Here is a 115343-nt window from a genome sequence, read left to right on the forward strand (position 1 = left end):
TCCCAAGATCAGGAGCACGTGCTTCAGTGCTTAGTCCATAGTTTTATCAAAGCAGACATTTAGACTACGCGAAAAACAAAAAGCCGGTATTAAACCGGAAATAAACTAAACACTAGGGAATTTTCGACCGCTGAAATTAAGGAAAATTAGACCGCTGTTGACAATACTTTTGAGTAACCTTTTTTGACAGTTATTAATTAGGACAAACTGAACCGTCTGGAAAAGTACACTTTTACATACGGTTCTTTTTTGTTCCAAATCTGCTTTTTTATGCGTTCGTTAAGTTAGAAAATTATTTACAAACGTACGCGGTTTTCCATCCATTTTAACGAACGATTTTGATAAAATATAAAAGATGCTGCATGAGTAGAATGACATTACCAAAATTTAGAGGTTGACATTGTGGTGTTGGATATGCTGTTATTCGACACCACCCAACCTAAGGATTGCTTGGGGGCATATATAGCCAATTGGTTTTGTAGTCGGGTATATCATTAGACTGCTATAATAGAGAAAGATTGCTAGAGGTAATGAATAGTACCGACACAATACAAAGAATTTATATCATGGGGGATACAAAGTGATTACATCAGAAGAAATTAAACGTAGATTATGGGACGGAGCTAACGAACTGCGTGGTTCAATGGACGCCAGCCGTTATAAAGATTACATGCTTGGATTAATGTTCTATAAGTTTTTGAGTGATAAAAATTAAAAACTTAACCTGGCAGCCCGGCACTCCTCCCCTGCCGGCACCTGTTAATATTCTTGTCGGTAAAACGAAATTAGCTGGCACACAAGTAATCGATGCGGATTATATTCTTGGTTTAATCGATTCAAAAATCACATCATCAAATGGCGTGCAAACAGTAGATAGTGAAACACTCCGTATCATCTATCAACAAATTCAAGAATTAAGTAATATGGGGGATAATGAACAAGCCCAATTGTTAAAAGAGTTTGTCGATACTGAGTTGGTACCAGGAAATTTATCTAGTGGTATGAATTTTGATGAGGCATTTGAAATATGGAAAGCAAAGCAAATGCAAAAAGCAGTGAATGATTTCTCTTCGGAGTGGGGACTAGATAGCAAGCTGCTTGAAAAATCAGTGAGTTCATATTCCACTTCACTGCCAGATGCTGTACCCTACATCAATGAACTCATTAGTAGTATTGATTTTGAAAAAGCAAAAAATCAAACGGCTGGAAATAGGTTAAGACATATAATGATATTAACTGAAAAACTTCCGAATTTGATTGCTGAGGTAAGGCAAAGATATAATTAAATGATTGAAAAATTTTAATATTGCCTGTATCAAAACCCCTCGTTTTTGATACACAAAAACGCTTACCAAGATGGTAAGCGAATATCTAGATATTATTTATATCTGTTCAAATAAGTTAAAGCCCTCTTGAAATTCATTATATTGTTCCCATGGAACTGATCTAAGGAATGAGTCAATCAATGTAAAAACTCTTTCTGGATACATTATTGATAGCACAGTGGCAAATTCAGCTTTAAGTTTTTGCCGATTATTATGTAAGTATCTTTCAGAAACGGTAGACTGAATAAATCTTTTTACCGCTTTAATTAATTGTTCATTTTCAGCATCCCCAGAAAGAACTTGTAGTAAAAAACTTTCCATTGCACCTGGTCCTTCAAAAGGAACAACTAGGCACGCTAAATCAACTTGTTGGTGCATTTCATATAAATCATTAAATTCGACTGTAATCCACTGCCTATTAATTAAACTAATTTCCGACCTAAAAGAGAATAGTTCATTTAGTTCATTTATTTTTTCTTCTTCTTCATCATTATCTTTATCTGCTAAGATAGCAATTTTACTAAAGAATTGACTCTTGTTACCCAGTTTGTTTAATTCTTCTATAGATTCTATTGCATATTTAAAATTACTTTTTCCGCCAACACCCCAAATAGCAAGGAAATTATCTCCTTTTTTATACCAATTAGCTTCTTCATTCTCTGAATTTTGAACAGGAATCTTAACAGGAATTTTAGAGCCTTTAATATACTCCCATTGTTGTGTTTTTAAAAGATAATATGATAAAAATATGGCATCGGTTCTGCCTTCACATACAATTATACTTAGCATCTTTATCGTAACTCCAACTGATATTTTTCTCTTGTTTTATAGGCTTCTCGTCCTGTAAGAACTCTTGAATGTACTTCATTAGTGATAGGATCGCTCTTAAGTGTAATAATTCGAACGATATCCTGCTCATCTTCGGGTTGATTTTCATAAATTGCATGTAGTAAATTATCAACAAATTCGATACTATGAGAGGTCATAAATAACTGGTTATTGAATTTCTTAGCATACTTATAAAGATTTCGAGATAAATCGGTTTGAGCTGAAGGATGAAAAGTTGCATCAACTTCTTCTAAGCAGTGAATTGCATTTTGGTATAAGATTAAACCACCTAAAATATTATACCAACGTTGAACGCCATCACCAAAATTATACATTGGTAAAAGTTGATTATCCCTTATTTTAAAAGAAACAGGAGACGGGGTTCCATCTGGAAATGGAATAGAATCGATATCCTGAATATCGGGAAACGTTTTTTGTAACTCACTGATAAATTCTTCCATTATCCTTTCACGTTTAAGGAAAGAATAAATTTTTGTATTTTCTTGTTGTTCACGATGGGTAAGAATATCTACAAATCTTCCTAATTGAAAAGGTCCTTTTTGAAGGTCAGGAGATACGGGAGGAAAACCTATCTCTGTTCTTAGAACCGACTTGTTATTTTCCTTTATTCTCCACTTGCCTACAGGAGTAATATTTATTGGTGGTTGACCAGGAATATTCATTGCGTTCAGGTTATTTTCCATTTGTATGTTACCAAAACTACCCATAAGTGTTGGTTTAAAATCTGCAAATATTCCATAGGGTTCTAACGTATGCTCAAATGTATGTTTTCTCCCAGTATCGAGGGTTGCAGAAAAAGAAAAAGTAAATGGTTTTATATTCTGGTTATGTTGAGCTCCAAGTAATCTTTCTATAAAGTCGTATGTACCATTTACATTAGCGGATCTTCGTAAGAGTCCATTAGCTAATAAAGCAGTTATATTTTTACCAGCAACAAATGAGAATATTGCTTCCAAAATAGTCGACTTACCAGCGTTATTACTTCCAAGAAAAAGGTTAATATGACCTAGGTCATCAAATTTTACATGGTTATAACGTTTAAATCCATTAATTTCAAAAGATTTAAGCATGTGTCCACCTCACTTATTTATTTACTAATATTCTTTCTTGACAATTGTACTTTTAGTTTATCAGAGAAACGTTAAATTAAGGAATATTTAAAAAAAAAAATTCTCGGGTGATTGGATTGCTCAGCAAACACCAACTGATAGAATAGAAAACATGAACCGAATCATAAAAGCAATTGACTCCGCTCAGAACGAAGATATGGTACTATCCAATAATCAGCTCTTTTCAGTATATAATAAAATGTTGTTAATGATGTTGAATAACGATGTGTATGGCCGTCGATTCGCGCGATATGTATTACTTAAATATGAATACTTTGTCAGTGATCATACAGTCCATTTATCTGATTACAAAAATATAAGTGTCGAGCACACGTTCTACCCCAAAATCCAGCTCATGGAAGTGAATGGCTAAGCGTTTTTACCAACCAAGAACGTGTAATTTGGACTAATAGGTTAGCCAACTTGGTATTAATCAGACAAAAGAAAAAATTCAAGTCTTAGTAACCTCGACTTTGAAGATTGGAAAGATACCTAAAAAGCAGAATCGACATTTTCACTGGAAGCAAAATATTTATTCATCAACATTCAGAATGGAATGCACAAATCTTAGAAAGCCGTCAGCAAGAAATGATTCGTTCTTTAATAATACAACCATAAAGGAAAATGTGGGGACTATTGGGGATATACTGGGGACACAAAATAACAAACTGTCCCGAGTGTGTCCAATCATAACCGAAACTCAAATAAACATATCCTAATAATTCAAGGTTTACAGATCCAATTTGTTACAATCAAAAGTTGAATTTCATCTTGACAGAGTAGGGAGTTTCATATTAAAATCCGATAAAATTGAACTAGAATATTGGACCAAAATCTCGACCAAAATAAGACCAAAATAATTTTAAAAGATTAGAAATATCTTGAAAAGCAATAAATTAAAAAAGCTGATATAACAGCATTTTAGACATATTTTGAAAAGAAAAAAAGGGGAGGAACCTTCAATTCAATGGTAAACCCACCTTATATCGCAGCTTGGACCTCCTTATTAGACATTATCTAACGCAACTCACGAAAAGACTTCAGAAGAGCATTGAATGTGGTGATGGCCCTTTTGTTGGTGTATAGTGCGGTTTCGGTGGTTGTGGAATAAGATATCAATGATTTAAACGATCGTTTAAAGAGGCTGGTCCTTAGGTCAGGTCTCTTTCTTCATATAATCTGGATCAATAGAAAAAAAGAGCACTGGCTGAGAAAAATGCAGCCGTGCTCTTTTACTTATCAGAAGGATTATTTACTTTTTCGCCTTGCTGACTTTCAGTTTCTTGCCTTTAACTGTGGTATTTTCCATGGCTTGCAGGACAAGTGAGCCTTTTCCGTTAAGAATATCAACATAGGACCAATTCTCCTGGATGGTGATAATGCCGATATCATCTGCTGAGACTCCAGGGATTTTTGCGATGGTTCCAACGAAATCGACCGCTCGGATCTTCTTATTTTTTCCGCCGCTGAATTGGAGTTTCGTAATATCCTGGTTGATTCGGGCCGTTTTATTATTTCTCACGACTCGGCGCCCGCTGAGCTTTTCTTCAAAAGCCCGCTGCATTTTAGCCACTTCTTGTTTTGTCGGTGCTTCCGCTTCATCGATCTCAAAGCTGATGTATCTTTCGATGGCTCTAAGATATTTTCCTTCATAAGGCAATGCAAACGTAATGGCTCTTCCTTTTTTGCCGGCCCGGCCAGTTCTTCCTGTACGGTGGACATAGCTCTCTTTTTCCATAGGAACGTCATAGTTGATAACGAGGGTTACATTATCAATATCAATTCCTCTCGCAGCCACATCCGTGGCGACAAGGTAACGGAAATTCCCGATCTTGAATCCGTCCATCACTGCGAATCGATCTTCTTGTTCCAACCCTCCATGAAGCTTTTCAACAGAATACTGAGAGGCTTCGAGCTCAGCAAACACGGTATCGACGTGCTCTTTCGTATTGCAGAAAATGATGCAGCTGTCTGGGTTTTCAACGACCGTCACGTCTTTCAGGAGAGCAAGCTTCACCTCTTCCTGAACGTTGATTAAAGAATGCTTGATCGTATCTGTCGTCATCCCGGCAGAAGCTATTTCGATTTTTGCTGGATCCTTCATATATTGATGGCAGAGATTTTCAATATCTTTTGGCAATGTCGCAGAAAAGACCATGGTTACTCTGTTTGATGGAAGTTGTTTAATAATCTTTTTGACTTCATCAATAAAGCCCATGTTCAGCATTTCATCTGCTTCATCAATGATCAGGTACTTGATTTGGTCTAAGACGAGGGTTTCACGTCCGATATGGTCCATGACGCGTCCCGGTGTACCGACGACAACATGCGTTTTTTGTTTCAATTCTTCTTTTTGTTTCGCAAAAGGCTCTTTACCATATACAGCAACAGCTTTAATCCGCTTGAACCTTCCAATGTTGGTAAGGTCTTCACGAACTTGAACAGCGAGCTCGCGCGTGGGAGTAAGGATCAATGCTTGTGGCCGTTTTTCTTCCCATTCCAGCATTTCGCATACCGGAATACCAAAGGCTGCTGTTTTTCCGCTGCCTGTTTGGGATTTTACGACGAGATCTTGCTTTTCCAGAGCTAATGGTATGACTTCAGTCTGAACCTCAGTCGGAGTTTCATATTTCAACACTGTAAGTGCTCGTTTTATTTCATCGCTTATACGATAATCGTTAAAACTTCTATTATTCATGTAGGAACCTCGATTTTTTATATTATCCAGATTCAGCATAACCTGAATAGTGCTCATTATACTTGAAATGATGGACAATCGGGTTTAATTTTAAACGATTTTTTAAAGGAACCCTTCCGTATGATCGTAGGTGATAGGTAAACAATCATATAATGAGGGTAAGGTCAAGCTGTTTTGAGGTAATGTAGTGGCAATGAACAGTAAGAAAACCATCCCCGTTTTTTATTCATTGAGGTCTCTTTCTTCAAAATTGTTTGCATTAATTAGTGACCAGCTAAATGTGAACACAGCGTATGTTACCAGAAGAGGGGAAACAGCGATGCCTGTTCTCAGTTCTTTTAACAAAGAAGAAGAGATTATACCCGAAGGATACAGTGTGGAATATGGAGGCACATACTGCCGTTTAATCATCATGAACGAAGGCGATGTGATGCATACTTCCAACTTGATGACTCAAGCCGTAACAAAAGAGTTAGAAGTAACCGGCCAATTAAATATTAAAGGATTTCTTGGGGTAACATTAAAAGATTTGAAAGGGAATGTCTTTGGAACGTTATGTGTGATAGACAGAGAGGAAAGGAAGTTTTCAGAAGCGGATGTTGCCTATTTAAAGTCCATGGCCGACATTTTGTCTTATGTGATCGAGCTCGATGAGACAAAGTATAATATGAGCTTTTTGAGCGTACCGATTATTCCTATCAAGAACGGTATATCGATTCTTACTTTACAAGGGATTGTAGATGAAGACCGGCCTCGAGTCTCATAAAGCATAAGTATAGTTATTCTCGATAATTACCTTTCTTGAACAATCAATAAGGTAGAATGATTGACCAAAATCTCGACCAAAAAATGACCAAATTTATTTAAAAAGATAAGATATATTTTGAAATCCCAAAAAAGTAATCTGCTGATATTACAGCATTTTAAGCCATATTTGAAAAAGAAAAAAAGGGTGAGATATTTTCCGTACACAAGTTCACCCTTGGGAACGCGAACAATACATGAGCATGTATTAAAACCCAAACCCCTTGACACCCATGGTGTTAAGGGGTTTTTGTTTGTTGTTTTGGTAGTCAGTTTTATTAGTCAAAATGCTCATTGGCCACATTTTGACCACCAAAATTTAATGGATTTAATTTTTTAACAAGCCCAAACATAATTCACTTTAGGAATGCAAACAGATGTGCTAAGAGAATAAGTCAAGCAAGAGATCAATTTTTTGGTCTCTTATTTTTACTACCTTATTAAACAATCGGGCCAGTTTGAGTAAGGTGTTAGTCACCGAATAAAATACTTGTCTCATAATATGGAAGTGACAGGTAACTTAAAAAGTCTTTTCTTGAGATGCGTTAGATAATGATTATTAAAACCGTTTTTAAGCTAACCGCGGCGATTGTTCAATAAGAGCAATCGCTTTTCTTGTTCCGCTAACGGGGCAGGATAGTTGAACAAGAAAGACGAATATTATTATCTGAAAATGCACTTTTAAGGTGGTAATTTTGTGAAAATATATATTCTTGTAAAAGAAATGATTGATGAATGGAACCCAATAGGCTTGCTTAGTTTGGGATGTCCAGATAATGCTGTACATTAAGTCAGTTAGTAATCCAGATTTAGGAGGAGATCAATTTATAAGAAAAATTATTGTGCTTGAACATGTATCTCTTGATGGTTTCATACAAGCCCCAGGCGGGCCAGACGAAGATATCACCCGATGACGATCTCCTGGCCGATCTTCTGGTTCAGGCTTCAAGCACTCTGTAGCAAAGTAGGGGAATAGTTCCCTTCAAAACACAGGAGGATTTTCATGGATAACAATCTGAATCGATCGTTCGAAATTGCAATTACGCGTGTATTCGATGCCCGTCGCGAACTCGTATTTAAAGCATGGACAGAGCTCGGGCATTTCGCGAAATGGTGGGGACCAAAGGGGGTCACCCTCGAAATCATTAAAATGAACGCTCGATCAGGTGGCGAGTTTTTAGGTATTCAGACGTCTCCTGACGGAAATCAGGTTATGTGGGGAAAATTGGCATACCAGGAGGTTGTCGAACCTGAGAGAGTGACTTATATCCGATCCTTTTCCGATGAGCAAGGCAATACGGTCCGAGCGCCTTTTAGCGTGAGCTGGCCTCTTGAAATTATGAATATCGTAACACTAGAAGATGACGAAGGTAAAACTGTTTTAAAACTGAAAAGTTGCCCTGTGAACGCTTCAGCTGAGGAACAAGAAACCTACAAAGGTATGGCTCCAAAGCTTCAACAAGATCTTGAGGGTACTTTCGATAAACTTGCCGACTATCTTGTCTCCCTGAATTAGATACTATAAAACTCAATTTTTAGAGAACATTACAAATCAAGATTTACTTTCAAATAGAGAAGAAGCATTTGCCGATACTAATGCCGAACAGTATAACTATTTAAATCAAAAATTATTACTTGCTTTATTTATCTAAAGGGTGGTTATATTCAAGATTAGCTTCTGAATCAGGCAGCTTTTTCTTAATTAACAAACGGGCAGGATTATGGAATAACGGACACTGGATATCTCTGTTAATTAAAAAAATTTAAGGTAGAATAGATCTAATATTAAGACATTAGGGTCAGTGGGGTGTGGGTATGATGGAAGGGTTATTTTGGACGAGACAATTTATGGGTCTGTAGATGTTTTAACAATGTTGGATTCTTTGTTGCAAGACTTTCCAATCGTATATGTTGCTACGCCTAAGTCTCCACTTTGTAGAAAACAGGTGATTGCAAAGAAGCCATTCGGTTTTAAAGCTTTCTTGATTAGACCTATGTAGTTCATTCTACGGTGAGGAGCAATATGGTGAAAGCATCCCAAATCATAAACAACGTCATATGCACCCTCTTCAATATCTAATTCAAAAATATTATGAACAAAGGAGAACTGAAAATGAGAAAGCTCGTTCTATTTCTGCACGCATCGCTTGACGGTTTTGTAGAAGGGCCGAACGGTGAAATGGACATTGGCTGGGTTTCCTACGATGCTGAATTGGAGAAACACGCGAAAGAAATTCTGAGTACTGCCGACACTGTTATTTGGGGACGTGGGACTTATCAGATGATGTACAATTACTGGCCATCTGTGTCTTCGAACCCATCAGCTTCCCAGCATGAACGGGATCATGCCGAGTGGATCGAAAAGACATCCAAAATCGTTTTTTCCACGACGCTGGAGAAAGTCGAATGGAACAATTCCAGACTGGTGAAAGAAGATGTCGAGAAAGAGATCAATAACCTCAAAGAACAGCCAGGCAAGGATATGGTCATCCTCGGAAGTCCTAGGTTCGCACACTACCTTATGCAGCTTGATTTAATAGATGAGTATAAAATTACGGTTTCACCCGTCCTGATTGGCAGCGGGTTGCCGTTATTCCAAGGTCTCAAGGAGAAGATCAATCTTAAACTTATCGAAAACAAGACATTTGATTCTGGAGCCATAGGCCTCGTTTACCAGACGGTTAGATGAACTTGTCTCCTAAAGTAGATTACGCTAACCGGATTACGTTAGCACAATAAAAGCAGCGGCAGTCTAGGTCTTTCGAGTTCCTGGTCCGTCACTGCTTTTTTTACGAGACAGTCTAATTCAGTTTGTCGGGTGATCGAAAGAAAGAGTCATTAGTTCTCGAATTCTTCGCTCATCAATCGTGGGCTGGATAGAAAAATTAAACTCATCGATTGTTTTTCTAAACGGCAGCCTCGACAGTTTAAGGGGACAGTTGCTAGGTACAAGTAGGAGAACTAAGTCTAACCGAAACCGCATTTTTTTCAGGTGTTATACATTTATTTCATTCGAGTTTAGAAAAATTTTAGATTTGAAGGATATACTTAAATGGACATTTTTAATCATTAGGGAACAGGAAGGAAGTATTATGTCTATTCGAGTACGTTTGCTTTTATCCAATCTTGCCATGATCATAATGCCCGTCATTTTGTTCGTTCTGGCTGCTTTTTTGCTCTTCTCGTTCGTCTTTGTCGACCACGAGGATCACCGCTCCATTTTTGGCTCGTTGGGTTCGACGGAAGGTGCCCGGCCGGCGGACAAGCAAGTCATGGAATTAAAGAAGACAGCAGCCTTAGCACCGGAAAAACTATTGAACGTCCGGTATTTAATCCGGGCAGATAAGGAATTAAATGGACAGGGTGCAGCTTTAGTCGTAAGAAGAGGGGACAAAGTCATTTACCGTCCCGTAAAAGACAAATCCTTGGAAATCAAGGATCTTCCACCTTTTGGATTCGAGGGATCGAACCGCCCGGTCTCGCGATTGGGCAATAAGCTTTATTCCATGCAAAAGTATGATTTTTACTTCTCAAATGGATCAACAGGGACGTTGTTTTTTATTCGAGATGCTGATTTTGTAAAACGGATCTTCCCCCTTCTTTTTGGTAGTTTCCTGTTCATCATGCTCATTACAAATGGGCTGCTCACCTATTTTGTATCCAAAAGCATCCTATATCCTGTGAACGAACTAAGGGCAGGGGCCAGGAAGATCAGTGAGGGAAATCTGGACTTTCAATTAGTATCAAAAAGAAACGATGAACTTGGCCAGCTCTGCCAAGCATTTGAGACGATGAGAAAAAAGCTAAAAGCTTCAACGGAAATCCAGCTGCAGTACGAGGAAAACCGGAAAGAACTGATCTCCAACATATCCCATGATCTAAAAACGCCATTAACCGCCATTAAAGGATATGTGGAAGGTATCCGTGACGGCGTGGCAAATACCTCAGAAAAAATGGATCGGTATACACAGACGATTTACAAAAAGGCAAACGAACTCGACCATCTCATTGATGAACTGTTTTTGTATTCCAAACTGGATTTAAAAAAAGTTCCATTTCATTTTGAAAAAATGGAAACCAGCGGGTATATCAAGAATTATATCGAAGAATTAAGAATGGATGATACAGTTGGTCAGGTCAGGTTGTCCCTTACGATTAAGGAGGGAAAAGAATTCGAAGTGATTGCTGACCGGGATAAACTAAAACGGGTTTTTACCAATATTATAGAGAACAGCCTCAAATACATGGATAAAAAAGAAAAGTCAATTGATATCGTGTTATCCTCCAATGAAGAAACCGTGTTGGTTGAAGTGCATGACAACGGCCCTGGGATCAAGGAATCTTCTTTACCGCACCTCTTTGATCGTTTTTACCGGGCGGATCCATCCAGGAATACAACCGGGTCGGGACTGGGACTGGCTATTGTAAAACGGATCATCGAAGATCATGGCGGTGAAATATGGGCGGAAAGCCATGAGAATGAAGGGACCAGTATCTTTTTTACGCTGAAAAAAGCCGTGAATGAGGAGGCAAGCCCATGAAAAAGGTGTTAATTATTGAAGATGATGTGAGTATTGCTGAATTGGAGCGTGACTATCTGGAGATCAATGGGCTAACGGCCGAAATCGCTTTAACAGGGGATACAGGCCTACAAAAAGCATGTTCTGAACCGTTTGACCTCGTTCTCCTGGACCTAATGCTGCCACACATGGATGGATTTGAACTATGCAAAAAGCTGCGGCAGGAAAAAGATATCCCGATATTAATGGTATCCGCCAAAAAAGATGACATTGATAAAATACGGGGATTTGGGCTTGGGGCGGATGACTTTATTGTAAAACCGTTCAGTCCGGGCGAACTCGTGGCGAGAGTGAAGGCACACCTGGCAAGATATGATCGGTTGAGTAAACGGGAAAATCCGGCTGATGAGATCCATATTCGCGGCCTTCACATAAAGAAAGCTTCCCGTCAGGTGCTAATGAATGAGCGTGAAGTGATCTTTACGGCAAAAGAATTTGATCTGCTTTTCTTTCTGGCGGTGAATCCGAATCATGTGTTCAGCAAAGAACATCTTTTCGAAAGTATCTGGGGCCTTGATTCGATGGGTGACATTGCGACGGTTACGGTGCATATCCGGAAGCTCCGTGAAAAAATAGAGATTGATCCCTCCAATCCACAGTACATTGAGACAATCTGGGGGGCCGGCTATCGATTCAGAGGTTAAACCCGGTATAGTCCGGTTTTTTTTCGTTAGAATGCAACAGCAAGTTTATTGAAATTTAAGATTTTGTTTAGAAGAGGTTTAGAAATCATGGATACCATGAGGTGAAAGGGATTAGTGACGAAAAGGAGGTGTTTATGATGAAGCAGTTGACAGGCAGGGCAAAAAAATGACTGGTAATCCTCCATCTTTTATTTGCTGCTATTTTATTTGGAGTCACTGTATCCTTTCTTGTACTAAGTGTTACCGCAGCTGCTACGGATGACGTGACCATACTGAAGAGCTGTTATACGGTCATGTACATTCTTGCAGCTTCGTCAGTACGTGCATCAATGATCGGTGTAGTCGTAACGGGAATCTTTCTGTCGGTTTGGACGAAATGGGGGCTGTTCAAATTCCACTGGATCATCGTGAAGGAAGTCTTAACGATTCTTTCTATAGGGCTAGGAATCTTCGGGATGTACTACTGGACGCTCGATGCCTCTTCTATAACGGCAACGGAAGGTCTTCGTGCGCTGCATGATCAGGGGTTCCTTGTGAACCGGCTGCAGTTGTTCATAGGTATTATTTTTCAGATCCTTTCCCTTGGGACGATGTTCATCCTGTCAGTATTTAAACCATTGGGACGCCGGACTGGCAACAGTTAACCATGATCAAATAAAAGGAGGAAAGTGTATGGGCTGGGAACATCACGGATTTCCATTTCCATTCTTCGGGTTAATTTTTTTAAGTCTAGTAACCGTACTGATCATTTTTAAAATGATAGCATTTCGGAGGTGCCATTCCTATATGAACAGTCAAAACGACGCTTCCGTTATACTGAAACGCCGTCTTGCTTCAGGGGATATTAAAGAAGAGGAGTACAAGAAGCTTAAACAGCTAGTAGACAAATAAAAACTTAAAAGGGTTTTACTAATCGAGAAAGAAATAATAGGAGTAAAAAATACAAAAATGAGTAATGCGGGGCTGTCCGGAAAGTAGTTTTTAAGCTCAAATTGGAAAAAGTAAAACCCAAGGATGCTGTTGTATCAACATTCTTGGGTTTTTAGTTTGGGCAAATTTCATCCTAAAATGGACTTTTTAGACAGCCCCAATTAATTAAAAGCCGCCTTCTAAAGGATGAAAAGGAATTCGCAATCTTTCTTCCACTATGCGCAGGCGTTGGTTTAATCGGTTTAACTGGCGTGAATGGCGTTCAACAGTGTTTTCAAGTTGGTTAACTTCCCGATTAAGCTGGTCGACTCGGTTTTCCAGCTGATTAACCCGCCTTTCAAGCTGCCTTATTGGAGGCTGTCTATCTGGGTCATGTTGCTGATGGGGATAATAATCATTCGACTGTTGTGAATAAGGGTCGTATTGCTGTTGCTGGACGTATGGTTGATAAGCACCGTATTGCTGCTGGACATATGGTTGAGAACCGTATTGATAAATAAATAACCTCTCCTTTCAAAATTCTTAAAATAAACTCCCTTACTAAGATATGTATCCAAAATCGGAGTGGACATATATAAATACCTATTTTAAAAAAGAAGGAGGAGTCCAGTTGTCATTAATCTCTAATATCATAGTAAATCCTTTTTAGTCAGCCTCTTTATTTTTGTCTATGGTTTAAGGGTTTATTACTACAACGCTAAATAAAGGAGAAGAGTTGCACCTCGACGAAAACAAGAATTGTAATAATTTCATTTTTATCTAGAAAATTATGACGTAGAACGTGCAATTGGGACTGAGCCTCTATTTTATCCTTAGGTATATAAACAAACTTAACTGGGTTGGGCACTGCGACGAAAAATGTGTTCAAAAGCAAAGGTGATAAAATAAGATCCAAAATGAAGGGAATTGGATTTGACCAATCAAAGGCTGAACAACTAGAAGAAGTACTAATAAAGTAATAAAATTTACTTCAGTAAGGTATATTATATTTGTTGAATAGATTCTCTTTAAAGATAAGAAAAGTAGGTGAACAAAGTGGGGAAATATCAATTGGATTACAAAAGTCAGGTAGCTGTGACAAAGTTTCATGAAAAACAGACGCCTGCCAAATTTGATAAAAAGAAGCACCTTGAAAAAATACGTGCGGAGTATTTGAAAAAGAAGCAAAAACAAACCGATAAATAAAAGGAATGAAAACATAGGAAGATTAAATTCTCCCTATGTTTTCTTATTCGAAGTTTTTTTCAATATCTTCTGCAATCGGGTGCATTTCTTCAAGAAGGAGATCTGCGCTTTTTTATTGAATCTATTGAACAAATTTGTGGAAAGAGGTTCCTATATTATAAAATGGCCAACTAATTAAATGAAAAAGGATTTTTCAAGAAACATTGAACCAATGATTAACGGCTCACGTTCAACTTGTAAAGGAGGTATATCAAAGTGTCGATTTTTCGTAATCCTCAAGTTGTTCTGTTCAGTTCGGATGTAGTTAGAGCAGCTGCGTTCTATCAGGGTCTGGGTTTTACCGAGATTTTTCGAGTACCAAATGATGGCGAACCGATGATTCATATTGATTTGGTTCTCGATGGCTACCGAATCGGCATCGCATCTGTTTCCTCTACGCGCGATGATCACGGCCTCGACCCCTTGTCACATGGGCAGCGTGCTGCAGTGATTTTGTGGACCGATGACACTGACGCCGCTTTTAAAACCATCATCTCGAAGGGTGCCAAAGTCCTCGTTTCACCGTACGAATGGCTCGGCCGACTACTCATTGCTTGGGTAGCAGATCCGGACGGGAATCCAATTCAGATTGTGCAAAATCTCTGACGATGCACTGTCGTTTCTGGTAACAAAATTAAGGAGGTACACCATGCACGGATCCTCTTCAAGTGAATTTATATTCTCAGCAATCGGAGGCAATTCTAAGGTATTGGATTTCGCTCGTTTTCCGTTATCGGGTGCTTTAACATTATGAGATCCGCAAATTTTAGTTACTTTTTGAAGTTTAAAATGATAGTAAGAGATGAGGGATAAAATGCTCAATCCTCTGGAAGCATCAGTAAAGAAACTAATAAAAGAAGCATTTGAAGGGCCACCCATACCGATAAAAGAAAGTTGGTTTACCAATACTGAACCGAATTCAGGAATTTTTGGTGCCTTAAATGGAGTTAGTGCTGAAGAAGCTTCAATTTCTGTTTACGATGTTACTTTAGCAGCACATGTAGACCACCTCCGATATCACATGTGGGGAACTAATGAGTTATTAACAACTGGCACCTATCCTAAAATGAATTGGGGAAAAAGTTGGGAAATTAATGTAGTAAATGAACTGCAATGGAATCGAATTCAACAAGAATTACGAGATGAATATTTTAGGATCGTGGAAGCATTTGAATTTATTAGTTGGAACGAATATCTTGCAAATGAGATTATAGGTTCTTTGGCTCATTCAACATATCATCTTGGAGCAATTCGACAAATATTAAAAGTGATTAAGCGGAGAGAAACAAGTCATAATAGAACAAATTAAAATAAGCTTAAATATATTTTATAGTCTTCCACAATCGAGTGCATGTCTTTAAAAAGGAGAAATGCTCTTTTTTATGGAACTTATTAAAAAAACGTAGCAGGATTGTAGAATAAGGATTATTTGAATTGAATTTTTAGGTGGAGAAAGAGTTTTATGAAATTTTTCATTAGTGGTGAAACAGAAAAACAGTAGATAATTGTTTTAGGGGGCCAGGATAGAGATCCTCTCTTTTTAACATTTTATGTACAAAAACATTATTCTTTTAGAAGTTCGAAAAGTCTACCTCCGAAGAGATAGACTTTTACTAACACTCAGCTTTAAAACCATTGGTTCTGTTGTTGAATCTTTCTTTTCCAACAACTTGAAGATGAGCTTGAAGATGAGCTTGAAGATGAGCTTGAGCTTGAAGATGAACGTAGGCGTCTACATTTACATTTGATTTTGAATTTAGATCTATTTCTCTTTTTATGAGAAGATGACATTATTTTTCACCTCCTCGCATATCAATTTGAGAATAAGAGAGCATCTCTTAATCTCTCAATATAGTATGTGGAAATTTAGTAAATTGTGAAAATAAACCGTAAAAATGTGCGATTAGACAGTTAGTGTTCATTTAAAATTCAGTTGTGTTTTAATTCCATTTTAAGTTATGGAGTAGCATTAGATATTTTCAATGGAGTAAAAGTTGATTGGAAGAAATTGAGTAAAAGTATTAGAGAACACAAAGGGAATTCTTCAGAAGTAATTGACAAAAAAACATGTATTGGAAGAATTATGATGGCACTCTGCCAAAAGAAATATAATGGATTGCTTAATATACAGAAATATGGCTTTGACTTATATAAGTATGAGGATGTTGGCTTAGATAAAATAGTTTCTGATATGGAAAAAAATGATAATGATGAATAGAGAGGCTATTACAGCTCTCTCCAGTAGATATCAATGATTGGTTCTAGGTTAGTTTCTGCTGTTTTAGTAAATACAATCTTATCAATGATTAGTTTTAATGTTGCATTTTGCTCTTGCAGAGGCTTTTCATCAAAACAGTCAATTAACTCTAATATCTTTTCAAGTTTAGAACTTTGAGAAGAAATGTCCAATTGCTTCAGTTTACTCTCAAAGTGCCGATTTTTCGTAATCCTCAAGGTGTTCTGTTCAGTTCGGATGTAGTTAGAGCAGCTGCGTTTATAGTCTTCCACAATCGAGTGCATTTCTTTATCTTTTTTATGGAACTTATCCGTACCAGGATTGTTGAATAAGGATTATTTGAATTGAATTTTTAGGTGGAGAAAGAGTTTTATGACATTTTTCATTAGTGGTGAAACAGAAAAACAGTAGATAATTGTTTTAGGAGGTCCAGGATAGATATCCTGTCTTTTTAACATTTTATGTACAAAAACATCATTCTTTTAGAAGTTCGAAAAGTCTACCTCCGAAGAGATAGACTTTTACTAACACTCAGCTTTTAAACCATTAGTTATGATGTTGACAACGACACTTTTTCTTTCTTTTACAAATGAAACTTGAAGATGAGCTTGAAGATGAACGTAGGCGTCTACATTTACATTTACATTTGATTTTGCAATTACACCTATTTCTCTTTTTATGAGAAGATGACATTATTTTTCACCTCCTCGCATATCAATTTGAGAATAAGAGAGCATCTCTTAATCTCTCAATATAGTATGTAGAAATTTAGTAGATTGTGAAAATTAACCGTAAAAATGTGCGAATAGACAGTTAGTGTTCATTTAAAATTCAGTTGTGTTTTAACTCCATTTTAAGTTATGGAGTAGCTTGCAAAAAGGATTCAAAATGTTTTACAGTGTTCGTATAATGCCTATTTTGAAGTTATGGGGGGAATGATTTGCCTTAGCTTGATGGGCATGTGGTGGTACATAAGAATGAACCTGTATTAAGCAATTGATACGGGGGATAGGGAGCTTTTTAACTGATGGAAATGTAATAAGGTTGAGTTACTATTTTCATAATAAACAGTGCCCTGAACTCAGATAAAAGTAACGGAGTCAGGGCGTTTGATCTTTTATTTAAGAACTGTGAGTTTTTGTGTCAGACTATATAATTATTATTTCAAGTTTATTTGCAAGTTGATATGCTTTCTTCAATCATTCATCTTTGAACCCTTAGGCTGGTGAGAGTGGATTGGATTCCCCCGTAAAAGGAAGAAAAAACTGGCCGTTTTTGTTTAAGGAAGTGGGAGAACCGAAAAAGGCGTTTTGGACAGTCATATTCTCCATCGAAAGCCCCGTTGAAACCGATATTGTCGGACAGGGTTCAAACCCCTCAACTCCCAAAATCCCTTGCCCAATTTATGGAACCCTTTCAAGAGTACTTAAAAATTTCGCTTCAAACATGATATGAAGAACCGTATCATAAATATTTACAAGTTTTCTTATTGCAAAATTGAAGCCGACTACAAACAGCAGTCGGCTCTAACTTATTCTTCTTGCGGATAAACTGGGCAAGGGAATACTATTGTGTTCTTTCCAAGAACAGGTGTTTAAACAAAATTCTCTAGCACAACCTTGCCAATCGTCCTATTGCTCTCCAATAGCTTGTGGGCTTGGCGAAGATGCTCTGCTGAGATCGGTCCAAGTACTTCGGCGAGCGTTGTCTTCAATTTTTGATGATCCACAGCATCAGCTATCTGATTGAGCAGTAAGTGTTGCTCGATCATATCATCCGTTTCATAAAGCGAGCGCGTAAACATAAACTCCCACACGAAGGTGGCGCTTTTTTGCTTAAGCAATTTGAGGTTGAGCGGAGAGGTAGGATCATCAATTGCGCAAACGACTCCTTGGGGAGAAACGGCTTCGCTGATGCCTGCCCAGTGTTTTTCCAAAGCATTCAGGCAGAAAATATACGGAACGCTTGAAAACCCAATTGCTTCAAGCTGCGGAAGGAGCGGTTCATGGTGATTAATGGTATAGTCGGCGCCCATGGATTTAACCCAATCAACGGTTTCTGGGCGAGAAGCAGTCCCGATTACAATGAGCCCCGCTTGTTTTGCAAGCTGGATGGCAATGGAACCTACACCCCCAGCTGCCCCGATGATCAGCAGGGATTTTCCTTCGTTGGCGCCCGAATTTTGAGAAATCGACATTCGGGTGAATAATGCTTCCCAAGCTGTGATAGAGGTTAAAGGAAGAGCTGCCGCTTCCGCGAAATTCAAGGAAGTTGGCTTGCGCCCTACAATCCGTTCATCAACCAGATGGTATTCACTGTTTCCGCCTTGTCGTGCAATGCTGCCCGCATAAAAAACTTCATCCCCCGGACGGAACAACGAACAGTTCGGTCCCGCCTCTTCAACAATTCCTGCAACATCCCAACCTAAAATTTTAGGAACTTCTTCAACTCTGTCTTTAGGTGCACGTACCTTAGTGTCAACCGGATTGACCGATATGGCGAAAACTTTGACCAAAATGTCACGACCCGTTGCTCTTGGTTTCTCCACAACTACATCTACTAAGCTTTCTGGATTTTCAATTGGAAGGTATCGGGTTAGTCCTACCGCCTTCATTGTAGCCATCATGATCCACATCCTTTCCTTACTAGTATACCCATTGTAAGGTAACGATTAAAATACTGTTAGCCGTTACAAACAGCGCGGGGAACCATTCGGAGAAGAGGGAATATCACATGCTTATTTCTAACCATTTAATATGGTAGTACTTAATTGCGCACCTCGAAATGATTCATTATCCTCACTCAGGACGGAAATCTTGTCGTGCAACAAAACTGCCCCTATCTCGAAGTAGACGGCAAAGATTTGTCTTCCTACCATTTCTATAAAAAAGTGAATGGCGAGATTGCGGCCTATTTGCGGATTCTGCCTGCAGGTGTATCCTACAAAGAAGTTTCACTGGGGCGTGTAATTGTTAAAAAGGAGTACAGGGGACAGGGACTTGCCCAGGAACTTCTGAGAAGAGGTATTGAGTTTACACTTAACGAACTTAAGGAAAACACGAGGGACAGCACTACCTGGAGAAGTTTTATGGATCATTCGGCTTCCAGACAATATCTGATGTGTATATGGAAGACGGCATTCCGCATGTGGATATGCTGCTGTAGAAAACCGAAACTCTATAAGAAGATGTGAACTGTTCCCTTCAAGGAGCGGTCATTTTTGCAACTTTAAGCAACTTTGTGGTTGCCTGTATTGACAAGCAACCATAGAGTTGCTTATGATTGATATATGAATTGGGACAAAGACGCTATATTCAAAGCCCTTGGTGATTCGACCCGGCGGCTTATTTTAGACGAACTATCCGAACGCAATGAGATGACGTTGTATGAACTTTCAGCACGTCTTATTATGAAGCACGAACTTTCCATTTCACGACAAGCGATAGCGAAACATCTTTCGGCATTGGAAGCTGCCGGGCTCGTAATATCTAAAAGAAAAGGAAAATACCGAGTCATTATATTCAACAACGAACCACTGAAAAATTTGTTGAAAGGATGGATAGAGTAGTTTTTTAAGGCTTTTCTGGTTGAAAAATAAAGGACCATACATCACAAATATCAAAGGAGGCAAAACTATGATGAAAATCATTGTTAACAGCATCTTCGTTCAAGATCAAGACAAGGCATTGGAGTTTTATACAGAAACGCTGGGCTTTGTAAAAAAGCACGACATTCCCATAGGAGAATTTCGATGGATTGCGCTTGTTTCCTCTGATGAACAAGACGGTACCGAGCTTTTACTCGAACCAAATGAACACCCTGCCGCCAAAGAGTATCAACAGAAAATATTTGCCGAGGGAATACCAGCCACCATGTTTGGCGTTGCAGATATTAACAAAGAGTACGAGCGATTGCTGGAAAAAGGCGTGAAGTTTACCATCGAGCCGACAAAAATGGGTGAAGTCACACTAGCTGTCTTCGACGACACTTGCGGCAACTATATTCAGATCGTGCAGCAGTAGATTAACAAAATAACCTGAAGATGCGTTGTCGGCGTTGTCTGACAAATTGACACCCGAAGAAATTAAGAGTTTAGAAGAACTTTATGTCCCGCATCCACTGGTATAAAACAGAACGGCCAACAATTATTCAACTAAAACCAAACAAACCGATCACCCCTGAACGGAATCGGTTTGTTTTTCGTTACTTACAAATTTTTTCTGTATTACGCAGAGCTCTACATCTTGATCATTCAGCCTTTTCTTACCGGTAAGATGGTTTAGTATTTCTGCATCTGTGATTTCTTTTGTATTCTTTGTAACGAATTTCCTTCGTATAATGTCTGTCACCTTATGCTCATAAAATCAAAACCAGCCAAATAATAGCAAATGGGTGTGTACAACCTATGCTGATTAAAGAAAGATGAATAGTATGAATCAATTGAAGTTAGAAATCAGAATCAAAAGAAAATAGGAATCGCACTTATTTCTAATAAATAAAAGGTAAGTCACTTTGTAATATAGAAAAGGTAAGTACAAAAATTCATGTTGCTGCCGACGTCGTTCGGGTTCGGCTTGGGGTCCTTCTTACCCATGTGAACCTCCGGTTGGTGTCTTCGGGGGCTATCAGCTCCTATAAAATTAAAACATGCTCCCATAATCCTAGCCTTCCCTTTGCTGGAATAAATTCATCCAGCATCTGCATATCCTCAACTACCCAAGCATAACCTCCTACTCTAAAGTCACCCATAAAATAGTCATTCCCTGATACGATTCGACCGTCCTCCAGAATGGCCCATGTCTCATTGTTTTCAGTTACCTTCAAACAATCTACAAGTTTGCATACAGCAATGATCTGGCCAGTTGGAAGATTCTCTGGTGTGTATCCGTGCTTACCAAGCAACGACTTTATGGCTTTATGGTTAGAGACGTCTTTATCTATTTTTTTACTTGTGTGAATGGCAAGTGGCCCCCTATAATTCGTTCTCCATGACCTTGTTTCATATGTTGCCTCTCTAAGGACAAAAAGGCTTGCCCATGGCTGGATCATTGATAAAACCTTCATTCTGACAGCCTCCAACCTATAGAAGTTTATTTTGAATATAGGGTGTCCCTGTATAGGAATATTATGAGCAAAAGGCAGAATATCAGTTCACGGAGATCCAATTTATGGAGCATGAGTCATGACCAGTGATCATTAATATCATATATTAATCAGCGAACTATTTTTGTTGGGTTTTTACAAACTAACTAGATGTGATAGGGCACGAACTTACACATGGAGTGACCCAGTTCACAAGTGGGCTAGAATATGAAAGCAGCCTGGAGCTTTAAACGAACATCTCTCGGATGTTTTTAGGATTGCTATACTCCACGCACACACCAAAGTACAAACATTAAGGCGTTACATTTTTAGTCTTACGTAGTTGTAAATATCGATGAATAGATGTTCTTACCATTGATGATTTCGAGGATTTTGTGTGGATTTGGGTCATGCGCAAAATTACAACAGATATAAAAGTAGAGGATGATCAAGGAACTGATATTAAGATTATACTGAAATAGTAGATAATGAGGGCATAAATCAATGAAGTTTAAAAAAGGTTTGAAAGAAAATGATGATACACTAATAAACAAACTGTTTGAACAAAATGAGGGTTGGGTTAATGTATGGACCAGTTTAAATGAGTATCCTGAATTAGGTATAAAATTGAGGGGAGCATTAGAGTTTAAACTCCATTCGATGATTTAAGAGAGCCTTTTGGCTCTTTTTATTTTGAAAAAGTTTTAACTTTGTAAATATGTGTTTTGCTGTCCGACCCTACCCCTATAGGGATTATTTCTATTAGGATCATGGTCCTTTGCTTACTCTAAGCTATATTAATATTATGTAAACTGGAGAGGATAAAGTTTTCACTTATTATATAACGGATTTACATAAATATGGGAATGCCTTCCCATAATATAAAAGGATATGAATTCCTTTGTAATAGGGAGGTGATTAGATGTTCAAAAAACGAAGGATGAGAAATAATAAAGACAAACAGGCCGTGACTGAGAATTCACAAGATATTGGCAAGCTGTTTGCTAAGGTTAAAAAATCCAGTGATTTTAAACAATTTCCACTTACGGATGAAGCGGGACATTTAATCATTTCTTACTACAATACACTGGTCGATCAACAACAACTCCAACTGAAAATTTTAATGGTTTTCCGAGAGACCCCTTATGAACTAGACAGGCTAGAGAAAATTGATGACATAAAGAAAATCATCGCAATAGAAGATATTGTAATAACGGATAATCGGAAAGAAGCTGAATCAAAGTTACTTAAAGGGTATGCGATACTTCAAATGAAGGAAAATGACCAAAGGGTTGCTTTAATTCACTTATCTAATGATAAAGCTGGATTGCGTGAACAAAATAACGTTGAAAATGAGTTTAGTGTAGTGGGGCCACAAATTGGGTTTCTTGAGAATATTGATGTAAATATACATTTATTAAGACAACAAATAAATACAACTGATCTAATTACGAAGGAAGTAAACATTGGTTCTACTTCAAATACTCGAGTTATTATTGCTCACATTGATGGGATTACGAGTGAGCAGCATGTTAATACCATGACCCAACGGCTTCAAAATATTGATTTTGATGTCATTTTTGATACTTCTCAGCTGCATCAATTTATAGAAGATAATTCCCTTACACCGTTTCCTTTGCTTCTTCCAACTGAACGTGTGGATAGGGCGGTTCAAGCTCTTATTAATGGACAAGTAGCTGTTTTAAGTAGTGGGTCGCCATATGTCGTTACAGGTCCTTCTACGATCATTGATTATTTTATTTCACCTGAAGATTACTTTCTCCCATGGATTCTTGGATCTTTTTTTCGTTTTATACGGGTATGCAGTGTCCTTTTCTCCATTTTTGGAACATCTATTTATATAGCCGTTATCACTTACCATTACGAGATGATTCCAAACGATTTATTCGGTTCACTTAGTATTTCTCGTTATAATGTCCCGTTTCCGCCGGTATTAGAGGTGATTTTTCTGGAATTAACGATTGAACTATTACGTGAAGCGGGAGTCCGGTTACCTACAAAGGTAGGACAAACATTGGGAATAGTGGGCGGTATTGTTATCGGACAAGCGTCAGTTGAGGCGTCCCTTACAAGTAATGTCTTACTCATTATAGTCGCCTTATCTGCCTTAGCTTCCTTTACTACTCCAATTTATAAAATGTCGAACACTATACGTTTTTTACGTTTTCCTTTAATTCTCTTCGCATCTATTTGGGGGGGACTAGGTATCGTTATCGGGATTGCCTTTTTAATCATTCACCTTACACGTTTAGAATCTTTAGGAACACCCTATACCGTTCCATTTTATCCTTTTAGACCTGAGGATTTAAAGGACAGCCTGATCCGTTCCTCTTATAGTAAAACATCCAAAAGGCCAAATTATTTACGTCCTAAATCAATTTGGAGATACCACCCACATAATCACAAAAAAAAGAAAAGTGATTTTGATGAATAATGAGGAAAGGATAATAAAGGTGAATTAAATGAAATTATGTTTTCTGTTAACTTTTAGCTTAACTTTCTTATTATCAGGGTGTGGTATACATGAGAGGATCATAGATGAAGTTCAAATAATTGAATCTCTAGGATATGATCGGGAAGAAGGCAAAGTTAAAGGAATTGCTATTTATCCTACTTTCGCAGAGAAGGGAAATGTCAAATTAAAGATTTATAAAACGGTGTCTGATTCATATGAAGACATAATCCCGAGAATGAATGCAAAATCAGCCTATCCTATTGAGACAGGAAAATTAGATTTTGTATTGTTCGGCAAGGAATATGCCACACAAGGGATCGAAGATGTTATCACTAATTTTGCCCGAAATCCAAATACGGCGAGTCGAATGCAATTGGGCATTGCTGAAAACAAAGCAGAAGATATACTTCAAGCCAGTAAACATGTGAATCTTTCATTCCATTTAAGTGAAAAAATAAATCAAAACATTGAAAGTGGTAATTTGCCAAAAATGAATCTGCACATGTTTTTGAACAATTTTCATCAAGAAGGGAGAGATCCAATTTTACCTTACTTTATCCTAGAGGAAAATCAAATTAAAATTGACGGGTTAGCTTTATTAAAAAACGACAAGTACATACATCATATTAATTTAAGACAGTCCTTAATTCTAAAAACATTAATCGACGGGTCTCAAAATGGACAATATAAAACCAAAATCACGCAAAATAAAAAGAAAGGTTTTATTCTCTTGAAAAACATGGATGCAAAAACTACATATACTGTTGAGAAAAGCGAAGGCATTCCGAGTATATTCATCGATATAACCATCCATGGAGAGATTGAAAAAGCATCATCCAGGTTTGATTTGAAAAAAGATAAAGATATTGTAAAATTGGAACGAATTTTAAATGAACACTTTAAGGAAGAGGTCCAACGTTTAATTTCACTGGCACAAGGATACAATGTAGATCCCATTGGGTTGGGAGAAAAGGTTAGAGCCAACTCAAACAAATGGGACTATCAACGGTTTATGGACATATACCCAAAAGTAAAAACCACTGTACATACAAATTTTCAAATCCTAAATACAGGTATTGAAGAGTAAGTCTACATGATAAGAGGAGGAACCACGTGAAATCATTACTAGACGAACGACATTTAGTATCTTCCTTTTACGTTTTCTTTCTGATCTATACGAATATTATTGGCATAGGAATCATGAGTTTTCAACGAGATATAACGAAGGATGCAGGTTATGATGCATGGATTTCCATCATTTTATCGAGTATTAGCATTCATATATTAGTTTGGATGATCTATCGTATTCTTGGAATTGCTAATAATGATATCATACATGTTCACAAATTTTGCTTTGGAAAATGGATTGGCGCACTGTTCAACATTTTTGTGATTTTCTACTTTCTTATATTAGCGTTAATTGTTTTCCGTGTTTATATTGAAGTTGTTCAAGTTTGGCTGTTTCCCTTAATGAAGACCTGGCAAATAAGCCTGATTCTTCTAGTCCTCATTTATTACATTGTATCCGGCGGATTCCGCGTGATTACTGGAATGTGTTTCTGGGGAACTATCCTACCCTTAATTATCCTGTTTCCCCTTAATTTTTTTTCATTGGAATTTGCCGATTTTCACAATTTATTACCCGTCTTTAACCACTCTCTGAAGGAAATCGTATCATCCTCTAAAGCTATGTTGTTTCAGTATGTTGGCTTTGAGACCTTATTCATGTTCTACCCATTCATAAAAAATCCAGACAGATCACAAAAATGGGCCCATTTTGGACTTTTGTTCTCAAGCTTACTTTATCTAATAATAGCACTCATCACATTTGTCTTCTTTAGTGAAGGACAATTAAACCATACAATATGGCCAACATTAGCTCAAATGAAAATTGCGAAATTCAATCTAGTAGAAAGAGTCGAATTTATCGTTGTTTCGATTTGGTTACTTCTCATATTACCCAATGTCAGTGTGAAAATATGGGCAGGATGTCGTGCTATTAAGAAAGTAATAAATGTGAAACAACGTATAAGTCTGGTCATTGTACTGGTCCTATTCTTTATTATATCCAATGTGCTCAAAGAGAGGATTCAAATAGAGCGATTGAATGAAATGTATTCAAACATTGCTTTTTATTTTGTGTATCTATATATCCCTTTTCTCTTTTTGTACATCCATATTAAGCATAAAATAACTAAGGGCGGGTTTTAGTCATCATCGAGAATAGAAAGACACGCAGTATATGTTCCGTACACAAGTTCACCCTTTGGAACGCGAACAATACATGAGCATGTATTAAAAAGACGAAACCCCCTGATACCTTTGGTGTCAGGGGTTTTTTCTGTGTTTGGGTGCTTCTCATCCTTTCGATGCCAGGTACTCAATCAGCTTTCTGCCTGCCTTTGACATATATTTGTCCCTCATCCAGACAATCGCCGGCTTTGCCTGCAGAAAAGGTTCTTCAATGGTGAGCACCTTGAATTTTCCATCATATGCCTGATGGATTTCCGAGCGGGGAATGATGGTCATCCCCATGCCGGTGGCTACAAAGGTCAGGATGGTCGAGATATCCGGTCCGTCCAAAACCACCTGAGGTTGAAGATCATAGTGATGAAAATGGGAAAGAATATTTTCGTAAATTCCTATTCCGGATCTTCTTTTTCCCAAGAGGAGATCCTGTTGGGCTACTTCTTTCAGGCGGATAGAGTCTTTAGGAAAGAGATTCTCCCATTGTCTTGGGATAACCGCTACAAACGGGTCTTCCTCCAGCGGAACGATTTCATAATCGCGTCCTTCGACTGGAAGTAAAAGGAGCGCAATATCAATCATATTCTGCTGCAGAAGTTCTTCGAGATAATACGTATCGCCATTGAAAATCTTCACATACACTTTCGGAAATTCATTATGAAACTGAGTTAAATGGGGGGCAAGGTGAGAAACACAAATAGTTGAAGTGCCAATGGTGACCGTTCCTGTAATGCCTTCTTTTATTTCCGACAATTCTCCTTTAATGGAATCAATCGACTGAAGCAGCTGTTTAGACCGCTCATAAAGTTTCTGACCGGCTTCTGTTACCTGCCACTGTTTTCCTTCACGAATGATTAAAGGTACCCCGAGCTCTTCCTCCAACTGTTTGAGCTGCAGACTTAATGCCGGTTGGGCAATATGCAGGATCCTAGCAGCTTTTGTTATCTGTTTTTCTTCTATGATGGTTTGAAAATAGCGGAGCTGACGAATATCCATAAGTTCTCCTTTAACTTTATCATTGCGGGCTAAAATGCATTTATCATATTCAGATTGAGCAGACGCCATTTAATTTGCGATCACCAGAAATAGGAGTCCGGAAGTATCCCGGATTCTTATTTTTTGAACAATGGAATTCTGCCTTTAGTATTCCACATCCATAAGTAAAACATATGCATTGCATAAAATATATATATTTTTTTTATTAAAATAGGGAGAGTATACTTATTTCTGTAGAACACGCGATACGTTAAGAGCGAGAAAGGTGGGAACAAATGAGAATTATAGTTGGTATTACTGGTTCGACGGGCGTCGTTTTTGGCATTCGCATTCTTCAGCTGTTAAAGCAGGCGAATGTAGAAACCCACCTGGTGATGTCCGCGTGGGCAACAGCTAACATTCCTTTTGAAACATCCTATACCGTGAAGGAAGTAGAAGCAATGGCTGATTTCAGCTATTCCTACAAAGATCAGGCAGCCAGGATTTCCAGCGGCTCCTTCCTGGTTGATGGCATGATTGTGGCACCATGCAGTATGAAATCACTGGCTTCCATTCGCATGGGGCTTGCGGATAACCTACTGACACGTGCAGCGGATGTCATGATGAAAGAAAGAAAAAAACTTCTTTTAATGACTAGGGAGACTCCGTTGAATACCATTCATCTTGAAAATATGATGGAACTTTCCCGCATGGGCACAATCATTTTTCCGCCCATGCCTGCATTCTACAATCATCCACAAGATCTTGGAGATATGGTAGATCATATTGCTTTTCGGGCGTTAGACCAGTTCAATATTCATTTATCTGAAACAAAACGCTGGGAAGGTATGAAACCTAAGAAACAGGAGGACTAATAATGGCCTATAAAGATTTTCGTGATTTCCTTGCGACATTAGAAAAAGAAGGGCAGCTTCTTACCATCAATGATGAAGTGAAGCCTGAACCGGATATTGCTGCAGCAACCAAAGCGATGAGCAAGCTTGGCGCAGAAACTCCGGCTATGCTGTTTGACAACATTTATGGATATAACGATGCTAAAGTAGCCATGAATGTAATGGGCTCTTGGCCAAACCATGCCCTGATGATGAGTTTGCCAAAAAATACACCGTTAAAAGATCAATTCTTTGAATTTGCCCGTCGTTATGATCAGTTTCCAATGCCTGTTCAGCGAGAGGAAACCGCACCATTTCATGAAGTCGAAATTACAGAAAACATTAACCTTTTTGATATTTTGCCGTTGTTCCGTTTAAACCAGGGAGACGGAGGGTTTTATATTGATAAAGCGTGCGTGATCTCACGTGACCTTGATGATCCGGAGCACTTCGGAAAGCAAAATGTAGGTATTTACCGCATGCAGGTTAAAGGGAAAGACCGATTGGGAATCCAGCCGGTTCCTCAGCATGATATTGCCATTCACCTGCGCCAGGCTGAAGAACGCGGTGAAAACCTGCCTGTTGTGATTGCGCTTGGCAACGAACCGGCCATTACAACAGCAGCGGCTACGCCGTTACATTACGATCAATCTGAATACGAGATGGCCGGTGCGATTCAGGGAGAGCCATACCGTATTGTAAAAGCGAAAGATTCAGATCTCGATATTCCTTGGGGAGCAGAGGTTGTTCTTGAAGGAGAGCTTTTGGCAGGTGTCCGTGAATTTGAAGGGCCGTTTGGTGAATTCACCGGCCACTATTCAGGAGGAAGAAGCATGCCGGTTATAAAGATTAACCGTGTTTATCACCGTCAGAATCCGATATTTGAACACCTTTATATTGGAATGCCTTGGACAGAAACAGATTATATGATTGGTATTAATACAAGCGTGCCTTTATACCAGCAATTAAAAGAAGCATTTCCTAATGAAATCCAAGCGGTAAATGCCATGTACACTCATGGACTGGTCGCGATTATTTCCACCAAACGCCGGTACGGCGGGTTTGCGAAGGCAGTGGGAATGCGCGCCTTAACCACGCCGCATGGCTTGGGGTATTGTAAACTGGTAATTGTTGTTGATGAGGATGTAGATCCGTTTAACCTTCCTCAGGTCATGTGGGCCCTTTCGACCAAGATGCATCCAAAACACGATGCGGTGATCATTCCGGACCTTTCCGTCCTTGCACTGGATCCAGGTTCATCACCTTCAGGGATCACTCACAAGATGGTCCTCGATGCCACTACGCCTGTGGCGCCTGAAACAAGAGGCCACTACTCACAGCCACTTGATTCTCCGCTTAATGTTGAGAAGTGGGAACAACGTTTACGAGAATTATTACGATAAAAGGAGTGTTGGATATGCATACTTGTCCTCGATGTGAATCAAAGAAAGCCGAAGTTGTATCAAAGTCACCGGTGGAAGGTGCATGGGAGGTTTATATGTGTCCGGTTTGCATTTTTACATGGCGTTCCATTGAGCCTGAAACCATCACGAATCCTGAAAAATATAATCGTGCGTTTAAGGTGAACCCGGCTGACATTCCATTTGCAGAAAATGTTCCTGCTCTTCCGGCAAAGTATATAAAATAATAAATGTAGTAAAACGCAGGGCTAGTCTGTTTTCAGACTAGCCCTGTCCTTAAATCTATTGATTTTTTTGAAAGGACGTGCAGATCTTTGGGACTATCGGATGAATTGTATGAACTACTGAATGGAGAGAATCTAGAGAATAAACAGCATGAGGCGATGCTTTTAATGACAGTAACGGAGGATGGCTGGCCGCATAATGCGATGGTCAGTGCAGGAGAGGTTGTTGCCCTCGACAAAGAAAATTTGCGACTGGCACTATGGCCAGGAACCACGACAACCAAAAATTGCATCAGAACGAGAAAGGCTACATTAGTAGCGGTCTATAAGGGTAGGGTTCATTATACCCGCCTTGCAGTATCCCCATTGGGTATACTCGAAGGCACAAAGCATCCGCTGGAGCGTTTTTCAGCCAAAATAGAGTTTTATAAAGAGGATCAGGCGAAATATGCAGACATCACTTCGGGAATACAAATCTCTTTAAAGGATCCATCCGCGGTACTTTCAAGGTGGAAAGAAACCATTCAAGAAACATTGCGATAATAATGAGACTGCGTTCTGCAGTCTTTATTGTCGAAGTTTGATGAAAATAATTCATTTAATGTGTTATATTATGAGAATAACTAATATAAAGAGGGATTAATTTGTCGATAGCAAAATACGAGATCTTTCAAACAGTAATCGAACTAGGCAGCTTAACAAAAGCAAGTGAATCGTTAAATATCTCCCAATCCGGGGTAAGTCATGCCATTTCCAGCCTGGAAAAGGATTTGGGTTTTTCCTTGTTAACCCGAAACAAAGCAGGCATCAGGCTAACCGTAAACGGTGAGCGAATGCTGCAGTATATCAGGGAGATTCTGCATTTAAATGAAAAAATGCTTCAGGAGGCCGCGGAAATAAAAGGACTTGAAATTGGGACCGTGAGAATTGGCACATTTTCATCTGTTTCTGCCGTATGGCTTCCTGGTATAATAAAAAAGTTTACCGATCAATATCCTCATATCAAAGTAGACATTGCGGAAGGGAAACAGGAGGAAATTTCTCGATGGATTTCTCAGGGGATCATAGATTTTGGTTTTTTGATGCTGCCTGCAGCGGATTTGGAGATTTTCCATTTAAAAAAAGAGCCGTTATATTGTGTTGTTCCGGAAACCCATCATCTTGGTGCTGAAAAATCTATTAAGCCAAATGCACTCATAGAAGAGAAGCTGGTTCTCCAAAATTCTACACTTAAAACCATCCGCAACCTGTTTAAAACAAATAAACTTTTCCCTGAAATTTCGTTACAATTAGATGATGAACAGGCTGTGATTGCAATGGTGAAACACTCACTTGGTGTTGCCATCCTTCCGGAAATTGCATTGCATCACCTTCCAGAAGGTGTAAAAAAAATACCTCTCTCAGATGATCGGGCCATTTCCTCGATTGGGATTGGTTCCTTATCCTTTAAAAGTCTTCCACCCGCTGCCGAAAAATTTATTGCCGCATCGACGTTATGGTTAAACGAACATTTTACATAAATATCATGATGTTTAACAGTTTACGTTAACTCTGCTGTACCAACTGCAGACTAGGTGTTTTGTGGGTCTATAGCTTAAGGGCAAAGGATGGAAATACCATCAACCTTGTAAAGGTTACAAAATTGACTTCCCTTTCTTTGTCGTGTCATGAATGATCACTTTAGGGTCGAAATAAATCACTTTTTCTATTTATTTATGAGCATGAAGACTTGCTCTTGTTCTCTTGGTGAGCATCACCGGCTTCCGATTTACGAGATAGATACTTACGATGATTAGAAAGAGGCCAGCCAGTTGGTAATAGGTAAAAGGTTCATCCAAAAACAAAATACCAATCAAAATGGAAATCAAGGGAACGAGAAAATTAAAGGAGGCGATCTTGCTGGCATTTCCATTAGAGATCAAGTGGAAATAAATGAGCCATGCGATGGCGACTGAAAATAATGCCAGAAACAATAGCGTCAGCAGCAATGGTGTGCTCCAGACGATGCTAGAGAAGCCTTCATAGCCGCTTCCGACTCCCGTCATGATCAAACCGCCAAAGATGCTTTGGATGGTGATCAGCCAGATGCCATCGACCTTCACACTGATTCTCTTCATATAAACCGTGCCAACCGCCCAGCTAAAGGCAGTGAGAATTCCCAATACAATTCCGATGGAGGATATATGAGAAGACAGACCTCCAAGACTGATTGTTGCCACACCTGCAAAGCCGAGCAACAGCCCGGTTAACTTGAGGGCAGTCATCGCTTCCCCGACCCACAGCCAGGCGATAATGCCGATCAGTACAGGTTGCAGGTAGACGATCACACTGAACAGTCCCGCAGGAACGAAAAGAAGGCCAATCGTTTGAAGACCATAAAAAAGCACAGAGTTAAACAGACCAGAAATAAAGTACATTTTCCACTTTTCACTAAAGTGAAGCTTGTCCAAACGATTCAAAGAAAAAAGAAACAGCAAAATGCCTGCACCGAGCGAGCGAAAGCCGGATAAAAGGATGGGAGGACAGTCATTCAAAGCGACCTTTGAAATCGGCCATGTGACCCCCCAGGTCATGACCAGAACAGCAATAAAAAATGCATTTAACCATGGAGACGTTTTTTTCATAGAGCGCTCTCTCCCATTTTAGAAAAACATTTAAGTATGTAAAATATAATCTTATTCTCTGACATTCAGGTTAGAATTGCAATAGATTTAAATTAAACTACGCGTTCTCTAAACTTAATTGAAAGCATAGTCAAGTGTTATTACTGTAAAAAAAGACACAGATTACGATGTGTCTTTTTCGTGTATCTTCTATTAAATTGCAGAAGGGTACGCTTGATGAATGACCTGCAAAAAAGCGGAGACGTTTCTGTTTTCTTGGGCCAGCGGGGCAAAAATATAGGAAAGCTTACGGTGAAAGGAGTGCTGGTCAATTTTGATGATGGATAGATTACCAGATTGCAGGTCCCTCTCAATCACACTTTTTGATAGAAGAGAAAGCCCAAGGCCGTGAATCACTGACTCTTTAATGCCTTGATTGGAGCTGATTGTAAGAAGCGATTTTGTCTTCAAACCGTTGGAGCGGATCACATGATTTAAATAATCGCGTGTCCCCGAACCCGCTTCCCTAGATACCCATGCCTGGTTTTGCAGATCATCCATGGTGACACTTTCTTTGGAGGCAAGCGGGTGATTTGGAGAGGAAACGATAAAGAGTTCGTCCTTCATGAAAGGGTGGACGGAAACTTCTTTTTCATTTGTCTGTCCTTCGATTAATCCGAAATCCACCTTATAGTTTCGGACAGAGGACACAATTTCTTCCGTGTTCCCGATCAGCACCTGAAGCTCCAGCTCAGCGTGGTTTTTTTGCAGCTGATACAAGAGCGCAGGGAGAATATATTCACCAATGGTAAAACTGGCTCCAATCTTCAGTTCACCCTTTATGGTTGTGTGGTGCTCAAGGATTTGCTGCCTCGCTTGTTCATAAATGGTCAAAATCTGTTTTGCACGGTCGTATAAAAGTTCACCGGTTGGCGTGATTTGAAGAAACTTCGGCGACCGGATGAACAGCTGGGTTCGAAATTCCTTTTCCAGGTTTTTAATGTGCAGGCTGACGCTCGGTTGTGACATCCTGAGCCGTTCGGCGGTCTTCGTAAAGTTTTTTACTTCTGCCAGGGTAACAAATGTTTTTAAGGCATCATAATACATAATGAAAAACGTCCCCATCGATTAGGATTTTTAATAGTAATAATAATTAATATGTATTTTACTAATGTTATGGTCTGAGGTAAAGTAGATACTGTAAATTTTTTTAAGGGTTCTGACTATTTTTAAGATTAAAACCGACTTAATAGATCGATTTAATTTTAGTCTTAGTAGGGTGAAACCTTAATTCATAAAATGACGGGAAATTTAAATGTGAGGTGTTATCATTGCAACTTCAGGCAACAAACAGTCCATTTACCCAGGAGCAGGCAGAGCTGCTTAACCAGCTTTTGCCGAACCTGACAGAAGCTCAAAAAGTATGGCTTTCCGGCTTTCTTGCTGCATCCCAGGCGATGCCTTCAGCAAACGGCGAAACTTTGCAAGCGGTTCCTGCACCAGTATCTCAACCGGTATCAAAAGAAATTACCATTCTTTACGGATCACAAACCGGAAATGCCCAAGGTATTGCTGAAAGCAGCAGCAAAACCTTGAAGGAAAAAGGGTATGATGTGACTGTTTCATCCATGAGTGATTTTAAACCCAATCAATTGAAAAAACTTAAAAACCTTTTAATCATCGTCAGTACCCATGGAGAAGGAGATCCTCCGGACAATGCAATTTCTTTTCATGAATTTGTCCATGGCAAACGTGCTCCGCAGCTTGAAGACCTTCATTTTTCCGTATTGTCTCTTGGCGACAGCTCTTACGAGTTTTTCTGCCAGACAGGAAAAGAGTTCGATAAAGTGCTCGAAGATCTTGGCGGAACTCGCCTGACGCCTCGTGTGGATTGTGACCTTGATTATGATGAGCCGGCGGCTGAGTGGATTTTGAACGTGGTGGAATCATTAAATGATACACAGGAAGAAGCGGTCAGCAGTGTTTCATCAGCGAATGTTCCTGCAACCTCCGGGGAATCGCAATACTCTCGAACCAATCCATTTCAAGCTGAGGTACTTGAAAACATCAACTTGAATGGACGTGGATCGAATAAAGAAACACGGCATCTCGAAATCTCTCTTGAAGGCTCCAATTTATCCTATGAACCGGGAGACAGCCTGGGGATTTATCCGGAGAACGACGCCGTTTTGGTCGATATGCTTCTGGATGAGCTCAAATGGAATCCAGAAGAAATCGTCACTGTAAACAAGCAGGGCGATGTAGCACCTTTGAAACAAGCGCTGATTACCAATTTTGAAATTACGGTTCTCACCAAGCCGCTTCTTCAGCAGGCAGCGCAATTTACCGAAAATGAAAAACTTCATGAAATGTTGTCGGCTGGACATGAAGAAGAATTGAAAAACTACCTTTCCGGCCGCGATCTGCTGGATCTGATTCAGGACTTTGGTCCGTGGGCAGCTTCACCGCAGGACTTTGTCAGCATGCTGAGAAAGATGCCTGCCCGTTTGTATTCCATTGCCTCAAGCCTTGAAGCCAATCCGGATGAAGTTCATCTTACCATTGGCGCTTTAAGGTATGAATCGTTTGGACGAAACCGGAACGGTGTATGCTCCATTCTTTGTGCGGAGCGGCTGGAGCCTGGTCACACGCTTCCGGTTTACATCCAGCATAACCAGAATTTCAAGTTGCCTGAAAATGGCGAAACACCGATCATTATGGTTGGCCCCGGAACAGGGGTGGCACCATTTAGAGCCTTTATGCAAGAGCGTGAGGAGCGGGGAGCAGAGTGGAAATCCTGGATGTTCTTTGGCGATCAGCATTTCGTCACCGATTTTCTCTATCAGACAGAATGGCAAAAATGGCTTAAAGGCGGTGTTTTGACGAAGATGGATGTGGCCTTCTCCCGTGATTCTGAGGAAAAGGTATACGTTCAGCACCGCATGCTTGAACAGAGCAAGGAATTCTTCCAGTGGCTTGAAGATGGAGCGGTTCTCTATATTTGTGGAGATGAGAAAAACATGGCCCATGATGTACATGAAACATTGATCGACATCATTGAGAAAGAAGGAAACATGACACGCGAACAAGCGGAAGACTATGTGGCCCGTATGCAGCAGGAAAAACGATATCAGCGTGATGTGTATTAAGCGGGAACAGAAAGGAGTTTTAAAGATGTCAAATCCTAAATTAAAAGCACCTGACGGCAAGCCGAGTGATGTTGAACGTATAAAAGAAGAAAGTAATTATTTGAGGGGTACGCTGAAGGAAGTGATGCTTGACAGGATCAGTTCAGGTATCCCGGACGATGACAACCGTCTCATGAAGCATCACGGCAGCTATCTTCAGGATGACCGTGATCTTCGCACTGAGCGGCAGAAACAAAAGCTTGAGCCTGCTTATCAATTCATGCTGCGCGTGAGACTCCCGGGTGGTGTTGCCACACCATCACAATGGCTCACCATGGACCGGCTGGGAAATCAGTATGGAAATGGAACACTGAAATTGACCACAAGGCAGACCTTCCAGATGCATGGCATTTTGAAGTGGAACATGAAAAGTACGATCCAGGCCATCCATGCTTCCCTTATGGATACGATTGCCGCATGCGGAGACGTAAACCGGAATGTGATGTGCATTTCAAACCCTTACCAATCCGAAATTCATTCAGAAGTATACGAATGGTCCAAGAAACTGAGCGAATACCTCTTGCCAAGAACTAGAGCGTACCACGAAATCTGGCTGGACGAAGAAAAGGTGGCAGGCACACCGGATGCAGATGAAGTGGAACCGATGTACGGGCCGCTTTACCTGCCGCGTAAATTTAAAATCGGCATTGCTGTTCCTCCATCAAATGATATCGATGTCTTTTCACAGGATCTCGGATTCATTGCGGTTATTGAAGATGGCAAGTTGACTGGTTTTAATATTGCAATTGGCGGCGGCATGGGTATGAGCCACGGAGATAAGGAAACCTACCCGCAGCTGTCCAAAGTGATTGGTTTTTGCACGCCTGACCAGATTCTTGAGGTGGCGGAAAAAACTATTACTATTCAACGAGACTACGGAAACCGTTCCAAGCGAAAAAACGCCCGTTTTAAATATACAGTTGACCGCCTGGGGGTTGAAACCGTAAAAGAAGAATTGGAAAACCGACTCGGTTGGAGCCTGGCCGAAGCTAGGGACTTTTCCTTTGAGGATAATGGAGACAGATATGGCTGGGTTCAGGGTCTTCAAGATCAATGGCATTTTACGCTGTTTGTTGAAGGTGGTCGTATTACAGACTTTGAAAACTACAAGCTGATGACCGGCCTGCGTGAAATTGCCAAGGTTCACACTGGGGAGTTCCGTTTAACTGCGAACCAGAACTTGATCATTGCAAATGTGTCCGAGGAAAAGAAGCAGGAGATCACGAATCTTCTCGATCAATATGGAATGCTCAACAGCCAGAACGTTTCTGCTATCCGCCGAAATTCTATGGCTTGTGTAGCACTTCCGACGTGCGGCCTTGCTATGGCTGAAGCGGAGCGCTATCTGCCGGTGCTGATGGACAAAATTGATCAGATTGCGGATGAAAACGGGTTGCGCAACGAGGAAATCACCGTTCGGATGACCGGCTGCCCTAATGGATGTGCACGGCATGCACTCGGTGAAATTGGCTTTATCGGCAAGGCGCCGGGCAAATACAATATGTATTTGGGTGCAGCTTTTGATGGCAGCCGTTTGAGCAAAATGTACCGCGAGAACATAGGGGAGGAAGAAATACTAAAGGAATTAAAAGTTCTTTTCCCGAAATATGCGAAAGAGCGTCTTGAAGGCGAACACTTTGGAGACTTTGTCATTCGAAGCGGAGTTATTAAAGCCACAACAGATGGCACCAATTTTCATTTATAATCCTAAAAACAGCGGCCCGGCAGTTATGCCGGGCCGCTGTTTGCTTATTTTTAATGTAAGGTGCGGTACACACCAATTACTTTTCCGAGGATGGTCACGTTTGGAAGAAGGATGGGTGATAACGAAGAATTTTCAGGCTGCAGACGGATATGGTCTTTCTCTTTAAAGAACCGTTTGACGGTTGCTTCATTCTCGTCTGTCATCGCTACGATGATATCACCATTTTCCGCTGTAGGCTGCTGCTTTACGACAACCAAGTCCCGGTCGTAAATGCCTGCTTCAATCATACTGTCTCCTTCTACAGTTAACATAAAAACATTATCGTCTCCTACTACATGCTCTGGAAGAGAGAAGTACTCATCCACATTTTCAATGGCCGTAATCGGAGATCCAGCAGTAACCTTACCGATGATCGGCACATTGACGGATCGTGATTTGGTGATGATCTGGTCGGATTCAAGCCCCAATACTTCAATGGCCCTTGGTTTGGTAGGGTCACGGCGAATCAGCCCTTTTTTCTCCAGACGAGAAAGATGGCCATGAACGGTAGAGCTGGACGCCAGCCCGACGGCTTCTCCGATTTCCCGAACGGAAGGAGGGTATCCCTTTGCATTAACTTCCTCTTTAATAAATTCCAGGATATCAATCTGTCTTCTGGATAACTTTGTCATTATATTTGCACCTCATTCACTGAATACTCTTGAAAAAAGTATAGCATTTAAAAGCAAGATATACAAACATAAGTTCGAAAAAAACCCTTGAAAAGAACAGCTGTTCCCATTATAATGAGAACAAATAGGAACAAACATTCGCAGGGGTGATAGGAAATGAAGGGATTTTCACCGGTAGTTATGCTAATATCTATTTTTGCAGCAGGGTTTTTTATGTTTGCCCATCAGACACATGTTGAAGGCTCGAAGGAATATATGGAGATTACAGTTAATAAGGGAGATTCACTCTGGAAAATTGCAGAAGAATATACTAAGGACCACAAAAGCAATTGGGCATTTGTAGACTGGGTGGAGAAGAACAACGGAATACAGGCAGGGGCCATTACACCGGGCCAGAAGCTCATCATTCCAATCAAAGCAGAAAAAGACAGGTGATGTTACTTGAACGCCATTATTTATTGCAGGGTAAGCACAGAGAAGGAGGAGCAGGCCGCTTCTCTTTCCCGGCAAGAAGAAGAATTAACAAGATTGGCTAAAGAGCATGATTTTACGATCGTTTCTGTCATCAAGGAACGGGAAAGCGGGTACAGCCTCGAACGGGAAGGCTTGCTGCGCATCATTGAAATGGCCCAGAGCGGTGAATTTGAAGTTCTTTTGGTATCAGATGATACCCGGCTGGGCAGGGGGAATGCCAAAATTGTACTGCTTCATGAACTGCTGAAACGTGAAATTAAAGTGTATACCTTCAGCAGCCAGGGAGAGTATCATCTTTCCGAGGCAGAATCGATGGTGCTTGAAATTGTGGCGGTGGTAGAGGAGTACCAAAGAAAGCTCCATAATTTGAAAATTAAACGTGGAATGAAAAAAGCGGTTCAAAAAGGGTACAAGCCGCAGAAAAATTTAAAGAATATCCACAATGGCGGCAGGGAGCGCAAAGAATTGCCGATTGAAGAAATCATTCGTCTTCGCAGGATGGATCTTACGTTCGCTGAGATTGCAGGTACCCTCCGGGGATTTGGATATGAAGCATCGAAAGCAACCGTTCACCGGCGGTATAAAGAGTATATAGAAAGTGCTGTGACTGGAAACCCTACCTGATATTCGTTTATGATAGGCATATCGAATATAAAAGGAGAGGTGTTCATGCTTACACCAGACAAATTGGAACGGCTCAATTTTCTTGCAAAGAAGTCGAAACAAGAAGGTTTAGCCACTGAAGAAGCTGCAGAGCAAAAAGAATTACGAGAAGAGTATCTGAAGAATGTCAGAACTTCTTTTCAAAATAGATTGCATTCATTGACCATCATTGACCCTGAAGGCAATGATGTGACACCGGAGAAGCTGAAAGAAAGCAAAAAAAGCCAAAAAAATATAAAGCATTAAAAGGAAGCCTGATTTCAAATGAAATCAGGCTTTTTTTCTTGTTGCAAAATTCTGAATTTCCTATATACTGTACTATAACAACTTTGGAAGGGGAGAACAAAGTGACTTTTTCAATAACGGATTCTGTTGTAAAATTGTATCGTGAAATTGATTTGAACGAAGGTGAAGCCATTCGGCTTTTCGCAAGGTATGCAGGAAGCACTAGCGATGGCGGATACTCTGTAGGCGTAATTCCCGCAATGCCTGGTGATGGTGATCAAATCCATGAAGTGAGCGGACTGACGTTTTTTTTTAGACCGGACGATGAATGGATTCTTGAGGAAATGAAGCTGGATTATGATGAAACCGAAGACATCTTTTACTGTGACCTTCCCGCACTGGCGTAAGTGATACGGCCTGTATTATAACAAAAGTTATAATGCGGGCTTTTTTATTTGTATGAAGGGAATACTTTAAGGGAAACTAATGAAGGGCATTGTGCTTGTATAAACAGGCCAAAATGTTTATGATTGAATCGACAAATCTTTTACATATGTTCATATGTAGATGAAGGGATGATGAAATTAATGTCTACTGCTTCAATTGATCAATTATCAATTAACACAATTCGAACTTTGGCTATAGATAGCATCGAAAAAGCCAAATCAGGTCACCCGGGAATGCCTATGGGTGCCGCACCTATGGCTTACAGCCTTTGGACAAAGTTCATGAACCACAATCCTGAGAACCCGCAATGGTTCAACCGTGACCGTTTTGTACTGTCTGCAGGACACGGTTCCATGCTTTTATACAGCCTGCTTTACTTATCCGGCTATGATCTTTCCATGGATGACCTTAAAGAATTCCGTCAGTGGGGAAGCAAGACCCCTGGACATCCGGAATACCGTCACACTGCTGGGGTTGATGCCACAACCGGACCACTCGGACAAGGTATTGCGATGGCTGTTGGTATGGCAATGGCTGAACGCCACCTCGCTGCGACTTACAACAAAGATGGCTTTGAAGTGGTTGACCACCATACTTACTCTATCTGTGGTGATGGAGACCTAATGGAAGGTGTATCAGCTGAAGCAGCTTCACTTGCAGGCCACCTTGGTCTTGGTAAACTGGTTGTTATGTATGATTCCAACGATATTTCACTTGATGGTGATTTGCACCTTTCTTTCTCTGAAAGCGTGCAGGATCGTTTTAAAGCCTATGGCTGGCAAGTGATTCGTGTCGAAGACGGCACTGATCTTAAAGAGATCGAAAATGCGATCGCTGAAGCGAAAAAAGATACAAAACATCCAACACTTATTGAAGTTAAAACCGTTATTGGTTTTGGATCTCCAAACAAATCCGGTAAATCAGCTTCCCACGGTGCACCGCTTGGATCAGATGAAGTTAAACTGACGAAAGCAGCGTATGACTGGGTATTTGAAGAAGACTTTTACGTTCCGGACGAAGTGAGAGATCATTTTGCTTCAGTAAAAGAAGAAAACCAAAAGAAAGAAGCAGAATGGAATGACTTGTTTGCCCGCTATGAAAAAGAGCACAGCGAAGCAGCTGCTCAATTAAAGTTGGCAATTGACAACAAGCTTCCAGAAAACTTTGATGCAAACCTTCCTGAGTTTGATAAAGCGATCGCCACACGTGCTTCCTCAGGGAATGCATTAAATGCTTTTGCTCAAAACATTCCTTGGCTGTTTGGTGGTTCTGCTGACCTTGCGGGATCCAACAACACCATGCTAAAAGGTGAAACCAATTTCAGCCGCGAAGATTACAGCGGACGCAACATCTGGTTTGGTGTTCGTGAATTCGCAATGGGTGCTGCGGTCAACGGTATGGCGCTCCATGGCGGATTAAAAGTTTTTGGTGCAACATTCTTCGTATTCTCCGATTACTTGCGTCCGGCCATTCGCCTTGCGTCCATTATGGGTCTTCCTGTAACCTTCGTATTCACGCATGACAGTGTGGCTGTTGGGGAAGACGGACCTACTCATGAACCGGTTGAACAGCTTGCGTCACTTCGTGCGATGCCTGGATTATCTGTAATCCGTCCTGCAGATGCATATGAATCTGTGGCAGCATGGAAATTGGCTCTTGAAAGCACAGATACACCAACGGCTCTTGTGCTTACAAGGCAAGCTCTTCCGATTTTGCCTGGAACAAAAGAGAATGCATATGAGAACGTTAAAAAAGGTGCTTATATCATTTCAGAAGCGGAAGGAACTCCACAAGCGATTCTTCTTGCTTCCGGATCTGAGGTAAGCCTTGCAGTTGAAGCTCAAAAATCACTGAAAGAAGAAGGAATCAACGTTTCTGTCGTTTCCATGCCTTCTTGGGACCGATTTGAACAGCAATCTGCTGAATACAAAGAAAGTGTATTCCCTTCTTCTGTACGTGCACGCCTTGGCATTGAAATGGCTGCTTCTCAAGGCCTTCATAAATATGTTGGACTTGAAGGCGACGTATTAGCGATTGATAAGTTTGGCGCTTCTGCACCAGGAAACAAAATCATCGAAGAGTACGGCTTCACTGTTGAAAATGTTTCTAACAAAGTTAAAGCATTGTTGAAATAATAAAAAATGGCCCGGAGGAAATCCTCCGGGTCTTTTTTGCGTTCGACAAAAGTAGTGATTTCAATCTTCAACATCAGACAACTTTTTTTTAGGACATGCTTTATACTGGGGAAAAAAGCGAGAGTAGGTGGCGGGGGCTTGAGAGAGTATTTCATTTATAAGCTAAAAGATGAAGTTGCTGAACGATACTTTGGAAAAGAGTCAAAGCTTTTTCAGCTCTTTTTAGAGGAATACAAAACCTTTACCGCTCAGAAGGATGTCCTGCAAAAGCAAATCGAGTACATTACGTCTCCGCTACATGTTGATCCTTTACAAACCTTTTTAAAGCAAATGCTCCTCTCGAAGAAGGGGTTTCACACAGAAATTCATTCCTTTTTACTGGAAAGTGACAATAGTTCTGCCCGGCTCAGCTTCTCAGAACGCTACCTCATTCTTCAGAGTGTGGGTGGTTTTGAGGCGGAAACGATCATTTTTGAAACGATGCGCAAATACGAGCGCTGTTTTTTTGCCATGGATTTTAAATATTACCGTTATGGGTGGCTGAATCCGTTGAAACCGAGGACAGGGTACGGCTCATAAATATTTTAGTGTCCATCTTGTATATGTTTATCACTTTATAGTAAACTAGTGCTAGACAACATGAAGGAGGAAGTTTTACTATGTTTTATTATATCCTTGTGGGTATTCTAGCGCTTCTTGCAGGCGTAGCTATCGGCTTTTTCATTGCCCGCAAATACATGATGAGTTATCTGCAAAAAAATCCGCCAATTAATGAAAACATGCTTCGGGTCATGATGATGCAAATGGGCCAGAAACCGTCCCAAAAGAAAATTAACCAAATGATGCAGGCAATGAACAAACAAATGAAGTAATAAATCAGTGACAAGCTGATTTATCTTCAACGACGATAGAGAGTTGATCATTTCTTACGTCACTGGTTAAGTTCATCTTTATCCTTGATACCGGATTTGTTCTTCTTAGATCTCGTAATAAGCCGCCTTATGGTCCATGTGGACTGTAGGGTGGCTTTTTTTATTGCAGAAATGATTTTTAAAATTTTCATTATTTGGTAAAATAAAGAGGGTGTTTTTGGGGGAAGGGGATGTTGGGCTTGAATGTGTTTATGGATTTGATGTGGTACTTTAAACAGGAAAAAAGAAGGTACCTGACCGGAATTGCTTTGCTTGCGCTTGTGTCGCTGTGCCTTCTGGTTCCGCCAAAAATCATTGGCTATACGGTTGATCGTATAAAAAGTAATTCGTTGACCGGAAAACAGCTGGGGAGTTACATGCTGATTCTGGCGTTGGTCGCGGTTATTGTATACTTATTGCGTTTTTTCTGGAGAGTTCTGATTTACGGAGCCTCCATTCAACTGGCTTTGCTGCTGAGGAACCGGCTTTATACCCATTTTACGAACATGTCCCCCCGCTTTTATCAAAAAAAGAGAGTAGGAGATTTGATGGCCCACTCCACCAATGATCTCCAGGCGATTCAGCAAACAGCAGGGGACGGGGTGCTGACGCTCGTTGATTCCTCGATGATGGGTGGTTTTACGCTGATTACGATGGCTGCTACCATCAGCTGGAAGTTGACGCTCATCAGTCTGCTCCCGCTTCCGGTCATGGCCTGGTCAACCAGCCGGTATGGTAGCATGCTGCACGAGCGCTTCCATAAAGCGCAGGAAGCTTTCTCTGAGATGAACGATAAAGTGCAGGAAAGCATTTCGGGAGCACGGGTCATCAAAGCGTTTGGACAGGAAGAGCAGGACGTGGATGCCTTCAAAGCATTATCGAAGGATGTAGTCCAAAAAAACATTTCCGTGGCCAAGGTGGATGCTTTGTTTGATCCGACGATATCTCTCGTTGTCGGCGTTTCTTTTTTTCTTGCGGTTTCCTATGGCTCTTCCCTTGTTATAAACGGAGAGCTCACGATCGGACAGCTTGTCTCTTTTACAAGCTACCTTGGTCTCCTGATCTGGCCAATGCTGGCATTTGGCTGGTTGTTTAATATTGTTGAAAGAGGAAGAGCTTCCTATGACCGCGTGACAGATCTATTAAAAGTTAATGACGTGATCTCTGAAAAAGAGGATGGATTACAGGAGCCGCCTGCCGGATCGATCGAGATGAAGCTGACATCTTTTTCATATGATGAAAATGGTCCAGCGGCTCTAAAGGACATTTACTTTGAACTGGCGGCAGGGAAAACCATGGGGATTGTCGGCAAGACAGGCAGCGGAAAAACGACCCTCTGCCGGCTATTGCTCAAAGAGTTTCAAGTGGGAGATCATCAGATCATACTGGCCGGACATGATATAAACGATTATCGTCTTCATGCGGTAAGAGAAGCCATCGGGTATGTGCCGCAGGACCATTTTCTCTTTTCTGCAACTGTTGCTGAGAATATTGCCTTTGGAAAATATCATGCTTCCTTTCAAGAAATCAAACAGGCATCAAAGGATGCGGCCGTTTACGAGGATATCGTTCAATTTAAAGACGAGTTTGAAACGGTCGTGGGCGAGCGAGGCGTGACTCTCTCCGGCGGGCAGAAACAGCGGATTTCCATCGCGCGTGCCCTGCTAACCGATCCCGAGCTGCTTATTCTTGATGATTCCCTGTCGGCCGTTGATGCCAGGACAGAAGAAAACATTCTGAAAAACCTGAAAGGCAAGCGGAAAGATAAAACGACGATCATTACCGCTCACAGACTGTCTAGTGTGGATCATGCCGATCTGATCATTGTGCTGGATGAAGGCAGGATAATCCAAAAAGGAATACATGAAGAACTGATTGCAATTCCTGGATGGTACAGGGATACGTACGAAAGCCAGGCATTGGAATCATTGATCGCAAAAGGAGGATGAACATGGATCGGACAAATACGGAAGAAATCAAGCAGCGGGCTGTGTTCAACCGGCTTCTCTCTTATTTAAAACGCGATCAGAAAAGGCTCATTTTAGCTTTTGTACTGTTGATAATCGCGACGGGAACCGATCTTCTCGGTCCGATACTTATTAAAGTATTTATTGATGATCACCTGACACCGCGAAATTTTGATCATACCATCATACTCCTTCTGGCGTTGGGATACATCAGTATTATTGTATTGTCATGTATTCTGAATTACATACAGCTTGTTTTGTTTCAAACGGCCGCCATGAACATCATTCAGAGCATGAGAATCGATGTGTTTACGAAGGTGCATGGCCTGGGGCTTCGTTTTTTTGACCGTACACCTGTAGGGAGTCTTGTTTCAAAAATAACGAACGACACAGAAGCGATCAAGGATTTTTATGTGAGTGTTCTTTCCGCGTTTGTCCAGAATATCGTATATTTAGCAGGCATATTTATCGCGATGTTTTACTTGAATGTAAAATTGGGATTATTCTGCCTGGTGCTGTTGCCGGTGATTGCTTTCATCATGGTCTTGTACCGAAAATTCAGCTCCCAATCGTTTTTGCATATGCGCGAAAAACTCAGTGAACTGAATGCCAAGCTTAATGAGTCGCTGCAGGGAATGAGCATTGTCCAAGTCTTTAACCAGCAGAAGCGGCTCAAAAAAGAGTTTGCGGATGTGAACCGGGAACATAATGAAGCATGGATGAAAAATATTAAATACAATGGCCTATTGCTTAGGCCCGCGGTGGATCTTGTGTATGTTCTCGCCATCATGATTGTTCTTTCATTTTTTGGTATCAAATCATTTTCGAGCCCGGTTGAAATTGGCGTCATTTATGCGTTCGTCAATTATATGGACCGCTTTTTTGAACCCGTCAACATGCTCATGATGAGGCTGTCGATGTTTCAGCAGGCCATTATTGCCGGAGGCAGGATGTTTGAACTGCTGGACGAAAATGATAAAGCTCCAGGGGCAGAGGGCGGCCGTCATCCTGTCATTACGGAGGGGGCCATTGAGTTTAAAAATGTTACGTTCTCCTATGATGGCAAGCACCCTGTTCTAAAAAATATTTCGTTTCATGCCCGCCCCGGTGAAACGGTGGCACTTGTCGGGCATACCGGCAGCGGCAAAAGCTCGATCACCAATTTGTTGATGAGGTTTTATGAACTGGGGCAGGGAGAGATTACAATCGATTCGGTTCCGCTGTCATTTTACGATAATCATGAATTAAGAAGCAAAATGGGACTGGTACTGCAAGACTCATTTCTTTTTGCCGGTACTATCTCTCATAACATCTCCTTATTCAATACGAACATTACAAGGGAGCGGGTGAAGGAGGCAGCGGCTTTCGTACAGGCTTCCGAATTTATCGAAAAATTGCCAGAAGGTTATGATCAGGAAATCGGCGAGAGGGGGTCGACCTTCTCTACTGGTCAGCGCCAGCTCATTACATTTGCCCGTACGATGGCTTTTGAGCCTAAGATCCTTATTCTGGATGAAGCCACCGCGAATATCGATACGCAAACAGAAGATGCGATTCAGCATGCCCTGCAAAAGATGAGGGCAGGAAGAACCACCATCGCCATTGCCCACCGGCTGTCAACCATTCAGGATGCCGACCAGATTCTTGTCCTTCACAAAGGAGAAATTGTGGAACGGGGAACTCACCAGCAATTGATTCAAATGAAAGGGCTTTATTATAAAATGTATGCTCTTCAACAAAAAGACAAACTTTCAGAAGAGGTGGGCTAGAAAATCCTTTTTTCATTGAAGAACAGGTCCACTTTCATTTAAACTTAAAGTATTACATATAGAGGAGTCGACACAATGGACTTAAATATTTGGCTCGCTTTCGGAGCAGGATTGCTTTCCTTCATTTCACCCTGCTGTCTGCCGCTTTATCCAGCCTTTCTTTCCTACATCACCGGTATCTCGGTCCGGGATCTGAAAGAAGAACATGGGATGAAAAAGAAGCAGGCGCTGCTGCACACGTTTTATTTCCTGCTCGGATTTTCTATTATATTCTTCGTGCTTGGACTATCGTCATCCTACATCGGCGGTCTGTTTGCGCAATACAAAGATTTCCTCCGTCAGTTTGGCGCTATTATCATCGTCGTTTTTGGACTTCTGGTGCTTGGCGTATTTCAGCCTGCTTTTTTAATGAAAGACAGGAAGCTCACATTTAGAAACCGGCCGACGGGATATCTGGGTTCAGTGTTGATCGGAATTGGATTCTCTGCCGGATGGACACCGTGTACCGGACCCATCCTCGGTGCGGTGATTGCACTCGCGGTCTCCAACCCGGGAGCCGGTATGCTGTATATGGGCTGCTATGTGCTCGGTTTTGCTGTTCCGTTTTTCTTTTTAAGCTTCTTTTTGGATAAACTAAGCAGTATTAAACGGTACAATGTGCAGATCATGAAATCAGGCGGTTTTCTTATGGTTGCCATGGGGGTCGTGTTATACTTTGATTGGATGACGAAAGTTACTTCATTTCTTGTGAACCGGGTGTTTGGCGGCTTTCAAGGATTTTAGGGAGGTACAGCTTGGAGAGAAGCAGTAACGATCTTATTTTAAAAACCACCACAAATATTATCGTGTTTATCATTCTTGCTTTTTCGGTCAATTCTTTTTTCTCCGGCCATAACGCGCCGGGCGGGGGATTTATTGGAGGATTGATGGGAGCCGGAGCGATTGTTCTTTTATATCTGGCATACGGTATCGGGCCGATCAATCGTGTGATTCCGGTGAATTATCGAATTGTGCTCGCAGCGGGCCTTTTAATTGCTTTTTTGACAGGCATGGGCTCGTTTGTGTTTGGCGTTCCGTTTTTAAGCCATTCATTTGGACACTTTCACCTGCCGCTGCTCGGTGATACTGAGCTTGCCACAGCCATGCTGTTTGATCTTGGCGTTTATCTGACGGTCCTTGGCGTAACCATGACAATTATCTTATCGATCGCAGAGGATGATGGGGATACATCCGATTAAGAAAGAAGGAAAGAATGTTGTTCTTCATTGCGAGCAGTATTTTGGCAGCTGTCATGGCTGTAACTGTTATTTTTGTTCGTTTAAAAGCTACGAAAAAACCGGCTTCTTTAAAAAAAATTATCCTGCCTCCGTTTTTCATGTCGACCGGCTTTCTGATGTTTGTGGTTCCCGTGTTTCGGGTCACATGGATGGAAGCAGGGGAGGCCTTTCTGGTAGGCTGTCTTTTTTCCATATTCCTTATCAAAACGAGTAAGTTTGAGAAGAGGGGAGGGGAAGTCTACCTGATCCGGTCCAAGGCGTTTGCCGCGATTTTGATCATTTTGTTTTTGGTCCGTATGGCGATGAAAACCTACCTTGGACATCAGATCTCTTATCCGGAAACGAGCGGGTTGTTTTTTATCGTGGCGTTTGGCATGATCCTCCCCTGGAGGGTTGCCATGTATTTTGGCTACAAAAAAGTGCTGCAATCATAAAAAACTCGATCACCAATTGGTGGTCGAGTTTTTTATTATCCCAGTAAGCTCCGGTAAGGGGAGAGGTCGATCTGCTTTTCGTTTAGTTTTTTAACCAGCCATTTGTGGTCGCGTTTGGGAGTTGCAATAATGTAACCGCGAACAATCAAATCCTGAGTCATCACCGAAGCTTTTTCGGTCATGGCAAGTTCCCCGATTTTCCCTGCTATCTTTTCGCGTGCCACGTCCCGAAACAATTCGGGTACCGGTGAGACGAGTTCTTCCAAAAATTCCTTTTGTTTTGGTGTCCATAGGTGTTTCGTTTGGGAGATGTAATACTCCTGCCAATCAAGTATGGACCTGCCGTCTTCTTTCGGAAGCCGTTTTAAAAACTTCCGAAACATAAAATATCCGCCGATCGCAAACATGGAGATTAAAAAAATGGTCCAAAGTGCGATGAACAAAAAAAAGCCTGTAGACATGTTTGTCACCCCGATCGTATGGTTGCCAGAAACCACATTATGTATCCTTTCTTCATTATATAGGGGGAAAGTGCATTAAATCAATATCCATCTGTCAGTGAGTGTAGAGAGGGGAGGGGCTCGGGAAATAATTCAAAACGACAGCAAACGACATGGTTTTTAGACTATAACAGATAAGAAATTCAAACTATAACAGTTTGCAGGTTGGTACAGAAGGTTATAAACAATGATACAGGGTGAGTTGTGGATAAGTGTGAATAACCGAAACTGTGGATAAACATGGGGAAAACTCGGTATGCATAAATATTCACCACTGCATAAAACAAATATACATTGATGCATAAAATTGGTTTTGTTTCGGACGAAAGGGAACGATACCCCCCTATTGTGTATTGGGTTTGGGAAATAATAGGTCCTCGGCTTGACTTCTATCCATCAGCAAGGGTACGCTGTCCGTACAAGTAATCATTTTTATGGAGGTGCGTTTAAGCGTGCGGTTGAAAAATAAACGAGTTTTAAGTTTTGTGCACCATGACTTTGAAGATCTGGAATTATGGTATCCGATTTTGCGTTTGCAGGAAGAAGGAGCTTCCGTGGAACTTGCCGGGGAAAAAGCAGGAGAAGTATACAAAGGAAAATACGGAGTGCCGGCCACTGCTCAGCTTCCGTTTGATGACGTTGATCCGGCAAATTATGATGCGCTGCTCGTTCCGGGAGGCTGGGCGCCGGACAAGCTGAGACGTTTTCCGAAAGTGATCGAAATCGTGAGGCACATGGAAAAACACCACAAGCCGATCGGACAGATTTGTCACGCGGGATGGGTGCTGATTTCCGCTAAAATTCTTAAAGGCAAAAAGGTAACAAGCACACCTGGAATTAAGGATGATATGGAGAATGCAGGTGCGGAGTGGCGCGATGAAGCCGTAGTGGTTGACGGTCATTTGGTTTCAAGCCGCCGTCCGCCGGACCTGCCGCCATATGTGAAAGCATTTGCCGATGTGATTGCAGGGGATTACGAGAGACAATAAAAAAAGAAGGCGGCGCTGCCGTCTTCTTTTTATCTTTTTATTTATGATCTAATCATTTATATTGGCGGGACCATGTGGGAATCGAACCCACCGGAGACGGCACGCGCCTCCCAAAAAGTTTTGAAGACTCAGGCAAGCACCAGCTACGCTTCTGGCCCCGAGACAGTAACTTTATTTTTTGATCAGTTCTTCTTCAAAATAAAAAGTTGAAGGGTTTTCTTTTACCACATAAGAATAGCGTTTCATATTTTTGATAAATTTGCAGCGTAATACTGTAACCATCTCATCGGTTGCTTTGATTTTAACGGATTCTCCCGCGGTATACAGGTTTGTTTTCAGTTTCGCTCTCTCCTTTGTTCATTATAAAAATTAATTATTCTTGACGTGAAAAAAGAGTGAAGAATTCACTCTTTTACTACTTTCCAGTCATATAAATCTTCAACCTGGCAGTCAAGTTCTTTTGCGATGGCCATTGCATTGCTCAAGCTCATAACTTTTTTAGATTGATAATCGTTTAATTGATCCACTGAAATATTCGTACTTTTAGAAAGAGCTTCAATCTTCATTTTTTTCTTCGCGATCAATGATTTCAGGTTGCTTTTCTTCGGCTTATAATTGCTCAAAACGCCACCTCACTTTTATTAAGTATAGCACAATGCAGGCAGGATAGATAGTTTTGATAACATGATGACTGTACGGCATGATAAAATGAACCCAAATGAAAACAAAAAGGGAGGCGGGAACTTTGGCAACAAAACATGTCACGATCGGCATTGCCGGCCATATTGATCACGGAAAAACCGCTTTGACGAAAGCACTCAGTCAGGTGGATACCGATACGCTGAAAGAGGAAAAAGAACGAGGCATTACGATTGAACCGGGAATCGCCCCTTTTTCGTTAAGTGAAAGTATTTCCGCCGCCATCATCGATGTGCCGGGGCATGAAAGATTTATCCGCCAGATGATTGCCGGTGTCGCCGGAATTGACTTGGTGATCCTTGTCATCGCGGCTGACGAAGGCATCATGCCGCAAACTCTTGAGCACCTTGAAATTTTGCAGTTCCTCGGTGTTACACAAACGGTTTGTGCCGTAACCAAGAGTGATAAAGTCGATCCCGAATGGAGGGAATTGCTGAGAGACGAGATTGAAGGGCTCACAAAAGGGATGGCTCTCGAGGAGATTCCCATTCACTTTGTCGACAGCCTGAGCGGGAAGGGAATCGCATCTTTAAAAAATCAGCTGGTTCAGCTGGCGAAAACCGTTCCATCAAAAAGCCGTTCCGGTCCGTTCCGGCTGCCTATCGACCAAGCCTTTACCGTTAAAGGACAGGGAACAGTGGTGCGGGGAACAATTGTTGAAGGATCTGTCACGACCGGTGACCTGGTCGCATTGGAGCCGGGGGAGGAACACGTGCGGATTCGGCAGCTGCAGGTACACAATAAAGTGGTTGAGACGGCCGGTGCCGGCCAGCGAGCAGCCTTGAACCTGGCGGGTGTAAGCAGGGAAGAGCTTAAACGGGGACATGTGCTCGTTTCTCCAGGTCAGTATCCGGTAAGTGACTGTTTGGACGTTCTGCTGAATCTCTCGAAAAACGCAAAAAATTTGAAGCAGCGCCAGCTCATAAAGTTTTACATAGGAACGTCTGAAGTAATGGGGAAAATTGTTTTCTTCGACCGGAATGAAACCAGGGAAAAAGAGAATGAGATCTATTGCCAGGTGAGATTGGTGCAAACGGTAGTTGCCAGAAAAGGCGATCGGTTTATTCTCAGGCGGCCTTCCCCTGAAGAAACCATAGGTGGTGGCGAAATCATCGATCCTATGGGAGGGAAATATCGATTTGGCATGTCTACCGTCAATCGTCTAAAGGAAAAAAAGGAAGGAACACCGGTGGAGTGGGCAGCGAGGGAACTAAAACGCAGCGGCGCTTTATCAGAAGAAGAACTTTACACAGTACTCGGCATGAATGATGATTTTTCAGATACCATAAAAGAGCTACTATTAACCTCTTTCATCACAGAAATTCAAAAGGGTGTTTATGCGCTCACTGAAAAAGTGAATGAAATAAAAGAAGCGCTGACCCGTCGTGTAACAGAATACCAACAGAGGCATACTCTTCGCCAGGGGATGGACAAAGCGGAACTGCTTCACAGCTTCCGGGATGAAAAGGAAGAATTAATGCAGTATGGCCTAAAAGAAGTGCTTGCCGAGGAGGTTCTTGTACAGGAGAACCAGTTTATCCGTCATTATTCATTCGCACCCCATGTGCCGGCAGGGTGGGAAAAACGCTTTGAGAAGCTTGAGAAAACAATGCTCAGTCAGGGATTGGAAGCTCAGCCGTTTAAGGAGCTTTACCAGGAAGGGCAGCTTCCATCTGACCTTTATCAGGAGGTTGTCCGGTTTATGACCAACTCGGATGCCGCTTATAAACTTGATGATGACAGGCTGATCCATGCCCTTGTGGTTCATAAACAAATGGAAGTATTGGAGAACACATTCCCTGAATCCTTTTCTGTTCAAGACGCCAAAGTGGTGCTTGGGGTTTCACGAAAGTTTTTGATACCATATCTCGAACTATTAGACAGGATGGGGTACACCGTACGCGATGAGGGGAAACGACGGTGGAAAAATAAAAAAACTCCGAAATAACGGAGTTTTTTTAGTAAATGACATGAATCAGTTTTTCGCTGCGTTCGGATACCGTTCCGATTTTGGCGGCATGAACCACGCCGGCTCTGTGAAGATCAGCGAGACAGTCATCCGCTTCCTTTGCAGGTATGCTGATCAGTAGCCCGCCTGATGTAACGGCATCACATAAGATCCATTGATCACTTTCCTGCAAATCGCTGTGATAGGTGATCACATCTTTTATCCACCGGTGATTTGCTTTGGTTCCCCCGGGAACCACGCCATCATGAGCGAGCTCTTTTGTTCCCTCTACGACCGGAACAGCAGAATACGTGATGTTCATTGAAACCTTCTGACTGCCTTTGGCCATTTCGCTTGCATGCCCGAGCAGCCCGAATCCTGTAACATCTGTCACGGCATTTGGATGATAAGAACCCAAGGTTTCGGCCGCTTTTTTGTTAAGACTGGCCATGATTTCAGAAACCTCTTGAATTTGTGCGTCATTCAACCGTCCCTGTTTAATGGCGGTCGTCTGAATACCAATGCCAATGGGCTTGGTCAAAATAAGCACATCACCGGGCCTGGCGCCGACATTTTTGTAAATGCGGTCAGGATGGACAAATCCTGTAACGGAGAGTCCGAATTTCGGCTCCTGGTCGTCAATGGAATGTCCCCCGACGAGGGCTGCACCTGATTCTTTTACCTTATCGGCAGCGCCTTTCATGATTTGAGCCAACACGTCATGTCCAAGTTTCTTTAATGGAAACCCGACAATATTAAGAACGGTCTTTGGCGTGCCGCCCATCGCATATACATCACTTAACGAATTGGCAGCCGCGATTTGGCCAAACATATAAGGATCATCGACGATTGGAGTAAAGAAGTCCACCGTCTGGATCAAAGCAAGTTCATCGCTTACTTTATAAACCCCGGCATCATCGGATGTTTCGAGTCCCACGATCAGGTTGGGATCCGGTTCTCTTTCTGGTAAATGACACAAAACTTGTGCCAGGTCCTCTGGACCAATTTTACAGCCTCAGCCGCCTTTTGTGGAAAGCTGGGTTAATCGAATTTTATCCTGGCTTGTCATGTGCTGCACCCCCTTAACAATTAGTATAATCATTTTTGGGCGAAAGTGCGAAACACTTGACCTGAGGAAAAATTACAATGATGTATAAATGAAAGGAAGTAAGCTCTATGGAAGAGTTACGATTACTGCCTTCTGTTCATGCCGTTTTGCAACAGAACGATTGGGAAGGCGGGGAAAAGGGCATTCCCGCTTCTGTTATAAAAAAATGGGTGCAAGAAGAATTAGATGTCCTGCGCCTTTCCTTGATGAATGGAAGTTATAAGGAAGGTTGGGAGAGGAAACGTTTTTTGGCTGCTGTAAGTGCTGGTGTCCGTAAAAAGATGGAGATCAATGGGGCTTATACTTTAAAAAAAGTTGTTAATGCAACAGGGGTAGTCCTACATACAAATCTTGGACGGGCACGCTTAAGTTCGGCTGCAGTGGCACATGTGCTTGAGGCTGCCTCTTCTTATACCAATTTGGAATACAGCCTTGAACAAGGAACACGCGGATCGCGCCATGACATTATCGAGAATCAAATTTGCGATATTACAGGCTGTGAGGCGGCGATGGTGGTCAACAATAATGCGGCTGCTGTATATATGGTTTTATCGGCATTGGCCAAACAAAAAAAAGTAATCGTTTCGAGGGGAGAACTGGTGGAGATCGGCGGTTCCTTTCGCATTTCTTCCATTATGGAAGAAAGCGGTGCAATTTTGAAAGAGGTGGGAACAACTAACCGGACACACCTTCATGATTACGCTTCAGCGATCGATGAGGAAACGGCCATACTGATGAAAGTACATACAAGCAACTTTAAGATTACAGGATTTACCAAAACAGTTTTCTCACAGGAACTGCTTGCTTTAAAAGAACAGCACCCAGAGCTGATCGTATACGAAGACCTGGGCAGCGGTTCATTATTTCCTTTTGCCCGATACGGAATTGGAGAAGAGCCAGAAATAAAAAGAAGTATAGCTGCTGGGCTTGATCTTATTTCGTTCTCCGGGGACAAACTGATCGGGGGACCGCAGGCAGGCATCATTGCAGGGAAGAGTAAATGGATCAATCAACTTAAGAAACATCAGCTGGCAAGGGTGCTTCGTGTCGACAAACTGACATTGGCGGCCCTTGAAGCCACCCTGCTTTCCTACCACCAGGAAGAGGCGGCCAGAGAAATTCCTGTTATTCGCGACATAATTAGGGCAGAAGAAGAAATAAGGGTTCAAGCGGAACGGATTAAAGAGAAGCTCGAATCAGTGTATGAATGCCATATCAGGAAGGGACATTCCATGGTAGGCGGAGGAACAATGGCTGCCGTTGTGCTGCCCACCTATATTATAGAAGTAACTCATCCCGCTTTCTCTGCTCCCGAGCTTTCAAGGAGGCTTAGGGAACAATCTGTACCAGTGATTGTCACCGTCAAAAATGACTGTTGCCACATCGATCCAAGGACCGTAGATGAAGCGGATGAGGCTGCACTGCTTTCTGCTTTTTTTTCCCTTTAAAAAAAGCCAGCTTTTTGGCTGGCTTACATTTTTCCGCCGTGATTTTGGCGCGTATGATTTCGGTTTTTCACTTTCTTTGAACCGCTTAACGGTTCCGGCTGCCCGGGGTTTTCACCTTTCGGGGCATTTTTTCGAATATCTTTAAACCGGTTGTGCTCTGTCATAGGTGACCTCCGAAATTGAATAATTTTCCGCTTGTTTTGGCATAGTAAAGGCATCTCAATCAAAAAGGAGAACGACAATGCCGTATCATAAAGACAAGCAACAAGCGTTTCAGGATGCAGAAAAAGGGTATTCGCAGGCCGTTGAAGCCCATCAGCTGATTCAGTCAGATGCTGAGGACTATGGCACAAGGGTTAAAGAACTGAGAAAAGAGGCAGAGGAAGCTCTGCAGCAGATCGATAATGCACTTGAAGTGTCTTCCGAACATCAAAGACAGCAGCTTGAGCAATACCGTGCGCAGCTTCAGGGCTACATAAACCAGTACCCGAATTAATGACGTTTTTTCGTCTTCTTATTGTTTTGCTTTTGGGCTTCGGTTAACGGTTCATTCTGTGCCTGCAGCTGTTCATTGCCGAACTCTGTATCATAACCAGCACCGCCGCCTTGTGCTTTTGCTGCGTTCATGCCCGGACGGACATGATTGGCTTTTCCTTTAGGCTTGGACATTTGTATTCCACCCCCTTGTCTGTTAGTCTGCGCAGTAGCACGAAAAAAAGCACTCCCTATTTCTGGAGTGCTTTTTTAAAAGTGGTAATTCAACTATTTTTTCCTGAACCAGTCGATCAGGAGCCAGATTCCGCTCAAACCTACGAGGACATAAATGACCTGCTCGGTCGTGGAACCGCTTCCAAAAATAGCGCTGACTACATTAGTATCAAATAATCCGATTAATCCCCAGTTCAATGCTCCGATAATCGCAAGCAATGTGGCCAAATGTTTTAAGATCGCCATGCCGTCGACACTCCTTTCTTTTTCATATTGAAGTCTTTATATCATACGAAGACCTAACGGTTTGGTGATTATTTAACCTTATAAGATTTACTTATATTGTTTAATAACTTTTCTGTACTTTACTTATTGAAAGCACTTTCGTATGATAAGAAAGGGAAATGATTGTAGAAGAGATAGACCGAATTTTGCAGGGGATTTAGCAATTTTTCGACAATTTTTCTCTGAATTAGTGTATGATGGGTATGATGGTTTTTTTGAAGGAGGAGAGTGGAGTAATGAGTAAACAACAAAATGATGTTTTCAAGGCGCGTTCATCATTCAGCGTCAATGGAAAAACCTACAACTATTATCGTCTAAAGGCACTCGAAGAAGCGGGTGTGGGCAAAGTTTCCAAATTGCCTTATTCCATTAAAATCTTGCTTGAGTCTGTCTTGCGTCAATATGACGGCCGAGTAATTTTGAAAGAACATATTGAGAACCTCTCTAAATGGGGAACTGCAGACGTAAAAAATATCGATGTTCCTTTCAAACCGTCCCGCGTTATCCTGCAGGACTTTACAGGTGTTCCGGCAGTGGTTGACTTGGCTTCCCTAAGAAAAGCCATGAAAGATATGGGTGGAGACCCTGCACAAATCAATCCTGATATTCCGGTTGACCTTGTCGTTGACCACTCTGTCCAAGTTGATAAATTTGGTACAGCTGACTCTTTAAATGTAAACATGAATCTTGAATTTGAACGAAACGAAGAACGTTACAAGCTGCTCAGCTGGGCACAATCCGCGTTTGACAACTACCGTGCGGTTCCACCTGCAACAGGAATCGTTCACCAGGTAAACCTTGAGTATCTTGCATCCGTGGTTCAAAGCCATGAAATTGACGGAGAACTTGAAGCCTTCCCTGATTCATTGGTAGGAACTGATTCCCATACGACCATGATCAACGGTCTTGGCGTACTTGGATGGGGTGTTGGTGGAATCGAGGCGGAAGCTGGAATGCTCGGACAGCCGTCTTATTTCCCTGTGCCTGAAGTTATTGGTGTAAAGCTTGTTGGTGAACTTCCTGACGGCGCAACTGCTACTGACCTTGCGCTTAAAGTTACCCAAGTGCTTCGTGAGAAAAAAGTAGTTGGCAAGTTTGTTGAATTCTTTGGTCCTGGACTTGCGGAAATGCCTTTGGCTGACCGTGCGACCATCTCCAACATGGCTCCTGAATATGGTGCTACTTGCGGATTCTTCCCGGTTGATGAAGAGGCGCTTAACTATCTTCGCCTGACTGGAAGAACTGAAGATCAAATCAAGCTTGTTGAAGAATACAGCAAAGCGAACGGCTTGTTCTACACTGCAGGTCTTTCTGAAGATCCAATTTTCACTGACGTGGTGGAAATCGATCTTGCTCAAATCGAGTCCAACCTTTCCGGACCAAAACGTCCACAAGATTTGATTCCTCTTTCTAAAATGAAAGAAGCCTTCAATAAAGCGCTTGTTTCTCCACAAGGAAATGCAGGCTTTGGCCTGACTGAAAAGGAAATCAATAAAGAAGCAACCATTAAGCATCCAAACGGCGAAAAATCCGTGATGAAAACCGGAGCTGTTGCGATTGCGGCGATCACAAGCTGTACCAATACTTCCAACCCTTATGTAATGCTTGGTGCTGGTCTTTTGGCGAAAAAAGCGGTTGAAAAAGGATTAAAAGTACCTGGATATGTGAAAACTTCACTTGCTCCAGGATCCAAAGTTGTTACAGGATACCTTGAAAATGCAGGACTTATGCCTTACCTGGATCAACTTGGCTTCAACCTTGTTGGATACGGCTGTACGACTTGTATCGGTAACTCCGGTCCTTTGTCACTTGAAGTAGAACAAGCGATTGCCAAGAATGACCTAACCGTCACTTCTGTACTTTCAGGTAACCGTAACTTTGAAGGACGTATTCACCCGCTAGTGAAAGCAAACTACCTGGCTTCTCCGCCGCTCGTTGTTGCATATGCGCTTGCAGGAACAGTTGATATTGACCTGCAAACGGATTCCTTTGGAAAAGACAGCGAAGGCAATGATGTTTACTTCAAAGACATCTGGCCATCTTCTGCAGAAATTAAAGAAGCAATGAGCCAGGCGGTAACTCCTGAATTGTTCAAAAAGGAATACGAAGATGTATTCGATGAGAATGCACGCTGGAACGCATTAAAAACAACTGGAGATAAGCTTTACAGCTGGGATGACAATTCCACTTACATCCAGAACCCGCCGTTCTTCGAAAATCTTTCTGCGGAACTTAAAGAAATTCAGCCGCTTAAAGACCTTCGCCTGATTGCGAAATTCGGAGATTCTGTTACTACTGACCACATTTCACCGGCTGGAGCAATTGCCAAAGATTCTCCTGCAGGGAAATACTTGATCAGAAATGGTGTAGAACCACGTGAATTCAACTCATACGGTTCCCGCCGAGGAAACCATGAAGTCATGATGCGCGGTACGTTTGCGAACATCCGTATCCGTAACCAGATCGCTCCTGGAACTGAAGGCGGATGGACAACATACTGGCCGAATGAAGAAGTCATGAGCATCTATAAAGCAGCAATGAAATACAAAGAAAACAATACTGGCTTGATGGTCATTGCCGGTAAGGACTATGGAATGGGAAGCTCCCGTGACTGGGCAGCTAAAGGTACAAACCTTCTTGGAATCCAAACCGTTCTTGCTGAAAGCTTTGAGCGTATTCACCGCAGCAACCTTGTACTGATGGGCGTTCTTCCATTGCAGTTTAAAGAAGGCGAAAACGCTGAAACGTATGGTCTGACTGGAAAAGAATCTTTCACTGTACAAGTGGACGAAAATGTGAAACCTCGTGACGTCGTTAAAGTTACAGCAGTATCCGAGGATGGCACAAAAACTGAATTTGATGTGGTTGCCCGTTTTGACAGTGAAGTGGAGATCGATTACTATCGCCATGGAGGAATTCTTCCAATGGTTCTCCGCAACAAGATTGCCAACAAGCAGCCACAAAGCTAATAAACGAAGCTCTCCATTTTGGAGGGCTTTTTTTTTGCTTATTTTTCTGAACATTTGAATAAAAAATCGCCATTCTGTCAAGAGTAATAACAAACCAATCAGGAAGAAGGAATGTAAGAGTGAGAAAAAGCAGACATGCCTCGTTTAAAGACTTGGTGTTGGAAAATAAACGCGAGTTATTGAGCAATCAGGATGAAATGGAAAGAATTGAAAAAAAGCTGGAAGAAAGACATACAAGAAGAGCCTAAAAGAGACAGGAAGTACCTGTTTCTTTTTTTGATTTGCGGGAAAAGCTAGAAAGGAGCTTGCCGGCAGGATTGATACCCAGCAAGCCCAAAGCCCTTTAAGGAGGTTGAAGCAATGAGCAACCCAAAAAGACATCCTCAGGCGTTCGTGCCGAGCCACCTAGGCACACAGCCTCGGGTAGGGAAAGGCAACAAGGGGAAGCAAATGGCCAATAAAGGCAACGAGCATCCCGATTATGTACCCCCAAAGGGATAACTTTTATACCATGCCATTTTGCTTATCGAGCAAAGTGGCTTTTTTTGTCCCATTTTCTGCTTGTTATGTTTACTACCACCATATAAATCGACAAAAAGCGAATAATTGTATATAGAGGAGAAATAGGAGGGGTAGGGTTGATTACTGCTGAAGTAAAGCCGCTGCCTGTTTCAACCAAAAAAGAAGACCAGGATTTGCTTTACCGCGAACTCGAGCTGCAAATGCAGCGTCTTGGCCATCTTGTTCCTTTTCGTGAAGAACTCAATTGGGAAAATGAGATTGGAACGGTTGAGATAGGTTCAGAAACCATTATTACAAAATTAAAGAAAGCTGCCGCAAAAAGTGACGGTGTGCTTTTGTTATACGCAAAGCTGACAAAAGGCACTGTGTATCAGCACATTATTATGCATCCAAACGTCGAAGGATTTTACCTGCCGTTTCGTTTTGAAGAGCCTTTTTTTATTACGGTAAAAAATAAAAAAATCTGGATCGGCTCGTCCATCCGTCTGGCTGAAGAATTGAACTGGCTTGAAATTACGATGCGAAATCACGATCAGCAAGAAGTCGTGGAGTGCTGGAGCGCTTTAAAGGCATTATGCGAGCTCAGCACGGAACACAACTCGCCGATTATCTTGAAAAAGCTTGGATAACGTATAGATTCTCCGGTTTGATACAAACTATAATGGATCAAATATCAGGAGGACAGATAATCATGGCGAAACCAGATGATAGAAGCAATAATGCTGAAAGACTGCAGCAAATGGTTGAAAACACACAAGAAAACATTCAGGAAGCAAACGACTCCCTGCAAAATACGGACATGACGGATCAGCAAAAACAGCAAATCCGTGAAAAAAACCAGCGAAGAGAAGAAAGCATTCAGTCGTTTCAAAATGAAATACAGGATGAACAGTCTTTCCGCAAAAACCAATAAGTGAGAAACAAACCCCCATTCCTGGGGGTTTTTGCATTTTATTTTTATGGTCCTCCTTCCTGTGGTACACTCAAATTCGAGGTGAAAGCAAACGATGTTGCGATCAAAGACAAAAGTGGAAGTAAGGTATGCTGAAACCGATCAGATGGGTGTCGTTTATCATGCCAATTATCTGGTCTGGTTTGAGCTGGGAAGAACCGCTTATATTCGAGACCTGGGCTTCAGTTATGCGCAAATGGAGCAGGATGGCATCCTCTCCCCGGTGACGGAAATTCATGCGTACTACAAAAAGCCGCTGACTTATGGCCAGGAAGCCATTGTGGAGACCTGGGTGGAGGAATATACCGGAGTGAAGGTGATTTATGGCTATGAAATTCGAAACAGCCACGGTGATCTGTGCATCACAGGCAGTTCCACTCATGTTTGTGTGAAAAAAGACAGCTTCAGACCAGTGTCCATGAAAAAATATTTTCCTGAATGGCATCTGGCGTATGAAAAAGAGAAAAAGCAGAAGCAGGAACTCTAATGGCATTCGGGTTGCAAAGAGAAGAGCTGAAGAACTGGAAGGCCGCAGTAAAGAACGGAGAAATCGCGTTTCTAACCCATTTTTGGTATGATCCACGTTTCCCTGACGTTAAAACTGTCACCAAAGTCGGCTGCCGTGATCTTTCCAAACTTGAAGAATGGGGAAGAAGGTATGGACTGAAGAAAGAATGGATCGACCACCATAACGGCTATCCCCATTTTGATTTGATGGGAACCAAACAGTCCGAAATCCTGAAAAGCGAAAACAAAATGGACCAGCTTGAGAAGCTGATAAAAAAGGGAAGGAGCCACTAGTTTGCGGTTCCTTCCTTTTTTCATTATTCATACGAAAAATCAACATCTTCGTTCTCTTTATTAAAATCAATGGTCAAATCATGACCGTCAAAGTACCAAAGATCTTCCCGTTCCACGTAAAACGTAATACCGCCTTGCTCAACCGATGCTCCCGTTTCTTTAGGCGCTTCCTTTGCCACACCGAGTGAGAACCCGCTCTGTACCGTACTGCAGCCCCCAAGGCGCACATAAAAACGCAAGTGGTCACCCTCGCTTAATTCCAGTTCATTGCTGTACCAGGCTGCAGCAGGTTGTGTAATCGTAATTTTCATATCCATCCATCCTCTCTCTTCATTGACAAGAACACTTTCTTCCTCCTTTAACACTCTCCTGATACTATAGCCGAGATCTATTTTTATGAAAAGAATTTTATGTTACGGCTGACTTTTCTTCATCAGGCAAAAGGGGTATAGTCCATAAGTGGACTTCTTATTACAGACAGAAAGGATGATCAGGCCATGTTATCGGACTTGCAGAAGATCTTTTTGCAGGCAAAAGACCAATTTACAGTCTCAGATCTTTTTTCTTCAGAGTTACATATTCTATTCATACTCGAATCCCCCCATCGAGAAGAAATTAAACATGGGGCACCATTGGCAGGATCTTCAGGTCGTTCTGTAAGCAAAGTGCTGTTTGGAGAACAGGAGAATCTGCCGTTTGGCCGGCTGCTGAAAAAGAATAGCGAACAACCGCCATACAACGGTCTCGGCATTATGAATGTCTGTCCGTTCCCGATGCAGAGTGCGGCCATTCCGTCCGGGGAATGGGTGAATGAGCATGCTGATTTTGTGAAGGTGATTGAAAAGGTACGAACATCCAATGACAAAGATGCCTTCAAACAGGACGATTGGAACACCTTTCAGGAAATTATGCTTACAGATTTTAGAGAGCGGTTGTCACAACTGAGCAGCCGTCCGCTTGTGATCGTTCCCTGCGGCCGTTTTGCGCAAAAGCAATTCAGGCTCGCTGGTGTACTTGGCCCACGCTGGAGCCTCATCGAAAATGTTCCCCACCCATCCTATAATTCATGGACTAAGGAACGATACAGAACGCAAATTCAAGAAGTTAAACATGCAGTGGAGTCACTGCACGCGGGGGAATTAAAATAAAAACATCGTGACTCCGTATAATACCGCCGTTATGCCCGCTGCAATCAGTGCGGGTTTTAATTTGTATTTGGCGTAATCTATCACCGGAATATTAAGGATACGGGCAATGGTGTTTGTGTCATCGCTTAGCGGGGAGGCAAATGCTCCGAACGTGCCGCTTGCAAAAACAGCGCCAATGACAAGCGGAAGGGAAATGCCGGCTGCTTCGGACATGGATATGCCAAGCGGCATTAAAATGCCCCACGTTCCCCAGGCCGACCCGATAAAATAAGAAACCGCACCACCGAAAATAAACAGCACCGGAGTCACAAAAGCCGCCGGAATCCATCCGGCATGGCTGGTAATGAATGCAGAAAAACCAAGCTTGTCCGTAACGGATGAAAGCCCCCATACCACAGTAAGGAGCACGATAACCGACATTAAATCATTGCCTCCAGCGATAAAGCCTTCCAGAAGCGGCCCCGTTTTCATACCTTGAAACCGATAAAAGATAATGGAAAACAAGATGGTAATCACAAGGGCAATGACCATCGCATCCAGTACATCCGCCTTAATAAAGGATTGAAGGAAGCCATTCGCTTTTTTGCTTCCGTCCCACCAGGTAAGCAGCAATGTGAGGACGACAGCAATAATGAGCGGAATTAAAAGGTTCCAAGGCTTTACCGGAAGCTCTTTGGAGACGGCAGGATCACAGTTGTGCCAATCCTCATCAGGCTGATCGATGGATTCGTTGCTGCTCATTGGCTTTGAGCTGGAATGGTGAATAAAGCTTAAATAAATCCCCAGCAAAATCATCACAAAGGAAAAAAAATTGTAGGGAATGCTGCGGATAAATAAAGAATAAGCATCCTGGTGAATGTTTTCATTCTCGAGTGCCATATCCACAATAGAGGTCATGTAGCCGACAAACGCAGTTGCCACCGGAATTAAAACAATGATCGGCGTAGCGGTTGTCTCAATTACAAAACCCAGTTCCTGTGTTGACATTTTTACCTTTTTTAACAAGGACCGCATAATGGGGGCGATGGTAACAAAACGGAAACTCGGCGCACTGAATGTGCCGATGGTAGAAATATACGTCAGGAAAAGGGCGCCTTTTTTTGTTTTGATTTTTGAGGATGCTGCTTCCACAAATCCGCGGATCCCGCCTGACAGCTTAATGATGCCAACCAGTCCAGAAAACGCGTACAAAAAGAGCAGGATCTTCAGGTTGCTTTGATCGGTCAGCCCTTTAATAATAAAAGAAAGCATCTTTTTGAGACCGCCGATGAGGGATGGCTCAAGCAAATAGCAGCCGACAAGAAAACCGATAAATAAACCGGGCAGCACCTGCCGTGTTTTAATGGCGATGGGAATTACCACAAGAAAAGGTATAATGGACAGCCAGTTATGATTCATTATGTCACCCGTTTCATCGAAAATAAACTAATGATTAGCATGCGATGGAACCAGGAAATTATTCTCTTTTTCCACTTGATCTATCGGAACGCGACAGCATGTTAAGGTTGCAATATTTCTTCTGGCATGTTAAGGTTATGTTCGATAATAAATTGTACGGCAAAACTGTTTATATATACTTCTGTATAGGGGCATATTATATCTATGTATGTGCCTTTTTTTAAGGCCTACTTTGTTTAATGATCTTTATTGTGAACAAAAAGACCAATATAAGTTATGGTTTTTTTAGATTGTAAAAGATGATTTCAGGATGTTTTGGGAAGTATAAGGAAATGGTTTTGACGAAAAAGGAGACAGTTACACATTGACAACATTCAGTGAATTAGGTTTAAGTCCCGAATTGCTAAAATCCATTAATAATATGGGATTTGAGGAAGCGACACCAATCCAGCGTGATACGATTCCTACAGCACTAAAAGGAACAGACCTTATCGGACAGGCACAAACAGGAACAGGAAAAACAGCGGCTTTTGGTATTCCGCTTATTGAAAAAATCGACGTGAAAGCCCGTAAAATTCAGGGTATCGTTCTTGCTCCTACTCGTGAACTTGCGGTTCAGGTTGGAGAAGAATTAAATAAAATTGGCCAATTCAAGGGAATCAAAACGCTGCCGATCTATGGCGGACAATCCATTGTACGTCAAATCAAGGCGTTGAAGAATGGTCCTCATATTATTGTGGGTACTCCCGGTCGTGTCATCGATCATATCAACAGAAAAACGCTAAAACTTGAAGATGTCCACACCGTGGTTCTTGATGAAGCTGATGAGATGCTGAATATGGGCTTCATCGAGGATATTGAGACCATCCTTGAGAACGTACCATCTGAACGCCATACCATGCTTTTCTCGGCGACTATGCCAAAACAAATTCAAAAGCTTGCTGAACGATTCATGAAGGATGTCTTGGTTATCCGCGTGAAAGCAAGTGAAATGACCGTTAAAAGCATTGAACAGGAATATGTAGAGGTTAAGGAAAAACAGAAATTCGATGCTCTTACACGACTGCTTGATATTCAATCACCTGAACTTGCCATCGTGTTTGGGCGTACAAAGCGCCGTGTGGATGAATTATCTGAAGCACTGAACAAGAGAGGATATTCAGCCGAAGGAATCCATGGTGACCTTCCACAATCCAAGCGTGATATGGTGCTTCGTGCATTTAAAAACAACACCATTGAAGTGCTTGTAGCAACAGACGTTGCAGCACGCGGACTGGACATCAGCGGAGTTTCCCACGTATATAACTTTGATATTCCTCAAGATCCTGAAAGTTATGTCCACCGTATTGGACGTACAGGCCGTGCAGGAAAAACAGGTTATGCGGTGACGTTTATTACGCCGCGTGAAATTGATCACCTTTACACCATAGAAAAAATCACAAAACGCAAGATGGTCAAACGTTCGGTGCCATCCATGAATGAAGCGATGGAAGGCCAGCAGCGCATGGCTGTTGAAAAGCTTTTGAGTGTTCTTGAAGACGGTGATGTCGGATCATATAAACAAACAGCCGTGGAAATGCTTGAAGAGCATGATTCCGTATCTCTTGTGTCAGCAGCATTAAAACTGCTCACAAAAGAGCCGGATACTACACCGATCGAATTAACCTTTGAACCGCCATTGGCTGTTAAAAAAGGACGCCGTGACAATCGCTACGGTGACCGCAAACGCCCTCAGCGCGGTGGCAGCGATTCACGCGACAAGCGAAGAACGGGAGGCCGCAGCGATAAGCAGCGCCACCAGGGCGGCGGAGGAAACCGCGACATGTCCTACCGTGCTTCAAAACGAACGAGAGAAGATAAAAAAGCAAGATAACTAAAAAGTAAAGGAGTCCATTCATGTTTCGGTGAATGGGCTCCTTTTTTATGTCCTGTGATTGTTGATCCTGTTATTTGGCATACTACCTGTTAGGAGGGATGACGATGATTATTGAAAATACCACTCATACATTTACGGCGAAGAACAATGAATCCATTACACTTCGCCCCGTTGTTTTTCAGGATGCGGTCCAAATCATTGAAGCCGTAAAAGAAATTGTGGAAGCCGGTCAGTTTTTGCAGAAAGAGAGACCGCGGACCCTTGCTGAAGAAAAGGCCTTTATTGAGGAATGTCAGGAGAAAGGAAACATGTATACCGCCATCGAAAAACAGGGAGAAGTAATCGGCATTGCCCGAATCCTGAGAGGGGAATTGGCGATGAAGCGTCATACAGGCATGTTTCGGACATGGATTAACTCAAAGGGACAGGGGCTCGGTATAGGCAAGGAGGTTATGGATTATTCGATTGCCTGGGCAAAAAGGAATGAGCTTTATAAGATCAGTCTGACCGTGTTTTCAGAAAACACGGTGGCTATCAAATTATATGAAAAGGCTGGCTTTGTGGTGGAAGGCGTCCAAAAAGGACAGGTGAAGATCAACGACTCTTTACAGGATGAATGGTGGATGGCCTACTTTTTGTGATCAAACTCTTTTGGCGTTTTCTTCGTATAGTGGGTTGGTTGGAAGAAGTCTGAATTGTTTGCTTCGTGCAAATAACTTTGATTGCGTGCAATTATCGGCCCGATTCGTGCAATTGATTCCGTGCAATTTTGGCATTCGCTCAACTATTATGGACCTGTTTTCGTTACAGAAAAAAACAAATCACCTTTTTTCGTGAATTTATGCACAATTCTCTCATCAATAGCATAGAGAAAGATACATAATTATGGTAAAGTGTAAGGAACGACTATTATAAATGGAGAGTTCAATGAATAGAGCACGAATGACCGAAACCAAAGACCAAACAATAAATCCGACCGCGGCTTCACTTGCTGCTGTCTACCGCGGGATAAAAGAACTGGATGCACAACAGGAAGCCCGCGCTGTGCTGGAGTTATATGACAAAGTTAAAAATCAGCAGTTTGCCATCGCTTTTTGCGGCCATTTCTCGGCTGGTAAATCAAGTATGATCAACGAGCTGATCGGTGAAAACATTCTTCCTTCAAGCCCGGTCCCGACAAGCGCGAACGTGGTGAAAGTTCAAAACGGAACACCATCTGCACGTGTGAAAGTCCGGAATAAAGGGATCATTCATATCGATGCACCGGTTAATCTAGAAAAAATCAAAAAATGGGCAAAAAATGGCAATGAAATCGAAAGCATCGAAATTAATGTGGAACAGGATCTGCTTCCTGACTGCATCGCCATTTATGATACACCTGGGATTGATTCCACGGATGATGCACACAAGGTGGCCACTGAGTCTGCGCTTCACATGGCCGATGTGGTTTTTTATATTATGGACTATAACCATGTCCTCTCACAGCTCAATTTCACCTTTATACGCCTGTTAAAAGAGCAGGGAAAAAAGGTTTATTTGATTGTTAACCAAATTGATAAGCACAATGAAAAGGAGCTTGCTTTCTCGGCGTTTTCTGAAAAAGTGAAAAACGGCTTCAAAAGCTGGGACATTGAACCGGAGGATATCTTTTTTACCACAATCATGGAAAAAGAACATCCGGGCAATCAGCTGCGTGAAATCAAAACGCTTTTTCAAAAGTTTTACCTGGCAAAGGATGAATGGGTGGAAGAGAATGCCCGCAAAGAGACTGAGCGCTTGATCAGAACAACTGTACAAAATGGTCTTGATCTTGATGAAGAACATCATCATGAAGCATTTGAGCTGGCAGGTCAGCAAGACGAGGAAAGCGCCAGGGCCCTCGTCGGAAAACTTTCAGAGGAAATGGAAACAGAAGAGCAGAGGAAGAAAGAAAGCCAAACCGGCATTATGAAGGAATTTAAGGATATTCTGGACAATGCGATTCTCATGCCGTTTCAGACCCGCGATCTGGCCAAGAATTACATCGAGAGCCGCCAGGACAGCTTTAAGGTAGGTCTTTTGTTTGCTGGGAAGAAAACCGAAGCAGAAAGAAAAGCAAGACTGGAAGCGTTTTATGAGTCGGTAAAGGAAAATGTGAAAACACAAATCAGCTGGCATTTGAAAGACTTTTTTCAGTCGCATGGCGTTTCTGTAAAAAATGAACCTGTCATTGGTGAAGAGACCATGGCAGCACTCATCAAGCCTGGAGCTTCATTAAACGGCAATTATGTGCTGCAGTATTGCAATGATGTGGTAGCTGAAATCAAAAAACAATATACAACTCATTTCCGGGATGAATTGCATCAAATGGCCGATGAAGCTCAACAAGCATCGGATCATGAGCTTAAGAAATTGCGCTCCCAGCTTAGTGCACAGGAAAAGGTCCTTATGGCTCACAAAGGTAAGCAAGAAATCCTCGAGAAATGGAATGAGGTATCAGAGGAACTGAAAAGCTCGCTGAAGGAGCCATTAAACACCGAGAGTGCCGTTGAAGAGGCTGAACAGGATCTGATTCAGAGTATAGAAACGGTTACCATGGCTGAAATTCCGGAAAATACGGAAGCGAAAGAAACCGTTGAAGAGGATGATTCTTCTGAAACTGGCAGCAAAGAGATCGCCAAAACAGAGGAAAATGAACTGCTGAAGGAAGCGGAGCAGCTTCAGAATGCCGCAGCTGTTCTGTCAAAGCTCCATTTGATGAAGAATCGCGCATCGGACATGAATCAGTTTGCCGAAAAAATGAACAACAGAGATTTTACCGTGTCATTATTCGGTGCTTTCTCGGCGGGAAAATCGTCGTTTGCGAATGCTTTGATTGGCGAAGATCTTCTCCCGGTTTCTCCAAATCCCACGACGGCTACCATCAACCGCATAGCTCCCCCGGATGAGGAGCATTTGCATGGCACTGCACGGATTTATTTTAAAAAGGAAGCGGATTTGTTGGCAGAGATCAATCAGTCTCTTTTCCATTTTGGAAAGCAGGCCGGTACAATGGAAGAAGCAGTCTCCATTTCAGAGTCAATTGATCGTTCCCAGCGATCCAATGAACTACGCCCGCACCTTCAATTTCTGCAGGCGGTCTGCAGTGGTTTTGATGCGGTAAGAGATCTGCTTGGTAAAGAGCAAACCGTTTCTGTGGAACAGTTTAAGTCCTTTGTGGCAGATGAAGAAAAAGCATGTTTTACCGAAAGTGTCACCGTTTATTATGATTGTGCATTAACTTCGATGGGTGTAACCCTTGTGGACACACCAGGAGCTGATTCGATCAATGCCCGCCATACGAATGTTGCTTTTGAGTTTATAAAAAAATCAGATGCGATTTTGTATGTCACGTATTATAATCATGCCTTTTCGGCCGCAGACCGTGAATTTCTCATTCAGCTCGGCCGGGTAAAAGATACCTTTGAGCTCGATAAAATGTTTTTTGTTATCAATGCTTCAGACCTGGCCAAAGACAATGAGGAGCTTCAGGATGTGGTTGGGCACGTGGGCGATAACCTTCGCCAATTTGGAATCCGAAAGCCTAAATTATTTCCAATGTCCAGCTACTTTTCACTGTTAGGACAAAAAGAACCATCTGCTTGGCTTCCTGAGGAAGCTGGTCGGCTGAAGAAAAAGTACGGAAACCTGGCTGAGCAGCAGGATAATCTTTTAAATGAAACCGGCTATGTCCGTTTCATGGACGCATTTACCGGGTTTTTAAATCATGATCTCGCCCATGTGATGGTGACAGCCGCCAAGAAGCAACTGTCACAAGCGAGGAATGTATTGGACCGTTTCATTGCAGAAGCTGTCGCCAATCAGGAAAATGCAGAGCAAAAAAAGGAAGAACTGCAGCGAACGATCAGTGGGCTTCAGAAAAAAATCAATGATTATTCATTGGAACAAAAACAGGAAGCTCTGGAGAAAGAGATCCAGGAATTGTTATTTTACGTCAAGCAGCGGGTTATGCTCCGGTTTACCGAATTTTTTAATGAAGCCTATAATCCGGCTGTCATTTCCGGGTCGGTGAAAGAGCAAAAAAATGCACTTGCCAAAAGCGGGAAAGAGCTTCACCAGGCGATTCAATTTGATCTTCAGCAAGAATCGAGAGCTACTGTCCTTCGCGTGGAGAGAGTGATCATCGGGTTGATGTCGGAGATGAATGAAGAGCTTGACAGGAAGCTGGCACAATGGGATCCGCCGCAGTATGAGATGCAAAAAGAGCGGGTTCAGTTTGAAACGCTCGTTGTTGAAACTGAACTGGGTCAAGTGGAAGGCAAGGAATCCGTTTATAAAGAGTTCAAAAATGCCAAGCAGTTTTTTGAGCAGGGCGGCAAGAAAAAGGCAATGGATCTGATGTATTCCTTATTCGAAGAACCGGTATCAAGGTTTACAGAAGAGAGTGCAGACGTATTTGGCCGCTATTATCAGCCGCTGTTGTCAGAAGAGGCTCAAAAAGAAATGGACCTCCGAATAAAAGAATATACTGATTATTATGAGGGGCTTCTTCAAACATTGAATTCGCCATCCGTGGTGGAAGAGATGAAGAAAACCCGTGAAGCGTTAAACAACCTCGTGTAACCAAAAAAAGAAACCGTCTTGTGTACGGTTTCTTTTTGGTTTTATTGAAGTTCATTTGCAAAGTTGGCATCAATCAGACCGAGTTTCTTGTGAATTTTATTCACTTGATCCTGAAATTTCTGGAATTCTTCGTCTGACTGTGCGGTTTTCTTTTCATCTCCAAGGCCATCTGCTCTTGTTTGATAGGAGGCTCCTAGATCTTTGAAGGCCATTTTAAACGTTTGCTGGTCTTCTTTAGGCAGGGAAGATGGCACATCAAGGTCTGGAATCTCTTTTGCTGCTTTTTGTCCTGCTGTTTTTGCAGCTTCTTTCAGCTTCCGAATTTCACTCTTTGGTGTTTTCTTTTCCGGACCCAGTGCGGCAGTGTAGGCATTAAATGGGGCCTGATAGTCACGGAATTTAGCTCCAAGACTGACTTCAAAATCGAGAAGTGCAGATTTTTCTGCATTTTTGGATGACGAAGCTTCTGTTTTTGTCAGCTCTTTGCCTTTTGCTTCTTTTTCCTGGCTGCAGCCCACATTTAATGCTAACAGGAGCACCATTCCTAAAGTTGCTGCTTTTTTCATTGTTTACTTCCTCCCTCAATATGTAATATTCTTGAAATTTACTGGCAAAATCTAGTTTATTCTCTTTTCAATATTTTGTAAAATGATAAATTATTGCAAATTTTTTGAATAATAATACAAGCTGACCGTCACATGGTATACTCTAATCAATAGAGAAAGGTGGACATCATGATGAGCGTACATTTGGAAATCAGCAAGCATTCAAGCAAACAGCATGAGGTTGTGGCTCAATTTCTTCGTCTTGAACAGATAAGAGAACAGTTGATCGAGGAAGCTGTTGAGCGCTGCAGCAAGCAGGAACCTTTTAGCGTAAAAGAAATTAATGACGTTAGCCGGCAAATGAACCAACTGGCACAAAAGGGTATTGTGCCCCAACGGAAAATGATTACGGAAGACATGGTGAAAGAATATGTTGACCGAAAAAAAAACCAGGCATCCGATTAAACGGGATACCTGGTTTCTTTATAAGCAGTTTTAGTTGGCTAGAGAGGCAATAAACGTTTCCAGCCGGTCGAGGCCCGTACTCAGCTGTTCCATTGATGCTGCATACGAGAGGCGAATGTATCCTTCGCCATATTCGGAAAAAGCGGAACCTGGGACAACGGCCACTTGCTGGGATTCAAGCAGTTGGGTGGCAAATTCCAGTGACATGAGCCCAAATGGTTTGATATCTGGGAAGACGTAAAAAGCGCCCCCAGGAGTTTCCGCATCGAGCCCCATATCAGCGAGCCTTTTCATCACGTAGGAAAGGCGATGGCTGTATTCTTTCTTCATGGGAATCGCATCATCAATTCCATTGGTCAATGCCTCGAGAGCAGCCATCTGTGAAATGGTTGACGCGCATGTCACATTGTACTGATGGACCTTTAGCATATGCTGCGCAATTTCTTCAGGAGCAAACAGCATACCGATTCTCCAGCCTGTCATGGAATGGGATTTGGAGAGACCATTAATCACGATCGTCCTTTCTCTCATCCCTTCGATCGAAGCGATGGAAACGTGCGGAGCGGTGTAAGTCAGTTCACTGTATATCTCATCGGATAAAACCAACAGATCCGATTCACGCAGCACAGCGGCGATTTCTTCAAGCTCTGCCCGGTTTAAGACGCAGCCTGTCGGATTGGACGGATAAGGTAAAATAACGCACCTTGTTTTTGGAGTCAAATGCTCACGTATCAATTCTGCTGTCAGCTTGAAGCCGGTTTTTGTTGTATCTATGTATACAGGCACTGCCTTGCACATTTCAATAACCGGAGCATAGCCGGGATAGACCGGTCCGGGAAGCAGAACTTCACAGTCTTCCTCCAGAATGGAGCGAAGAGAGATATCAATCGCCTCACTCGCACCGTTTGTAATAATCACTTCATTTTGCGGATTGTATTGGAGCCCGTACTTTTGAGACACAAAGCTTGCCGCAGCCTGCCGCAATTCCAAATAGCCGGCATTGTGCGAGTAGACGGTTTTATTTTCATCGATCGCCCGCTTTGCAGCTTCCTTGATGTGGTCAGGGGTGGGAAAGTCGGGCAGGCCAAGTGTAAATGAAATCGCTTCGGGATAGTTGCTCACCTGGTTATAAAATTTTCGGATCCCGGAAATCTGGATGTGTTTCACCGAAGGGTTAAGTAAATGTTCCAACATATTTCTTCCTCTCTGTATCCATGTTCGTTTGTACCTAAGTTTAGCTTTAATCTTTGTTTCCAGTCAATGGGTTTGATTTTCTTGTATGGTAAAAGCACATAAAAGCATACTAAGAAAGATCAACGCCTGTTTGCGATTTGGAGGAGAACATGGAATCAAATCATAAAGATTCAAACAACAAGCTTGCTCTGATCTCACTGGCATCCATACCGCTTGTGATGACACTGGGCAACTCTATGCTTATTCCTGTCTTGCCATCAATTGAAAAACAACTTCATATTTCAGCATTTCAAGTATCTATGATCATCACGGTTTATTCCATAGTGGCCATTCTACTCATTCCTATTGCAGGCTATCTCTCTGACCGGATTGGAAGAAAAAAGGTGATCATTCCCAGCTTGATCATTGCCGGACTCGGCGGTCTGGTCACCGGATGGGCCTCATGGAAAATGGATAATCCGTACTACATTATACTTTTGGGAAGACTGCTGCAGGGGATTGGGTCTGCTGGTGCAGCACCGGTTGTTCTTCCCCTTGTAGGGGATATGTTTAAGGATGAGAAGGACGTGAGCTCAGGCCTTGGTTTAATTGAAACAAGCAATACGTTCGGAAAAGTGCTGAGCCCGATTATCGGAGCCGCCTTGGCCATTGTCGTCTGGCATTTGCCCTTTTGGTTTATTCCGATTTTTTGCCTGATCTCCATCGGTCTTGTTTCGTTTCTTGTAAAAACACCAAAAAAAGAAGAAGAAGCACAAGCTGCATTCAAAAAATTTCTGCAATCGTTTAAGAAAACCTTCAAAAATAATGCCAGATGGCTCATCGCGATTTTTGCTATCGGCGGCATTATTATGTTTGTCCTTTTTGGTGTTTTATTTTATTTGTCCACAACGCTTGAGGAAACCTATGGCATCAAAGGTGTGAAAAAAGGGTTTGTTCTTGCCATCCCATTATTGGCGCTTTCCATTTCTTCGTTTTTTGCCGGGAAAAAAATCGGCCAAAATAAACTGCTGATGAAATGGCTAACCTTTTGCGGTATTTTTCTTTTGTCTGTTTCGATACTTAGTGTGACGTTTACAGACGGGCTTTATTTTCTGCTTGGCATTTTATTTGTGAGCGGAATCGGAATCGGAGCGGCTTTGCCATGCCTCGATGCGTTGATTACAGAAGGTATCGAAAAAGAAGAGAGAGGGACGATTACTTCACTTTACAGTTCGATGCGGTTTGTTGGTGTGGCCTTGGGACCGCCGATTTACGCTCTGATCATGAAATCGGATCATTCCTATGTATTTTATGTTTCTTCGGGCATCAGCCTGCTGGCCGCACTGCTCGCATTCTTTGCGATCAAGCCGGAAAAAGGGGAAAAAGGGGAAAAGGAAAAGAAACAAAGTGATGAAAAGGAACAAACAGAAGAACCTGCCAAATCCCTCAATCCTGCATTGCATTAAAAAACTCACGGCTTTGAAAAGCCGTGAGTTTTTTTATTCATTAATTTCGTTCCGAACGTTGGTCGGCGGCCACCATGTATAACCGTCTTCATTAAGAAGCTCTTCAGATTCAAGCGGTCCCATGGTACCGGACGAATATTTGAAAAGTGGAATGTCCTTGTTTTTCCAGGCGTTTGTAATGCCGTCAATGAATTCCCAGGAAAGGGCAACTTCATCCCAGCGTGTGAAGTATGTTGAATTGCCCTGCAGGCAGTCGTGCATCAGCTTTTCATAAGCCTCTGGGGTGTTCAACTCATTTTGGCAGTTATTGCAATAATTCATGTTGATTGGAAGCAGGGCAGGGAAATCACCTTGCGGCTTCGCATTCAATGAAAGGCTCAACCCCTCATCCGGCTGGATGTGGATTCTAAGCAGGTTCGGCTGGTAGTGGTCATTATGTTCATGATAAAGGGCCATAGGGCCATTTTTAAATTGAACAACGATCTCTGTAGCTTTGGTTGCCATGCGTTTTCCTGTACGAAGGTAAAACGGGACGCCAGCCCAGCGGAAGTTGTCGATGAAAATTCTTGCCGCTACAAATGTATCGGTTTTTGACGCTGGATCTACGTTTTCTTCATCAAGGTAGGCAGGAACGGTCTTGCCGTTCATTGAACCTTCTTTGTATTGGCCGCGAATGATATTTTTCGCGACTTCATCTTCATTATAAAAACGAAGCGCACGAAGAACCTTTACTTTTTCATCCCGGATCAGTTTTGGATCCAATCCGCCTGGAGGTTCCATGGCCACCATCATGGCCATTTGCAGCATATGGTTTTGAAGCATGTCCAGAATCGCTCCGGATTTTTCATAATACGAAGCGCGGTCTTCCACACCAAGGGTTTCACTGGAAGTAATCTGTACAGAAGAAATGTACTTATTGTTCCAGATGGATTCAAAAATCGCATTTCCGAAACGGATCACCTGGATGTTTTGCACCATTTCTTTTCCAAGATAGTGGTCGATGCGGTAAATGCTTTCTTCCGGAAAACTTTTTTGAAGCTGCTCGTTAAGTTCGGTGGCAGAAGCAAGGTCATGGCCGAATGGTTTTTCAATAACCAGACGCTGCCAACCAGCGGTCTCTGTCAATCCTTCCGATTTCAGGAAGGTAGGAATAGTCCCGAAAAATTGTGGGGCCATGGCAAGATAGTACATGCGGTTTCCGTTAAGGGAATAGGTGCTGTCAAGCTCATCGGCAAGGTCTTTCAGTTGATGATAGCTTTTTTCATTTGTAACATCCATTGGAATAAAATAAAAATGTGATGCAAATGTATCCACTTTTTCAGTTGGGAAATCCCCAGTTTTGGCAACGGAAGCAATAACGTCCTCCCGGAATTTCTCATGTGAAAAATCTTTTCTTCCCACTCCGATTACTGCAAACTTTTCGTTGAGCTTTTCCTTTTGGTACAATTGGAAGAGCGCAGGGTACAGTTTACGGTGAGCCAGGTCACCTGTAGCTCCAAAGAGTACGATACAGGCTTCTGGAATATGATTATCCATGTTATCAATCCTCACTTTACTAGTATTGCTTATGACATCAGTTTCCCCTATGTTTCAAAAAATAACGTAATTATTTTCGAAAGGAGTCGCCTCATGAAACACATTGTAACACAAGAATGGCTGAGCACTCATTTATCACGCTCGAATGTTCTCATTTATGACTGCAGATTTAATTTGGCAGACCCGGAAGAAGGAAGAAACAGGTATTTAAAATCCCATATTCCAAGTGCCGTGCATGTTGATCTGGACAAGGATTTATCAAGAGAGATAACAGAGCACGGCGGCCGCCATCCATTGCCCTCCCAAAAAGAGGCAGCAGCCACATTTGGCAGACTTGGCATCAATGAGGAAAAAACAGTGGTAGCCTATGACGACCAGAATGGCTCAATGGCTGCACGGTTATGGTGGATGCTGAAATTCCTGGGACACGAAAAAGTGTTTGTTCTACAGGGAGGCTACTCCGCCTGGGAAGAAGCCGGGTATCCTGTTACAGATGAACGTACCGTCCCTGAACCAACCGACTTCATTATCCGTGAAAGTGATTGGAAGGCAGTGGGAATGGAAGAAGTAAAGCAGGCGATGCAAAAAGAAAATACGGTTATTATCGATTCACGGGATGCGGCCAGGTACAGTGGGGAACAAGAAACGATCGACAAAAAAGCGGGACACATTCCTGGGGCCATAAACAAACCGTGGTTAAAGAACAGCAACAGCACAAAAGAATGGCACTCGACAGAGGAATTGGCAGAACTGCATAAAGATCTTGCCGGCAAAAAAGAAATTGTTGTGTATTGCGGTTCAGGAGTCACAGCTTGTGCCAACATCCTTGGCATGAGTGAGGCAGGCATTGAACAAGCGGTACTGTATCCAGGAAGCTGGAGCGACTGGATCTCCTATGACGATAATCCGGTTGAAACGAAAAAATAAAATTTCACGTACCGTATTATAATGATTTAATATTTTTTGATAGGTGCTCGTGCCGGTAAGGCTCAGCGACCGCCCGAGAAAAAGCGATCATCCTGGAATGGAAATCAACCACCTCAGACAAAGGCTTGCCGCATCACTCGTTTTTCAAGTGAATTGCGGCTTTTTTCTGGGAAAAGAATCTTGAAGGAATCCCTTCATTACATATGGAATAGGGAAGAAGAGAAAATCAGGGGGTGCAGGAGTATGCAAACAGACACATACTACAAAAATACAACGATTAAGCAGCATGACATTACAGCTTCCATTTGTCTTGATTTTTTTAACGAACGGCTTCGTGTTGACGATTACAGAGGAAACATTCAATCGATGGTCAAGGCGATTCACGACCTGATCCAGCAGCAAAACTTTTCAAAAGTGATTATTAAAGCAAGAGCGGAACATCTTCCTGAACTGCTTTCATTAGGTTTTCTACCTGAGGCATGGTTCAGCCGCTATTTTAATGGCAGCAATTGCGTAGCCATGTGTAAATATTATAGCAATGAACGCAAACGAAGCGACTTTTGGGTGGAACAGGATCGAATCATGGACCAGATTCATTCCACTCCGCCCGCGAAACAAGAAACCGTTTTGCCGGAATCGTATTCAGTACGCCTGGCTGTTCCTGAAGATTGTACCCGGTTGGCTGGATTATACAGCAAGGTTTTTGAAGTCTATCCCACGCCGATGAACGATTCGGACTATATCGAAAAAACAATGGAAAATGGAACAGTATACTATGTGATCGAACATCAGGGGGAAGTAGTAAGCGCTGCTTCTGCCGACATCAATCAGACCTATCACAATGCTGAACTTACTGATTGTGCCACCCTGCTGGAACATCGTAAATTTGGTCTGATGAAGATACTCATCGACCAGCTGGAACAAGAGTTAAAATCCCGCCACATCTATTGTGCCTATTCGATTGCCCGTTCCTTATCTTTTGGAATGAACGCTGTCTTCTCTCAAAGAGGTTATCTTTATCAAGGGAGATTGATCAAAAACTGCCTTATTTTTGATAAATACGAAGACATGAACTTGTGGGTAAAAGATTTATCCTCCTTGTAGTGCCGGATTTTCGGCAGTTGTGATGAATTTTCAGCAGCATGTCTTTGATCCCAACGGAGGTGCCCGTGATGACAGAAAAAGTGGAAACTATCGAAATACTCAAGGCCATTTTAAAAACGATTGACGAAGGTATTCATGCGGTCGATGCTAAGGGGATGACCATTTTTTATAATGAAGTAGCTGCATCACTGGATGGGTTAAAGGTGAGTGACGTCATCGACTATCATGTTCTCGATGCTTTTCCTTCCCTCAATCAGGATACGAGCACATTATTAAAAGTCATCAAAACCGGAAAGCCGATCATCAATCAGCAGCAAACCTATACGAACTTTAACGGAAAGAGAGTGGATACGGTCAATACCACTCTTCCACTGTTAGTCAATGGCAAACTGATCGGGGCGATTGAAATCTCAAAAGATTTGACCAAAATCAAACAGCTGTCCGAAAAACTTCTTGATATGCAGGCTCAATTTCATAAAGCGCGTCCAAAACCAGTTACCCACGGGCACTTCGCTTCCTACCAGCTGGCTGATTTTATTTCGGCGGACCCTGCCATTGAACAATTGAAACACCTACTGATAAAAGTCTCACAGACATCGTCCCCCGTGTTGATGTTTGGGGAAACGGGAACCGGAAAGGAAGTTTTAATCCAGGGGATTCACAATCAGTCTCCACGAAAAAACAAACCATTCATCGCGCAAAACTGCGCAGCCATTCCGTCACAGCTGCTCGAGAGTATTTTGTTCGGCACCTTAAAAGGAAGTTTTACGGGAGCCGTCGAACGGCCGGGGCTTTTTGAACTGGCCGACGGGGGCACCTTGTTCCTTGATGAAATTAATTCTATGCCTCTTGATATCCAGGCCAAGCTGCTGCGGGTGCTTCAGGACGGAGTGGTGCGCAGGGTGGGGGAAACAAAAGGGAAGGCTGTTAATGTGAGGATTATGGCAGCATTAAATGAACATCCGGTGGATTGTGTTAAAAATAATAAGCTAAGGGAAGACCTTTACTATCGTCTGAATGTCATTTTCTTTGAGGTTCCACCTCTTCGTGAACGGCAATTGGATATTGAACTTCTTGCCCGCCATTTCATTTCTCATTACAACCACACTTTTCATAAACAAGTCAAAGGCATTACAGATGAAGTGGTTCAGCTTCTATGCCGGTATCGTTGGCCGGGAAATGTCCGGGAGCTCAAACATGTCATTGAATACGCAATGAACATGGCAGAAGATCATCACCCCATCCGGAATTCCGACCTCCCCCGTCATCTTTTGGTAACGGGCAAGTCTCAGACAGAAACCTCTATCGTGCCTTTGCGTGAAGCACTGGCAAGAAGGGAAGAGGAACTGATTTCCACTGCACTTTCCAAAACAGACGGAAACATCCAACAAGCAGCACAGCTCCTGAAAATCCCGCGACAAACCCTTCAATATAAATTACGAATGAAAACATGACGAACCGCCGAAAATTCGGCGGTTTTTTCTTTTTCCCATCCAGGTCAGCGAACGCATACATTGGTAATTAACCGCACAGTCGCAGAAAAACCGCTAAATGATGGGGAGTTTGATTTGGCACGAAACTTGCAACTGTAGAATATGAGCTCAGTATACAAGGAGGTAACATCATGCCGATCGTAAATGGATTGTACCAGCCAAAACGACATTGGAAAGAGATCGAGTTATGGAAGGATGTCACAGAGGAACAATGGAACGACTGGTTATGGCAGTTAACTCATACTGTCAGAACGCTGGAAGATTTAAAAAAGGTTGTCAATTTAACGCCTGAGGAAGAGAAAGGCGTCCGTATATCAACCATGACCATCCCTCTGAATATCACACCGTATTATGCCTGGCTGATGGACCAGGATGATCCCCGCTGCCCGATACGAATGCAGTCGGTTCCTGTCAGTAAGGAAATCCTGAAAACAAAATATGATTTGGAAGATCCCCTACATGAAGACGAGGATTCACCTGTACCGGGATTGACTCACCGTTATCCTGACCGGGTCCTGTTTCTAGTAACCAATCAGTGCTCGATGTATTGCCGGTACTGCACTAGACGAAGGTTCTCCGGCCAGATTGGCATGGGGGTTCCAAAAAAGCAGCTGGACGCCGCCATTGATTACATTGCCGCAACTCCCCAGGTGCGGGATTGCCTGATTTCGGGTGGCGATGGTTTATTAATCAACGACAACATTCTCGAATATATTTTAAAGAGGCTGAGAGCCATTCCGCATATGGAAATTATCAGGATCGGCACCCGGGCGCCAGTCGTATTTCCGCAGCGCATTACAGAGAACCTTTGCTCGATTTTGAAGAAATACCATCCAGTCTGGCTGAACACTCATTTTAATACATCGATTGAAATTACCGAGGAATCCAAACGGGCATGTGAAATGTTGGCAAATGCCGGAGTTCCGGTTGGCAACCAGTCCGTTATTCTTGCAGGGATCAATGACAGCACACATATTATGAAAAAATTGATGCATGACCTCGTAAAAATAAGGGTCCGTCCTTATTACATTTATCAATGCGATTTGTCCGAGGGAATTGGCCATTTCCGGGCGCCGGTCTCTAAAGGTCTGGAAATTATCGAAGCACTCCGCGGACATACATCAGGTTATGCGGTGCCGACTTTTGTTGTAGATGCGCCTGGAGGCGGCGGAAAAATTTCGCTGCAGCCAAATTATCTTATTTCACAAAGTCCTGACAAAGTGATCCTGAGAAACTTTGAGGGCGTGATCACTTCCTACCCAGAGCCACAAAACTATGTGGCGGGAAAAGCGGATGATTATTTTAATGAAACGATGAATATCACAGAGCAACCTGCAGCGATTGGCATCACCGCTCTGATCAAAGATGAAAAGTTTAATATTGTTCCGGAAGGATTAAACCGATTCGACCGCAGAAAAACGTATGAGACCAATCCTGAGCATGCCACCCTCAAGGATAAGCGCGGAAAAAGGGATGAAATGAAAGAAAAAAAATATAAGCATGAGCAGCAAAAAGAAGCAACAAAAACTGACAATGATCCGGTAAAAGAAGCCTAGAAGGAGGTGCAGCTGTTGAAGGAATGCATGTGGTGTAATGAAGATGCGGCTGTGGATACGAAAAAAACTGGCTACTGGGAGCTCCATGATGGAACCCGTGCGCTCCAGATTGATGAGATTCCTGCGGTGAGCTGTTCATCCTGCGGCATGGAATATCATGAAGATCATGTGGTCGAAGAGATCGAGGATCAATTGCTTTTGATTAATACAAATAAGCTGGGAAAAGTGGTGTCATTCAAAGAGCTCATGGCCACAGAACGTTTTTTAAAGAAGAACTACTTTAAATTTTATAATTGAGCCTTTTAAAGCAATGGATCTGATCCGTTGCTTTCCAACATAAGAGAGAGGGGTGCCCCCCGTGGAGAAATCAGGCATCATCAAACCGGTTTTGGATGCAAATTATCCGATGATCAGCCATGGTAAGGGTATTTATTTGTACGATACGGATGGAAAACGGTATATCGATGGTTCTTCTGGAGCGGTAACAGCGAACATTGGTCATGGTGTGGAGGAAATTGCCGGGGTTATGGAGAAACAAGCAAAACAGATCGCTTTTGTGTATCGCTCCCATTTCACAAGTGCTCCGGCTGAACGTCTGGCAAATAAACTTGCAGCTTTGGCTCCCGGAGATTTGAACTGGACATTTTTTGTAAACAGCGGGTCTGAAGCAACCGAAACTGCATTAAAGGTAGCAATTCAATATTTTCAAGAGCAGGGGATCCGCACAAAGACCAAAATCATTTCCCGATGGACCAGCTACCATGGAATAACACTGGGTGCGCTTTCAATGTCAGGGCATGCTCTGAGAAGAGAACGGTTTACTGCCCTGCTTGAAGATTTTCCTGCTGTACCAGCTCCCTATTGTTATCATTGCCCGCTGAACAAGACCTATCCGGGATGCGGGCTGGCATGCGGTCATGAGCTGGAGCAGGCCATCGGAGACATCGGGTCCGAAAACATTGCGGCTTTTATTTTTGAACCGATTGTAGGTGCAGCAGGAGGAGCGGTAACCCCGCCTCCGGGCTATTACGAAAAAATCAAAGAGATTTGTGACCGGCACAATATCCTGACGATTGCCGATGAGGTGATGACCGGCATGGGAAGAACGGGCAAAATGTTTGCTGTAGAGCATTGGGGGATAGAACCTGATATCATGACACTTGGCAAGGGAATGAGTGCGGGATATACACCAATGGCCGCTACAATGGTATCCGACCGGATCATTGATGTGATCCGAAAAGGCTCTAAAATCGTCATGAGCGGGCATACCTTCAGTGCAAATCCGCTGTCAGCAGCGGTCTGCGGGGAAGTGATCGATTACATGGAGAAGCACGAACTCGTACGGAACGCAGAGGATCAGGGAAAAAAACTGATCGCAGGCCTTAAAGACCTTCAGAAAAAATATCCAATCATCGGTGAAGTCAGAGGTAAAGGGCTGCTATGCGGCCTGGAGATGGTTAGCGATGCGGCCACCCGGGTTCCTTTTTCAGTCACGCACCGCGTGGGGGAAATGTTTATTTCTTTCTGTTTTAAAAACGGGCTTGTCATCTATCCTGCATTTGGCGGAGTGACTGGATTTGAGGGTGATTCGGTTTTGATTTCCCCTCCTTTAACTATTACCTCATTCCAAATCTATGAAATGCTAAGAATACTGGATGAAAGTATGGAGGAACTCATGAATGGCCTCATTTCAGCTGGCATACTCGCCCATAAAGCCACAAGTTAAGGAGGGATGATAAAGAATGGTTTACCAATCAACAGAAGGTTCATCAAAAACCAAGCAGATATCTATAGAAGAAGCAGCAACCCATTTCTTTAACGGCATGACCCTGATGGTCGGCGGATTTGGCGGGGTTGGCGCTCCGCCAGGCTTGATTAATGTGCTGATTGATAAACAGATTAAGGACATTTACATGATCAGCAATGATACAGGATTCCCCTGGATCGGACCGGGAAAGCTGATTACCGAAAAGCGGGTTTCCCGTCTGATCGCCTCCCATATCGGTTCCAACCCGGAAGCAGGTAAACAGATGCAAAACGGTGAACTCGAAGTCGAATTCATTCCTCAAGGAACGCTCGCTGAAAAAATCAGAGCCGGTGGAATGGGTCTTGGTGGGATTCTTGTGGATGTGGGATTTGGAACCATCGTGGAAAAGGGAAAGCAAACAGTGGAAGTGCAAGAAAAAACGTTCATGGTTGAACCGGCTCTTACAGCGGATGTTTCCATCATATATGCAAAACAGGCGGATACGTATGGCAATCTCATATACGATAAGAGCGCAAGAAATACGAATCCGCTGGTGGCTATGGCCGGGAATGTGACAATAGCCGAGGTGGAAGAAATCGTTCCTGCCGGACAGCTGGATCCGGAATGTGTTGTAACGCCGGGGGTCTTTGTGGATTATATCGTTCAAAGCAAAGGGGTGGACTGGAAATGGGTCTGGGAATTGAAACAAGACACCAAATAGCGAGGAGAGCCGCCCTTGAAATTGGACGGGGGATGATTGTCAATTTGGGGATCGGTATTCCGACTCTAGTCGCGGACTATATTCCAGGAAACTATGGAGTGATGCTGCACACAGAGAATGGCATTCTCGGCATGGGAGGGTCTCCCCCACCGGGAAAAGAAGACGGCAACCTTTCCAATGCAGGTGGTTATCCGGTAACGCTGATTTCCGGGGCTTCTTATTTCGACAGTGCCACGGCATTTGGAATTATCCGCCGGGGGCTGCTCGATATAACGGTGCTGGGAGCCCTGGAAGTAAGCGAACAGGGGGATATTGCCAACTGGATCGTTCCTGGAAAAAGAGTGCCAGGTATGGGAGGTGCCATTGATCTTGCCCAAAAATCAAAAAAAGTCATTGTGCTGATGAACCATTCCGATAAAGAGGGAAATCCCAAAATCGTAAAGAATTGCAAATTGCCGCTTACTGTAAAAAGAGGAGCTCATATGATCATTACCGAAAAAGCGGTGATTGATATCGTGGATGAAAGGCTTGTTCTGAGAGAAGTCATGCATCCGCATTCGGTCGAAGAAGTGGTTGAATCAACAGGCGCTCCGCTTGAAATCCGTAATGAGGTTGTGACCTTTCAATAAAGCCTAATACGCAGGAGGGGTTATATGTTAGAGGAAATTCAGAAGTGGATGATGAAGAAAAAACCGGAGGCGATCTCGTTCCTTCAGCAAATGGTGCGTAAGAACAGCGAACAGGGAAATGAAAAAGAGGTACAGCTGCTGATTGCTGAAAAGCTAAAAGATATAGGCTGTGAAGTAGATCTTTGGCATCCGGACGAAGAGGAGTTTTTTCAGCATCCCTATTTTTGTGCGACTCGAACAGATTTTTCGAACAGCCCGAACGTAGCCGCAGTGATTAAAGGAACAGGAGGAGGCAGGTCAGTTGTTCTCAATGGCCATGTGGATGTCGTCCCTCCGGGCGATATCAGCCAGTGGGACAACGATCCGTACAGCGGTGCCATTAAGGATGGTAAGCTGTACGGCAGAGGAGCTACAGATATGAAAGGTGGCAATCTCTGTCTGTTGCTTGCAATGGAATGCATCAAGGATCTGAAGCTGGATTTAAAAGGTGATGTCATCTTTCATAGTGTAATGGAAGAGGAAAGTGGGGGAGCAGGAACACTCGCCGCCATATTAAGGGGATACACAGCTGATGCCGCCATCATCCCAGAACCGACCAACATGAAAATTTTCCCCAGCCAGCAAGGTTCCATGTGGTTCAGAATTCATATTTTTGGCCGCTCTGCACACGGCGGAACCCGGTATGAAGGAGTCAGCGCCCTTGAAAAAGCCATGGTTGTCATACAGGAAATCCAGCGGCTTGAGAAAACGAGAAACGAAAGAATCACCGATCCCCTGTATGAGAAGATTCCGATTCCGGTTCCAATCAACCTTGGAAAAATATCAGGCGGTGATTGGCCATCTTCAGTTCCTGATTGTATTATGATTGAAGGGAGAATTGGAGTTGCTCCAGATGAAACGCTAGAGCAAGTAAGAAAAGAGCTTGAAGACAGAATGACAAGTATTCAGGACGACTGGTTAACCAAACATCCACCCCGGGTGGAATGGTTCGGAGCGCAATGGCTTCCGGGCTCCATTGACAAGGAACATGAGTTAATGCAGCTACTCAAGAAGCGCTTTAAGGATATCTCCGGAGCCGAGCCGGTTATTGAAGCCTCACCATGGGGAACAGACGGCGGCCTTCTGACAGCATTGGGACACACGCCGAGCATAGTATTTGGGCCTGGCGTCACTTCTGTCGCTCATTATCCGGATGAATACATTGAAATGGATAAAATTTTTGAGGCGGCAGCCATGATCACCTTAACGATTTTGGACTGGTGCGAAGTAGCCCATCAGCCACAACAAAAAGAGCTTCTTAAAAAGGAGAAGTAACGGCGATTAATTATAATGAAGAGGAAGATTCAGGAAAAGCAGGATCGGTGATTGGTGGGAGAGAACGCCAATGGATGGCTAAAGAAGAGATGTGTTCTTTGGTGATTAATGATGAAGTATGGCGGGGGCAGGGGGCTTTGAGCATGTCATACACAAAGTTCAATCCAAGGGGCAGCAGGAAAGCAGGAGTATAAATGGGGAAAAATTGGCTGAGCTTGTACACAGCTTCATACGTGATGGCAAGCTCGTACAACAGATACGGCGCTCCTGATTGGGTAACAATAAAGGTTCTGTAGACGAAGGATTCACTTTCATAATATTGAGAAACAATCTGATACTCTTTTTTCTCGATTTGGCAGTTTGGAATTTTAAAAAGATAGGAATCAGGATGTATAACAGACAAACATTTATCCTCCTTTAGTTTCATTTCATTATAATTTCGCGATAAAAAGAGGCTTTTCCTTTTATGAAATGAAAAAAGATGAACAAAATGTTCATCTTTAAAGGGGATTATTTTGAGCCCGTTTAATAAAGGTCTCTTCTTCACCAACTACGCCGCAGGCAGCACATTGAATGAGTTTGCTGGCTCCGTTGTAAGGAATATGAAAAGGATCAAGCTCTTCATTGCTGTTGTACTGGTTGACAACGGAGCCAGTTGCAGGATCCAGTTTTACCGATTGCGGGACCTGATCAATAATGTTAAACCGTGTACGGTTGGTTTTGCAGTTTGGGCATAAATAAGCATTTGCCATGAGTAAACCAGCCTCCTTTTATTACATAGGATTGCCATTATGAGGAAAATTATAAGGAGGATTCTTTTTTTGACTTCCGGGAACCATAGGTATATTCTATATACAGGAGCTGACCATATTGGGAAAACAGAAAAAAGGAAATGCCAATGCCCAGCGTAATAATAACGCAAAGAAAATGGAACAGCGCAGTGACACAGAATTTGCTGCTATCGAAGAGCAGCAAAGCGACAATCACCGCCACGGCAAGAAAACCAAGTAAGATCATTTACAAATTCCAACTTTAGAGTTATAATTACATTCTGCGATGTTAGTGGCTCTTATTTTGTCTTAAACCGATATGAGTAATACGGGAATCTTAAATGACGGGTTGAATACACCGTGCCTCTCCATTACGCAGAGGAAGGTGGAAAGACCGCTGCGGATACCCACCTGTGAGAACGGGTTTTTAAGACAGGATGAGCTACGGCAAAGCGGATATACATAACAAGCTTATTTTACTTACTGGGTAAAATAAGTTTTTTTATTATTGGCGGGATGGTGGAAAGAATGTCGGAAGAAACACAAGAGAAATTGCTGTTAATCGATGGGTTTAACCTGCTGAGCAGATGTTATTTTGCGACAGCATACGGTAAGGAATGGGATCAGCTTACGCGCAATTCACAGGGCTTATTCATCAATGGCCTTCGGGCAAAGATCCAAAAGCTTCTTCAGCTTGTAAGAATTCATGAACCTACACATTTGGCCATCGCGTGGGATGTAAAGCGAAATGAAACATTGCGCAAAGAAAAGTTCCAGGACTACAAGGGAACTAGAAACGAGCTTCCGGAACCATTGATCCAGCAGTACGAAACAGCGGTTACGCTCTTTAATACGTTAGGTCTTCCGCAGTTTACCATTCCGAGATATGAAGCAGATGATATTATCGGTACGTTTACCCAGAAATGGCGGGATGAAAAACAGGGAGAATGCATCGTCTACAGCAATGACCGTGATTTGCTGCAGCTTTTGTGCGAACAAACCTCCCAGCTTATTGCTGCCAAAAAGGGTGAAATCAAATATACAGTGCATGATTTCCGCGATGACTATGGAATTGAGCCTTCCCAATGGGTGGATGTGAAAGCATTGCTTGGTGATAAGAGTGACAATATCCCCGGCGTAGCAGGGGTCGGCGAGAAAGCAGCGCTTCCTTTGGTTCAGCAATACGGAAGCGTGGAAGGCATCTATGAATCCGTGGATGAACTGGATGTGAAATATAAAAGATATTTCAAGAAGCTTCAACTTGGTCGTGAGATGGCGTTCCTAAGCCGCGACCTTTGCGAAATCTACAGGGATGTTCCTGATATTGTGGATTTGAATTTTGATGATATCCGAATCAAAGTCAATCGTTCGTTATTGAAGGACGAATTATCCAGACTTGAAATCAATGTCAGAGTGGGCTGAAAATGGCCTGCTCTTTTTTTATGTGGTTTTATTCATCTGGACGGCCTTACGGGCGAGGTCGTCAGCCACCTTATTCTGTTTGCTTGGGATCCATTTGATAAAAAACAATTGCAATGCCTCCATCTTTGCCAGCGCTTCCTGAAGGAGGCCGTCATATCGTTTGTCTTTGGCAAAACGTTTTTCAACTGCCCGGTCAACCGCCTGGGAATCTGTTCGGAATGACACGGAATCATACTTCTTTTCCAAACAAATATCAAGAGCGAGAAGCAAGGCTTTGAACTCCGCTTCATGATTGGAGAGGCTGCCGAGTGGGATACTGTGTTGTTCAACTTTACCATTTCCCAGTTTAATAAAGATCCCAGCTCCCGATGGCCCGGGGTCTCCCGCACTGGCTCCGTCAATATAAACTTCAATCACCTATCATCCCTCCTGTTAGTTCTATTATAGCCAAATGGGATACAATAAGGTAAGTGATTAATTTTGATTGGAGGTCATGGTTTTGAAACTGACGCTTGAATGGGAGTACAAACCTGCAAAGTCTAAAGAAACGGTCCGATTTGTATCAGATCCTGTTACAGTTGAGCGTGCTGTACAGCTTGCGGCTGATATTGAGAAAACAGGCCGGCTTGGCAATATGAGTTTTATGGATGAATCCGGAATTTATTGGTCCAGGAAAGAACTTCAAAAAATGGTGGCGGTCATCTTGACAGAGCCAACAGATATTGTTGCCTACTTTGACGGGGGCTTCCAAAAGGATATCCAGGAATCCGGCCAGGGGGTAGCGATCTATTATACACAAAGCCACAAGCATTACCGCGTAAGGACGAATGCCGCGTTCGACGAGATTTCATCCAACAGCGAATCGGAATATGCTGCTCTCTGGCTTCTCGTCAATGAATTGGACGCCTTGGGTGTTCACCATACGTCTGTAACGATAAAAGGCGATTCGATGGGAGTAATCCATCAAATGAGCGGGGAATGGCCTTGCTATGAAGAAAACCTTCAGCGGTGGATGGATCGGATTGAAGAAAAAATGAAAAAACTCGGGCTTCAGCCTGTCTATAAACTCTTGAACCGAAATGACAATAAAGAAGCAGATACCCTGGCCACTCAGGCGTTGAATGGCAATATCATTCATGGAAAAAAAGAAATAATTGATTAAAGCCATTTTGGATTGATACAATTTAGAGGAATCTTTTTTAGAATGGGATGGGATATTTTGTCGCAGTTTTCAATCCAGGACTATTTCCAGCACCTTGCATCCAAAGGGATTAAATTGAAAGAAAGCGATACAGCATTTATTGAATTCGGAAAACACTTCACCGGGATGAGTGATTATATGGTCAGTATATCGATCGAAATCACATTGAAGGTCCAACGGGAGTTTGATGGAAGTTATTATATTGCTCTTCTGGAAGGTTTTAAAGAAAATAACATTACGACAAAGAAAAAAGCGTATGCGTATGTAAACAATCTTGAACTGGAACTTACCGTTTAATATTCATAATAAAAAGCCGGAAATTCTCCGGCTTTTCTTTCTTTAAGGCTTTAATGCCTCATTAATTTGCTGTTCACATTGCTGAAGAGTCTCTTTGGCATGCTCCAAAAACATCCCATCCATGCCAGTGGGGGTTTTGAGTGCTTCCTCATACTGCTGTTTGGCGGTATCAAGCGCTTCTTTGGCTGCATGCAGCTGTCCCGGGTCCATGCTCATTGTTGCATGTCCGATGATTCGCTGTGCACTCTGGATTGACATATCCACTTGTTTTAACTCATTGTACGGTTCTGACATCCCATTCACCTACCTGTTTTTGAATTAGTATGTCTACAGCAGCCATTTTTTATAAGGAAAGAAGAAAGTAGGGAGTAAATTTGAACAAAATACTGGAAGCGGCAGAAAACTATGCAAAAGCGGTGCTTGGTTACGAAGGGAGCGGGCATGACTGGTGGCATATTTACAGAGTGAACAAACTGGCCTGTTCGATCGCAAGGGAAGAAGGGGCAAATCTTTTCATTTGCAGCCTGGCTGCTCTCTTGCATGACATTGCCGATGAGAAATTGAATGGTTCAGAAGAAGAGGGCCTTCAAAAAGTCGAACGGTGGTTGAAAGAGAACGATGTCCCTGCGCATGTAAGCACAGAGGTTCTCAATATCATTTCAACCATGTCCTATAAAGGCGGCAACACAGGTTTGATGTCGTCGCTTGAAGGCAAGGTGGTTCAGGATGCTGACAGGCTCGATGCCATCGGAGCCATTGGTATTGCACGGACATTTGTTTACTCGGGGCATATCGGACAGTTGATTTATGACCCGGATATTATGGTCAGAAGCAGTATGACAAAAGACGAGTACCGGAACGGGACGTCTACTGCCGTGAACCATTTTTACGAAAAACTTCTAAAACTCAAAAGCAGGATGAATACTGAATATGGAAAAAAGCTGGCAGCTCGCCGCCATGAAGAAATGGAGCACTTTTTGGGCGTCTTTTTTGAGGAGTGGGAAGGAAGACGATAAAAAGAAGGGGAGATCCGCATGGATTAAGCGGGTTCCCCCAGGCAGTGGCAGTGGTTTATTCTGCTGGACGTGGTCCTGCGTCAAGTCCATCTTTGGAGGAAGTCATGGCGGGTGCAATTTCAGCATCCCCATTAACTCTTACCTGGCAGGAAAGGCGGATATTTTCACCGAGGCCTTTCGTTTCGATGATGTTTCGTTCAGCTTCGCCCATCTCACCGAAGCTGCCCTGCAGCACTTCCACCCGGCAGGTTGTGCACCTTGCATTGCCCCCGCAACGGTGAAGAATATCCACTCCTTGGTCTTCAAGTCCAAGAACGAGTTTCTTGCCGTTTTCAATTTCATATTCGCCGAAACCTTTAACAGTGATCTTTGCCATAAAAATGAACCTCCTTTAATTATGTAAATTGTAATCCCTTCCATTATAGTATACATGGGTCTGCAGCAAAAATAAAAATGCGGATACACTATAAAGGCAGGAAAAGCAACATTATCTTTTATGTCTGTTTTTTTGTAGAATAAGAATAGCACGTATTTTTACAGGGGGTACACCACAGATGACAAAGGAAGTTACACACAAGTCCGACATCGAGATTGCACAAGAAGCAAGCATGAAACGCATTGATGAGATTGCTGCCCAGCTAAACCTGACCGAAGAGGATTGGGAACCATACGGGCGCTATAAAGCCAAGTTATCCCTGGATTTATTTGATAAACTAAAAACCGCACCGGAAGGCAAGGTGGTTTTGGTGACTTCCATCAATCCGACACCCGCCGGAGAAGGAAAATCGACCGTCACCGTCGGTCTTGGCCAGGCATTGAACCGGATTGGTGAAAAAGCGATCATTGCACTTCGTGAACCCTCGCTTGGACCGAGCATGGGACTAAAAGGAGGAGCGGCTGGGGGAGGCTATTCACAAGTCATACCAATGGAAGAAATCAATCTTCATTTTACCGGGGATATTCACGCGATTACAACAGCAAACAATGCGTTGGCTGCATTCATCGATAATCATATACACCGTGGAAACGAGCTGAATATCGATCCCCGCCGCATTGTCTGGAAACGGGTAATTGACATGAATGATCGCGCCTTGCGTAACATCGTGATTGGCCTGGGCGGACCGATACAGGGTGTACCGCGTGAGGATGGTTTTGACATAACTGTTGCCTCAGAAGTGATGGCCATTTTCTGTCTCGCCCGGGATCTGAAAGATTTAAAGAAAAAGCTTTCCCGAATGGTGGTTGCTTATACATATGATAACCAGCCAATTACCGTTAGTGATCTGAAGGTGGAAGGTGCTCTTACCCTGTTGTTAAAGGATGCGCTCCGCCCCAATCTGGTACAAACCCTGGAAAATACACCTGCCATTATACATGGAGGGCCATTTGCGAATATTGCCCACGGCTGCAACAGCATCATTGCGACCAAATTGGCCAGCAAGCTAGGTGACTTTGTGGTCACCGAAGCAGGATTTGGAGCGGATTTGGGTGCAGAGAAGTTTTTAAATATTAAATCACGATACGGCGAACTCAAGCCAAGTGCAGTTGTTATTGTTGCCACAGCCCGTGCACTGAAAATGCATGGCGGTGTGGATAAGGCTCAACTATCGGGTGAGAATGTAGCCGCCCTTGCAAAAGGGATTGCCAACCTTGAAAAGCACATTGAAACCATTCAGGCGTTCGGTCTGCCGTTTGTCGTGGCATTGAACCGGTTTGTATCGGATCATGATGAGGAAGTTCAGCATATCCTGAATTGGTGCAGAGAGCGAAACATTCCTGTGGAGATTGCAGACGTCTGGCTAAAAGGCGGAGAAGGCGGCGAGGATTTGGCACGCACAGTGCTGAACATCATCGAATCCCAAACGAATGCCTTTGAACCTTTGTATACGCTTGATCAGCCCCTGGAAGAAAAAATAATTACCATCGCCGAAAAGGTATATGGTGCGGCAGGTGTCCAATTCTCGCAAAAAGCGTTGGCACAGCTCAGAGAATTTGAACAGCAAGGCTGGTCTACCCTTCCTGTGTGCATGGCTAAAACACAGTATTCCTTGTCGGATGATCCTAAGAAGCTCGGGCGGCCGACGGAATTTGTGATTACCATTCGCGAATTAAAAGCATCCATAGGCGCCGGCTTTATTGTTGCGCTCACCGGGGATGTCATGACAATGCCAGGCCTTCCGAAGTCACCGGCTGCCCTGAACATGGATGTTACGGAAGATGGAAAAGCGGTAGGATTGTTTTAAAGAACGCATCAGGTCTGCTATACTTAGCGGAGGGAGGCTGATCGAATGAAACCTTTACAAATATCTGCGGAGACAGCTGTTATGCTGTCCGAAAAACTTAATGTTCCGTTAGAGCAAATCATGCATATGCCGCAGCACATCCTGATCAAAAAACTGATGGAATTGGAAGCCGAAGAAAACAAGAAAGATGAATAATGGGAAAAAGGAAGCCTGCTTTCTAAAAAAGTAGGTTTCTATTTTTGATATAAAGGTGAATACTATGAAAAAGAGCAAAAGGATTGAGCGGTTATGGAAAATAAGTTAAGGGCCGGAGAAGTCACGGCCTTAAAAGTGGCGAGATTGAGTGAGTTTGGCTATTTTTTAAGCAATGGTGCAGAGGATGTAATGCTTCACAAACGCGAAGCATCACGGGAGTTGAAAGAAGGAGAAACCGTTGATGTCTTTTTATATCAAGATCATGAGGGCCGCCTTTCGGCAACGATGTCACAGCCAAAAGTAAGGCTGGACACACTGGCCTGGCTAACGGTCGTCGGCTCTCAAAAACGACTCGGAGTATTTCTCGATATGGGCATACATAAAGATGTATTATTGTCCAATGATGACCTTCCGGGGCCGTTGGATCAATGGCCGGTTATTGGAGATCAGTTGTACTGCGGACTCCGTCTTGATAAAAAAGGCAGACTGTTTGCCGACCTTGCCACTGAACAGGAGATTGTGGATCAAGCGGAATCGGCAGAAGAAAACCAATTTAATCTGATTGTGACAGGCCATGTTTACAAACTCAATGAAGCAGGAGCTTTGGTGTTTACGGAAAATCATCTGATTGGTTTTATTCACAACGATGAAATGACGCGCCGGCTCCGGCTTGGCGAACAGGTGGAGTGCCGTGTAACGTTTGTGAGAGAAGACGGAAGAGTCAATCTTTCCATGAAGCCAAGAAAAGAACAGGCGTATAATGAAGATGCAGAAATGATCTATCAGTACTTGAAGAATCATAAAGGCCAGATGCCGTATACCGATAAATCGGACCCGGATGACATCAAAAATGAATTTGACATCAGTAAGGCAGCATTTAAACGGGCACTTGGTAAATTAATTAAAGAAAACAAAGTGAAGCAGGAAAACGGAATGACGTTTTTAAAAATTTAACGATGGGGAAAGCATGCGGATTTTTTCTGTATGCTTTTTTGTGTACGGTGAAAAACGGTTAGTGATAGCCAAAGAGGGAGATAGTAGGGAGGAATGATAACCTTGGAGGGAATTTGAAATGAACGAACATAAGCTTGGATTGCCGGTGCTCACCGCATTGGTTATAGGAAACATGGTTGGATCGGGGATATTTATGCTGCCCCGTTCGCTGGCCGAAGTAGCGAGTCCTGGAGGTGTTCTGGGCGCATGGTTGGTTACAGGATTGGGTGTATTGTTGACGGCCCTGGTGTTCGGCAACCTTGCCATGAGAAAACCCTCTTTGAATGGCGGACCGCAAAACTATGCGAAGGCCTTATTTAAGGAGGGCTCTGAAACCTCGCTGGTCGCAGGCTATCTCGTGGGCTGGGGATATTGGGTGGCAAACTTTGCGGGCAACGTGGCAATCATTACGACGTTTGCCAGCTACCTGTCCACCTTCTTTCCGGTGATGACCAGTAAACACCCTCTTTTTACGGCAGGAAGCACAGATGTCACACTTGGGGGCGGGATCACTTTTTTGGTGTGTTCTGCATTATTGTGGGGTCTTCATTTTATGATCCTGAAAGGAATCGAAGGGGCAGGGAAGGCGAATCTGGTAGCAACCGTGGCAAAGGTTGCGGGATTCTTGTTTTTTATCTTGATCTGTTTGTTTGCTTTTCAATCCAGCTACCTGACTCCCTTTGTTGAACCGAAGCAGAGCAGCTCGGGAGAAACAATCGGGTTTATGGGTCAGTTGAATGCAGCGGCCATTTCCACCCTTTGGGCATTTGTTGGCGTGGAATCTGCGGTGGTTTTCTCCAACCGGGCCAAAAGGCAAAATGATGTAAAGAAGGCGACCATCATCGGGCTCCTGATTGCTCTTTTGATTTATATAGGGATTACGGTTCTTGTCATGGGAACTCTTCCTCAAAAGGAACTTATTCATTCACAAAAGCCCCTTGTGGATGCACTGGAAAGTGTCATCGGTCCGTCGGGAAGCAGTATTATGGCTATTCTAGGCCTGATCTCATTGTTTGGAGCGACCATAGGATGGATTTTGCTCGCAGCCGAGGTTCCCTATCAAGCCGCCAACAAATCGATGTTTATTCCGGCGTTCGCAAAAGAAAACCGATACGGCGCCCCTTCTTTTTCATTGATTGTCACTAATATTATGACACAGCTTTTTATTTTTTCCGTAGTTTCCCAATCAATGGCTGATGCATTTGATTTCGTCATTTTTGTTGCAACACTGGCTTTCCTCGTTCCTTATTTGATGGCTTCCCTGTATCAGGTAAAACTCGTTTTCACCGGGGAAACGTATGAAGGAGCTTCAAGATCGAGATTTGGCGACGGACTGATTGCGGTTCTTGCTGCCCTGTATTCGTTATGGGTTATAAAAGCAGGTACGGAGGATATTAAAACCTTCCTTTTTGGCATGTCACTTTTGATATCGGGAATCGTTTTTTATCCGCTCGTACGCAAGCATACCCTGAACAAGGAAAAAGGACAGCATGAATGAAATGCTGTCCTTTTTTCGGTTAGGCGTTATCCCGCAGCCCGACACCTGTATTTACTTTTACGAGAATTTCATCAAATTTGCTTTGATCCACGGTCTTTCTTGACAACAGGGTTCCTACGATGGCTCCAATGAAGCCTAACGGAATGGAAACAATACCTGGATTGGCAAGCGGGAACAATGGGTCTCCGACGAGAATGGCGACACCCGCTTCCGGAGACCAGACGCTCGGACTGATGGCGACAAGGATCAGGGAACTGAAAAGGCCTACAAGCATGCCGGTTACAGCACCTGTGGTGTTAAAGCGCTTCCAAAAGACAGTGAGAAGCAAAATCGGCAGGTTAGCACTTGCCGCAACAGCAAAAGCAAGAGACACTAGGAAGGCTACATTCAGTTTTTGGGCAAAGAGTGCAAGCAGGATGGATAGAACAGCCACACCGATGGAAGCCCATCTTGCGGCATTCATTTGCTCTTTTTCGGTTGCCTTTCCCTTGCGCAGGATCTGGCTGTAAAAATCATGTGCAAAGGCAGATGCGGCGGAAAGTACAAGGCCGGCAACCACGGCAAGAATGGTCGCAAACGCAACCGCTGATACAAAGGCGAACAAGAAATCTCCGCCGAGTGCTCGGGCAAGCAATGGGGCTGCCATATTGCCTGCCGCATTGGCTTTTACGATACTATCCGTTCCCACAAACGCGGCCGCTCCAAATCCCAGAAAAACCGTCATGATGTAAAAGATGCCGATCAACCATGTGGCATAGACGACGGACTTTCTCGCGGTCGGAGCGTCTTTTACTGTAAAAAAACGGATTAGAATGTGCGGCAGGCCGGCTGTACCAAGGACAAGAGCCATGTTGAGAGAAATTGTATCCAGCGGGTCTTTGTATTTATTGCCGGGATTCAGGAAACTCTCTCCGAGCGGGGTAGCAGATTTCATATGCTCAAACATCCCTGTTACACTGAATCCGAATTTGGCAAAAACCATGACGGAGATAATAAAGGTTCCGATCATGAGCAAAACAGCTTTTACGATCTGTACCCAGCTCGTGGCCATCATGCCGCCAAACACCACATAAACCGTCATAAGCACACCGACGATTAATACCGAGGTTGTGTATTTCAAACCGAGCAATAAAGTAATGAGGGCTCCTGCTCCTACGAGCTGGGCGATCATATAAAAGATGGAAATGGTGATGGTATTCAAGGCGGACACACCCCGGACCTTCCTATCATCAAACCGGGAGGCGATCATATCGGCCATCGTGTACTTACCAAGGTTTCTGAGCGGTTCGGCCACGAGATAGAGGACGACGAGATAAGCAACGAGAAACCCGATGGAATAAAAGAATCCGTCAAATCCTGACAGCGCAATAGAACCGGCAATGCCTAAAAACGACGCGGCTGACATGTAATCACCTGCGATGGCAAGACCATTTTGCCATCCTGTCAGGCCGCCGCTTGCAGTGTAAAAATCGTTTGCATTATTGGTCCGTTTGGCAGCAAAGTATGTTATGACAAGAGTAATGGCAACAATTCCGAGGAACAGCATGAAAGCTGTATTCATTTCGTTTTCTCCTTTTCGGATTGAGTGATGACATGATCGGCGATTTGGTCAAATTTTATCGCTTTTCGGGAATAAAGAATGCAAAGCATCCACGTCATGACAAACTGGGAAAATGCAAAAATCCAAGCCCAGCTAATGCCACCGACTGCATTCGTATTTAAGATGGTTGAGTAGGACGTCATGATGGGAAGAGTAAAGTAAAAGACCAGGAAGAAAATCGACATAGGCAGAAGGAATTTCTTTTTTTGGCGAATCAAATTCTGAAAAGACGGGGAAGAAGCAATGGCTGAATAATCGGTTTGTCCTTTTTTAATCTCTTTTTCGGCTAACATTTCATCCCCTCCGGAAAATGTAAGTGAGAATCCACGCATGCAACACTCCTTTATCTAATTTTTCAGAAAAATTTGAACCATCCTTATTATATAGGATGCTTTTCTGTTTATCTACATTTTCTGATATATAGTTGAGCTTTTCGGAAGGTTATAGTATTTTTAGGATATTTACCATACATATAAAATATAAGAGGGAGGGGAATAGCAATGAGCCTCATTTTAATCAAGCTTGGAATATCAGCATTCCTCGGTTTGGTCATTGGCCTTGAGCGGGAACTGAAACGAAAACCGGTTGGCCTGAAAACATGCCTGGTCATTTCGATCAGCAGTTGTCTGTTGACAATTGTTTCCATTGAATCAGCAAGCACATATTCTGATCTGACAGGAAGAACAATGATGGATCCGATGCGTTTGGCGGCACAAATCGTCAGCGGTATCGGTTTCCTGGGTGCAGGAGTCATATTAAGGCGGAGCAATGACGTCATTTCAGGGCTGACAACCGCTGCGATGATTTGGGGTGCTTCCGGATTGGGAATTGCATCGGGAGCAGGTTTTTACTTGGAGGCTTCCGCAGGGGCACTCATGATTCTGATCAGTGTAGAATTGATCCCCATGATCATGAAATGGGTAGGTCCGAAAACGCTGAGGGAAAAAGAAGCTAAAGTACGACTCATTGTTCCTGATGGCAGGAATATGACGGAAATGGTTAAAGAAATCAAGAAGAGACAGATGAAAATTTACAATGTGCGTGTGAAGGATCTGGAAAATGGAATGAGTAAAATGGAACTGACCATTGGAACGTACGATAAAAGATATACAACCGACATTTATTATGATATTAAAGAAATAACAGGAGTACAAAACGTAGAGATTGAAACGCTTGGATAAAATCATAAGGGAGCTAAGACGATGAAAGCCTTGATTGTTGTGGATTATACGTTTGATTTTGTTGCGGATGAAGGAAAATTGACATGCGGTGTTCCGGGCCAGTCCATCGAGAACCGTTTAACAGCCCTTACTAAGCAATTCGTCGAGAATAATGATTTTGTTGTATTTGCGGTTGATTTGCATGAAGAAGAGGATACGTACCATCCCGAAATGTCACTGTTTCCGCCTCACAATATTAAAGGGACAAAGGGAAGAGAGCAATACGGAAAGCTTGGAGAGTATGTCTCTTCTTTGCTGGCCGAGCAAAATAAGCTGGTGTACTGGATGGATAAAACCAGGTACAGTGCTTTTGCCGGAACCAATCTTGATCTCAAATTGCGGGAACGCAACATTACAGAAATTCACCTGGTTGGTGTTTGCTCTGATATTTGTGTTTTGCACACCGCGATTGATGCCTATAATAGAGGCTTTACCATTGTCGTTCATGAGGATGCTGTACAAAGTTTTAATGCCGCCGGCCATGATTGGGCGCTTCAGCATTTCACCAATGTCATTGGAGCCAGAGTCGTAAACGAGAGCTCGTTTTAGTTAAAAAGGATCCTGGAAGGAATGGTAACATGGGAAAAACGGCAGTGATTGCCGGAGCTACAGGACTTGTCGGGTGGGAATTACTCCATTTGCTGGCAGAAAGCAATAGGTATGAGCGTACTATTGTGTTTGCTCGAAGGAAAACAGGCATCAGCCATAAGAAAGTGACAGAAGTAATCACAGATTTTAACGGCCTTGAAGAGCACAAACATTACTTTAGTGCCGCAGATGTATTTTGCTGCCTTGGTACAACGATAAAAAAGGCAAAGACGAAGGAGAATTTCAGACAGGTTGATCATCATTATCCCGTTGTGATGTCCCATATTGCGGCCGATCAGGGAGCACATTCCTTTCAGGTAATTTCCGCACTGGGTGCAGATATGGAGTCACGTTTTTTCTATAGCAGGGTTAAGGGAGAGATGGAGCGTGACGTGGCAAAAGAAGGTGTGCCATTGATCGGAATATTCCGCCCGTCTCTGTTAACCGGCGAGCGTGAGGAGTTCCGGGCAGGAGAACGAGCTGCTGACTGGATTGCCGGTCGGCTTTCCTTTTTGTTCAAAGGTGGTCTTAAAAAATACCGCCCTGTAAAAGCGAGTTCGGTCGCCGCTGCCATGTTTGAGTTTGCCCAAAAAGAAAAAACAGGGGTTCATCTCATTTCATCGGAAGAGATGAATGAGTTCTCCTATTCTCTTAATAAGTGAAATCAGTTTCTTCGATTTGGATTATGGGCTATAATGACAATACAGATTGATTTGGAGGGATATTATGAACGCTTACGAAGAGTACATGAAGCAAATGGCCCAGCCGATGAGAGCCGAGCTTACAAATGCAGGGTTCAAAGAATTAACAACACCAGAAGAAGTGGACGGTTTTATGGAAAATGCAGAGGGAACTTCTCTTGTTTTCATCAATTCCGTGTGCGGTTGTGCTGCAGGATTGGCCAGGCCATCGGCAATTTATTCACTTAACCATGAAGCAAAACCCGATCATTTGGTTACGGTTTTTGCCGGACAAGATAAAGAAGCAACCGCAAAAATGAGAGAATATTTTGAAGGGTATCCTCCTTCTTCTCCGTCCATGGCCCTATTAAAAGGCAAAGAAGTGGTTCACTTTATTCACCGCCACGATATTGAAAACCACAGTGCGGAAGAGATTGTCGGAAACCTTGTGAACGCTTATAACAACTATAATAAATAAACCATACCAATACCGGAATCTTCAGAGGAAGCTTTTGCGATCCTCTGAAGATTCTTTTTTTATGCAGAGAATAGGAGATAAGTAGGACAAATAATCAACTTATTTTGAAAAATATTCAGAAAACAATTGCACTTTCTTTTTACATGTCATATAGTATACCTATCAGATGTTAGAAAACATGACATGAAGAAGGGTGGAGATGTAACATGAAGGAAAGTACGATCATGATGTACATGGATTCTCTTTGGGTGATGGTTGCAGCAATCCTGGTAATTGGGATGCAGGCTGGATTTGCGCTCCTTGAAGCGGGATCGACACGAATGAAGAATTCGGGGCATGTTGCCGGAAAGCAAATTTTGAGTTTTGCCCTTGCCACGATTGCTTTTTGGGCTGTCGGATTTGGAATCACTTTCGGGGAGGGCAACAGCTTATTTGGGACTTCTGGTTGGATGCTAGGGGGCGACAGCAAGACATTCGAGGCTTTATCCTGGGCCAATGTGCCACTGTCACTTAAATTTTTGTTTCAATTGGCGTTCGTCGGTGTATCACTGGCCATTGCGTGGGGAGGATTTGCCGAGCGTGCGAAATTATCCGTTTATTTTATTTTCGGCATCGTCTTCACTGTTTTAATTTATCCGGTCATCGGTCACTGGGTTTGGGGCGGTGGATGGCTGGGAGAAATGGGGATGCAGGATTTTGCCGGCTCAACGGTTGTCCATCTTCAGGGAGCAATTGCTGCTCTAGTGGCTACGCTTCTTCTTGGGCCGCGGATTGGGAAGTTCAATAAGGATCGGACACCGAACCTTATTCCGGGTCATAACCAGGTCTATACGGTGCTTGGCGGAATTATTCTTTGGATTGGCTGGTTCGGATTTAATGCAGGAAGCACGATGGGTACTGCGGATGGATTTTTTGGCTATGTTGCCTTGACTACTAATTTGGCAGCGGCCGCCGGTGCAATCGGTGCAATCCTGACTTCTAAGTTTCTGACAGGGAAAGCGGATATTCCTGCAATGGTCAATGGCGTTCTTGCCGCTTTGGTGGCTATTACTGCAGCATGTGCCTTTGTGGAAGCCTGGGCAACTATTGTGATCGGATTCTTTGCAGGGGCGTTTACTTTCTGGACGTCGGTCTATTTTGAAAGAAAAGGGATTGATGATCCGATTTATGCTTTTTCTGTTCATGGGATTGCCGGTATTATTGGTACGATTTCGACCGGTTTTTTTGCCTCTCCTCGTCTCGTGGAACAGACTGGCGTAGGGAAAGCAGGACTTTTTTATGGCGGAGGCTTTGATCAATTGTTTGTTCAAACGATCGGTGTTATTGGTGCAGCAGTTTATGTCGGAGTTATTTCTTTCATTTTATTGTTTGTCATGAAGAAACTTGTCGGCCTTCGGGTAACCCCGGAGCAGGAGATTTCCGGACTGGATATCAGTGAACATGGTTCATACGGTTACCCTGAGCACCTTGATCCTTCACTTACCAGCGCAAAGAAAGCCAATTAGGTCCATGTTGAATCTTTTTGATGAATCCAAAGGCAAACAGGATGCCCTTGAGATTCTTAGCGTAAAGGAAAGGGTGCAAAAAGCGGCTACACTAGAAGAATTGCGAAGAATCCACGAGAAGTTTATCTCGTGGATTCAGGCGTTGCAGGATTCCCAGCATTCGACTGGGGAAGTATATGCTCAACTGAATGAAGCGCACGATGTGATGGCGAGGAAGGCGGTTTCCTTTGCATACGACCATGTAATTCAGGAGATCGGGGAGCCTGAAGGGAATTTTTGTTTTTTCAGCATGGGGTCAAATGCAAGACAAGAACAGACAATCTGGACGGACCAGGATAATGGGCTGATCCATGATTTCGGATTGGATCAGGAGAAGGCTGAACGATTTTCGAGGGAATTCTCTGAAGCGTCCGTTCATTATCTTTCTGAGGCTGGCTATCCTTTATGCCCTGGGAATGTGATGGCATCCAATCCCCGTTGGAGACACAGTGAAAGCGAATGGAAAACACAGCTGGCCGCCTACTGGAACGAGGCGAGTGAGTATGATTTAAAATATTTGATGATGCTGTTGGACACCAGGCCAATTTTCGGTAATCCCGGGCTTTTGTATCAACTGCGAGCCTGGTACCTTCATGAACTTCGGCAACATCCGAAAGTACTCATGAAGATGTCCTCGCTTGCAGGGTCTCATGATATACCGATTAACTTTGCAGGAATGATATTCACAGAACGATGGGGGAAATTCGCTGGCCGTTTTGATGTAAAGCAAGGTGTTTTTGCTCCCTTTACAAATGCTGTTAAAGTTTTGGCTGTGATCAGCAACGTTGAAGAATCTTCAACACGGGAAAGATTGATTGTTTTAGAGGGACGGGGAGAGCTATCCAGGGTTCAACTGGAAGATTGTCTTCTGGCCTATGATTTTCTTCTGCACCTGCGGCTCTGTCATTCTGTGAAAGCCAGGGACAATGATGACAAGCTGGATTATCATATCCAGTTAAACCGTTTGGGAACCAAACGGGTTCACCAGTTGAAGGATACGATGCGACTTGTAAAATGGCTGCAAAAAAAGATAAAAAAGAGAGGAATACAGTTTGAACAATCAACCGGGTTTTGACGGAAATCTGAAGCAGTTCATGAACCGCTTGTTCAATCTGGGCCTGAAAAGAGGAGAAGTACCGCCAGGGAGCCCCGGGTCCTTTCAGCATGAAGCCTGGATCAGGAGGATGCTGAAGGAAAAAGCGTCCAGGCGCGCTGATCTCCAAACCCGCTTGGAAGATGTCCTGTTTATTGTGCTGGATACAGAGACAACTGGTTTCCGGCCGGAGCATGGAGACCAGATCTTTTCGGTGGCAGCTGCGCGTATCCAAAACCGATCGGTTATTGGTGAGTTTCGTAGTTTAATCAATCCGGGAATAGAGATTCCGAAAGAAATTAGTCTGCTTACCGGCATTACCACAAAAGATGTAAAAGAGGCACCGGCATTGGATGAAAAAGCAGAAGAAATTCTGGGCTTTTTATCTGGAGGTATTGTTATTGGATATCATATTTCTCATGATTATGCGTTCTTGAACCATTACTTGTGGAGAAGATATCGTTCTTCCTTAAAACAGCCGGCCCTGGAACTGGCTCTCCTGACAGAACGTCTCACCGGGGAGGGCCCTTTTCCGAGCCTGGACAGTGCTGCCGATTATTTTAATATTCCCTGTCAGAACCGGCACCAGGCGGATGCTGATGTAAGGATTATGAGCAGTTTGCTGATGAACCTGTTGCGGTTATGTATTGAAAAGGGAATAGAGACACTGGAAGACTTGTATATTCATATCAAATAGTAAAGCAGGAGCGATTTTTCGCCCCTGCTTTTTATTAATGACTTTTTGTGCTGCTGCATGAACTGCTGCTGGAGCTGCTGCTTTCGCAACGTTCCTCGCCGTCAAATCCGGACCAGCAGGAGCAGCCAATAATGATTAACAAAATAAAGAGCACGATGAGCAGGGTAAATCCGAAGTGTCCGCCATAACCACCATAGCCTCCGTATCCGCCGCCATAACCATAATCATAACACGGTGTTCCTCCGTATCCGTAACCGCCATATCCGTGGTCATAGACGGGTGCTGCAAGGGCAGTTGGTACGTTGAGCGGCTTGTTTAATGGGATGTTCACGGGTTTGTTTACCGGCATATTGACAGGGGCGTTCACAGGTTTATTTGCCGGGGCCATAGGTACATTTATTTTTTTGTTTTCCATTATTGTCCCTCCGTTAATCAATAATATAGGTATATATCACCCTACAGCCTATGTACGTTTGCCCTGGTCGGTAACGGACAAATGCGGATTTTTTTAAAATAAAAAAAACGTTCCTTCCCGGAACGTTTAAAGCCATGTAATCTTTGGCTCTGTTTTGGATATGATTCTCACAATGTTGGTACGGTGACGATAAAGAAGAAACAGCAGAAATGCCGTCATTACCACCGTAAGAAGCACGTCCTGTACGATCAGTCCGTAGACAACAGCTGCCGAGCACGCGATGAGGGAAGAAAGAGACACATACTTGCTCAGGTAAAGGACAACAAAAAATACAGCCACAAGGACGACGAACATAAGGGGAGCATAAAACAATAAAATCCCCGCTGATGTGGCAACCGCCTTACCGCCCCTAAACTTTGCGAAAATAGGATAGCAATGGCCGAGCACTGCCGGAATTCCGGCAATAAGGATATGAAGATCCGTATGAAACAAAACGGGAAGAGATGCGGCAAGGGTTCCTTTAAGGATGTCCGAAATGGTTACAATAAAGCCTGCTTTTTTTCCAAGGATCCGGAAGGTGTTCGTTCCTCCGAGATTTCCGCTTCCGTGCTGTCTGATGTCAATGCCGTAGCCCCACTTGCCTACAATGAGCGCAAAAGGAACCGATCCAATAACGTAAGATAATAACAGAATGAAAAATACCATACGATTCACCTTTCGCCTGTCTTTTTCTCTTATTATATAATCATTCCGATGGTTTAGATAGGGGATTTTTAAACAAGCATAATAGTAAAAAACCACGGCCGTTATTGGGCGTGGTTTTTTACAGTGTGTTCCCTGAATGGCAGCCACCAGTTCCATTTGCCCATTAGTTTCATCAAAGAAGGGACAAGAATCATTCGGACAAGGGTGGCGTCGATGAAAATAGCCAGTGCAATTGCTATGCCGATTTGTTTTACCGGCATGACGTCCGTTGTTACAAATGACCCCGTAATCACGATCATAATGGCGGCAGCAGAGGTAATGATTTTGGAGGTTGACGTTAAACCGTCCAGTGTTGCCTTGTCGTTGTCGCCCGTGTTTTCATAGACTTCCTGTATCCGGGAAATCAGAAATACTTCATAGTCCATGCTGAGTCCAAAAACGATACCGAACGTAAAGACGGGAATCATTAATCCGATACTGACAGGATCCATGAGATTTCCACTTTGAAAGATCCATACCAACAGGCCGAATGTTGCCGAAAGACTGAGAATGTTCATGACAATGGCTTTTAACGGAATAAATAATGATTGAAAAGCAAGAAGAAGGATAACAAAGGTCGATAGCAATACGATGACAAGCCCTTCAGGTGTTTTATTAAGAATTTCATCGAAGATTTCCTGGTTGAACTTGGTTGAACCGCCTAATGTGAGTTTTAAGCCATTTTTTTCACCTTCCCAATCTTTGACCCATTGCTTTGCCTTGTCAGATGTGACGCCCACTGAAAGATAAGCCTGGATGACGGTTAGATTATCCTTTGAATAATGGTCGAGCACCGACTGCAGGCGGCGTTTTCCTTCCTTTGTTTTGATGAACGATTGGAGCTGATCAGGCGGTATGCCACCGGTATGGGAAAACAGGGAGTCCACCCGGTCGACGACACTCTCTTTTTTCAACCGTTCGACCAGCTGCTCCGCTCTTTTAAGGTTATCACTGCTCGTTATATCTCCATTGCTCTTTGCCACGATGGTCACGGGATATAAATCTTTTTTACCGAATGTGTCCTCGAATTTCTCGAACATGATCCTTGATTGGTAATCAGGAGGAAGGGACTCGGCCTCAGGAATGGATAATTCTAAATGGCGTACGGGCAATAGGAAAAGGACAAGAATGGCGATGGACGCAGTCAGCATGATTCCCGGGCGTTTCATTACGAACGTTGCGAAAGCTTTCCAGCCGGATCGTTCACGGTTACGTTTTAAAATCATCAGCGAGTTAATGCGCGGTCCGAGGATACTTAAGACGGCAGGGAGAAACGTGAGCGCGTTGATAACCGAGATGATAACAACGACCATGCCTCCGAGGGCGACGGAACGAAAGATATCGATTTGGATGAGCAGCATGCCTGAAAGCCCCAGAAACACACACAAGCCTGAGAATGCGATGGACCTTCCTGCTGTTTGTACTGACGTGATGACTGCTTTTTGGACCGGGTGTTTCTCCAACTCCTCTCTGAAACGGTTGACCAGCAGTAGCGCGAAATCAATGCCGAGTGCAAGGCCGATCATCGGAACGACATTTAATATGAAGATCGTTAAATTCAGTTCCTGACTTACCAGGTAAAGCACACCCATCGCACAGGCCACACTGATCAAACCAATAAGAATCGGAAGGCCTGCTGCGACCAGACCTCCAAATGCCAGCAGTAGAATGATCAGAGCTGCGGGAAGTCCAATCGCCTCGGCGCGTGCCAAGTCTTTCTGGCTCGCTGTGTTTATGTCTTCGGCGATAACCGGACCGCCTGTTATTCCAATTTTGACATCCTTTGTGCTGGTCGTTTTGGAGCGGATCTGTTCGATTGATTTTTTAAGTTCTCCGAAATTTAAGTCAAAATTCACAGTTGCATAAGAGGTGTTTCCTTTGATCATCTTTGCTGAAGAGTAGGGTGAGGTTACACTGACCGCATGATCCACATCTCTCAATTTTTTCAGCGTACGCTCTACTGTGTTTTTGTACTGTGTATCTTGGGGTGAGAGGGTATCGGATTCAAAAAGCACCATGACCGATGATTTAGGCTGGCCAAAATCCTGCTGCATCATGTTTTCTACTTTTTTAAATGAACCTTCCATTTCAAAACCGCTTCCGCTGAGGGAGTCTGGCAGTTTCAGTGCCAGTACACTAAACGTTGCGGCAAGCAAGATCCAAACTGCAATAATCAGCTTCCGGTATGTATAAACGAATTTTCCGATTCCCTGAAATAAACTCCAATTCTTCATGAATTTCCTCCTTAAAGGCTGCTGTATAGGGTGAAGGATTGCTCTTTCGGCAAATGTGTGATAAAAGATTAAATAAAAAAGGTTCTGGTGAAATAGCAATGATTGTGACAACGGCAGGCAAGTTTGATCAAAAACTGATCGAAAAAGCGGAAAAAATCAACAAGACGGTCGGAGGAACGTTTGTGTTGAGAAAAAATAAATCCATCTCTTCCTTACATACCCAATTTAAGGATCATCTATTAATGGTTGGAAAAGAAAAACTGACCTTGCATCCTTTTGGTGGATCAGAACCGCTATTTTTTCATCCGAATTCCTCGATGTTCCGGGTGAAGCAAATCGTAAGGGGAGAGCATGATCCATTGCTCACAGCGGCACGGCTTAAAAAAGGCATGACTGTCCTTGATTGTACGGCCGGACTGGCTTCTGATGCGATTGTATGCAGCCTGGCTGTCGGACCAGAGGGGAAAGTGACCGGATTGGAGAAAAACCAGTACATCGCGTTTTTGGTGAAAAGCGGATTGATAACGTGGGAAAGCGGGTTGAAGGAAATGGATGAATCCATGCGCCGGATCACCATCCTGCACGAAGATCATTTGGCCTATCTGAAGCGACAGTCCGACCAGTCCTTCGATGTTGTTTATTTTGATCCGATGTTCGAGGAAACGATACAATCCCCCGGTTTGAGCGGACTGAAGAATATGGCGGAATATTCGCCGCTTACCGGGGATATTATTTCGGAAGCAAAACGGGTCGCCAAAGAACGGGTCGTATTGAAGGACCATTATAAAAGCAGCCGATTTGAACAATTTGGATTTACCGTAATAAAGCGGCCTTCGTCCAAGTTCCATTATGCCATCATTGAATTAGGGGATTGAGGAGAATGCGATGCTGACGGGGCTAATGCTGCTACTGCTTGCGGGTGCCGGGATTGTGGGATTTATTAAAAAGCATATCTTAAGGATAAAAGATCCCGATCTTGCTCATTATTTGGCGGAATTAAAAAAACAATGTTGGTATCAGGAGCTCATGAACGATCCACAATCTTCCGGTCTGATTCAATCGTTTGAAAAAAGCGGTCCGTTAAAAGATGTTTATTATGTACAGCGGCTTCTTGCAAACGATGGGTGCAGAGATGGTTTTATTGCGTATATTAAAGAAAAATCCCGGTAAAGCAGTGTTGCTTTGCCGGGATTTTGTTTTTTATTTCGAAAGTACTTCAATGTTCATGGCCCACTCGTTAACCACACAATCTCTGGCCCCGGTCACGACGTACGGATCATTTTTGGCCAGTGAAGTTGCTTCTTCCAGATTGGCAGCCTTGTAAATAACAAGTCCACCAGTACCGTCGGTAAACCTTCCATATGTAAAGATATTCCCTTTTTCTGCAAGGCTTTCAAGATAGCTAAGATGTTCCTGACGGTGAACCTTGCTTTTTTCTTCATCTAAAACTGGTAAACGAACAGCATAATAATTCATCAATTAACCTCCCTGAGATGTAGTCTCTTTTATTATGAAGACAAACCCCAAAAAAGAAAAGATGTATGCCATTGAAAAATATAAGAAAGTTTTTTGGTATGCATCCATAAAGTTAAATGATTACTAGTTTAAAATAAAACAGGATGCATGGGGGAGTAAAATGAGAATAAACAGAAGATATCCTGCATGGAGTTCGTTTGATTGCAGCCGGAGTCGAGATGAAGGGCATGGTAACAATTGGCCGACCTTTTTCCTGAAACGAAACAGAAGGGGAGAATTTACCGACAGAAAAGGGAACGTGGTCACCTGGGAGTTGAGGAATCCTGCTTCCGTTGATTTTAAAGGCAATGAGCTCAAGCAAGTACGTTCAGCGTTACGAAATTTGACTCCTGACAAGCGGAAGAAGATCAACTTTTATGGTGAGCATCTAAAAGATTTTTGGTTTCGGATAACCGAAAATTTGATTTCATCTTATAAATTATCCCCTATGTTGTCTGCCAGAGTTAGGGCGGCACTGACAATGGGTTTATCGGATACCGCGGCTGCCGTTCACTATGTGAAAAACTTGTATGATGTTCCACGTCCCCATCAGCTGGATGCCACCCTGCAGCCGGTTCTTTCAATTCCCTCTTCTCCTTCGTTTGTATGTGAGCAGGCTTCCGCTGCAGGCTGTGCCCATATCATCTTATCCTACTTTTTCCCCCATGAAGACGGGAAGCTGAAACGGCTGGCCGAGGAGATTTCATGGACGATGTTTCTGGCAGCTATTCAATATAAGGCAGATGTCGAGGAAGGAATGAAATTGGGAAGACAGATGGGTGACATGATCGTTGTTTCTCTCCGCTATCAGCGAGTGGAAGGGGATGTTCAAAAAAGCAACAGAAACAGCGAGCTTACAGCTGGATTTCAACAAAAGAAAAGTGAAGTCATTTCGCGTTAAACATAAACGGACTCCGGGGCTGCCGGAGTTTTTTTCTTTTTTTATAAGGCAATTGTGTTACGATAGATAAAAAACATCCGGAGGGGTATAGTGCAATGATCGATCTTAGAAGCGACACAGTGACAAAGCCGACAGAGCGTATGCGAAAGGCCATGTACGCAGCTGAGGTGGGGGACGATGTCTACGGAGAAGATCCTGCTGTTAATTTCTTGGAAGAAACCGCTGCTGACCTGCTCGGAAAGGAAAAAGCATTGTTTGTCACGAGCGGTACACAAGGAAACCAGATTGCGGTTTTGACTCATACGGCACCTGGCAGTGAGGTTATCATGGAGAGCGACTCCCATATATACATGTATGAAGGAGCCGCTGTATCGGCTTTTGCGGGAATTCAGCCTCGTTTGGTCAAGGGAATCAACGGCTCCATGCAGGCAGAGGATGTTAAAAACGCGATTCGGAGTGACGATATTCATCACCCTGAGACAAGCCTTGTTTGTTTGGAAAATACGCATAACCGTGCAGGCGGAGCGATCGTTCCTCTTCGTGATATGAAAGATATTTACAAAATTTGTTCTGCTGCCTCGATCCCTGTTCATATCGATGGCGCACGCCTTTTTAATGCGGCAGCTGGCAGTGGAACAAGCGTCAAAGATTTCGCTTCTTATTGTGATACGGTACAAATTTGCCTTTCCAAAGGGCTTGGGGCACCGGTCGGCTCCCTGATTGCCGGATCGGAGGATTTTATCCGAAAAGCAAGAAAGTGGAGAAAACGACTTGGGGGAGGACTCCGCCAGGGAGGTGTGCTGGCTGCACCGGGACGGATCGCGCTTACCGAGATGACAGAGCGTCTGCATGAGGATCATGAAAAAGCCAGCAAGCTGGCAGAGGGCTTAGCGGAAATCCCGTCGCTTTCCATCGAAAACCAGGTGGATACCAATATTGTTTTGGTTAATATTGGGCAAACCGGATTTTCTGCTGACCAATTCCTTCAATTGCTCAAGGGCCAAGGAATACTTGCTGTTGCTTTTGGACCTCAAACGATCCGATTTACCACTCACTATGATGTTACCTTTGAAGATATTGATAAAGCTCTCACCAGCATCTCGGCGATCATCTCTTCAAAAGTCATTTTGCATTAACATAAAAAACCCGGCTCCCATTTGGAGCCGGGTTTTTGTAACCTTACATTTTTGGCGGTATACGGTATTTCGTTGCCTGTTCGAAAGAGTAGGCCAATGATATCAGCTTCGGCTCGGAGAACGCACCTGCCGTAAAAAGGATGCCAAAGGGTTTGCCCTCATCATCATAGCCTGCGGGCACACTGATCGAAGGATAGCCTGCCTTTGCGGGAAACCCATAGCCCTCATCTGTTGGATACAAAATGGCATCCAGCTGAAATTCGTCAAGAGCCTGATCCAATCCAAGTTCCCTTGTTTTTTTAAGATCATCCAGTCGGCTGTTTAAATACGAGGACTCGGTAAGTGTGCCGGATGTGCTTTCACTTTGCTCTAAAAGAACCTGCCCATATTGCAGGCATGTTTCAGGATGCTTTGAATTATAAGCAATCACATCTTCCAGAGAGGTGATTGATGGGAGTTTGGTGTGCTGTTTCAAGTAGGAGTTGATACCCGATTTAAATTCATAAAGCAATACATTAAAATCCCCATCTTCCTGTTCGAGAGGGGTTGCTGAATCCAGAATAACAATTTCCGCCCCTTTTTCTTTCATAGTTGCAATCGTTTGATCAAATAATTCCTTTTGAGAAGGAGACAATTCTCTGACGGAATATTCATACGAAATACCGATCCGTGTACCGTTTAATGCATGTTCCCTCAGGTAGGCGGTATAGTCAGCTTTGCTTGAATAGGAAGCCTTTAACGTGGCGGCATCATTGTGATCAAGCCCCGTCATCGCTCCAAGAAGTATGGCGGCATCAGCTACAGTCCGTGTCATGGGACCTGCGGTATCCTGACTGACAGAAATAGGAATGATGCCAAATCGCGAGAGGAGGCCAACGGTTGGTTTGATCCCGACAATACTGTTTGCGGCCGCGGGACTGGTGATCGATCCGGACGTTTCGGTTCCGATCGCAGCCACGGCAAAATTTGCGGCTACTGCAGATCCGGATCCTGAGCTTGAACCGCTGACATCAAATTTTCCGGGTCCGTAAGGATTCAGGACCTGTCCTCCACGCGAACTATATCCGTTGGGCATGTTTTCTGTCATAAAATTTGCCCATTCAGTCAGGTTGGTCTTCCCGAGAATAATGGCGCCCGCTTCTCTTAGTTTTGTCACGATAAAGGCATCCTGGTCGGCGTACGATTCGCTCAGGGCAAGAGAACCGGCACTGGTGTGCATGGCATCACCGGTATTAATATTATCTTTGATCAAAACTGGAATCCCGTGAAGAGGACCTCTTGCTCCTTTAGTGGATCGTTCGGCATCCAGTGCTTCTGCAATGTGGATCGCATCAGGGTTGATTTCAATAACCGCATTCAGTCCTGGGCCTGTGTGATTAAATTTCGAAATTCTTTCTATGTACATCCTTACCATCTTTAGCGAAGTAATTTCTTCTTTTTTCAGCGCTTCCTGAATGTATGAAATCGTTGCTTCTTCCAGTTGGAAGGGATTGATTTTTGTGAAGGACATACTTTTTCCCCGCTTTTCACTTTAATTTCAAATAACATTTCCCATTTTTTGATAATTCAATTAAAGCAAAAAACCGTCCGGATCGCAAACTGCACAGTCTAGTATTTAAAAATAAGTTTACTAGTAGTAATAGATTAATTTACCAAGGGGTAGTATATTTCTAAAAACATTGAATAATAATGATAAAAAGAACGTGAAGGGGATGGGATGGAGATGAAAGGAATTACTAGTCTTACACTCTATAGCGGAAACCATAACAATTTCAGTGCAAATGATAGAATAATGCTTTTTGTTACAAAATTTCATTTGAAAACAAAACAGGAAAAGTGGCTGACTCTTCGCCGTCTCATGAATAAAGATTCCGGAGCATTGGCAGCGCACATTTTAATCAGCTCTGAATACCGGAGAGACTTCCCGGAACTTCTTGAAGATGACAAGGTAAGAAATTTTTATCTGGATCTGAAGCAGCCCAAAAAGCAGACAGCAAACGTCTAATTACAATTGTGGGTTTTCTGGCCGGTACATTATTAATGCTATTCATCCGAAGTGTTGTTATAATGAAAGAGTAAGTAAACACTAGAGGAGTCTAATAGCATGAAATATTTTACTGTTGAAGAAGCGAATCAGCTTTTGCCGGTCATTACACGTGAGTTAGAAGCCCTTCAGCAGCTTCAGCTTTCTTTTGTGAAATTTTATGATCAATTGGAAAAACTGCGGTTGTCAGATAATCCTCCGGATGACGATTTTTTCGTACTTGAAAGCAAGCTCGATTTTATGGAGATGGAAGCTCAGAGCTACATCCATAATATCCATTCATTTGGAGCGGAATTAAAAGATATCCACGCAGGGCTTGTTGATTTTCCGGCCATGATTGAAAACGAGGAAGTATTGCTGTGCTGGAGACAGGGAGAGCCGGCGATCACGCATTACCATGGTATTGAAGAAGAATTTATCAACCGGAAATCACTTGAAAATTAAGATCGAAATAAAAAAATAAAATTATTTTATTGAAAAGGGTTGTTTTATTCCTGAATATTGTTTATGATATATCTCGTGACGGTAACCAATCAGTCAGTTAAGCGCCTATAGTGAAATGGATATCACACGAGATTTCGGCTCTCGTATTCTGGGTTCGAATCCTGGTGGGCGCGCCAATTATAGTTATAAATACCACGGGGTTATTCCGGTGGTTTTTTATATGCATTTCAAAAACAAAATTCAACGTTGCAGGTTGGTGATTAATATGACAAACGAAATGCAAAAGCCTTATCGAATTTTATTGTATTATAAGTATGTGCCAGTCGAGGAGCATGAATACTTCGCAAGAAAACATTTAAAGTATTGCAAAGAACTCGGCGTACTGGGCAGAATCATTGTTGCCCCAGAAGGCATCAACGGAACAATCTCGGGCACGGTTGAACAAACCGAGCAATATATGCGGGACCTGAAGAGCGATCCTCGTTTTGAAGATATCGTTTTTAAAATCGATGAAGCAGACGAGCATGCCTTCAAAAAAATGTTCGTTCGTCCGAAAAAAGAGCTAGTTACATGGCGCTTTGAAGATGACGTGAACCCGAACGAGGTTACTGGAAAACGATTGAGCCCTAAAGAATGGATGGAAATGATCCAGAGGGACGATGTCGTGGTTGTTGACGGAAGAAATGACTATGAATATGAGATTGGCCATTTCCGAAATGCCATTCGCCCGGATGTAAAAGCATCCCGTGATTTTCCGGAATGGGTTAAAGAAAATCTTGAACAATTCAAAGATAAAAAAGTACTCACATACTGCACCGGCGGAATTCGCTGCGAAAAGTTTTCAGGATACCTTCTGAAAGAAGGTTTTAAGGACGTTTACCAGCTGCATGGAGGAATTACGACATACGGTAAGGATGAGGAAACAAAAGGACGTTTCTGGGATGGTAAAATGTACGTCTTCGATGAGCGGATTTCTGTTCCGGTTAACCGTACCGAGGAAGATGTGGTCATCGCCAAATGCTACTATTGCGGTAAAACAGAAGACCGTTATGTAAACTGCGCAAATCCTGATTGCAATCGTCAGCACGTTTGCTGTGAGGAATGTGAAGTAAAATATAAACGCTCTTGTTCGGACGAGTGCCGTGAGCATCCGAAAAACCGATATGAACTTGAAAATAAATTTAATGAAACAAAAGCACAATAATTTAATCAATCAAAAGCAGCCAGCTTTCGCAGGCTGCTTTTTTCTTTTGTCAAAACCGACCACCATAATGAATGTTTTTGACTGAAAATTGTAATTAATGATGGAAATTGATTGTTTTTGAAAGTTTTTGATTGATTATTGAAAAGGCTTACTTTATAATAAGTACCAGCAAGGAGGGGTTAGATGCTGTTTTCGCAGCGCCAGGAAATTATTTTGTCATTATTCGATAACCAAAAGGTAGTAACCCTCGAAGAGCTAGTTCAGGAAACAGGTTCTTCGGAATCAACGATCCGCAGGGATTTAGACAGACTTGAAAAAGCGAAAAAGCTAAAACGTATACATGGCGGGGCATCAAGGATCGAGGATAAAGCAGAAGAACCTTCCCTTGCCGAGAAAACTCTCCGAAATGTAGAGGAGAAACAGAATATTGGCCAATATGCTGCTTCATTGGTTCAGGAGCATGAATGCATTTATCTGGATGCCGGGACAACGACAATGCAGATGATTCCGCATTTGAATCTGGAGAACCTGATTGTTGTGACGAACGGAATTCAGCTTGTTGAACCGCTCGTAGAGAAAGGAATTCCGACATACCTGGTTGGCGGCCTTATCAAACCAAAGACAGGGGCCATGATTGGCAGCGGAGCGATCAAGAGTCTGGAAAATTATCGTTTTGATAAATGTTTTATCGGAATAAACGGAATCCATGAGGACTGGGGATATACGACACCCGATCCTGAGGAATCCATTTTAAAGCAAAAGGTACTCGAGCTTTCTCAGGAAAAATACGTCCTCGCTGATCCATCTAAATTTGGAAAATCCAGTTTTTCAAAAGTCGCCTTGCTTGAAGAAGCATTTATTATTACGGTTAAAAGCAAAAACGTACAGCTTGCATCATTTGAAAAGAAGACCTTGGTTAAGGCGGTGGAAAAATGATTTATACAGTAACACTAAATCCTTCCATAGATTATTTTGTGAAAACAGATGGTCTTAAGGAGGGCGAGATCAACCTTGTCAATGAACAATCCATAGTGGCAGGGGGAAAAGGAATCAACGTTTCAAAAGTATTGAAAAATTTGGGTGTAGACAGCGTTGCAACCGGATTCGTCGGCGGATTTACAGGCGACTTTGTTGAAAGTTCTCTTCAGAAGGCTGACATTGGCACCCGATTTATCCGCGTGGAAGAAAATACACGAATTAACATTAAATTGAATACCGGAAAAGAAACAGAAATCAACGGAATTTCTCCTTCCATTCCAGTATCCGCATTGGAACAATTGGAAGACAATCTGTTGGCAAATCTTGAATCAACTGATTTTGTTGTGCTGGCTGGCAGCCTGCCATCCAGTTTACGAAATGAATTTTATGGTCAACTAATCTCCTCCATACGGCAAAAAGGCGCACAGGCTATTCTTGATTCAAAAGGAAAACCTTTGCAGGAAGCACTGGCTCATCATCCTTTTCTAATTAAACCGAATCATCATGAGCTGGGCGACTTAGTAGGCGCCTCCATCAAAGATCCCCGTGAGGCAGCCGCCTATGGGAGACGGCTTGTAAACGAAGGGGCACAGCATGTGCTTGTTTCCATGGCCGGGGACGGGGCGGTGTTTGTCAGCAAAGAACTTGCTGCCTTCGCCAATGTGCCATCTGGAACCTTGGAAAATTCCGTTGGAGCGGGAGATTCGGTTGTTGCCGGATTCCTTGCGCATTTCACCAAAAACGGAAATGTGCTTGAAGCTTTTAAATATGGGGTTACAGCAGGAAGCGCCTCTGCCTTTTCAAAAGGGTTCTGTACAGCAAAAGACATTGACCGCTATCTGCCTGAAGTAACCGTAAACCTGATAGAGGGGGAAGAAGGATGAAGATTACAGAACTGATTACAAAAGATACCATCAAGCTTAATCTTGTTTCCAAAGATAAATCGAGTGTAATCGATGAGCTTGTCAATAAATTGCATGAAGCCGGAAAGCTGAATGATAAGGAAGCTTATCGTGAAGCAATCCTTGCAAGAGAAGCACAAAGCACAACCGGAATCGGTGAAGGAATTGCGATTCCGCATGCCAAAACCGCGGCTGTTAAAACCCCTTCCATTGCGTTTGGCCGCAGTGTGGAGGGAGTGGATTATGATGCGCTTGATGGCATGCCGTCCAACCTGTTTTTTATGATCGCAGCCAGTGAAGGCGCTAACAATGAGCATCTTGAAACTTTATCCAAGCTGTCCTCCTATTTGATGGATATGACATTCCGTGAAGGTTTGCTGAAAGCGGAAACAGAAGATGAAGTTATTACATTGATTAATGAGAAACAAGTGGCCGAGGCAGCAGAAGAGGAAACGGAAGATCAACCAGTGGAGACA

At 42.9% G+C, this 115343-nt stretch carries 122 protein-coding genes, 2 tRNA genes, 1 other RNA gene and 5 pseudogenes (2 of these 130 cut by a window edge); 95 read left to right on the forward strand and 35 right to left on the reverse strand.

Annotated elements, in window-relative coordinates:
* From AS030_RS06550 to AS030_RS06560, 3 genes and pseudogenes are all read left to right on the forward strand, one after another.
* Positions 1-45 (forward strand): annotated as a pseudogene (locus tag AS030_RS06550) (transposase); its annotated part reaches 473 nt to the left of the window's first position; the annotation flags it as partial.
* 535 nt (positions 46-580) lie between these two features.
* Positions 581-709 (forward strand): annotated as a pseudogene (locus AS030_RS22910) (type I restriction-modification system subunit M N-terminal domain-containing protein); the annotation flags it as partial.
* A 1-nt stretch (position 710) separates the two neighbouring features.
* Entirely contained in the window at positions 711-1286 is a 576-nt protein-coding gene (locus AS030_RS06560; protein ID WP_338082317.1) for a type I restriction endonuclease subunit R, EcoR124 family, read from the forward strand.
* Positions 1287-1382: 96 nt separating this feature from the next.
* On the opposite strand, the gene AS030_RS06565 is transcribed toward AS030_RS06560, so the two are convergent.
* Entirely contained in the window at positions 1383-2114 is a 732-nt protein-coding gene (locus AS030_RS06565) for a DUF3226 domain-containing protein (RefSeq protein ID WP_061969684.1), read from the reverse strand.
* Between the two features lie 2 nt (positions 2115-2116).
* A complete protein-coding gene (locus tag AS030_RS06570; protein ID WP_061969686.1) occupies positions 2117-3244 on the reverse strand; it encodes an AAA family ATPase in 1128 nt (375 codons plus the stop codon).
* Between the two features lie 381 nt (positions 3245-3625).
* Between AS030_RS06570 and AS030_RS24780 the strand changes: the two are divergent.
* A pseudogene (locus AS030_RS24780) lies at positions 3626-3745 on the forward strand (hypothetical protein); the annotation flags it as partial.
* 790 nt (positions 3746-4535) lie between these two features.
* On the opposite strand, the gene AS030_RS06580 reads toward AS030_RS24780, so the two are convergent.
* Entirely contained in the window at positions 4536-5981 is a 1446-nt protein-coding gene (locus tag AS030_RS06580; protein ID WP_061971593.1) for a DEAD/DEAH box helicase, read from the reverse strand.
* A gap of 193 nt (positions 5982-6174) precedes the next feature.
* Between AS030_RS06580 and AS030_RS06585 the strand changes: the two genes are divergently transcribed.
* Positions 6175-6747 (forward strand): GAF domain-containing protein, encoded by a 573-nt coding sequence (locus tag AS030_RS06585; RefSeq protein WP_240482217.1) that lies wholly within the window; start codon positions 6175-6177, stop codon positions 6745-6747.
* A gap of 1041 nt (positions 6748-7788) precedes the next feature.
* Complete coding sequence (locus AS030_RS06590; RefSeq protein ID WP_061969693.1) at positions 7789-8301, forward strand: SRPBCC family protein; 513 nt, start codon at positions 7789-7791, stop codon at positions 8299-8301.
* 330 nt (positions 8302-8631) lie between these two features.
* Here AS030_RS06590 and AS030_RS24785 read toward each other — a convergent pair whose 3' ends face one another.
* Positions 8632-8826, reverse strand: coding sequence for a hypothetical protein (locus AS030_RS24785; RefSeq protein ID WP_420889635.1), 195 nt, complete (start codon positions 8824-8826; stop codon positions 8632-8634).
* A gap of 72 nt (positions 8827-8898) precedes the next feature.
* Between AS030_RS24785 and AS030_RS06595 the strand changes: the two genes are divergently transcribed.
* From AS030_RS06595 to AS030_RS24905, 5 genes are all read left to right on the forward strand, one after another.
* Positions 8899-9474, forward strand: a complete 576-nt coding sequence (locus AS030_RS06595) for a dihydrofolate reductase family protein (RefSeq protein WP_061969695.1) — start codon at positions 8899-8901, stop codon at positions 9472-9474.
* Positions 9475-9877: 403 nt separating this feature from the next.
* The gene (locus AS030_RS06600; RefSeq protein WP_061969698.1) at positions 9878-11326 is read left to right on the forward strand and encodes a sensor histidine kinase; all 1449 of its coding nucleotides are present in this window, start codon (positions 9878-9880) and stop codon (positions 11324-11326) included.
* Entirely contained in the window at positions 11323-12009 is a 687-nt protein-coding gene (locus AS030_RS06605; RefSeq protein WP_061969701.1) for a response regulator transcription factor, read from the forward strand. Before AS030_RS06600 ends, AS030_RS06605 begins: the two co-directional genes overlap by 4 nt.
* A gap of 263 nt (positions 12010-12272) precedes the next feature.
* A complete protein-coding gene (locus tag AS030_RS06610; protein ID WP_240482219.1) occupies positions 12273-12653 on the forward strand; it encodes a hypothetical protein in 381 nt (126 codons plus the stop codon).
* Positions 12654-12795: 142 nt separating this feature from the next.
* Positions 12796-12900: an SHOCT domain-containing protein gene (locus tag AS030_RS24905; RefSeq protein ID WP_478210302.1), complete on the forward strand. Its 105-nt coding sequence runs from the start codon at positions 12796-12798 to the stop codon at positions 12898-12900.
* 204 nt (positions 12901-13104) lie between these two features.
* On the opposite strand, the gene AS030_RS24225 is transcribed toward AS030_RS24905, so the two are convergent.
* The gene (locus AS030_RS24225; RefSeq protein WP_074440525.1) at positions 13105-13437 is read right to left on the reverse strand and encodes a hypothetical protein; all 333 of its coding nucleotides are present in this window, start codon (positions 13435-13437) and stop codon (positions 13105-13107) included.
* A 552-nt stretch (positions 13438-13989) separates the two neighbouring features.
* Between AS030_RS24225 and AS030_RS24530 the strand changes: the two genes are divergently transcribed.
* From AS030_RS24530 to AS030_RS23505, 4 genes are all read left to right on the forward strand, one after another.
* Positions 13990-14124: a hypothetical protein gene (locus AS030_RS24530; RefSeq protein ID WP_276203853.1), complete on the forward strand. Its 135-nt coding sequence runs from the start codon at positions 13990-13992 to the stop codon at positions 14122-14124.
* A 255-nt stretch (positions 14125-14379) separates the two neighbouring features.
* A complete protein-coding gene (locus tag AS030_RS06625) occupies positions 14380-14769 on the forward strand; it encodes a VOC family protein (protein ID WP_061969709.1) in 390 nt (129 codons plus the stop codon).
* Positions 14770-14977: 208 nt separating this feature from the next.
* Entirely contained in the window at positions 14978-15472 is a 495-nt protein-coding gene (locus AS030_RS06630; protein WP_061969712.1) for a hypothetical protein, read from the forward strand.
* A gap of 699 nt (positions 15473-16171) precedes the next feature.
* Entirely contained in the window at positions 16172-16381 is a 210-nt protein-coding gene (locus AS030_RS23505; RefSeq protein ID WP_141687032.1) for a hypothetical protein, read from the forward strand.
* Between the two features lie 1612 nt (positions 16382-17993).
* Here the strand turns inward: AS030_RS23505 and AS030_RS06650 are convergent.
* Entirely contained in the window at positions 17994-19034 is a 1041-nt protein-coding gene (locus AS030_RS06650) for a zinc-binding alcohol dehydrogenase family protein (protein WP_082635716.1), read from the reverse strand.
* Between the two features lie 156 nt (positions 19035-19190).
* Here AS030_RS06650 and AS030_RS06655 point away from each other — a divergent pair.
* The 3 genes and pseudogenes from AS030_RS06655 (at position 19191) to AS030_RS06665 (ending at position 20421) form a co-directional block, all read left to right on the forward strand.
* A pseudogene (locus AS030_RS06655) lies at positions 19191-19564 on the forward strand (GNAT family N-acetyltransferase).
* Positions 19565-19688: 124 nt separating this feature from the next.
* Complete coding sequence (locus AS030_RS06660; RefSeq protein ID WP_061969724.1) at positions 19689-19967, forward strand: ArsR/SmtB family transcription factor; 279 nt, start codon at positions 19689-19691, stop codon at positions 19965-19967.
* A 70-nt stretch (positions 19968-20037) separates the two neighbouring features.
* The gene (locus tag AS030_RS06665; RefSeq protein ID WP_061971595.1) at positions 20038-20421 is read left to right on the forward strand and encodes a VOC family protein; all 384 of its coding nucleotides are present in this window, start codon (positions 20038-20040) and stop codon (positions 20419-20421) included.
* 610 nt (positions 20422-21031) lie between these two features.
* Here the strand turns inward: AS030_RS06665 and AS030_RS06670 are convergent.
* The gene (locus AS030_RS06670; protein WP_061969726.1) at positions 21032-21463 is read right to left on the reverse strand and encodes an ASCH domain-containing protein; all 432 of its coding nucleotides are present in this window, start codon (positions 21461-21463) and stop codon (positions 21032-21034) included.
* Between the two features lie 522 nt (positions 21464-21985).
* On the opposite strand from AS030_RS06670, the gene AS030_RS23510 reads away from it, so the two are divergent.
* The 4 genes from AS030_RS23510 to AS030_RS06685 all read left to right on the forward strand — a co-directional run bounded on the left by AS030_RS23510 (position 21986) and on the right by AS030_RS06685 (position 26168).
* Positions 21986-22150: a hypothetical protein gene (locus AS030_RS23510; protein WP_156412559.1), complete on the forward strand. Its 165-nt coding sequence runs from the start codon at positions 21986-21988 to the stop codon at positions 22148-22150.
* A gap of 253 nt (positions 22151-22403) precedes the next feature.
* Positions 22404-23936 carry a spore germination protein gene (locus tag AS030_RS06675; RefSeq protein WP_061969728.1) on the forward strand — a complete coding sequence of 511 codons (1533 nt, stop codon included), beginning with the start codon at positions 22404-22406 and terminating at the stop codon, positions 23934-23936.
* A gap of 28 nt (positions 23937-23964) precedes the next feature.
* Positions 23965-25044 carry a Ger(x)C family spore germination protein gene (locus AS030_RS06680; RefSeq protein WP_061969730.1) on the forward strand — a complete coding sequence of 360 codons (1080 nt, stop codon included), beginning with the start codon at positions 23965-23967 and terminating at the stop codon, positions 25042-25044.
* Between the two features lie 26 nt (positions 25045-25070).
* Positions 25071-26168, forward strand: coding sequence for a GerAB/ArcD/ProY family transporter (locus tag AS030_RS06685; protein ID WP_061969732.1), 1098 nt, complete (start codon positions 25071-25073; stop codon positions 26166-26168).
* Positions 26169-26315: 147 nt separating this feature from the next.
* On the opposite strand, the gene AS030_RS06690 is transcribed toward AS030_RS06685, so the two are convergent.
* Entirely contained in the window at positions 26316-27200 is an 885-nt protein-coding gene (locus AS030_RS06690; protein ID WP_061971598.1) for a LysR family transcriptional regulator, read from the reverse strand.
* Positions 27201-27475: 275 nt separating this feature from the next.
* Here AS030_RS06690 and AS030_RS06695 point away from each other — a divergent pair, with 275 nt between their 5' ends.
* The 5 genes from AS030_RS06695 (at position 27476) to AS030_RS06715 (ending at position 31237) form a co-directional block, all read left to right on the forward strand.
* On the forward strand, positions 27476-28054 hold the full coding sequence (locus AS030_RS06695) for a UbiX family flavin prenyltransferase (RefSeq protein ID WP_061969734.1): 579 nt from the start codon (positions 27476-27478) through the stop codon (positions 28052-28054).
* 2 nt (positions 28055-28056) lie between these two features.
* Entirely contained in the window at positions 28057-29475 is a 1419-nt protein-coding gene (locus tag AS030_RS06700; RefSeq protein WP_061969736.1) for a non-oxidative hydroxyarylic acid decarboxylases subunit C, read from the forward strand.
* A gap of 14 nt (positions 29476-29489) precedes the next feature.
* Entirely contained in the window at positions 29490-29720 is a 231-nt protein-coding gene (locus AS030_RS06705) for a non-oxidative hydroxyarylic acid decarboxylases subunit D (protein WP_061969738.1), read from the forward strand.
* A gap of 87 nt (positions 29721-29807) precedes the next feature.
* Positions 29808-30260 (forward strand): pyridoxamine 5'-phosphate oxidase family protein, encoded by a 453-nt coding sequence (locus AS030_RS06710; protein WP_141687033.1) that lies wholly within the window; start codon positions 29808-29810, stop codon positions 30258-30260.
* A 101-nt stretch (positions 30261-30361) separates the two neighbouring features.
* Positions 30362-31237, forward strand: coding sequence for a LysR family transcriptional regulator (locus tag AS030_RS06715; RefSeq protein ID WP_061969743.1), 876 nt, complete (start codon positions 30362-30364; stop codon positions 31235-31237).
* A 189-nt stretch (positions 31238-31426) separates the two neighbouring features.
* On the opposite strand, the gene AS030_RS06720 is transcribed toward AS030_RS06715, so the two are convergent.
* Both AS030_RS06720 and AS030_RS06725 read right to left on the reverse strand, forming a co-directional pair.
* The gene (locus tag AS030_RS06720) at positions 31427-32341 is read right to left on the reverse strand and encodes a DMT family transporter (protein ID WP_061969745.1); all 915 of its coding nucleotides are present in this window, start codon (positions 32339-32341) and stop codon (positions 31427-31429) included.
* A 192-nt stretch (positions 32342-32533) separates the two neighbouring features.
* Positions 32534-33427, reverse strand: a complete 894-nt coding sequence (locus tag AS030_RS06725; protein WP_061969748.1) for a LysR family transcriptional regulator — start codon at positions 33425-33427, stop codon at positions 32534-32536.
* 224 nt (positions 33428-33651) lie between these two features.
* On the opposite strand from AS030_RS06725, the gene AS030_RS06730 reads away from it, so the two are divergent.
* Complete coding sequence (locus AS030_RS06730) at positions 33652-35469, forward strand: assimilatory sulfite reductase (NADPH) flavoprotein subunit (protein ID WP_061969750.1); 1818 nt, start codon at positions 33652-33654, stop codon at positions 35467-35469.
* A gap of 25 nt (positions 35470-35494) precedes the next feature.
* Complete coding sequence (gene cysI / locus AS030_RS06735) at positions 35495-37213, forward strand: assimilatory sulfite reductase (NADPH) hemoprotein subunit (RefSeq protein WP_061969752.1); 1719 nt, start codon at positions 35495-35497, stop codon at positions 37211-37213.
* Between the two features lie 50 nt (positions 37214-37263).
* Here cysI and lexA read toward each other — a convergent pair whose 3' ends face one another.
* Positions 37264-37884, reverse strand: coding sequence for a transcriptional repressor LexA (lexA, locus tag AS030_RS06740; protein ID WP_061969754.1), 621 nt, complete (start codon positions 37882-37884; stop codon positions 37264-37266).
* Positions 37885-38040: 156 nt separating this feature from the next.
* On the opposite strand from lexA, the gene yneA reads away from it, so the two are divergent.
* The 12 genes from yneA to AS030_RS06800 all read left to right on the forward strand — a co-directional run bounded on the left by yneA (position 38041) and on the right by AS030_RS06800 (position 48186).
* Positions 38041-38319: a cell division suppressor protein YneA gene (gene yneA / locus AS030_RS06745; protein ID WP_061969756.1), complete on the forward strand. Its 279-nt coding sequence runs from the start codon at positions 38041-38043 to the stop codon at positions 38317-38319.
* Between the two features lie 6 nt (positions 38320-38325).
* The gene (locus tag AS030_RS06750; protein WP_061969758.1) at positions 38326-38982 is read left to right on the forward strand and encodes a YneB family resolvase-like protein; all 657 of its coding nucleotides are present in this window, start codon (positions 38326-38328) and stop codon (positions 38980-38982) included.
* A gap of 45 nt (positions 38983-39027) precedes the next feature.
* The gene (locus AS030_RS06755; protein ID WP_061969760.1) at positions 39028-39267 is read left to right on the forward strand and encodes a DUF896 domain-containing protein; all 240 of its coding nucleotides are present in this window, start codon (positions 39028-39030) and stop codon (positions 39265-39267) included.
* A gap of 101 nt (positions 39268-39368) precedes the next feature.
* Complete coding sequence (locus tag AS030_RS06760) at positions 39369-39653, forward strand: iron-sulfur cluster biosynthesis family protein (RefSeq protein ID WP_061969762.1); 285 nt, start codon at positions 39369-39371, stop codon at positions 39651-39653.
* Positions 39654-39833: 180 nt separating this feature from the next.
* Positions 39834-41828, forward strand: a complete 1995-nt coding sequence (tkt, locus tag AS030_RS06765) for a transketolase (protein WP_061969765.1) — start codon at positions 39834-39836, stop codon at positions 41826-41828.
* Positions 41829-41966: 138 nt separating this feature from the next.
* Positions 41967-42407, forward strand: a complete 441-nt coding sequence (sirA, locus tag AS030_RS06770; protein WP_061969767.1) for a sporulation inhibitor of replication protein SirA — start codon at positions 41967-41969, stop codon at positions 42405-42407.
* Positions 42408-42487: 80 nt separating this feature from the next.
* Complete coding sequence (locus AS030_RS06775; RefSeq protein WP_061969769.1) at positions 42488-42700, forward strand: YneF family protein; 213 nt, start codon at positions 42488-42490, stop codon at positions 42698-42700.
* 239 nt (positions 42701-42939) lie between these two features.
* On the forward strand, positions 42940-44688 hold the full coding sequence (locus AS030_RS06780) for an ABC transporter transmembrane domain-containing protein (RefSeq protein ID WP_061971600.1): 1749 nt from the start codon (positions 42940-42942) through the stop codon (positions 44686-44688).
* Between the two features lie 2 nt (positions 44689-44690).
* A complete protein-coding gene (locus AS030_RS06785) occupies positions 44691-46475 on the forward strand; it encodes an ABC transporter ATP-binding protein (RefSeq protein WP_061969771.1) in 1785 nt (594 codons plus the stop codon).
* 75 nt (positions 46476-46550) lie between these two features.
* Entirely contained in the window at positions 46551-47258 is a 708-nt protein-coding gene (locus tag AS030_RS06790; RefSeq protein WP_061969773.1) for a cytochrome c biogenesis CcdA family protein, read from the forward strand.
* An 11-nt stretch (positions 47259-47269) separates the two neighbouring features.
* Complete coding sequence (locus AS030_RS06795; RefSeq protein ID WP_061969775.1) at positions 47270-47713, forward strand: Na(+)/H(+) antiporter subunit B; 444 nt, start codon at positions 47270-47272, stop codon at positions 47711-47713.
* A 14-nt stretch (positions 47714-47727) separates the two neighbouring features.
* Entirely contained in the window at positions 47728-48186 is a 459-nt protein-coding gene (locus AS030_RS06800) for a CcdC family protein (RefSeq protein WP_061969777.1), read from the forward strand.
* Positions 48187-48221: 35 nt separating this feature from the next.
* Here AS030_RS06800 and AS030_RS06805 read toward each other — a convergent pair whose 3' ends face one another.
* Positions 48222-48647 carry a DUF2621 domain-containing protein gene (locus tag AS030_RS06805; RefSeq protein ID WP_061971602.1) on the reverse strand — a complete coding sequence of 142 codons (426 nt, stop codon included), beginning with the start codon at positions 48645-48647 and terminating at the stop codon, positions 48222-48224.
* A gap of 491 nt (positions 48648-49138) precedes the next feature.
* Between AS030_RS06805 and AS030_RS06810 the strand changes: the two genes are divergently transcribed.
* Entirely contained in the window at positions 49139-49675 is a 537-nt protein-coding gene (locus tag AS030_RS06810) for a type 1 glutamine amidotransferase domain-containing protein (protein WP_061969779.1), read from the forward strand.
* Positions 49676-49737: 62 nt separating this feature from the next.
* Here AS030_RS06810 and AS030_RS23515 read toward each other — a convergent pair.
* Positions 49738-49834, reverse strand: a tRNA-Sec gene (locus AS030_RS23515).
* Between the two features lie 245 nt (positions 49835-50079).
* Positions 50080-50298, reverse strand: coding sequence for a helix-turn-helix domain-containing protein (locus AS030_RS06815; protein WP_061969781.1), 219 nt, complete (start codon positions 50296-50298; stop codon positions 50080-50082).
* Positions 50299-50420: 122 nt separating this feature from the next.
* Between AS030_RS06815 and selB the strand changes: the two genes are divergently transcribed.
* Entirely contained in the window at positions 50421-52322 is a 1902-nt protein-coding gene (selB, locus tag AS030_RS06820) for a selenocysteine-specific translation elongation factor (protein ID WP_061969783.1), read from the forward strand.
* 10 nt (positions 52323-52332) lie between these two features.
* On the opposite strand, the gene selD is transcribed toward selB, so the two are convergent.
* Positions 52333-53391, reverse strand: a complete 1059-nt coding sequence (gene selD, locus AS030_RS06825) for a selenide, water dikinase SelD (RefSeq protein ID WP_082635718.1) — start codon at positions 53389-53391, stop codon at positions 52333-52335.
* Positions 53392-53498: 107 nt separating this feature from the next.
* Between selD and selA the strand changes: the two genes are divergently transcribed.
* A complete protein-coding gene (selA, locus tag AS030_RS06830; protein ID WP_061969787.1) occupies positions 53499-54878 on the forward strand; it encodes an L-seryl-tRNA(Sec) selenium transferase in 1380 nt (459 codons plus the stop codon).
* 23 nt (positions 54879-54901) lie between these two features.
* Here the strand turns inward: selA and AS030_RS06835 are convergent, their stop codons facing one another.
* On the reverse strand, positions 54902-55042 hold the full coding sequence (locus AS030_RS06835; RefSeq protein ID WP_061969788.1) for a small acid-soluble spore protein P: 141 nt from the start codon (positions 55040-55042) through the stop codon (positions 54902-54904).
* A gap of 77 nt (positions 55043-55119) precedes the next feature.
* Here AS030_RS06835 and AS030_RS06840 point away from each other — a divergent pair, with 77 nt between their 5' ends.
* Complete coding sequence (locus tag AS030_RS06840) at positions 55120-55374, forward strand: hypothetical protein (protein ID WP_061969790.1); 255 nt, start codon at positions 55120-55122, stop codon at positions 55372-55374.
* Here AS030_RS06840 and sspO read toward each other — a convergent pair.
* Together sspO and AS030_RS06850 are read right to left on the reverse strand one after the other, a co-directional pair.
* The gene (gene sspO, locus AS030_RS06845) at positions 55371-55547 is read right to left on the reverse strand and encodes a small acid-soluble spore protein O (protein ID WP_061969792.1); all 177 of its coding nucleotides are present in this window, start codon (positions 55545-55547) and stop codon (positions 55371-55373) included. The two genes, AS030_RS06840 and sspO, sit on opposite strands and share 4 nt — an antisense overlap.
* A gap of 93 nt (positions 55548-55640) precedes the next feature.
* A complete protein-coding gene (locus AS030_RS06850) occupies positions 55641-55832 on the reverse strand; it encodes a DUF378 domain-containing protein (protein ID WP_061969794.1) in 192 nt (63 codons plus the stop codon).
* Positions 55833-56107: 275 nt separating this feature from the next.
* On the opposite strand from AS030_RS06850, the gene acnA reads away from it, so the two are divergent.
* The 7 genes from acnA to AS030_RS06880 all read left to right on the forward strand — a co-directional run bounded on the left by acnA (position 56108) and on the right by AS030_RS06880 (position 61115).
* Positions 56108-58840, forward strand: coding sequence for an aconitate hydratase AcnA (gene acnA, locus AS030_RS06855; protein ID WP_061969796.1), 2733 nt, complete (start codon positions 56108-56110; stop codon positions 58838-58840).
* Positions 58841-58959: 119 nt separating this feature from the next.
* Positions 58960-59088 (forward strand): FbpB family small basic protein, encoded by a 129-nt coding sequence (locus AS030_RS22935; RefSeq protein ID WP_074440478.1) that lies wholly within the window; start codon positions 58960-58962, stop codon positions 59086-59088.
* A gap of 112 nt (positions 59089-59200) precedes the next feature.
* A complete protein-coding gene (locus AS030_RS06860) occupies positions 59201-59341 on the forward strand; it encodes an acid-soluble spore protein N (protein WP_061969798.1) in 141 nt (46 codons plus the stop codon).
* A 137-nt stretch (positions 59342-59478) separates the two neighbouring features.
* The gene (locus AS030_RS06865; protein ID WP_061969801.1) at positions 59479-59991 is read left to right on the forward strand and encodes a hypothetical protein; all 513 of its coding nucleotides are present in this window, start codon (positions 59479-59481) and stop codon (positions 59989-59991) included.
* Positions 59992-60053: 62 nt separating this feature from the next.
* Positions 60054-60275 (forward strand): small acid-soluble spore protein Tlp, encoded by a 222-nt coding sequence (gene tlp, locus AS030_RS06870; RefSeq protein WP_061969803.1) that lies wholly within the window; start codon positions 60054-60056, stop codon positions 60273-60275.
* Between the two features lie 94 nt (positions 60276-60369).
* Positions 60370-60801 carry an acyl-CoA thioesterase gene (locus AS030_RS06875; RefSeq protein ID WP_061969806.1) on the forward strand — a complete coding sequence of 144 codons (432 nt, stop codon included), beginning with the start codon at positions 60370-60372 and terminating at the stop codon, positions 60799-60801.
* Positions 60801-61115: a hypothetical protein gene (locus AS030_RS06880; protein ID WP_061969808.1), complete on the forward strand. Its 315-nt coding sequence runs from the start codon at positions 60801-60803 to the stop codon at positions 61113-61115. The genes AS030_RS06875 and AS030_RS06880 overlap by 1 nt, the downstream gene beginning before the upstream one ends.
* Positions 61116-61138: 23 nt before the next feature.
* Here AS030_RS06880 and AS030_RS06885 read toward each other — a convergent pair whose 3' ends face one another.
* Positions 61139-61426 (reverse strand): HesB/YadR/YfhF family protein, encoded by a 288-nt coding sequence (locus AS030_RS06885; RefSeq protein ID WP_061971604.1) that lies wholly within the window; start codon positions 61424-61426, stop codon positions 61139-61141.
* Between the two features lie 186 nt (positions 61427-61612).
* Here AS030_RS06885 and AS030_RS06890 point away from each other — a divergent pair, with 186 nt between their 5' ends.
* Positions 61613-62263: a uracil-DNA glycosylase family protein gene (locus AS030_RS06890; RefSeq protein WP_061969810.1), complete on the forward strand. Its 651-nt coding sequence runs from the start codon at positions 61613-61615 to the stop codon at positions 62261-62263.
* On the opposite strand, the gene AS030_RS06895 is transcribed toward AS030_RS06890, so the two are convergent.
* Entirely contained in the window at positions 62255-63661 is a 1407-nt protein-coding gene (locus tag AS030_RS06895) for a Na+/H+ antiporter NhaC family protein (protein WP_061969812.1), read from the reverse strand. The genes AS030_RS06890 and AS030_RS06895 overlap by 9 nt on opposite strands.
* A 364-nt stretch (positions 63662-64025) precedes the next feature.
* Here AS030_RS06895 and cshA point away from each other — a divergent pair, with 364 nt between their 5' ends.
* The 3 genes from cshA (at position 64026) to AS030_RS06910 (ending at position 70139) form a co-directional block, all read left to right on the forward strand.
* The gene (cshA, locus tag AS030_RS06900) at positions 64026-65534 is read left to right on the forward strand and encodes a degradosome RNA helicase CshA (protein ID WP_061969814.1); all 1509 of its coding nucleotides are present in this window, start codon (positions 64026-64028) and stop codon (positions 65532-65534) included.
* 107 nt (positions 65535-65641) lie between these two features.
* Entirely contained in the window at positions 65642-66178 is a 537-nt protein-coding gene (locus AS030_RS06905) for a GNAT family N-acetyltransferase (RefSeq protein ID WP_061969816.1), read from the forward strand.
* 286 nt (positions 66179-66464) lie between these two features.
* Entirely contained in the window at positions 66465-70139 is a 3675-nt protein-coding gene (locus tag AS030_RS06910) for a dynamin family protein (RefSeq protein ID WP_061969823.1), read from the forward strand.
* A 41-nt stretch (positions 70140-70180) separates the two neighbouring features.
* Here the strand turns inward: AS030_RS06910 and AS030_RS06915 are convergent, their stop codons facing one another.
* Positions 70181-70705 carry a hypothetical protein gene (locus AS030_RS06915; RefSeq protein WP_061969825.1) on the reverse strand — a complete coding sequence of 175 codons (525 nt, stop codon included), beginning with the start codon at positions 70703-70705 and terminating at the stop codon, positions 70181-70183.
* Between the two features lie 168 nt (positions 70706-70873).
* Between AS030_RS06915 and AS030_RS06920 the strand changes: the two genes are divergently transcribed.
* On the forward strand, positions 70874-71149 hold the full coding sequence (locus AS030_RS06920) for a DUF2533 family protein (protein WP_061969827.1): 276 nt from the start codon (positions 70874-70876) through the stop codon (positions 71147-71149).
* A 30-nt stretch (positions 71150-71179) separates the two neighbouring features.
* Here the strand turns inward: AS030_RS06920 and AS030_RS06925 are convergent, their stop codons facing one another.
* A complete protein-coding gene (locus AS030_RS06925) occupies positions 71180-72340 on the reverse strand; it encodes an aminotransferase A (RefSeq protein ID WP_061971606.1) in 1161 nt (386 codons plus the stop codon).
* Between the two features lie 152 nt (positions 72341-72492).
* Here AS030_RS06925 and AS030_RS06930 point away from each other — a divergent pair, with 152 nt between their 5' ends.
* Positions 72493-73788: a bacillibactin exporter BcbE gene (locus AS030_RS06930; protein WP_061969829.1), complete on the forward strand. Its 1296-nt coding sequence runs from the start codon at positions 72493-72495 to the stop codon at positions 73786-73788.
* A 33-nt stretch (positions 73789-73821) separates the two neighbouring features.
* Here AS030_RS06930 and zwf read toward each other — a convergent pair whose 3' ends face one another.
* Positions 73822-75324: a glucose-6-phosphate dehydrogenase gene (zwf, locus tag AS030_RS06935; protein WP_061969831.1), complete on the reverse strand. Its 1503-nt coding sequence runs from the start codon at positions 75322-75324 to the stop codon at positions 73822-73824.
* Positions 75325-75417: 93 nt separating this feature from the next.
* Here zwf and AS030_RS06940 point away from each other — a divergent pair, with 93 nt between their 5' ends.
* From AS030_RS06940 to AS030_RS06980, 9 genes are all read left to right on the forward strand, one after another.
* On the forward strand, positions 75418-76251 hold the full coding sequence (locus AS030_RS06940; protein WP_061969833.1) for a sulfurtransferase: 834 nt from the start codon (positions 75418-75420) through the stop codon (positions 76249-76251).
* A 243-nt stretch (positions 76252-76494) separates the two neighbouring features.
* On the forward strand, positions 76495-77355 hold the full coding sequence (ablB, locus tag AS030_RS06945) for a putative beta-lysine N-acetyltransferase (RefSeq protein WP_061969835.1): 861 nt from the start codon (positions 76495-76497) through the stop codon (positions 77353-77355).
* 68 nt (positions 77356-77423) lie between these two features.
* Positions 77424-78809, forward strand: a complete 1386-nt coding sequence (locus AS030_RS06950) for a sigma-54 interaction domain-containing protein (RefSeq protein WP_061969838.1) — start codon at positions 77424-77426, stop codon at positions 78807-78809.
* A gap of 170 nt (positions 78810-78979) precedes the next feature.
* A complete protein-coding gene (gene kamA, locus AS030_RS06955) occupies positions 78980-80404 on the forward strand; it encodes a lysine 2,3-aminomutase (protein WP_420889636.1) in 1425 nt (474 codons plus the stop codon).
* Positions 80405-80431: 27 nt separating this feature from the next.
* On the forward strand, positions 80432-80701 hold the full coding sequence (locus AS030_RS06960; RefSeq protein ID WP_061971611.1) for a YokU family protein: 270 nt from the start codon (positions 80432-80434) through the stop codon (positions 80699-80701).
* Positions 80702-80762: 61 nt separating this feature from the next.
* A complete protein-coding gene (locus AS030_RS06965; protein WP_061969841.1) occupies positions 80763-82130 on the forward strand; it encodes an aspartate aminotransferase family protein in 1368 nt (455 codons plus the stop codon).
* Between the two features lie 16 nt (positions 82131-82146).
* Positions 82147-82872 (forward strand): CoA transferase subunit A, encoded by a 726-nt coding sequence (locus AS030_RS06970; RefSeq protein WP_061969844.1) that lies wholly within the window; start codon positions 82147-82149, stop codon positions 82870-82872.
* Positions 82839-83501 carry a 3-oxoacid CoA-transferase subunit B gene (locus AS030_RS06975; protein WP_061969846.1) on the forward strand — a complete coding sequence of 221 codons (663 nt, stop codon included), beginning with the start codon at positions 82839-82841 and terminating at the stop codon, positions 83499-83501. Before AS030_RS06970 ends, AS030_RS06975 begins: the two co-directional genes overlap by 34 nt.
* Before the next feature lie 24 nt (positions 83502-83525).
* Positions 83526-84815, forward strand: coding sequence for a peptidase (locus AS030_RS06980; protein ID WP_061969848.1), 1290 nt, complete (start codon positions 83526-83528; stop codon positions 84813-84815).
* Between the two features lie 10 nt (positions 84816-84825).
* On the opposite strand, the gene AS030_RS06985 is transcribed toward AS030_RS06980, so the two are convergent.
* A complete protein-coding gene (locus AS030_RS06985) occupies positions 84826-85218 on the reverse strand; it encodes a hypothetical protein (RefSeq protein ID WP_061969850.1) in 393 nt (130 codons plus the stop codon).
* A 97-nt stretch (positions 85219-85315) separates the two neighbouring features.
* Positions 85316-85567, reverse strand: coding sequence for a hypothetical protein (locus AS030_RS06990; RefSeq protein ID WP_061969852.1), 252 nt, complete (start codon positions 85565-85567; stop codon positions 85316-85318).
* Positions 85568-85685: 118 nt separating this feature from the next.
* Here AS030_RS06990 and AS030_RS24005 point away from each other — a divergent pair, with 118 nt between their 5' ends.
* The 3 genes from AS030_RS24005 (at position 85686) to AS030_RS07000 (ending at position 87007) form a co-directional block, all read left to right on the forward strand.
* Positions 85686-85826, forward strand: coding sequence for a hypothetical protein (locus tag AS030_RS24005; protein ID WP_164988858.1), 141 nt, complete (start codon positions 85686-85688; stop codon positions 85824-85826).
* A 34-nt stretch (positions 85827-85860) separates the two neighbouring features.
* Positions 85861-86048, forward strand: a non-coding RNA gene (gene ssrS / locus AS030_RS06995) — 6S RNA.
* A 65-nt stretch (positions 86049-86113) separates the two neighbouring features.
* A complete protein-coding gene (locus tag AS030_RS07000; RefSeq protein WP_061969855.1) occupies positions 86114-87007 on the forward strand; it encodes a 5'-3' exonuclease in 894 nt (297 codons plus the stop codon).
* Positions 87008-87025: 18 nt separating this feature from the next.
* Here AS030_RS07000 and AS030_RS07005 read toward each other — a convergent pair whose 3' ends face one another.
* A complete protein-coding gene (locus AS030_RS07005; protein WP_061969858.1) occupies positions 87026-87424 on the reverse strand; it encodes a reverse transcriptase-like protein in 399 nt (132 codons plus the stop codon).
* An 82-nt stretch (positions 87425-87506) separates the two neighbouring features.
* On the opposite strand from AS030_RS07005, the gene AS030_RS07010 reads away from it, so the two are divergent.
* Both AS030_RS07010 and AS030_RS07015 read left to right on the forward strand, forming a co-directional pair.
* Positions 87507-88169, forward strand: coding sequence for a reverse transcriptase-like protein (locus AS030_RS07010; RefSeq protein ID WP_061969861.1), 663 nt, complete (start codon positions 87507-87509; stop codon positions 88167-88169).
* Between the two features lie 57 nt (positions 88170-88226).
* Positions 88227-88505 carry a DUF6123 family protein gene (locus tag AS030_RS07015; protein WP_240482222.1) on the forward strand — a complete coding sequence of 93 codons (279 nt, stop codon included), beginning with the start codon at positions 88227-88229 and terminating at the stop codon, positions 88503-88505.
* 42 nt (positions 88506-88547) lie between these two features.
* Here AS030_RS07015 and AS030_RS07020 read toward each other — a convergent pair whose 3' ends face one another.
* Positions 88548-88799, reverse strand: coding sequence for a DUF2564 family protein (locus AS030_RS07020; protein WP_061969865.1), 252 nt, complete (start codon positions 88797-88799; stop codon positions 88548-88550).
* Positions 88800-88879: 80 nt separating this feature from the next.
* On the opposite strand from AS030_RS07020, the gene AS030_RS07025 reads away from it, so the two are divergent.
* On the forward strand, positions 88880-89521 hold the full coding sequence (locus AS030_RS07025) for an HD domain-containing protein (protein ID WP_061969867.1): 642 nt from the start codon (positions 88880-88882) through the stop codon (positions 89519-89521).
* Between the two features lie 55 nt (positions 89522-89576).
* Here AS030_RS07025 and AS030_RS07030 read toward each other — a convergent pair whose 3' ends face one another.
* Entirely contained in the window at positions 89577-89897 is a 321-nt protein-coding gene (locus AS030_RS07030; RefSeq protein ID WP_061969870.1) for a 2Fe-2S iron-sulfur cluster-binding protein, read from the reverse strand.
* A 178-nt stretch (positions 89898-90075) separates the two neighbouring features.
* Here AS030_RS07030 and AS030_RS07035 point away from each other — a divergent pair, with 178 nt between their 5' ends.
* From AS030_RS07035 to AS030_RS07045, 4 genes are all read left to right on the forward strand, one after another.
* Positions 90076-91764: a formate--tetrahydrofolate ligase gene (locus AS030_RS07035; RefSeq protein ID WP_061969872.1), complete on the forward strand. Its 1689-nt coding sequence runs from the start codon at positions 90076-90078 to the stop codon at positions 91762-91764.
* 45 nt (positions 91765-91809) lie between these two features.
* Entirely contained in the window at positions 91810-91959 is a 150-nt protein-coding gene (locus AS030_RS22940; RefSeq protein ID WP_074440479.1) for a YycC family protein, read from the forward strand.
* Positions 91960-92052: 93 nt separating this feature from the next.
* Positions 92053-92913, forward strand: a complete 861-nt coding sequence (locus AS030_RS07040) for a CvfB family protein (protein WP_061969874.1) — start codon at positions 92053-92055, stop codon at positions 92911-92913.
* A 118-nt stretch (positions 92914-93031) separates the two neighbouring features.
* Entirely contained in the window at positions 93032-94450 is a 1419-nt protein-coding gene (locus tag AS030_RS07045; protein WP_061969876.1) for an amino acid permease, read from the forward strand.
* A gap of 19 nt (positions 94451-94469) precedes the next feature.
* On the opposite strand, the gene AS030_RS07050 is transcribed toward AS030_RS07045, so the two are convergent.
* Positions 94470-96011, reverse strand: a complete 1542-nt coding sequence (locus AS030_RS07050; protein WP_061969878.1) for a solute symporter family protein — start codon at positions 96009-96011, stop codon at positions 94470-94472.
* A complete protein-coding gene (locus tag AS030_RS07055; RefSeq protein ID WP_061971614.1) occupies positions 96008-96343 on the reverse strand; it encodes a DUF485 domain-containing protein in 336 nt (111 codons plus the stop codon). The genes AS030_RS07050 and AS030_RS07055 overlap by 4 nt, the downstream gene beginning before the upstream one ends.
* A 207-nt stretch (positions 96344-96550) precedes the next feature.
* Here AS030_RS07055 and AS030_RS07060 point away from each other — a divergent pair, with 207 nt between their 5' ends.
* The 7 genes from AS030_RS07060 to AS030_RS07090 all read left to right on the forward strand — a co-directional run bounded on the left by AS030_RS07060 (position 96551) and on the right by AS030_RS07090 (position 102350).
* Positions 96551-97231: an MgtC/SapB family protein gene (locus AS030_RS07060; protein ID WP_061969880.1), complete on the forward strand. Its 681-nt coding sequence runs from the start codon at positions 96551-96553 to the stop codon at positions 97229-97231.
* Positions 97232-97252: 21 nt separating this feature from the next.
* Positions 97253-97819 carry a cysteine hydrolase family protein gene (locus AS030_RS07065; RefSeq protein ID WP_061969882.1) on the forward strand — a complete coding sequence of 189 codons (567 nt, stop codon included), beginning with the start codon at positions 97253-97255 and terminating at the stop codon, positions 97817-97819.
* Between the two features lie 29 nt (positions 97820-97848).
* On the forward strand, positions 97849-98520 hold the full coding sequence (locus tag AS030_RS07070; RefSeq protein WP_061969884.1) for a Rossmann-fold NAD(P)-binding domain-containing protein: 672 nt from the start codon (positions 97849-97851) through the stop codon (positions 98518-98520).
* Between the two features lie 61 nt (positions 98521-98581).
* Complete coding sequence (locus AS030_RS07075; RefSeq protein ID WP_129480308.1) at positions 98582-99016, forward strand: BrxA/BrxB family bacilliredoxin; 435 nt, start codon at positions 98582-98584, stop codon at positions 99014-99016.
* Between the two features lie 206 nt (positions 99017-99222).
* On the forward strand, positions 99223-100521 hold the full coding sequence (locus tag AS030_RS07080; RefSeq protein ID WP_061969888.1) for an ammonium transporter: 1299 nt from the start codon (positions 99223-99225) through the stop codon (positions 100519-100521).
* A gap of 4 nt (positions 100522-100525) precedes the next feature.
* Positions 100526-101635: a DUF294 nucleotidyltransferase-like domain-containing protein gene (locus tag AS030_RS07085; protein ID WP_061969890.1), complete on the forward strand. Its 1110-nt coding sequence runs from the start codon at positions 100526-100528 to the stop codon at positions 101633-101635.
* A complete protein-coding gene (locus AS030_RS07090) occupies positions 101613-102350 on the forward strand; it encodes an exonuclease domain-containing protein (protein WP_061969892.1) in 738 nt (245 codons plus the stop codon). The genes AS030_RS07085 and AS030_RS07090 overlap by 23 nt, the downstream gene beginning before the upstream one ends.
* A 97-nt stretch (positions 102351-102447) precedes the next feature.
* Here the strand turns inward: AS030_RS07090 and yjcZ are convergent.
* The 3 genes and pseudogenes from yjcZ to AS030_RS07105 all read right to left on the reverse strand — a co-directional run.
* Positions 102448-102618: pseudogene (gene yjcZ, locus AS030_RS24235) on the reverse strand (sporulation protein YjcZ); the annotation flags it as partial.
* Between the two features lie 273 nt (positions 102619-102891).
* Complete coding sequence (gene plsY, locus AS030_RS07100) at positions 102892-103470, reverse strand: glycerol-3-phosphate 1-O-acyltransferase PlsY (RefSeq protein WP_061969894.1); 579 nt, start codon at positions 103468-103470, stop codon at positions 102892-102894.
* Between the two features lie 101 nt (positions 103471-103571).
* Positions 103572-105743, reverse strand: a complete 2172-nt coding sequence (locus tag AS030_RS07105; protein ID WP_061969896.1) for an MMPL family transporter — start codon at positions 105741-105743, stop codon at positions 103572-103574.
* Positions 105744-105841: 98 nt separating this feature from the next.
* On the opposite strand from AS030_RS07105, the gene AS030_RS07110 reads away from it, so the two are divergent.
* The gene (locus tag AS030_RS07110) at positions 105842-106618 is read left to right on the forward strand and encodes a class I SAM-dependent methyltransferase (RefSeq protein ID WP_061969898.1); all 777 of its coding nucleotides are present in this window, start codon (positions 105842-105844) and stop codon (positions 106616-106618) included.
* Between the two features lie 10 nt (positions 106619-106628).
* Positions 106629-106913 carry a hypothetical protein gene (locus AS030_RS07115; protein ID WP_061969900.1) on the forward strand — a complete coding sequence of 95 codons (285 nt, stop codon included), beginning with the start codon at positions 106629-106631 and terminating at the stop codon, positions 106911-106913.
* 30 nt (positions 106914-106943) lie between these two features.
* Here the strand turns inward: AS030_RS07115 and AS030_RS07120 are convergent, their stop codons facing one another.
* Positions 106944-107219 carry a YciI family protein gene (locus AS030_RS07120; RefSeq protein WP_061969902.1) on the reverse strand — a complete coding sequence of 92 codons (276 nt, stop codon included), beginning with the start codon at positions 107217-107219 and terminating at the stop codon, positions 106944-106946.
* A 160-nt stretch (positions 107220-107379) separates the two neighbouring features.
* Here AS030_RS07120 and AS030_RS07125 point away from each other — a divergent pair, with 160 nt between their 5' ends.
* Together AS030_RS07125 and ltaE are read left to right on the forward strand one after the other, a co-directional pair.
* Positions 107380-108159, forward strand: coding sequence for a phosphatase PAP2 family protein (locus tag AS030_RS07125; RefSeq protein WP_061969904.1), 780 nt, complete (start codon positions 107380-107382; stop codon positions 108157-108159).
* A gap of 95 nt (positions 108160-108254) precedes the next feature.
* Positions 108255-109295, forward strand: coding sequence for a low-specificity L-threonine aldolase (gene ltaE / locus AS030_RS07130; protein ID WP_061969906.1), 1041 nt, complete (start codon positions 108255-108257; stop codon positions 109293-109295).
* A gap of 43 nt (positions 109296-109338) precedes the next feature.
* On the opposite strand, the gene AS030_RS07135 is transcribed toward ltaE, so the two are convergent.
* Entirely contained in the window at positions 109339-110805 is a 1467-nt protein-coding gene (locus AS030_RS07135) for an amidase family protein (RefSeq protein ID WP_061969909.1), read from the reverse strand.
* Positions 110806-111018: 213 nt separating this feature from the next.
* Between AS030_RS07135 and AS030_RS07140 the strand changes: the two genes are divergently transcribed.
* The 7 genes from AS030_RS07140 to AS030_RS07170 all read left to right on the forward strand — a co-directional run.
* The gene (locus tag AS030_RS07140; RefSeq protein WP_141687035.1) at positions 111019-111300 is read left to right on the forward strand and encodes a hypothetical protein; all 282 of its coding nucleotides are present in this window, start codon (positions 111019-111021) and stop codon (positions 111298-111300) included.
* Between the two features lie 99 nt (positions 111301-111399).
* Positions 111400-111783 (forward strand): DUF2203 domain-containing protein, encoded by a 384-nt coding sequence (locus tag AS030_RS07145; protein WP_061969914.1) that lies wholly within the window; start codon positions 111400-111402, stop codon positions 111781-111783.
* Positions 111784-111884: 101 nt separating this feature from the next.
* Positions 111885-111959 (forward strand) — tRNA-Arg (locus AS030_RS07150).
* A gap of 89 nt (positions 111960-112048) precedes the next feature.
* A complete protein-coding gene (trhO, locus tag AS030_RS07155; protein WP_061971619.1) occupies positions 112049-112987 on the forward strand; it encodes an oxygen-dependent tRNA uridine(34) hydroxylase TrhO in 939 nt (312 codons plus the stop codon).
* Between the two features lie 183 nt (positions 112988-113170).
* Positions 113171-113923, forward strand: coding sequence for a DeoR/GlpR family DNA-binding transcription regulator (locus AS030_RS07160; protein WP_061969917.1), 753 nt, complete (start codon positions 113171-113173; stop codon positions 113921-113923).
* Positions 113920-114849, forward strand: a complete 930-nt coding sequence (gene pfkB / locus AS030_RS07165) for a 1-phosphofructokinase (protein ID WP_061969919.1) — start codon at positions 113920-113922, stop codon at positions 114847-114849. The genes AS030_RS07160 and pfkB overlap by 4 nt, the downstream gene beginning before the upstream one ends.
* Positions 114846-115343 carry the beginning of a PTS fructose transporter subunit IIABC gene (locus AS030_RS07170; RefSeq protein ID WP_061969921.1) on the forward strand. The gene runs 1392 nt beyond the window's last position, so 498 of the gene's 1890 nt are visible here — the first part of the coding sequence; its start codon is at positions 114846-114848; the stop codon falls past the right edge of the window. The genes pfkB and AS030_RS07170 overlap by 4 nt, the downstream gene beginning before the upstream one ends.

This window comes from Fictibacillus enclensis, from assembly GCF_001457035.1.
GTDB lineage: Bacteria > Bacillota > Bacilli > Bacillales > Fictibacillaceae > Fictibacillus_C > Fictibacillus_C enclensis.

Excerpts from the sequence above, each read along its gene's own strand:
- AS030_RS06565 (WP_061969684.1), bottom strand. The coding sequence starts at position 2,114 with ATGCTAAGTATAATTGTATGTGAAGGCAGAACCGATGCCATATTTTTA.
- AS030_RS06570 (WP_061969686.1), bottom strand. The coding sequence starts at position 3,244 with ATGCTTAAATCTTTTGAAATTAATGGATTTAAACGTTATAACCATGTA.
- AS030_RS06580 (WP_061971593.1), bottom strand. The coding sequence starts at position 5,981 with ATGAATAATAGAAGTTTTAACGATTATCGTATAAGCGATGAAATAAAA.
- AS030_RS06585 (WP_240482217.1), top strand. The coding sequence starts at position 6,175 with ATGAACAGTAAGAAAACCATCCCCGTTTTTTATTCATTGAGGTCTCTT.
- AS030_RS06590 (WP_061969693.1), top strand. The coding sequence starts at position 7,789 with ATGGATAACAATCTGAATCGATCGTTCGAAATTGCAATTACGCGTGTA.
- AS030_RS06595 (WP_061969695.1), top strand. The coding sequence starts at position 8,899 with ATGAGAAAGCTCGTTCTATTTCTGCACGCATCGCTTGACGGTTTTGTA.
- AS030_RS06600 (WP_061969698.1), top strand. The coding sequence starts at position 9,878 with ATGTCTATTCGAGTACGTTTGCTTTTATCCAATCTTGCCATGATCATA.
- AS030_RS06605 (WP_061969701.1), top strand. The coding sequence starts at position 11,323 with ATGAAAAAGGTGTTAATTATTGAAGATGATGTGAGTATTGCTGAATTG.
- AS030_RS24905 (WP_478210302.1), top strand. The coding sequence starts at position 12,796 with ATGAACAGTCAAAACGACGCTTCCGTTATACTGAAACGCCGTCTTGCT.
- AS030_RS06630 (WP_061969712.1), top strand. The coding sequence starts at position 14,978 with ATGCTCAATCCTCTGGAAGCATCAGTAAAGAAACTAATAAAAGAAGCA.
- AS030_RS06650 (WP_082635716.1), bottom strand. The coding sequence starts at position 19,034 with ATGTGGATCATGATGGCTACAATGAAGGCGGTAGGACTAACCCGATAC.
- AS030_RS06660 (WP_061969724.1), top strand. The coding sequence starts at position 19,689 with ATGAATTGGGACAAAGACGCTATATTCAAAGCCCTTGGTGATTCGACC.
- AS030_RS06665 (WP_061971595.1), top strand. The coding sequence starts at position 20,038 with ATGAAAATCATTGTTAACAGCATCTTCGTTCAAGATCAAGACAAGGCA.
- AS030_RS06670 (WP_061969726.1), bottom strand. The coding sequence starts at position 21,463 with ATGAAGGTTTTATCAATGATCCAGCCATGGGCAAGCCTTTTTGTCCTT.
- AS030_RS23510 (WP_156412559.1), top strand. The coding sequence starts at position 21,986 with ATGAAGTTTAAAAAAGGTTTGAAAGAAAATGATGATACACTAATAAAC.
- AS030_RS06675 (WP_061969728.1), top strand. The coding sequence starts at position 22,404 with ATGTTCAAAAAACGAAGGATGAGAAATAATAAAGACAAACAGGCCGTG.
- AS030_RS06680 (WP_061969730.1), top strand. The coding sequence starts at position 23,965 with ATGAAATTATGTTTTCTGTTAACTTTTAGCTTAACTTTCTTATTATCA.
- AS030_RS06690 (WP_061971598.1), bottom strand. The coding sequence starts at position 27,200 with ATGGATATTCGTCAGCTCCGCTATTTTCAAACCATCATAGAAGAAAAA.
- AS030_RS06695 (WP_061969734.1), top strand. The coding sequence starts at position 27,476 with ATGAGAATTATAGTTGGTATTACTGGTTCGACGGGCGTCGTTTTTGGC.
- AS030_RS06700 (WP_061969736.1), top strand. The coding sequence starts at position 28,057 with ATGGCCTATAAAGATTTTCGTGATTTCCTTGCGACATTAGAAAAAGAA.
- AS030_RS06705 (WP_061969738.1), top strand. The coding sequence starts at position 29,490 with ATGCATACTTGTCCTCGATGTGAATCAAAGAAAGCCGAAGTTGTATCA.
- AS030_RS06720 (WP_061969745.1), bottom strand. The coding sequence starts at position 32,341 with ATGAAAAAAACGTCTCCATGGTTAAATGCATTTTTTATTGCTGTTCTG.
- AS030_RS06725 (WP_061969748.1), bottom strand. The coding sequence starts at position 33,427 with ATGTATTATGATGCCTTAAAAACATTTGTTACCCTGGCAGAAGTAAAA.
- cysI (WP_061969752.1), top strand. The coding sequence starts at position 35,495 with ATGTCAAATCCTAAATTAAAAGCACCTGACGGCAAGCCGAGTGATGTT.
- lexA (WP_061969754.1), bottom strand. The coding sequence starts at position 37,884 with ATGACAAAGTTATCCAGAAGACAGATTGATATCCTGGAATTTATTAAA.
- yneA (WP_061969756.1), top strand. The coding sequence starts at position 38,041 with ATGAAGGGATTTTCACCGGTAGTTATGCTAATATCTATTTTTGCAGCA.
- AS030_RS06755 (WP_061969760.1), top strand. The coding sequence starts at position 39,028 with ATGCTTACACCAGACAAATTGGAACGGCTCAATTTTCTTGCAAAGAAG.
- tkt (WP_061969765.1), top strand. The coding sequence starts at position 39,834 with ATGTCTACTGCTTCAATTGATCAATTATCAATTAACACAATTCGAACT.
- AS030_RS06775 (WP_061969769.1), top strand. The coding sequence starts at position 42,488 with ATGTTTTATTATATCCTTGTGGGTATTCTAGCGCTTCTTGCAGGCGTA.
- AS030_RS06785 (WP_061969771.1), top strand. The coding sequence starts at position 44,691 with ATGGATCGGACAAATACGGAAGAAATCAAGCAGCGGGCTGTGTTCAAC.
- AS030_RS06790 (WP_061969773.1), top strand. The coding sequence starts at position 46,551 with ATGGACTTAAATATTTGGCTCGCTTTCGGAGCAGGATTGCTTTCCTTC.
- AS030_RS06800 (WP_061969777.1), top strand. The coding sequence starts at position 47,728 with ATGTTGTTCTTCATTGCGAGCAGTATTTTGGCAGCTGTCATGGCTGTA.
- AS030_RS06805 (WP_061971602.1), bottom strand. The coding sequence starts at position 48,647 with ATGTCTACAGGCTTTTTTTTGTTCATCGCACTTTGGACCATTTTTTTA.
- selA (WP_061969787.1), top strand. The coding sequence starts at position 53,499 with ATGGAAGAGTTACGATTACTGCCTTCTGTTCATGCCGTTTTGCAACAG.
- AS030_RS06835 (WP_061969788.1), bottom strand. The coding sequence starts at position 55,042 with ATGACAGAGCACAACCGGTTTAAAGATATTCGAAAAAATGCCCCGAAA.
- AS030_RS06840 (WP_061969790.1), top strand. The coding sequence starts at position 55,120 with ATGCCGTATCATAAAGACAAGCAACAAGCGTTTCAGGATGCAGAAAAA.
- sspO (WP_061969792.1), bottom strand. The coding sequence starts at position 55,547 with ATGTCCAAGCCTAAAGGAAAAGCCAATCATGTCCGTCCGGGCATGAAC.
- AS030_RS06850 (WP_061969794.1), bottom strand. The coding sequence starts at position 55,832 with ATGGCGATCTTAAAACATTTGGCCACATTGCTTGCGATTATCGGAGCA.
- acnA (WP_061969796.1), top strand. The coding sequence starts at position 56,108 with ATGAGTAAACAACAAAATGATGTTTTCAAGGCGCGTTCATCATTCAGC.
- AS030_RS06860 (WP_061969798.1), top strand. The coding sequence starts at position 59,201 with ATGAGCAACCCAAAAAGACATCCTCAGGCGTTCGTGCCGAGCCACCTA.
- tlp (WP_061969803.1), top strand. The coding sequence starts at position 60,054 with ATGGCGAAACCAGATGATAGAAGCAATAATGCTGAAAGACTGCAGCAA.
- AS030_RS06875 (WP_061969806.1), top strand. The coding sequence starts at position 60,370 with ATGTTGCGATCAAAGACAAAAGTGGAAGTAAGGTATGCTGAAACCGAT.
- AS030_RS06880 (WP_061969808.1), top strand. The coding sequence starts at position 60,801 with ATGGCATTCGGGTTGCAAAGAGAAGAGCTGAAGAACTGGAAGGCCGCA.
- AS030_RS06885 (WP_061971604.1), bottom strand. The coding sequence starts at position 61,426 with ATGAAAATTACGATTACACAACCTGCTGCAGCCTGGTACAGCAATGAA.
- AS030_RS06890 (WP_061969810.1), top strand. The coding sequence starts at position 61,613 with ATGTTATCGGACTTGCAGAAGATCTTTTTGCAGGCAAAAGACCAATTT.
- AS030_RS06895 (WP_061969812.1), bottom strand. The coding sequence starts at position 63,661 with ATGAATCATAACTGGCTGTCCATTATACCTTTTCTTGTGGTAATTCCC.
- AS030_RS06905 (WP_061969816.1), top strand. The coding sequence starts at position 65,642 with ATGATTATTGAAAATACCACTCATACATTTACGGCGAAGAACAATGAA.
- AS030_RS06910 (WP_061969823.1), top strand. The coding sequence starts at position 66,465 with ATGAATAGAGCACGAATGACCGAAACCAAAGACCAAACAATAAATCCG.
- AS030_RS06915 (WP_061969825.1), bottom strand. The coding sequence starts at position 70,705 with ATGAAAAAAGCAGCAACTTTAGGAATGGTGCTCCTGTTAGCATTAAAT.
- AS030_RS06920 (WP_061969827.1), top strand. The coding sequence starts at position 70,874 with ATGATGAGCGTACATTTGGAAATCAGCAAGCATTCAAGCAAACAGCAT.
- AS030_RS06930 (WP_061969829.1), top strand. The coding sequence starts at position 72,493 with ATGGAATCAAATCATAAAGATTCAAACAACAAGCTTGCTCTGATCTCA.
- zwf (WP_061969831.1), bottom strand. The coding sequence starts at position 75,324 with ATGGATAATCATATTCCAGAAGCCTGTATCGTACTCTTTGGAGCTACA.
- AS030_RS06940 (WP_061969833.1), top strand. The coding sequence starts at position 75,418 with ATGAAACACATTGTAACACAAGAATGGCTGAGCACTCATTTATCACGC.
- ablB (WP_061969835.1), top strand. The coding sequence starts at position 76,495 with ATGCAAACAGACACATACTACAAAAATACAACGATTAAGCAGCATGAC.
- AS030_RS06950 (WP_061969838.1), top strand. The coding sequence starts at position 77,424 with ATGACAGAAAAAGTGGAAACTATCGAAATACTCAAGGCCATTTTAAAA.
- kamA (WP_420889636.1), top strand. The coding sequence starts at position 78,980 with ATGCCGATCGTAAATGGATTGTACCAGCCAAAACGACATTGGAAAGAG.
- AS030_RS06960 (WP_061971611.1), top strand. The coding sequence starts at position 80,432 with ATGTGGTGTAATGAAGATGCGGCTGTGGATACGAAAAAAACTGGCTAC.
- AS030_RS06970 (WP_061969844.1), top strand. The coding sequence starts at position 82,147 with ATGGTTTACCAATCAACAGAAGGTTCATCAAAAACCAAGCAGATATCT.
- AS030_RS06975 (WP_061969846.1), top strand. The coding sequence starts at position 82,839 with ATGGGTCTGGGAATTGAAACAAGACACCAAATAGCGAGGAGAGCCGCC.
- AS030_RS06980 (WP_061969848.1), top strand. The coding sequence starts at position 83,526 with ATGTTAGAGGAAATTCAGAAGTGGATGATGAAGAAAAAACCGGAGGCG.
- AS030_RS06990 (WP_061969852.1), bottom strand. The coding sequence starts at position 85,567 with ATGGCAAATGCTTATTTATGCCCAAACTGCAAAACCAACCGTACACGG.
- AS030_RS07000 (WP_061969855.1), top strand. The coding sequence starts at position 86,114 with ATGTCGGAAGAAACACAAGAGAAATTGCTGTTAATCGATGGGTTTAAC.
- AS030_RS07020 (WP_061969865.1), bottom strand. The coding sequence starts at position 88,799 with ATGTCAGAACCGTACAATGAGTTAAAACAAGTGGATATGTCAATCCAG.
- AS030_RS07030 (WP_061969870.1), bottom strand. The coding sequence starts at position 89,897 with ATGGCAAAGATCACTGTTAAAGGTTTCGGCGAATATGAAATTGAAAAC.
- AS030_RS07035 (WP_061969872.1), top strand. The coding sequence starts at position 90,076 with ATGACAAAGGAAGTTACACACAAGTCCGACATCGAGATTGCACAAGAA.
- AS030_RS22940 (WP_074440479.1), top strand. The coding sequence starts at position 91,810 with ATGAAACCTTTACAAATATCTGCGGAGACAGCTGTTATGCTGTCCGAA.
- AS030_RS07040 (WP_061969874.1), top strand. The coding sequence starts at position 92,053 with ATGGAAAATAAGTTAAGGGCCGGAGAAGTCACGGCCTTAAAAGTGGCG.
- AS030_RS07045 (WP_061969876.1), top strand. The coding sequence starts at position 93,032 with ATGAACGAACATAAGCTTGGATTGCCGGTGCTCACCGCATTGGTTATA.
- AS030_RS07050 (WP_061969878.1), bottom strand. The coding sequence starts at position 96,011 with ATGAATACAGCTTTCATGCTGTTCCTCGGAATTGTTGCCATTACTCTT.
- AS030_RS07055 (WP_061971614.1), bottom strand. The coding sequence starts at position 96,343 with ATGTTAGCCGAAAAAGAGATTAAAAAAGGACAAACCGATTATTCAGCC.
- AS030_RS07060 (WP_061969880.1), top strand. The coding sequence starts at position 96,551 with ATGAGCCTCATTTTAATCAAGCTTGGAATATCAGCATTCCTCGGTTTG.
- AS030_RS07065 (WP_061969882.1), top strand. The coding sequence starts at position 97,253 with ATGAAAGCCTTGATTGTTGTGGATTATACGTTTGATTTTGTTGCGGAT.
- AS030_RS07070 (WP_061969884.1), top strand. The coding sequence starts at position 97,849 with ATGGGAAAAACGGCAGTGATTGCCGGAGCTACAGGACTTGTCGGGTGG.
- AS030_RS07080 (WP_061969888.1), top strand. The coding sequence starts at position 99,223 with ATGAAGGAAAGTACGATCATGATGTACATGGATTCTCTTTGGGTGATG.
- AS030_RS07085 (WP_061969890.1), top strand. The coding sequence starts at position 100,526 with ATGTTGAATCTTTTTGATGAATCCAAAGGCAAACAGGATGCCCTTGAG.
- plsY (WP_061969894.1), bottom strand. The coding sequence starts at position 103,470 with ATGGTATTTTTCATTCTGTTATTATCTTACGTTATTGGATCGGTTCCT.
- AS030_RS07105 (WP_061969896.1), bottom strand. The coding sequence starts at position 105,743 with ATGAAGAATTGGAGTTTATTTCAGGGAATCGGAAAATTCGTTTATACA.
- AS030_RS07110 (WP_061969898.1), top strand. The coding sequence starts at position 105,842 with ATGATTGTGACAACGGCAGGCAAGTTTGATCAAAAACTGATCGAAAAA.
- AS030_RS07115 (WP_061969900.1), top strand. The coding sequence starts at position 106,629 with ATGCTGACGGGGCTAATGCTGCTACTGCTTGCGGGTGCCGGGATTGTG.
- AS030_RS07120 (WP_061969902.1), bottom strand. The coding sequence starts at position 107,219 with ATGAATTATTATGCTGTTCGTTTACCAGTTTTAGATGAAGAAAAAAGC.
- AS030_RS07125 (WP_061969904.1), top strand. The coding sequence starts at position 107,380 with ATGAGAATAAACAGAAGATATCCTGCATGGAGTTCGTTTGATTGCAGC.
- ltaE (WP_061969906.1), top strand. The coding sequence starts at position 108,255 with ATGATCGATCTTAGAAGCGACACAGTGACAAAGCCGACAGAGCGTATG.
- AS030_RS07135 (WP_061969909.1), bottom strand. The coding sequence starts at position 110,805 with ATGTCCTTCACAAAAATCAATCCCTTCCAACTGGAAGAAGCAACGATT.
- AS030_RS07140 (WP_141687035.1), top strand. The coding sequence starts at position 111,019 with ATGAAAGGAATTACTAGTCTTACACTCTATAGCGGAAACCATAACAAT.
- AS030_RS07145 (WP_061969914.1), top strand. The coding sequence starts at position 111,400 with ATGAAATATTTTACTGTTGAAGAAGCGAATCAGCTTTTGCCGGTCATT.
- trhO (WP_061971619.1), top strand. The coding sequence starts at position 112,049 with ATGACAAACGAAATGCAAAAGCCTTATCGAATTTTATTGTATTATAAG.
- AS030_RS07160 (WP_061969917.1), top strand. The coding sequence starts at position 113,171 with ATGCTGTTTTCGCAGCGCCAGGAAATTATTTTGTCATTATTCGATAAC.
- pfkB (WP_061969919.1), top strand. The coding sequence starts at position 113,920 with ATGATTTATACAGTAACACTAAATCCTTCCATAGATTATTTTGTGAAA.